Source organism: Aeromonas sp. CA23 (assembly GCF_002587065.1).
Classification (GTDB): Bacteria; Pseudomonadota; Gammaproteobacteria; order Enterobacterales; family Aeromonadaceae; genus Aeromonas; species Aeromonas bestiarum.
In genome coordinates this window covers 917501-1032843 of sequence record NZ_CP023818.1, presented here as the reverse complement: position 1 = coordinate 1032843, position 115343 = coordinate 917501, and the positions used below count along the sequence as shown (strand labels likewise).

Below are 115343 nucleotides of genomic sequence, written 5' to 3'. Positions count from 1 at the left end.
CGCGGCGAATACGGTGCCCGCAGCACCCGCAGCGACCCCGACGATCCCGCCAGTTCAGTGATGCACGTGGCCGCGCCGTTGCGGGAGGGGGACGATATCCTGGGATCCCTCACGGTCGCCAAGCCCAACCGCACCCTGCTGCCCATGATAGAGCGCAGCGAACACCAGCTGTTGCAGGGGGCGGCCCTGCTGCTGTTCATCTCGCTGCTGATCGGCGCCCTGCTGGTGTGGTGGCTCAACCGCGCCATCGGCAAGCTGGTGCACTACGCCGATGCGGTCAGCCACAACCAGCCGGCCAGCCTGCCGCGCCTCTACAGCCCCGAGCTGGATCGGCTCGGCCGATCTCTGGAAACCATGCGTCGCCAACTTGACGGCAAGGCCTACATCGAAGCCTATGTGCACAGCCTGACCCACGAGCTGAAGAGCCCGCTGGCCGCCATTCGCGGGGCAGGGGAGCTGCTGGCCGAGGCGCCGCCGCTGGACGTCGCAAAGCGCTTTATCGGCAACATCAATCTGGAGACGGCCCGCATGCAGCAGCTGATAGAACGCATGCTGCAACTGGCCAAACTGGAGTCGGGGCAGGGGCTGGACAGACAGGCCATAGCCCCCGCCACACTGGGCAGGCGGGCGCTCGACGCCCGCCAGATCCTGGCCCAGCGCCGCCAGGTGACGCTGATGGCCGAACTCGGCGAGGCCCAGAAACAGAAGTGGGACTCGCTGCTGGTGGAGCAGGCCCTCGGCAACCTGCTGGACAACGCCCTCGACTTCTCGCCCGCCGGCAGCACGGTCAGATTGACCGGCGAGATGAGCGCAGACGGTTACTGTTTCCGGGTGCGGGATCAGGGGCCCGGCATTCCGGACTATGCCCTGCCACGCATCTTCGAGCGTTTCTACTCCCTGCCCAGGCCCGACAAGGGCAAGAGCAGCGGCCTGGGGCTCAGCTTTGCCACCGAGGTGGCCCGCCAGCACGGCGGCCACCTGAGCCTCGGCAATCAGCCCGATGGCGGTGTGCTGGCCGAGCTCTGGCTGCCCACCGGCTGACACTTCACACTGGCCACATAAAGCGGCGTTATGCTGCCGCCTCCCGGCCCTCAGCCCCATTTGTCCAAGGAGACCCCATGTCCCGCATTCTGTTACCCAGCCTGCTCGCCGCCGGCCTGCTATTCTCGCTGCCGGCCAGCGCCGCCTCCGGCTGCATGCTGTTTGCCGATGGCAGCGGCAAGCCCATCAGCAGCCAGGGGGATTGCTCAAGCCAGTTGCCACCCGCCTCCACCTTCAAGATCCCGCTGGCACTGATGGGGTATGACAGCGGCTTCTTGGTGGATGAAAAGCTGCCGGCCCTGCCATTCAAACCCGGCGACGATGACTGGCTGCCCGCCTGGCGCGAGACCACAACCCCGAGCCGCTGGCTCACCTACTCTGTGGTCTGGTACTCCCAGCGCCTCACCGAGTGGCTGGGGATGGAGCGCTTCCAGCAGTACGTCGATCGCTTCGACTACGGCAACCGGGATCTCTCTGGCAACCCCGGCAAGCACGACGGTCTGACCCAGGCCTGGCTCAGCTCCAGCCTCGCCATCAGCCCGCAGGAACAGGCCCGCTTCCTCGGCAAACTGGTGAGCGGCAAGCTGCCTGTCTCCGCCCAGACCCTGCAGCACACGGCCAATATACTGCGTCAGCCCGACATCGACGGCTGGCAGATCCACGGCAAGACCGGCATGGGCTACCCCAAGCTGCTGGATGGCAGCCTCAACCGGGATCAGCAGATCGGCTGGTTCGTCGGCTGGGCCAGCAAACCGGGCAAGCAGCTCATCTTCGTCCACACAGTCGTGCAAAAGCCCGGCAAGCAATTCGCCTCGATCAAGGCGAAGGAAGAGGTGTTTGCCGCCCTGCCCGAACAGCTGAAGAAGCTGTGATGCCAAGACCGGCGCAAGGCGCCGGTTTTTTTATCGCCCTTCACCCCCACTTCACACGGCCCCATCGCCTCTTCACCCGAGCCAGACACACTTGTTCCCGTCAACAAGGAGACGTGTCATGGTCAAACAGATATTCAGCCACAAAATCTTTCTGCTGCTGTTGCTCAGCCTGCTGCTGATGGTGCCGGTGCAATCCATCATGGAGCTGAACCGGGAGCGTCAGGCCTATCGCAGTCAGGCCATTCACAGCATCATGGCCAGCAGCAGCGGTCCGCAGCGGCTGCTGGGGCCCGTCGTGGTGCAGCCTTACACCCGCACAGTCACTGTGGAGCAGGATGGCAAGCGCTTCGAGCGCAAGCTGCAGCTCTACCGCTACCTGCTGCCGGAGCAGCTGGATGTGCGGGCCAGCATGGAGGTCACCCCCCGCAAGCTCGGCATCTATCAGGCTCAGGTCTATCACACCCGGCTCTCCCTCTCGGGGCGCCTGCCCACCGGGCTGAACGGCAAGGCCCTGATAAGCGGCGAACCAGACCTGACCGTCGATGGCGCCGATCCGGCGCTGGTGGCGGGTACTCCCTATCTGAGCCTGGTGCTGTCCGATGCCCGCGGCATCAACAGCGTGCCGGAACTGCAGCTGGGTGAGCAGCGCATCCCGTTCACCCCCGGCGCCCTGCTGGGTGACGGTCTGGCCGGCATCCATGCGCCGCTCAATGCCCTGCCGGGTGAGGGAGACGCCTTTCATATCGAGCTGGATCTGCAGGGAATGAATGAGCTGGAAGTGGTGCCCCTCGGCCAGGACAGCAAGCTGCAGCTGAGCGGCAACTGGCCTCATCCCAACTTCATCGGTGACTTTCTGCCGGGCAGCCGCACCCTCACAGCCCGGGGATTCGACGCCAGCTGGCAGAGCAGCTGGTTCGCCACCGACATGGAGACTCGTTTCAACCGCATGATGAAGGGCGCCAGCGGCGATCTGCCCGCCTTCAGCGTCAGCCTGGTACAGCCGGTGGATCACTATCAGCTGAACGAGCGGGCGGCCAAGTATGCCCTGCTGTTCATCGGCCTCACCTTCCTCAGCTTCTTCATGTTCGAGCTGCTCAGGGGATTGCGGGTACACCCGATCCAGTACGCCCTGGTGGGCATGGGGCTGGCCATCTTCTATCTGGTGCTGCTGGCGCTGACCGAGCACCTCGGCTTTGGCTGGGCCTACCTGATTGCCAGCCTGGCCAGCGTTGCCCTCAACGGTTTCTACCTCAGTCATGTGCTGGGCGGCCCCAAACAGGGGCTCGGCTTCGCGGCCCTGCTCGGGCTGGTCTACGCCATCCTGTTCGGCCTGCTGCAAGCACAGGAGACAGCCCTGCTGCTCGGCGCCCTGCTGCTGTTCGCCATACTGACGCTTGTCATGGTGCAGACCCGCAAGCTGGACTGGTATCGGGTGATGGGAAGTGTCCCGACGCTCCCCGCCACCAAGCAGGAGAGCTAAAAACAAAACCGGCGCCATCAGGCGCCGGTTTGCATTTCATTGATCGGGCATCACTTCTTCTTGACCGGACGAGCCCAATTGCGGATGTGGCGTTGGGGTACCCGGGTAATCACGAGTTCATGCTCACCCACATCCTTGGTAATAGTAGAGCCCGCACCCAGGGTTGCTCCCTTGCCGATGCGAACTGGTGCTACTAATTGAGTATCGGAACCGACGAACACATCGTCCTCGATGATGGTCTGGAACTTGTTGACCCCGTCGTAGTTGCAAGTGATGGTACCGGCCCCGATGTTCACCTTGGCGCCGATCTCTGCATCCCCCAGATAGGTGAGATGACCACACTTGGAACCAACCCCGAGACGGGATTTTTTCATCTCGACGAAGTTGCCAACGTGCGCATCCTGCTCCAGAACGGAGCCGGGACGCAAGCGGGCAAATGGACCGACCGAACACTGATCCGCGACCTGGGCGCCCTCGATGACGGAGTAGGGCTTCACTTCGGTGTGGTCGCCGATCACGCAATCCTTCAGTACGCAGCCGGCCCCGATGCGCACATGGTTGCCGAGCGTTACCTTGCCCTCAATGATGACATTTACATCAATAACCACTTCCTCGCCAATTTCCAAAACTCCCCGTAAATCAAAGCGTGCGGGGTCGATCATGGTGACGCCGGCGATCATCAGCTGCTCGGCCTGCATTTGCTGATAACTGCGCTCCAACTGAGCCAGTTGAACTCGATTATTGGCCCCTTCCACTTCCATGGCATGGTCCGGATGCACGGCGGCGATGGGGCAATTATCCCCGTGCGCCATGGCGATCACATCCGTCAGATAGAACTCGCCCTGGGCATTCTTGTTGTCCAGACGTGACAGCCATTGACGCAACTGGCCGCCGTTGGCCACCAGCACGCCTGTGTTGACCTCGCGAATGGCGAGCTGCTCGGCGTTGGCATCCTTCTGCTCGACAATGCCGACCACCTGGCCGTTGGCGCGCACTATGCGGCCATAACCGGTCGGGTTGTCCAGCACCACTGTCAGCAGCGCCATGCCGTCATCGGCCTTGGCGGCCAGCAGCCGTTGCAGGGTTTCCGGCTGGATCAGCGGGGTGTCGCCGTACAGCACCAGCACGTCATCCTCATCTTTCCAGAACGGGATGGCCTGGGCGACGGCATGACCGGTACCCAGTTGCTGGGCCTGCAGTACCCAGTTCAGATCGGCGGCCTGGATCCGCTCCTTCAGCAGCTCGGCACCGTGGCCATAGACCAGATGCAGTTGCTCGGCACCGACCTTGCGGGCGGTGTCGATCACATGGGAAACCATGGGTTTATTGGCTACCGGGTGCAGCACTTTGGGCAGGGCTGAGCGCATGCGGGTGCCTTTACCCGCCGCCAGGATCACGACATTGAGGGACATAACTCGACCTTTGGAACATGAATAAATACTCGGCGGAGTCTATCCAACGAGTAAAAAAAAAGCGACCCGAAGGTCGCTTTTTGCATCACCGAACTTAACGGTAATTCTTTTTGACGATATCGATAACCCGCAGTTGGGCCATCGCCTTGGCCAGCTCGGTAGCGGCCTGGGCATAGTCGATATCACCATGGGAGCTGTGGATCCGCTCTTCGGCCGCACGTTTGGCTTCCTGGGCTTTCGCCTCATCCAAATCGTTGGCACGAATCGCGGTATCCGCCAGCACGGTCACGGCTTCGGGTTGCACTTCCAGCATGCCGCCGGAAATATACAGCACCTCTTCGCTACCATTTTGCTTGATCAAGCGGACCAGGCCCGGCTTGATGGCAGTCAGCAACGGAGCATGACCGTGACGGAGACCCAGCTCACCTTCGGAGCCTGATACCTGAGCAGATTGCACCCGACCGGAAAAAAGTTTCCCTTCGGCGCTCACCACATCCAGGTGAAAGGAGATCATCTCAGCCATGGGCCCTCCTATCGAGGCTTACAGTTTCTTGGATTTCTCGACGACTTCGTCGATGCTGCCAACCATGTAAAACGCCTGCTCAGGCAGATCGTCGTACTCGCCTTTCAGGATGCCCTGGAAACCACGGATGGTCTCTTTCAGCGGCACGTATTTGCCCGGAGAACCGGTAAACACTTCTGCCACGAAGAACGGCTGGGACAGGAAACGCTCGATCTTACGGGCACGGGCTACGGTCAGTTTGTCTTCTTCTGACAGTTCATCCATACCCAGGATGGCGATGATGTCCTTCAGCTCTTTGTAGCGCTGCAGTACTGTCTGAACGCCACGAGCGGTCTCGTAGTGCTCCTTGCCTACCACCAGCGGATCCAGCTGACGGGAGGTGGAGTCCAGCGGGTCAACGGCCGGGTAGATACCCAGAGCCGCGATCTGACGGGACAGAACGACGGTGGCGTCCAGGTGGGCGAAGGTGGTCGCCGGAGACGGGTCGGTCAAGTCATCCGCAGGCACGTAAACGGCCTGGACTGAGGTGATGGAACCGGTCCGGGTGGAGGTGATGCGCTCTTGCAGAACACCCATCTCCTCGGCCAGGGTCGGCTGGTAACCTACTGCGGACGGCATACGGCCCAGCAGTGCGGATACTTCAGTACCGGCCAGGGTGTAACGGTAGATGTTGTCCACGAAGAACAGCACGTCACGACCTTCGTCACGGAACTTCTCGGCCATGGTCAGGCCGGTCAGCGCCACGCGCAGACGGTTTCCGGGCGGCTCGTTCATCTGACCGTAAACCAGAGATACTTTGTCCAGTACGTTGGACTCCATCATCTCGTGGTAGAAGTCGTTACCCTCACGGGTACGCTCACCAACACCGGCGAACACGGAATAACCGCTGTGCTCGATGGCGATGTTACGGATCAGCTCCATCATGTTGACGGTCTTGCCGACACCGGCACCACCGAACAGACCGACCTTACCACCCTTGGCGAACGGGCATACCAGGTCGATAACCTTGATGCCGGTCTCCAGCAGATCGTTGCTGTTGGACTGATCTTCGTAGCTGGGGGCCGCGCGGTGGATGGACCAACGCTCTTCTTCACCGATCGGACCTTTTTCGTCGATCGGATCGCCCAGTACGTTCATGATCCGACCCAGAGTCGATACGCCGACCGGCACCTGGATGGATTTACCGCTATTCATTACTTCCAACCCACGACGCAGACCGTCGGAGGAGCCCATGGTGATGCAACGAACGACGCCGCCGCCGATCTGTTGCTGCACTTCCAGCACCAGACCCAGGCCTTGACCTTCGCTGACGACCTTCAGTGCATCGTACACCTGGGGCACGGCATTCTGCGGGAACTCGATGTCCACCACAGCGCCGATGATTTGGACGATGAAACCGTTACTCATGTCAAATCCTCTAAACCTTTGATAACCCTTGCCTTACACCGCAGCAGCACCGGATACGATCTCTGTCAGCTCCTGGGTAATACTGGCCTGACGGGCCTTGTTGTATACCAGTTGCAGATCGTTAATCAGGTTACCGGCGTTGTCAGTCGCGGCTTGCATGGCAACCATTCGGGCTGCCTGTTCACTTGCCAAGTTTTCTACCACCCCCTGGTACACCTGGGATTCGACATAGCGAATCAACAGGGTATCCAGCAGCTGCTTGGGATCCGGCTCATAGAGGTAATCCCAGTGTTGCTTCTTGGCGAGCTTGCTGTCTTCAGTTACGGGCAAAGGCAGCAGTTGATCGACTCGTGGTTGCTGCACCATGGTGTTGACGAACTTGTTGTACACCAGGTACAGCTTGTCAATCTCACCGTTGTCGTAAGCCTTCAGCATGACCTTGACTGAACCAATCAGGTCATTGACGCTCGGGTTGTCACCCAGTCCTGCGACATGAGCTTTCACCTTGGCGCCGTGCCGTTCAAAGAAGTTGGAGGCCTTGTTGCCGATCAGAGCCAGGTCAACCTTGGCACCTTTCGCGCTCCATTGCTTCATATCATTGAGGGCAGCCTTGAACAGGTTGATGTTCAAACCGCCACACAGGCCACGGTCGGTGGAGACGACTATGTAACCCACTCGCTTGACCTCACGTTCCATGAGGTAGGGGTGCTTGTATTCCAAGTTCCCCTGGGCGATATGGCCGATCACCTTGCGCATGGTTTCAGCGTACGGACGGCTGGCAGACATGCGTTCCTGCGCACGGCGCATCTTGCTTGCTGCCACCATTTCCATAGCGCCGGTGATCTTCTGAGTGTTTTTCACACTCCCGATCTTGTTACGTATCTCTTTTGCGCCGGCCATCTCTTACTCTCCATCAGGTGGCAGCTCGCGCTGCCACACACGCTTACCAGGTCTGGGTTGCCTTGAAGTCATCCAGCAACGCAGTCAGCTTGCCAACGATCGCGTCGTTGTAGTCTGCTTTGGCATTGATTTCAGCCATCAGCTCAGCATGCTGGGTATTGGCGTAAGAGAGCAGAGCGGCTTCGAAGTCGACGATCTTGTTCAGCTCGACATCGGAGAGATAGCCTTTCTCGGCGGCGAACAGCACCAGCGACTGCTGGGCCACGCTCATCGGAGAGTACTGTTTCTGCTTCATCAGCTCGGTCACTTTCTGACCATGGTCCAGCTGCTTGCGAGTCGCATCGTCCAGATCGGAAGAGAACTGGGCGAATGCCGCCAGTTCGCGATACTGGGCCAGTGCGGTACGGATACCACCGGACAGCTTCTTGACGATCTTGGTCTGAGCGGCACCGCCCACACGGGATACGGAGATACCCGGGTCAACCGCCGGACGAATACCGGAGTTGAACAGCTGTGACGTCAGGAAGATCTGACCATCTGTGATGGAGATCACGTTGGTCGGTACGAATGCAGATACGTCACCGGCCTGGGTTTCGATGATCGGCAGCGCGGTCAGAGAACCGGTCTGGCCTTTCACGGCACCATTGGTGAACTTCTCTACGTACTCGGCGTTGACGCGAGCAGCACGCTCCAGCAGACGGGAGTGCAGATAGAAAACGTCACCCGGATAGGCTTCACGTCCTGGCGGACGGCGCAGCAGCAGGGAGATTTGGCGATAAGCTACGGCCTGCTTGGACAGGTCATCATAGATGATCAGCGCGTCTTCACCGCGGTCACGGAAGTACTCACCCATGGAGCAACCGGCATAGGGTGCCAGGTACTGCAGGGCAGCGGCTTCGGAGGCAGAAGCAACAACGACGATGGTGTTGGCCAGCGCGCCGTGCTCTTCCAGCTTGCGCACCACGTTGGCGATGGTGGAGGCCTTCTGGCCAATCGCAACGTAGACACACTTAATGCCGGAGTCTTTCTGGTTGATGATGGTGTCGATCGCGATGGCGGTCTTGCCCACCTGACGGTCACCGATGATCAGCTCACGCTGGCCACGACCGATTGGGATCATGGCATCGATGGCTTTCAGACCGGTCTGAACCGGCTGGTCAACGGATTTACGCTCGATAACGCCCGGGGCGATCACTTCGATCGGCGAGAAGCCGTCGTTGTCGACCGGACCTTTGCCGTCGATCGGCTGGCCCAGGGTGTTCAGCACCCGGCCCAACAGACCACGACCGACCGGCACTTCCAGAATACGGCCAGTGCCTTTTACTTTCATTCCTTCTGACAGACCGTCATAGGAACCCATGATCACAGCACCGACGGAGTCACGCTCCAGGTTCAATGCCAGAGCGAAGCGGTTGCCCGGCAGCTCGATCATCTCACCTTGCATGGCATCGGCCAGGCCGTGAATACGAATGATACCGTCGCTCACAGAGACGATGGTACCTTCGTTACGCGCTTCGCTTTTGACATCAAACTGCGCGATGCGCTGCTTGATAAGCTCGGCGATTTCAGTGGAATTCAGTTGCATGCTCTAATACCCCAATCAAGATTGCAGCGCGTCAGCCATGCGACCCAGCTTACCGCGGACAGAGCCGTCGATTACCAGATCACCGGCCTTGATGAGCACCCCGGCCATCAAGGACGCATCCATGCTGCAATTCAGCTTCACTTTGCGCGCGAGACGTTGTTCCAGAGAAGCCTGAATAGCGGCTTTCTGCTGGTCGGTCAGTTCGGTCGCCGAAATCACGTCAGCCTGAACTTCTTTATCCAGTTCAGCCTTGAACGCTACAAATTCAGCAACGACCGCCGGCAGCACACCCAAGCGACCATTCTCAGCCATCACCCGGATCAGGTTCTGGCCATGCTCGTCGAGTTGCTCACCACAGATACCGACAAAGAGATTTGCCAGTTCTTCGGCAGCGACAGAGCCGTTCACCAGGTTGTGAATGGTCTCGTTCTCCGCTACTTGTGCAGCGAAGCCGAGCATCCCCAGCCACTGGTCAACCGCCTTGTGCTCAACGGCAAACTCGAAAGCAGCCTTGGCGTAGGGGCGAGCGATTGTAGTCAGTTCAGACATAGCCCCGTTCCCGTTACAGTTCTGCTACCAGTTTGTCGACGATGTCGCTGTTGGCAGCCTGGTCGATGTGACGCGCCAGGATCTTCTCTGCACCAGCAATGGCAAGAGCAGCAACCTGCTTACGCAGTTCTTCTTTGGCACGATGACGTTCAGCTTCGAGCTCGGCGCGGCCCTGAGCCAGGATTTTTTCCCGCTCAGTCTGGGCTCCGACAGCAGCCTCATCAATGATCTGGGCTTTACGTTTGTTAGCCTGTTCAATGATTTCTGCAGCCTGGAGCTTGGCTTCTTTCAGCTGATCGGTGGCGTTGGCCTTGGCCAAATCCAGATCTTTCTTGGCACGCTCTGCGGAAGAGAGACCATCAGCAATTTCTTTCTGACGGGCTTCGATGGCTGCCATCAGCGGCGGCCACACGTACTTCATGCAAAACACTACGAAGAAGAAAAAAGCAATTGCTTGGCCGAGGAGGGTGGCGTTGATATTCACAGCCTATGTCCTCTTAGTTAGTTAATGGGTTATGCCTGGGAGTCGTTGAGACTTAGCCAGCAACCGCAAACATCACGTACAGACCCAGACCAACGGCGATCATCGGGATCGCATCCACCAGACCCATCACGATGAAGAACTGGGTACGCAGAACAGGGATCAGGTCAGGCTGACGAGCTGCACCTTCCAGGAACTTGCCACCCAGGATACCGATACCGATGGACGCGCCGATAGCCGCCAGACCCATCATCATTGCAGCAGCGATGTACAGCAGGTCCATGTTCAAGTTTTCCATGAGGATCTCCATTTATTTAGATGTAATTGATTGTATAAAAAGGATTATTTGAGTTGCATCAACCATGGTCTTCTTGTGCCATCGACAGATATACGATGGTCAGAACCATGAAGATAAACGCCTGCAAAGTGATGATCAGGATGTGGAAAATTGCCCAAGGCACGGACAGGATCCACTGTGACCACCAGGGTAACAAACCCGCAATCAGGATAAAGATCAGTTCGCCAGCATACATGTTGCCGAACAGTCGTAGACCCAGAGAAACAGGTTTGGAAATCAACGTGACGGTTTCAAGGATGAAGTTAACCGGGATGGCAGCCGGGTGGTTGAAAGGCTGAAGCGTCAGCTCCTTCACAAACCCGCTGATACCCTTGACCTTGATGCTGTAGTACAGGATCAAGAAGAACACGCCCAAAGCCATGGACATGGTGATGTTAACGTCAGCAGAGGGAACCACACGCAGATAGGGAACACCCATCAACTGTGCAGCGTGGGGGATAAAGTCAACTGGGATCAGATCCATGAGGTTCATCAGGAAGATCCACACAAACACCGTCAGGCCCAAAGGTGCGATGACCTTGTTACGACCATGGAAGATGTCCTTGACGTTACCACTCACAAACTCGACCAGCATCTCCACAAAGCACTGCAGCTTACCGGGGACACCACTGGTAGCGTTGACGGCTACACGGCGGAAAGACCAGATAAACAGAATGCCCAACAGAACAGAAAATATCATTGAGTCGACATTGACTGTCCAGAACCCAGACCCGACTTGCAGATGGGTCAGATGGTGGGAGATATATCCCTGAGGAGTCAGGACTTCTCCGGTTGCAGACATGAGTTTTCCTAATAGTGGTTGTTAAGCGTGAATGAGACTATCCACTGTACAACGAGGGCGAGGATATAAGTGGCAAAGAACGAGACGGTATCGACCTCGATCCCGGCGCCAAACATCAGGGCGAAAAGTCCTGTTGTAGTAATGAGCTTAATCCCTGCCCCACCATAAAAGTCCCGCAGAACCAGGCCCACACTCTCCTTCGTCACCTTGCGGCGCAGAACCCAGAGCGTGAACAGGGCTTGAGGAACCCAGTACATGCTCCCCCCATAGAGGGAGGAACGTCCGGCAAACGCACCGGTCTGGTAAAACCAGACGGTACTGATCGCCAGGATCAGGACGAGCTGACAAACGAGCATAGCCAAGGCCAGCGTCAAACCTTCCAAGGCTATTTTCTGCTTCACCAACCTACCCCTGAACATTACAGAACTGTAAAAAATCGGGATCCGAAGACCCCGTGTTTACAGCCCTAAAAGCCGGTCAAATTATACCCTTGAAGACAGCTATTGCAACATGGCAAAAATCCTTAATTTTTGCGGCTTTCCGCACAGAATCAAGGTTATGTCCATATCAAAAGGAATGGATGTTTTATTACTACAAAAAGCGTAAAAATCACGTTTCTGACAGGCCAAAATAGCCCAATACCCGGTCCAAATCCGCCAAGTTCTCGTAACTTATTACTAACTTGCCGCTATCCTGTTTTCCCGGCTGAAGTTGTACCTGATTGCCAATTTTTTCTGAAATCTGGCGCTCCAGGTAACCAAACTGGGGATCACGGACGGGTTCAACCCTGGCTTTTGCCGGTTCCAGCGCTTTTTGAACCAGCTTCTCGGTATCTCGCACTGTCAGCCCCTTCTGGGCGACCAGCTTGGCCAGTTCGGACTGGGCCTGGCCGCTCAACGCCAGCAAGGCGCGGGCATGACCCATGTCGAGATCGCCGTGCTCGACGAAACGTTTGACGTCGTCGTTGAGCTGGTTGAGGCGCAACAGGTTGGTGACTGTGGTGCGGGACTTGCCTACCGCCTCGGCCACCTGCTGGTGGGTCAGCTCGAATTCGGTCAGCAGCCGCTGCAGGGCGACCGCCTCTTCGATGGCATTGAGATCTTCGCGCTGGATGTTCTCAATCAGCGCGATGGCGACAGCCGCCTCGTCGGGCACATCCTTGACGATGCAGGGCACCACATCGAGCCGGGCCAGCTGGGAGGCACGCCAGCGTCGCTCGCCGGCGATGATTTCGAAGGATTGCTCGCCGAGGGGGCGCACCACGATCGGCTGGATCACGCCCTGGGCACGGATGGAATTGGCCAGATCTTCCAGTGCATCCTGCGACATGTCCTTGCGTGGCTGGTACTTGCCGGACTGCAACCACTCCACCGGCAGCCTGCGCAGCTCCCCCTGATTGGTGGGGGCCATGGCCTGCTCGGTACGCTGGTCGCTCATCACCTGTTTCTGGCGCGCGGCCGTGCTGGTGCTGAGCAGGGCGTCCAGCCCCTTGCCCAGTCCACGTTTTTTCGGCGTCATATGCTCTCTCGGTCTGCGATGGTCACCTGACGCTCCTGCTCCTGGCGGCGCAGCATCTCGCCAGCCAGCGCCAGATAGGCCTTGGCGCCCACCGATGATTTGTCATAGTGCATGGCCGGGGCACCGAAGCTCGGCGCCTCCGCCAGTCTTACGTTGCGGGGGATTATGGTGCGATAGACCTTGTCCCCGAAATGCTGTTTCAGCTGATCGGACACATCATTGGCCAGCCGGTTGCGGTGATCGAACATGGTGCGCAGCACCCCTTCGATCTTCAGCTCAGGATTGACCACGGCTGCCAGCTTGCTGATGGTGTCGACCAGGGCGGTAAGCCCTTCCAGCGCATAGTATTCGCACTGCATGGGCACCAGCACGGAATCGGCGGCGGCCATGGCGTTCACGGTCAGCATGTTGAGAGAAGGCGGGCAGTCGATGAAGATGTAATCGTATTTGTCCCGTACCGAGGCCAGCGCATTGCGCAGGCGGATCTCGCGGGCAAAGAATTCCATCAGGCGGATTTCGGCCGCGGTCACGTCGGCGTTGGCGGCGATGAGGTGATAGCCCCCCGAGGTTTCGGGGATGATCACCTCGCCAATGGGGGCGTCTTCGATCAGCAGCTCATAGGCGGTGCGCTCGACTTCGTACTTGTCGACGCCACTGCCCATGGTGGCATTGCCCTGCGGATCCAGATCGATCACCAGCACCTTGCGCCGGGTGGCGGCCAGGGAGGCGGCCAGATTCACACAGGTGGTGGTTTTACCCACTCCACCCTTCTGGTTGGCTATGGCGATGACTTTTCCCACACTATCCCCTAAATGAAACTGCGACCCTATTCGGGCTGGACATGTTTGAATTCCAGCAGATGACGTTCGCCTTCCAGTTCCGGCACCACCAGTTGATGGGAGGCGACCAGACGTATGTTGGCAGGCAGTTGAGCCAGCTCGGGCCCGGGGTATTGCCCCTTGAGCGCCAAGAAGCTGCCCTGGGCCGACGGCAGATGATGACACCAGGTCAGCATGTCCTCCAGCGAGGCAAAGGCCCGACTGAGTACGCCATCGAAACCCACCTCGGGCCGATACTCTTCAACCCGGGATTTGACGGGCGTCACATTGGTCAAGCCCAGCTCCTGGATCACCTGGCGGATGAAGTTGATCCGCTTGCCCAGACTGTCCAGCAGCACGAACTGCTTGTCCGGATTGATGATGGCCAGCGGCAAGCCAGGCAGCCCAGGGCCTGTGCCCACATCGATGAAACGTTCACCGTGCAGGTGAGGGCTCACCACCAGGCTGTCGAGGATATGCTTGACCAGCATGGCGTCCGGATCACGCACCGAGGTGAGATTGTAAGCCTTGTTCCACTTGTGCAGCAACTCGACAAGCTGAACCAACTGGGTCTTTTGGGTGTCGGTGATAACAATACCGGCCTGCATGAGCAGGCCGTTCAATCTTTCCAGCATGGGGATCCTCAGGCGGTTTTACGCAGCAGGCCGTGTTTCTTCAGGTGAACCAGCAGGATGGAGATGGCTGCCGGGGTGATGCCGGAGATGCGGGAAGCCTGACCTATGGTCTGCGGCCTGGCATCGCTCAGCTTGGCGATCACCTCGTTGGAGAGACCGTTGACGTCGCGGTAGTTCATGTCCAGCGGCAACAGGGTGTTCTCGTTGCGCAGCTGCTTCTCCACCTCGTCGTGCTGACGTTCGATGTAACCGGCGTACTTGATCTGGATCTCCACCTGATCGGCGGCGGCGCGATCGCTCAGCGCCGGGCCCACGCCTTCGATGGCCATCAGCGCATCGTAGGTCACCTCGGGACGACGCAGCAGCTCTTCCAGACTCTGCTCGCGGGTCAGCGGGGCATTGACCAAGGCGTTGACCGCCTCCAGCGACGGATGTTGCGGGTGGATCCAGGTCGAACGCATGCGCTGCTGCTCCAGCTCCACCTGTTCCATCTTGGCGTTGAATTTGCCCCAGCGCTCGTCATCCACCAGACCCAGCTCGCGGCCGATGGCGGTCAGGCGCAGGTCGGCGTTGTCTTCCCGCAGCAGCAGGCGATATTCGGCACGACTGGTGAACATGCGGTAGGGCTCGCGGGTCCCCAAAGTGGAGAGATCGTCCATCATCACGCCCATATAGGCCTGATCCCGGCGCGGATGCCAGGGATCCTTGTCCTGGGCACGCAGACCGGCGTTCAAACCGGCCATCAGGCCCTGGGCCGCGGCCTCTTCGTAACCCGTGGTGCCGTTGATCTGGCCGGCGAAGAACAGGTTGCCGATGCACTTGCTCTCCATGTTGGCCTTGAGATCCCGCGGATCGAAGAAATCATATTCGATGGCGTAGCCGGGGCGGGTGATGTGGGCATTTTCGAAACCACGAATGGAACGCACTATCTGCACCTGCACGTCGAATGGCAGGCTGGTGGAGATCCCGTTCGGGTAGAGTTCGTGGGTGGTCAGGCCTTCCGGCTCGACAAAAATCTGGTGTGCTGTCTTGTCCGCGAAGCGGGTGATCTTGTCTTCGATCGACGGGCAGTAGCGCGGGCCTATCCCTTCGATCACTCCGGCATACATGGGACTGCGATCCAGATTGTTGCGGATCACGTCGTGGGTACGCTCGTTGGTGTGGGTGACGTAGCAGGGCACCTGACGGGGGTGCTGGCTGGCGTTGCCGATAAACGAGAAGACGGGGCGCGGATCATCGCCGTACTGGGCCTGCATCACGGAGAGATCGACGCTGCGGGCATCGATCCGCGGCGGTGTACCCGTCTTGAGGCGATCGATGCGCAGCGGCATCTCGCGCAGCCGTTGAGCCAGGGCGATCGAGGGAGGATCCCCGGCGCGGCCGCCCTTGTAGTTTTCCATCCCTATGTGGATCAAGCCATTCAGGAAGGTGCCTACGGTCAGCACCACAGTCTTGCCGCTGATGCGGATCCCGCTTTGGGTGACCACACCGGCAACACGATCCCCGTCCATGATCAGATCGTCACAGGCCTGCTGGAAGATCTTCAGGTTCGGGTAGTTCTCCAGCATCTGGCGCACGACGGCTTTGTAGAGCAGTCGATCCGCCTGAGCACGGGTGGCTCGTACCGCTGGTCCCTTGGAGGAGTTCAGGGTACGGAACTGGATCCCGCCAAGATCTATGGCTCGCGCCATGATCCCGCCGAGGGCGTCAACTTCCTTGACCAGGTGTCCCTTGCCGATCCCGCCGATCGCCGGATTACAGGACATGTGTCCCAACGTATCGATATTGTGGGTCAGCAACAGGGTATTCAGACCCATACGGGCTGCCGCTGTTGCTGCTTCGGTTCCTGCATGACCGCCACCGACGACGATCACATCAAATTGTTCATGGTATTGCATTGGGGATCACCTTGATCTGCACGCCTGAAGATCGTTGTTTGCCTGGGCTGAGGGGCGGAACATTCTATCTGTTTCGCGTCCTGAGGGGAACGTCTACTTAACGGTCAGTATGGAGGGAGGATCCACTTAATAGATCTTAAGGATCTTTAGATCGATCTTTTATTGGATCTTTTATTAGGATCCACCATTTCTGTTGATAAGCGCTTTTTGATCATAAAGATCATCTGGTTAAAGGCGATCTCAGCTTGTGGAAAAGCTTGGATCCTGGCCCCGTGAACAGGGGGATAACCAGTGCTTTTATACACAGGCGGCTGGCGGGCTGGATCTCATACATGGATAACTATAGGTTTTGCAGAGCTTTACACTATAGTTATGCACATTACCCCCGGTCGTTGTGGGTAACCATGTAGAACAAGTCGTCAGGATCAATCTGTTAATAACCTGGTGGATAGCGATCTGGGGGTAAACGGGGAGATCAAGACTTTTCTGCCGGATCTCCCAGGCCCTGATCAGGCGATCAACTGCATCCAGCCCTGGATCCAGGCTTCGGCGGCATCTTCCGGGATCTCGTGCTGGGTGACATCTATGTCGAGACGATCCCCGATCCGGCTGGCGCCGCACTCGGCCAGCAGCCGATCCAGCGTCTTGCCACCCTGGCAAAAGGTGTCATAACTGCTGTCGCCGAGGGCGATCACGCCATATTTCAATGCATTAAGATCCGGATGCTGCTCGGCAAGATCCTTGGCGAAGGGTTGCAGGTTGTCGGGCACGTCGCCAGCGCCGTGGGTGGAAGTGACCACCAGCAGGATGGCGTCCGGTTCGGCCAGCACCTCGGCCAGCGTGGCCGGATTGTGGATCTCGGCCTGATGGCCTGCCTGTTCCAGCAGGTTGGCGACGTGGTCTGCGACATATTCGGCGGCGCCCAGCATGGAGCCGACGACGAGATTGAGTTTGGCCATGGAATGGATCCTGAAAAATGCGGAACCCGGATTCTACCGTCAAAGGGTGTGGATAAATATGGATAAAGCTTGGGGATAATGGATCCTCTTTTCTTTCCTTATATAAAGCAGGATCCCTCGATTTCTTCTTTCCTCCGATCTTTTTAGCAGAGATGCCTCCGTCTGCTCCCTTCCTCTTCTGCCCGAAAATCGCCTGCTTGATACGTTAAGTAACAATGCAGATGCAAATGATTAGCAATTATTGAATCGATTCGATCATGGCTCCTGTAGTAGCATGACGCTGCTTTATTCGCCTGCGGAACCGGGCCGACCGGCATGACCGGGCACCAATAATAAGAAACCAGAAACAACTCATTGATATTTGAGACACTTATATGATTGCGCAAAAAAACACCCCAATCGCAGCGATGCGAAAGAGAGGGGCCCAGCATCTGCTGCCGCTCTCCTGCCTGCTGGCAAGCCTGCCAGTGTTGGCTGAACAACCGAAAGAACTGCCCAAGGCCAGCGAAACCATGGTGGTGACAGGCACTGCCATGAAGGTGGAAGTGCCCATGGCCGAGACGCCTCGCGCCGTCTCAGTGGTCAACCGCGAGGATCTGGATCAGCACGCCGTGCAGCAGCTTGACGAGTCCCTGCGCTACCGCTCCGGCGTGCTGACCGGCCTCTATGGCTCCGACAACAATACCGACTGGTTCAAGGTGCGTGGCTTCGATGCCGCCTCCTATCTGGACGGCAACCGCCTGTTCGGCACAGGTTACTATGTCTGGACGCCCGAGCCGTTCGGCCTGGAGAGCGTGGAAGTGCTGAAAGGGCCGGCCTCGATCCTCTACGGCGAGGCGCCTCCCGGTGGCGTGATCAATGCCATCAGCAAGCGGCCGACCGCCACCCCGCAGGGGCTGCTGGATCTGCAACTGGGCAGCCGGGATCATCGCCAGATCGGGGTGGATGTCTCCGATGCGCTGACCGACAACAGCCGCTACCGCATGGTTGCCCTCTATAAAGAGCGTGATGGCGTGCTGGATGGTACTTACAACGATCGCGTCTATCTGGCGCCGAGCGTGACCTTTGATCTCTCGGATCGCACCAGCCTGACCCTGCTGGCCAGCTTGCTGCACGACGAAGGGGTACCGACCAACGGCTTCTTCCCCGTCTACGGCACCCTCAATACCAGCGGCGGCCAGATCGATCCCTCCACCAACCTGAGCCAGCCGGATTACGATCGCAACCGCAACACCCAGATCTCCACCGGTTACGAGCTGGCTCACCAGCTCAACCAGACCTGGGAGTTCAAGCAGAACGTCCGCTTCAACTACAACGATCTGCTGCTGCGTCAGACCTATATCTTCCCGACCTATGAAGGCACCACCGCCTTCCGCGGTCTGGTCTACCGGGATGGCAACACCAAGAGTGCCACCATGGACAACCAGATGGTGGGTTACTGGAACACCGACAGCACGGAACAGACCCTGCTGCTGGGGCTGGATCTGCAGCGTCACGTCAACGAAGGCCAGGAAGCCGACAACTACGGCATGGGCTCCATCAACACCATGAACCCGGATTACAGCGGCTTCCCCGGTTTTGATGAATCCACCGCCACCCACCAGAAGAGCACCAAGGGCCAGAGCGGCCTCTACGCCCAGCACCAGGTCCGCTGGGACGATCGCTGGTTGCTGACCGGCGGCGGTCGCTTCGACTACGTGGAGACCCACAACATCAGCGAAGCCAAGGGCAAGAACGAGAAGCAGTATGATCACGAGCTCTCCCTCTCCGGCAGCCTGATGTACCTGGCCGACAACGGTCTCTCTCCTTATATTGCCTACGCCGAGTCGTTCGAGGTGTTGCCGGGGATCGACCCCAACACCAGCGAGTCCTACAAGCCGCTCAAGGGCACCCTGTACGAGACAGGCGTCAAGTACGCACCGAGCTTCCTCGACGGCTACATCAACCTGGCCCTGTTCGATCTGGAGCAGACCAACTCGCTGGTCTCTACAGGGTCCGGTCAGCAAACCCAGGCCGGTGAAGTGACCTCCCAGGGCGTCGAGCTGGAAGGGAGCGTGCAGGCCACCGAGGCACTGCGTCTCACCGCCGCTTACACCTATACCGATGCCAAGACCAACGACACCGGCAAGGGCGATCGCCGTGCCAGCCTGATCCCGCGCCACCAGGCCTCCTTCTGGGGCAACTACAAGGTGCAGCAGGGTCCGGTTTCCGGTCTGGAACTGGGATCCGGCGTGCGTTATGTCGGCTCCAGTGTCGGCATAGGTGCCGTGAATGCGGACTACACCCCCATCTATGGTTCGGCTCAGGTGCCGGCCCATACCGTGTGGGATGCGATGATCGGGTATGACTTTGCCAAGAACTGGCGAGCCCAGCTCAACGTCAACAACCTGCTGGGTGATACCTATGTGGCGAGCTGTGACTACTACTGCTACTACGGCGAGCCGCGCAGCGTAGTGGGCAGCATCAACTACCGCTGGTAATCGAAGAAGGGCGGGAACCAGGCTCCCGCTCTCCTTTTTCCCTGCACATTGCTCCTAGCATATCTCTAGAATACCGGTCCGTTATGGAACTCTTGTCTCTGGTTTACCGCCAATATCGTTGGCCCTTCATCGCCATTACCCTGCTCAGCCTGCTCAGCGCAGTGAGCGGGATCGGCGTCATTGCCTTTATCAATCACTCTCTCGTCGAATCCGTCGGCGATCCGCTGCCGGTACTTGGCCAACTGCTTGGCTTGATCCTGTTGCTGCTGGTGATCACACTCGGCTCTCAATTGGCCCTGACCACACTCGGTCATCATTTTGTCTACCGGTTGCGGGGCCGTCTGCTCAAGCAGTTGCTGGATACCGATGTCGCCCGCATTCGCCAGCTTGGCCAGGGGCCGCTGCTGGCGTCCCTCTCCAGCGACATAGGCCAGATCACCATCGCCTTCGTGCGCCTGCCCGAGCTGGTGCAGGGGCTGGTGCTCACCCTGGGCTCGGCCCTCTATCTCGGCTGGCTCTCGCCGGCCCTGCTCGGCGTCACCGCCCTCTGGGTCACCGTCACCATGGTGGTGGGCTGGCTGCTGGTGAACCGCGTCTATCACCACCTGTCCCATATGCGTCAGGCCGAGGACAGGCTCTACCAGAACTATCAGGCCATCATAGCTGGCAGCAAGGAGCTGGCGCTCAACCGCGAGCGGGCTCACTTCGTCTACCACCAGCTCTATGAACAGAACGCCCGTGACTATCGCCAGCAGATCATCCGCGCCGACACCTATCACCTGAGCGCGGTGAACTGGTCGAATATCATGATGCTGGGGGCCATAGGCCTGGTCTTCTTCCTGGCCAACGGGCTGGGCTGGGCCAACACCAATGTGGCCGCCACCTTTGCGCTGACCCTGCTGTTCCTGCGCACGCCCTTGTTGCAGGGGATTGGCGCCCTCCCGACCCTGCTCTCCGCCCAGGTGGCATTCGACAAGATAGCCGCACTGGCGCTGGCCGAGCCGGATCCCGACTTCCCGCTGCCGCCCGCGCCCCGTGCCTGGCAACGCATCGAGCTGGAGCAGGTGAGCTTTCACTATCAGGGGGAGGGCGGCTTCGCCGTGGGCCCCATCAATCTGGTGATCGAGCGGGGGGAGCAAGTCTTCATCATAGGCGGCAACGGCTCCGGCAAGTCGACCCTGGCCATGCTGCTGACCGGCCTCTATCAGCCGGTGTCTGGCCGGATCCTGCAAGATGGCGAGCCCGTCACGGATCGCAACGCCTATCTGGCGCTCTTCTCCGCCATCTTCACCGACTACCACCTGTTCCAGCACCTGCTGGGGCCCGAGCCCAAGGCTGAGCTGGTGGCTGAGTGGCTGGATCGGTTGCAGATGGGCAGCAAGCTTGCCATCGAGGATGGCTTCATCGCCGATATCGACCTCTCCCAGGGGCAGCGCAAGCGGGTCGCCCTGCTGCTGGCGCTGGCCGAGCAGCGTGAGGTGATGCTGTTTGACGAGTGGGCCGCGGATCAGGATCCCCAGTTCCGCCGCATCTTCTATCAGCTGCTGCTGCCGCGCCTCAAGGCGATGGGCAAGACGGTGATCGCCATCAGCCACGACGATCACTACTTCGCGCTTGCCGATCGCCTGCTGGAGATGCGCCAGGGTCAGCTCACCGAACTGACCGGCGAACGACGCGAGCAGGTCAGCCGGGATGCCGTAGCCCATCTGGATTGCGAGGTGCCGGCTTGATGCCGGCACCGATGAGATTGGCATCAGGCCAGCACAGGAATTGCTTATGTTTGAGATGAAAGCCGCCAGCTTCGCGGTAAACGACCGCCAGCTGCTGCACCCAACGGACCTGCGTTTCGAGCAGGGCCGGGTCTATGGCCTCATAGGCCACAACGGCTCGGGAAAATCCACCCTGCTCAAGCTGCTGGCGCGCCAGCAGCCCCTGAGTGACGGCGAGATCCTGTTCGATGACAAGCCGCTGCAGGCGTGGGGCAACCGGGACTTCGCCCGTCAGGTGGCCTATCTGCCCCAGCATCTGCCGAGCGCCGAGAACCTGCTCGGGCGCGAGCTGGTGGAGATGGGTCGCTATCCCTGGCGCGGTCTGCTGGGCCGCATGGGGGAGGAGGATCAGCGTCAGGTCGAGCGGGCCATCGCCCTCACTCATACCGAAAGCTTCGCCGACCGGCTGGTGGATACCCTCTCAGGTGGTGAGCGAGGACGGGTCTGGCTGGCCATGCTGCTGGCGCAGGAGAGCCGCTTCATCCTGCTGGACGAGCCGCTGGCCGCGCTGGACGTGGCCCATCAGGTGGAGGTGCTGACTCTGGTCAGGCAGCTCAGCCGTCAGCTCAACCTCGGGGTCATCATAGTCATTCACGACATCAACATGGCCTCCCGCTTCTGCGATCGGCTGGTGGCGCTGCACTCGGGCCGCCTGCTCACCCATGGCGAGCCAGATCGGATCATGACCAGCGAGACCCTGCACGCCATCTATGGCATCCCGATGGAGGTCATTCGTCACCCGGCCCATGACCACGCCATCGCCATCGTTTAGATAAGGCTTGTTATCCCGATGAGTTTATTAAAGAAAGCTGGCTGGTTCTGCTGCCTCCTGGCTCCGTTTATGTTGCAGGCCGAGCCAGCGATGCCTGCCGCTGCAGACTTCCCTCAAGCCGATGCTGTGAAGTCGGTACCCCGCATCGCCACAGTCGACTGGACCGTAGCCGAAACCCTGCTGGCGCTGGGGGTGACCCCGCTGGCGGTGGGGGATGTCAGCTCCTACCGCGCCTGGGTCGGCGAGCCGCTGCTGCCGGCCGAGGTGGTGGATATAGGCCTGCGGGCCCAGCCCAACCGCGAGCTGCTGGCCGAGTTGAAACCCGATCGCATCCTCATCTCCCCGCTGGCGACGCCGCTGGCACCGACCTTGTCCCGCATCGCACCCGTGCAGTCAATCGCTCTCTATGATCCGCAAACCGATCTGTGGCAGCGGCTCCATGAGGCGACCCTGACCATAGCGGCGCTGGTGAACAAAACGGCCGAGGCCGAGAGGCTGCTGGCCGGGCTGGATCGGGATCTGGCGCAGATGCGGACCGAGTTGCCAGCGGATCTGCCGCCCCTGCTGGTGGTGCAGTTCATCGATGAGCGCCATGTGCGGGTGTTCGGCCGCCACAGCCTGTTCGAGGCCGTGATGCAGCGACTCGGCCTGCGCAATGCCTGGCAGGGGGAGACCAATGCCTGGGGTTTCTCGGTGGCCAGCATAGAGCAGTTCATGGCGCTGCCAGCCGCGCGGCTGGTGGTGGTGGATCCCATCCCCGTCGGGGTGAGCGAGCGGCTGCAGGAGCCCGGCCTGTGGCAGCATCTGCCGCTGGTGCAGCAGGCACCTGTGCTGCATCTGCCCGCAGTCTGGAGCTTCGGTGGCGTGCTCGCCGCCCGCCGCTTCGCCAGCCTGCTCAACGAGGCATTGCAGCAGGATGCCAGGGGAGATAGCCAATGAAACACATATTCCCATCCCCGCTGCTGCGGCCGGCCTTGATCCTGTTGGGGCTGACTCTTTCGCTCGCTGGCTGGGATCTGGCCCGCCAGGTGCCGGGCGCGCTCTGGTGGCAAACCCTCTTCTCGCCCAATCTGGATGATGTCCGCCAGGCCGTGGTGCACTTCAGCTGGTTGCCCCGGCTGATGGTGACCCTGCTGGCCGGAGCTGCCCTCGGTCTGGCCGGCACCCTGATGCAGCAGGTGCTGCGCAACCCGCTCGCCTCGCCGACCACCTTGGGGGTGGCCTCCGGCGCCCAGCTGGCGCTGATGATGGTGACCCTGTTTGCCCCCTCCTGGCTGCTGCTGGGGCGGGAGTGGATCGCCATGGCCGGTGGCAGCCTCGCCATGGCGCTGGTGTTCGCCCTGGCCTGGCGCCGTCAGCTCAATCCTGTGGTCATCGTATTCGCGGGACTGGTGATCAACCTCTACCTCGCTGCCATCAGCATGGGGCTGCTGCTGTTTTTTCAGGAGGAGCTGAAGGGACTGCTGGTGTGGGGCAGTGGCTCCTTGGCCCAGAACAGCTGGAGCGGAGTGAGCTACCTGCTGCCACGGCTGCTGGTGGCGGGTGGGCTGGCGGCTGTGCTGGTGCGCCCGCTGGCGGTGCTGGAGCTGGATGATGCCAGCGCCCGCGGCCTGGGTGTTTCCTTGCTGCAGCTGCGACTGGCCGGACTCGGGCTGGCGGTGTTCGTCACCGCCTGCGTGGTGAGCGTGGTGGGGCTGATCGGTTTCATCGGGCTGGCGGCGCCGGCCATGGTGCGGCTGCTGGGGATCCGTCGACTCGGCCAACGGCTGTTGTGGGGGCCAATCCTGGGGGCTCTGCTGCTGACGGCCACCGATCTGCTGCTGCAGACCCTGAGCAACGTCTGGCCCGTGCTGATCCCGACCGGTGCCATGACGGCATTGCTGGGGGCGCCGCTGCTGCTCTGGCTGATCCCGCGGCTGGCCCTGAAGTCCGGCGCGCCTAAGGGGGCAAGCGGCCTGTCGGTCGCACGGCATCCGGCCCCGACTCGGCTGCTCACCTTACTGCTGCTCGGCCTGGGGCTCGCCATCATAGGCTCCCTGCTGGTCGGGCAGGGGATGGCTGGCTGGAGCTGGCCGAGCTGGCTCAGGTGGCAGGCCCAGCTGGAGTGGCGGCTGCCGCGCACCCTGGCGGCCGGTGCCGCCGGCGTCTTGCTGGCGCTGGCGGGCACCCTGCTGCAGCGGGTCAGCAACAACCCCATGGCGAGCCCTGAGCTGCTGGGGGTGAGCGGCGGTACCTTTATGGGGGTGATAGCGACGGCCTTGCTGCTGCCGGCTTTGCCGCTGCCCATTATGCTGTTGGGCGGCCTGCTTGGCGCCTTCGCTTGTCTCTTGCTGCTGGTGCTGGTCAACCGCAAGCACGGCTTCCAGCCGGAGCGGATCCTGCTGTCCGGCATCGCCATCACGGCGCTGTTCGAGCCGCTGCAGGCCATAGCGCTGGCCAACGGCGACATGCGGGTGCAGCAGCTGCTCTCCTGGATGTCCGGCTCCACCTATTACGTCACCCTGCCGGTGGCTTATGGGCTGGTGGCACTGGCGGTATTGATGCTGGCAGCCTGCCTGCTCATCAGCCGCTGGCTCGATCTGCTGCCGATGGGGTCGGCGCTGGCGACCGCATTGGGCATTCGCCTCAACCGGGCCCAGCTCGCCATACTGCTGTTGGTGGCCGTGCTCACCGCCAGCGCCACCCTGGTGGTGGGGCCGCTATCCTTCGTCGGTCTGCTGGCCCCGCACATGGCTAAGCTGATGGGACTGGTGCGGGCCCGTTGGCATCTGCTCGGTGCCGCCGCGTCCGGCGCTCTGCTGATGGTGTCGGCGGACTGGATCGGCCAGCAGATCCTGTTCCCGCAGGACGTGCCGGTCGGGCTGGTCTCCACCCTGTTAGGGGGCGCTTACTTCATGTGGTGCCTGCGCCGGCTGTAGGTTTTCGAAGAAAAAACGCACAAAAAAGCCCGGGATGACCCCGGGCTTTTTATTACCTGCCGTGCGGCGTTACTTGCCGATGCAGAAGCTGGAGAAGATGCGGCCCAGCAGATCGTCGGAGCTGAACTCGCCGGTGATCTCGGAGAGGGACTCCTGCGCCAGGCGCAGCTCTTCGGCCACCAGTTCACCGGCGACATAGATTTCCAGCTGATCCCTGGCCACCAGCAACCGCTCGGCGGCGCGCTCCAGCGCGTCCAGGTGACGGCGGCGGGCCATGAAGCCCCCTTCTGTGTTGCCCTGGAAGCCCATGCAGGCTTTCAGGTGCTCGCGCAGGGCGGGCAGCCCCAGCTCTGTCTTGGCGGATATGCGGTAGACGGCATGGCCCAGCTCCTGGCTCGGCGCCAGATCTTCGCCGGTCAGGTCGGCCTTGTTGCGCACGACCGTGAGGCCGATGTTTTTTGGCAACCGATCAACAAATTCCGGCCAGATCTCCCGCGGGTCTATCGCATCTGTCGTTGTGCCATCCACCATGAAGAGCACACGGTCGGCCTGTTCTATCTCGGCCCAGGCGCGCTCTATGCCGATCTTTTCCACCTGATCCTGGGTGTCGCGCAGACCGGCGGTATCTATGATGTGCAGCGGCATGCCATCCAGGTGGATGTGCTCGCGCAGCACGTCGCGGGTGGTGCCGGCTATCTCGGTGACGATGGCGGACTCGCGTCCGGCCAGGGCGTTGAGCAGGCTCGACTTGCCGGCGTTGGGACGACCGGCGATCACCACCTTCATCCCTTCCCGCAGCAGGGCGCCCTGCTTGGCTTCGCCGCGCACGCCATCCAGCTCGTCCATGATGGCGTACAGATCGCCCGCCACCTTGCCGTCGGAGAGAAAATCGATCTCCTCGTCCGGGAAGTCGATGGCGGCTTCCACATAGATGCGCAGCCGGATCAGGCTCTCCACCAGTTGCTGGATTTTGCTGGAGAACTGCCCCTGCAGGGAGTGCATGGCGCTGCGGGCGGCCTGCTCGCTGGAGGCTTCGATCAGATCGGCGATGGCTTCGGCCTGGGCCAGGTCCAGCTTGTCGTTCATGAAGGCGCGCTCGCTGAACTCGCCGGGACGGGCAGGGCGCAACCCCTTTATCTGCAGAATACGGCGCACCAGCATGTCCATGATGACGGGACCGCCGTGACCCTGCAGCTCCAGCACATCTTCGCCGGTGAAGCTGTTGGGGGCCTTGAACAGCAGGGCTATGCCCTGATCCAGCGGTTGGCCTTGCTCATCCTTGAACGGCAGATATTCGGCGTAGCGCACCCGGGGGCGCTTGCCGAGCACTATCTCGGCGACCTGTTCGGCGGCGGGGCCTGAGACCCGGACTATGCCAACGCCGCCACGGCCGGGCGCGGTGGCCTGGGCCACGATCGTATCTGTTGTCATCTTGCTTGGCTCATTTGCTCGGTAATTGGGGGACATTGTAATAAAAAAGGCGGCCCCAAGGCCGCCTCTTTTGTCATCAGGGGGAAGATTAGCTGCGGGTGTGCAGGCCTTTCTTCTCCAGCTGACGATAGATGATGGTCTGCTGGGTAATGGAGATGACGTTGCTCACCAACCAGTACAGAGTCAGGCCAGCCGGGAACCAGAGGAACATGAAGGTGAAGATGATCGGCATGAACTGCATCACCTTCTGCTGCATCGGGTCTGTCACCGTGGTCGGGCTCATCTTCTGCAGATACCACATGGAAGCACCCATGAGGATTGGCAGCACGAAGAAGGGGTCCTTCACCGACAGGTCGGTGATCCACAGGGTGAACGGCGCGTGACGCAGCTCAACGGATTCCATCAGGGCCCAGTACAGGGCGATGAAGATCGGCATCTGGACCAGAATAGGCAGACAGCCACCCAGCGGGTTGACCTTCTCCTTCTTGTACAGCTCCATCATGCCCTGAGACATCTTCTGGCGATCGTCGCCGAAGCGCTCACGCAGTGCGGCCAGCTTGGGCTGCAGCATGCGCATCTTGGCCATGGAGGTGTACTGGGCCTTGGTCAGCGGGAACATGATGCCGCGTACCAGCAGGGTCAGCATTATGATGGCCAGACCCCAGTTCTGGACGAAACCGTGGAACACGGTCAGCAACCAGTGCAGCGGTTGGGCGATGAACCAGAGCCAGCCGTAGTCGACGGTCAGGTCGAGGTGGTTTGCCACCTTGGCCATCTGGTCTTGCAGCTTGGGACCGACCCACAGCTTGCTGGTCACTTCGGCCTGCTGGCCGGCAGCCACGTCTACCAGCGGCGCCTTGTAGCCTATGATGGCCTGGTCTTTACCAGGGATCACGCGGCTGTAGAAGCTGTTGGTATCGTCGGCATTCGGTGCCCAGGCAGAGACGAAGTAGTGTTGCAGCATGGCGACCCAACCACCCTTGGTGGTCTTGTTCAGGTCGGCATCCTTCATCTCGTCGAAGGTGTACTTCTTGTAGCGGCTCTCTTCGCTGGAGAAGGCGCCACCACGGTAAGCACTGGCTACCATGGCGTGACCTTCCTGATCCTTGGGCGTGGTCACGGTCTGCTTCAGCTGACCGTAGAACTGCACCTGGACCGGCTCGGCGGATTTGTTGTCGATCTTGTAATCGACGCCAATCGCATAGTCACCGCGCTTGAGCACGAACTCTTTGGTGAAGACCACACCCTTGCTGTCGGTCCAGGTCATCGGTACGACGACTTGATCCTGACCATCGGCCAGCTGGTAGCTGGTCTGGGTGGCGTCATAGGTGGGACGACCCTGGGCCTGGCTGTCAGGACCATCGCGACCCACCAGGCCGCTCTGGGCGACATAGAGGCGGTCAGGTTGACTGGTCAGCAGTACGAAGGATTGATCCTTGCCTTCTTCCAGCTTGTGGGCCAGCAGCTCGGCAGAAACGATGTCACCGCCCTGGGTGTCCAGGGTCAGCTTGAGCACGTCGGAGGAGACTGTGATCAGCTTGCGTGCGGCGTTCGCGTTGGCTTGCTCGGAAACCTGAGGAATATCACCGGTCTGACCGGCTTCAGGTACGAAATGTTCGGTTTGGGCCACGGTAGTCGGGGCCGGCTTCGGAGCCTTGTCAGACTCCCACTGTTGCCAGAGCAGAAAGCTCACGAACAGCAAACCGATCAGGATGAGATTGCGTTGTGATTCCATAGTCTTCAGTTTCTTCGCTTTGGTTGCGGAACCGGGTCATAACCACCCTCGGATAAGGGATGGCATTTTAATAGACGTTTGCTGGCTAACCAAACGCCTTTTATGAAACCGTGAAGTCGGATTGCTTCTATCGCAAATTGGGAACAAGTTGGCGTGAAACGGCAGCGCGGCCCGAGCAGAGGGCTAATGATTAGCTGATACAGGCGTATCAGTTTGACAGCTACCCATTGCAACGGCGTGACAGAGTGCGCCATAGCTTTTCCAGTAACTTGAACAGCTCCTCGTTATCCATCTCTTTGACGCCGCCCTTGGCGATCACGACTATGTCGATAGCGGGCAGGTTGGCTTGATTGAGACGGAAACTTTCCCGGACCACTCGTTTGACACGATTACGCCAGACGGCACGCTTGAGTGCTTTTTTGGGCACAGCGAGGCCAAGACGGGGATGTTCGAGGGTATTGGGACAGGCGAGAAGAGTAATTTGCGGAGAAGCGGCCCGGACAGGCTCGGCGAAAACGCGTTTGAAGTGTTCGGGAGTTAACAGACGTAACTCCCGAGAGAAGGTGTGCGGCGTTGGCATTAAACTACCAGACGGGCACGACCCTTGGCACGACGAGCGGCCAGAACTTTACGACCGTTGGCAGTTGCCATGCGGGCGCGGAAACCGTGAGAGCGCTTGCGCTTCAGGTTGGACGGTTGAAAAGTACGTTTCATGATTCGATTCCGTATTTCTGTACAGTTTTGATTGTCACACTTAGCCGACGCGCCAGCTATAGCGTGTGACGACTAGCAAAAGAGGCCGAATTCTAAACAGAGTTCGGCTTTTAGTCAATCCGCCGTTCCCTCTCATCTTGCCCTGACTCATAAAGAAGCAGGAGAAGCTGGCAGGATCCGGAGGATCAAGGGCTCCGGATTATACTGGCAACCCGGGGTTAAACAAGGATCCTCCAATAAAAAAGGCGGCAAGGCCGCCAAAGAGAGAGCTATTTAAGCACTTTTCGCAAGAACTCCCGGGTACGGGGATCCTTGGGATCGACCAATATCTGATCCGGCGGGCCCTGTTCCACGATCCGGCCCCCCTCCATGAAGATCACCCGATCAGCAACATCACGAGCAAATTCAATCTCATGGGTCACCACCACCATGGTCTGGTGCTGGCGAGCGAGCTCCTTCATCAGCCCAAGTACCTCGTCGACCCACTCGGGATCCAGGGCCGAGGTGGGCTCATCGAACAGAATGACCTTGGAGTGAGCCGCCATGGCGCGGCCTATGCCGACCCGCTGCTGCTGGCCGCCGGAGAGGGACGCCGGGTAGGCATCCTGCTTGTCGGCAAGCCCTATGTCCTTGAGGATACCGAGGGCAGTGGCGCGGGCCTCGGCTTTTGGCTGCTTCCAGACGGTGATCAGCCCCTCGGCTATGTTGTCCAGCGCCGTCTTGTTGGCGAACAGGGCATAGTTCTGGAACACGAAGGAGGCGCGCTTGCGCAGCTCGATCGCCTGCTGCTCGCTGGCGTTGGCCAGGTCCAGCTGCAGGTCGTCGATGGCAAGGGTACCTGCATCCGGGGTCTCCAGCAGGTTGAGGCAGCGCAGCAGGGTCGACTTGCCGGTGCCGGAGGGGCCTATGATGACCACTATCTCCCCCTTTCTGACCTCCAGATCTATGCTGTTGAGCACCTTGTTGCCGTGAAATGCCTTGGAGAGGCCGGTTAATTTGATCATCGCAGACCTCCCTTAATAGGCTCGGTTCAGGTGAATTTCCAGCAGGTGCTGCAAGCGGGTGAAGATGATGACCACCACCCAGTAGACCAGGGCCACCGCCATGAAGCTCTCGAAGAACTTGAAGGAGGAGGAGGCTTCCATCTGCGCCTTGCCCATGATCTCGGCCACCCCCAGGGTGAAGGCCAGCGAGGTGCTCTTGATCATGTCGATGAAGTAGTTCATCAGCGACGGGGTCGCGATGCGGGCCGCCTGCGGCAAGATGATCCGCTGCATCGCCTGGTAACGGCTCATGCCGATACTGAGCGCCGCTTCCATCTGGCTCTTGTGGATGCCCAGAATGGCGGCGCGGATCGACTCGGCCATGTAGGCCGCGAAGTGCAGGGTCAGGCCGACGATGGCGGCGGTAAAGGCATCCATCCCCACGAAGACGGGGAACAGTTGCGGCAGTCCGTAGTAGAGCAGGAACAGCTGGACGAGCAGGGGAGTACCTCGAAAGAACGAGATATAGAGCATCGCCAGCCAGTGGATCACGGGGACGCGAAACACCCGCACTATCGCCAGGGCCAGCGACAGTACGAGTGCCAATACGAATCCCCACAGAGCCATTTCCATCGTGGTGCCCAGGTATTTGAGCAGGATGGGAAACAGCCCTAGCGTGTACTCGAGGTCAAATTCCATCATTTATTTGTCGGTGATGTCGGAAGCGAACCATTTCTCGGAGATTTGACGCAGGGAGCCATCCTTGCGCATGGCGGTCAGGGCGTCGTCGACCTTCTTCAGTACGGCCTGTTTCTCCGGCGTCTTCAGGAAGGGCAGGGCGTTCTCGATGGTCTCGAACGGTGCGCCTGCCTGTTGCAGCGGCAGCTTGGATTCCTTGATCAGCTGGGCGGTGGAGACGCGGTCCATCACGAAGGCGTCGATGCGACCCAGGGCGACATCCTGCTCGAAGCTGGAGTCGTAGGTGCGGATGTCGATCTTCTTGTTCGGGTCGTTCTTGCGCAGCAGCTCTTCGAAGTTGGAGCCGAGGTTGACCGCGACCTTCTTGCCTTCCAGATCCTTGATGCCGTGGATGGTGCTGTTGCCCTTGCGGACCACTATCTGGGCGCCGTCATAGACATAGGGCTGGGAGAAGGCGTACTTGGCCTTGCGCTCGTCGGTGATGGTGATCTGGTTGGAGATGGTATCGACCCGGCCGGTTTCCAGCATGCCGAACAGGCCGGAGAAGCTGGCGGTCACGAACTCGACCTTGTAGCCGGTGCGCTCACCGATCTGGTTCCACATATCCACCTCGAAGCCCTGCAGCTTGTCCTGCTTGACGAAGGTGAACGGGAAATACTTGCCGGACATGCCGACCTTAATGGTTTCCTGGGCTATGGCTTGACCGGACAGGGCTGCCAGCAGAATGGCAGCACCGGAGACCAGCTTGATGGATGATGTCATGGGGATTCCTCTCTCTGTTGTTCTGTATTTTTAGTTGTAATCACTGGATTTGCGCTGATGTTATTGGAATAAAAGCCAAAGAATAAATGATATTTGGTTATATAAAATAACCGGTTCAGGTCTGGATCTTTGGTGCCATCCAGGATGGATCAGGCTGTGGGTAACTTTGGGGATGAAATCAGATCCAGCGGTGCTGGATCCTTGAAAGTCAAGGATCTTATTTGCCGGATCCGCAAGGTGGCGGCTAGAGATCCAGCCGCTAAAAACGTAGAATAGCCGGTCTTTAGTTAATCAATTGACGGGAGTTTAGAGTGACTGCTTCGCTATGGCAGCAGTGCCTTAACCGGCTGCAAGATGAGTTGCCCTCGGCAGAATTCAGCATGTGGATCCGGCCGCTTCAAGCGGAGTTGAGTGACAATACTCTGACCCTGTATGCACCGAATCGCTTTGTTCTGGACTGGGTACGAGACAAGTATCTCATCCGGGTTAACGGCATCATCAATGAACTCTGTGGGGTCGATGGCCCCACCCTGCGTTTTGATATAGGTAATCGTCCTCATCCCGTCGCGGTCGCAAGAGCGCCGGCGCGTGGTGCTGCGCCTGTGAATAACTTGCAGAAGAGCTGGGAAAGCAAGGCTGAAGCCAAGCCTGAGCCGAACCACAAAAGCAACACCAACGTGAACTATACCTTCGAGAACTTCGTCGAGGGTAAGTCCAACCAGTTGGCCCGCGCGGCTGCCCGTCAGGTAGCCGACAACCCGGGTGGCGCTTACAACCCGCTGTTCCTCTATGGCGGCACCGGCCTGGGCAAGACCCACCTGCTGCACGCCGTTGGCAACGCCATCAAGGAGCGCAAGAAGGACGCCAAAGTCATCTACATGCACTCCGAGCGGTTTGTGCAGGACATGGTGAAGGCGCTGCAGAATAACGCCATTGAAGAGTTCAAGCGTTATTACCGTAGCGTCGATGCCCTGCTCATCGATGACATCCAGTTCTTCGCCAACAAGGAGCGCTCCCAGGAGGAGTTCTTCCACACCTTCAACGCGCTGCTCGAAGGCAACCAGCAGATCATCCTGACCTCGGATCGCTATCCGAAGGAGATCAATGGTGTCGAGGATCGCCTCAAGTCCCGCTTCGGCTGGGGCCTGACGGTGGCGATCGAGCCGCCGGAGCTGGAGACCCGCGTCGCCATCCTGATGCGCAAGGCGGATGAGAACCAGATCCACCTGCCAGACGAAGTGGCCTTCTTCATCGCCAAGCGTCTGCGATCCAACGTCCGTGAACTGGAAGGCGCCCTCAACCGGGTGATCGCCAACGCCAACTTCACCGGTCGTGCCATCAACATAGATTTCGTGCGCGAAGCGCTGCGGGACTTGCTGGCGCTGCAGGAGAAGCTGGTCACCATAGACAACATCCAGAAGACGGTGGCGGAGTATTACAAGATCAAGCTGGCGGATCTGCTGTCCAAACGCCGCTCACGCTCCGTTGCCCGTCCACGTCAGCTGGCGATGGCACTGGCCAAGGAGCTGACCAACCACAGTTTGCCTGAGATTGGTGATGCCTTTGGTGGCCGTGACCACACTACCGTTCTTCATGCCTGCCGCAAGATAGAGCAGCTGAAGGAGGAGAGCCACGACATCAAGGAAGATTATTCCAACCTGATCCGAACCCTTTCCTCCTGATAACAACGGTGAGTGGACAGATGCAGCGCGAATATTCCAACCTGATTCGAATCCTTTCGTCCCGATAACAACGGAGAGCACAGATGCAGCTCGAAATTAGCCGTGAGGCCCTGTTACGTCCTCTGCAACTGGTGTCCGGTGCCCTGGGTGGCCGGCCGACCCTGCCGATCCTCGGCAATGTCCTGCTTGATGTCAGCCAGGGTCTGCTGTCTCTGACCGGCACCGACCTGGAAGTTGAGATGATAGGTCAGGTCTATCTCAATAATGAGAGCCAGGATGGCCGCACCACAGTGCCGGCGCGCAAGCTGCTGGATATCTGCCGCGGCTTGCCGGAAGGGGCGGACATCCGCCTCAACACCGAAGGCGAGCGCCTGATCATCCGCTCCGGTCGTTCCCGTTTCAACCTGTCGACCCTGCCGGCGACCGAATACCCGAATATCGAGGATTGGGAATCCGTGCTCGAATTCGACATAGGCCAGCTGGAGCTGAAGAAGCTGATCGATGCCACCCAGTTCTCCATGGCCAGCCAGGACGTGCGTTACTACCTGAACGGCATGCTGTTCGAGAGCGAGGGCCACGGCCTGCGTACCGTGGCGACCGACGGTCACCGTCTGGCGACCTGCCGTCGCGAGGTAGTGGAAGAATCGCTGCCCGATCATCAGGTTATCCTGCCCCGTAAAGGTGTGCTTGAGCTGGTGCGCCTGCTGGAAGCGGAAGACAAGCCGGTACGGCTGCAGATCGGTCGCAGCAACCTGCGCGCGGCGCTGGACGGCTTCATCTTCACCTCCAAGCTGGTGGATGGCCGCTTCCCGGATTGGCGTCGGGTTATCCCGCGCAACAGCGACAAGGCCCTGATCGCCGGTCGTGAGGATCTGCGTCAGGCGTTTGCCCGCGCGGCCATCCTCTCCAACGAGAAATTCCGTGGGGTGCGTCTCAATCTGCAGGAAAACCTGCTGCGCATTACCGCCAACAACCCGGAACAGGAAGAAGCCGAAGAGCTGCTTGACGTACAATACGAGGCCAGCGAGATGGAGATAGGTTTCAACGTCTCTTATGTGCTGGACGTGCTGAATACGTTAAAATGTGACCAAATCCGGATTAGCCTGAGCGATTCCATCAGCAGTGCCATTATTGAGGATTTTGATCATCAGGATGCTCAGTACGTGGTGATGCCGATGCGGATCTAGTCGTGGCCCTGGTCAAACTCCAGCTCAGCGACTTTCGCAATATCCAGCAGGCCAGTCTCAAGCTGTCCCCCGGCCTCAACATCCTGGTCGGGTGCAATGGCAGCGGCAAGACCAGCGTGCTGGAAGCCATTCACTACCTTGGTCTCGGTCGCTCCTTTCGTACTCACCTGACCGGGCGGGTCATCCGCCAGGGGGAGCGGGCCTTTACCCTGTTTGCCCAGTGCGAACTGGAGGGGCGTCAGGTGCCCATCGGTCTCGCCAAGGACAAGAGTGGCGAGACCCAGCTCAAGATCGCCGGGGCCCAGGCCCAGCGACTGGCCGATCTGGCCGAGCTGTTGCCGGTGCAGTTGATCCATCCCGATGGCTTCAACCTGCTGACGGGCGGGCCCCAGGCTCGCCGGGCCTGGCTGGATTGGGGCGTCTTCCATCAGGAACCGACCTTTTTCTCCCTGTGGGGACGAGTGCGGCGTCTGCTGAAACAGCGCAATGCGCTGCTGCGCCAGAGCACCCAGTATCGCCAGCTGGCGTTCTGGGATCAGGAGCTGGTGCGGCTCGGGGGTGAACTGGCCGAGCTTCGCGCCAGTTATTGTCAGGCCATTACGCCCCTGATCAAGGAGATGACGGCAGATTTTCTGCCGGAATTCGACATCAGTCTCGGTTTCTATCGGGGCTGGGAGAAAGAGACTCCCCTCGGCGACTTGCTGGAGGCGGGGTTTGAGCGGGATCGTTCGCTGGGTTACACAGGGGTAGGCCCACAGAAGGCCGATGTGCGACTCAAGGCGAATGGTGTGCCCGCTCAGGATATTTTGTCCAGGGGTCAGCTGAAGTTGTTGGTCTGTGCCATGCGACTGGCCCAAGGGCTCTATTTGAATCAACATAGCAGCCGTGGCTGTATTTTTTTAATTGACGATTTTGCCTCTGAACTGGATGTCGACAAGCGCCGCTTACTGGCCGCAAGGCTGAAGCAGTGTGCGTCCCAGGTGTTTATCACCGCCATCGATACCGGTCAGCTCGCAGACATGATGGATGCGAATGACTGCAAGTTGTTCCACGTGGAACAAGGCAAGATCTCCGAAACGTTAGAGAAGGCAGAGAGTAAGCTATGAGTGAAAATACTTACGACTCCTCGAATATCAAGGTACTGAAGGGCCTGGATGCGGTCCGCAAGCGCCCGGGGATGTACATCGGCGATACGGATGATGGCTCAGGTCTGCACCACATGGTGTTTGAGGTCGTCGATAACTCCATTGACGAGGCTCTTGCTGGCTACTGCTCCGATATTCTGGTCAAGATCCATTCCGACGGTTCCGTCTCCGTGCGTGACAATGGCCGGGGTATCCCGGTAGACATGCACGAGGAGGAGGGCCGCTCCGCCGCAGAGGTCATCATGACCGTACTGCACGCCGGCGGCAAGTTCGATGACAACTCCTACAAGGTGTCCGGCGGCCTGCACGGCGTGGGCGTCTCAGTGGTTAACGCCCTCTCTGACAAGCTGTTGCTGACCATACGTCGCAACGGCCATGTCTACGAGCAGACCTATCACCTGGGTGAGCCGCAGGCGCCGCTCAAGCAGATTGGCGACAGCAGCAGCGGCACGGGTACCGAGGTGCGCTTCTGGCCGAGCCCGACCATCTTTACCGATACCCTGTATCACTACGAGATCCTGGCCAAGCGTCTGCGCGAGCTCTCCTTCCTCAACTCCGGTGTCTCCATCCGTCTGCAGGACGAGCGGGATGGCCGTGAGGTGCATTTCTGCTACGAGGGCGGTATCAAGGCGTTCGTTGAATACCTGAACCAGAACAAGACCCCGATCCATCCCAAGGTGTTCCACTTCTCCACAGAGCAGGACGGCATCGGTGTCGAAGTCGCCATGCAGTGGAACGATGCCTATCAGGAAGGGGTTTACTGCTTCACCAACAACATCCCGCAGCGGGATGGTGGTACTCACCTGGTGGGTTTCCGCACCGCGCTGACCCGTACCCTCAACACCTATATGGACAAAGAGGATTACAGCAAGAAGGCCAAGTCGGCCGCCAGTGGCGACGACGTGCGTGAAGGTCTGATTGCGGTCATCTCGGTCAAGGTGCCGGATCCCAAGTTCTCTTCCCAGACCAAGGACAAGCTGGTCTCTTCCGAAGTGAAGACCGCCGTTGAACAGGCGATGGGTGAGAAGCTCGGCGAGTTCCTGCTGGAAAACCCAGGCGATGCCAAGATAGTGGTCAACAAGATCATCGATGCGGCCCGTGCCCGTGAAGCGGCCCGCAAGGCGCGCGAGCTGACCCGCCGCAAGGGTGCGCTGGACATCGCCGGCCTGCCAGGCAAGCTGGCAGACTGCCAGGAGAAAGACCCGGCCCTCTCCGAACTCTACATAGTGGAAGGGGACTCTGCTGGCGGCTCCGCCAAGCAGGGTCGCAACCGCAAGAACCAGGCCATACTGCCGCTCAAGGGCAAGATCCTGAACGTGGAGAAGGCCCGTTTCGACAAGATGATCTCCTCGCAAGAGGTGGGCACCCTGATCACGGCCCTGGGCTGCGGCATAGGTCGTGACGAGTACAACCCGGACAAGCTGCGCTACCACAACATCATCATCATGACGGATGCGGACGTCGATGGTGCGCACATCCGTACCCTGTTGCTGACCTTCTTCTATCGTCAGATGCCGGAGATTATCGAGCGTGGCTACATCTACATAGCCCAGCCGCCCTTGTACAAGGTCAAGAAGGGCAAGCAGGAGCAGTATCTGAAAGACGAAGATGCGCTGCTGCAGTACCAGACCGCCATGGCGCTGGATGGTGCTACCCTGCACGTCAACGAGTCTGCCCCGGCCATAGGTGGCGAGGCGCTGGAGCGTCTGGTCAACCAGCACCGTGCCGTGTCTCACCTGATCACCCGCATGTCCCGTCGGGCACCGGATGCCGTGTTGACCCAGCTGATCTATCAGCCTGAGTTGAACGAAACCCTGCTGGCCAGCGAGAGCGACCTGCTGGCCTGGTGTCAGGCAATGGAAGCCGTGCTCAACGAGAGCAACCACGGTATCCAGTACCAGATCCAGGTGCGTCGTGATGAAGAGCGCCGCCTGTTTGTGCCGCACGCCGTGGTACGTCAGCACGGGGTCGACCGTGAATACGCGATCAGCTACGACTTCCTGCAGTCCGGTGAGTACCGTCAGCTGGTTTCTCTCGGCAAGGAGATCGCCAACCTGATCGAGGAAGGCGGTTTCATCAAGCGTGGCGAGAAGGTCAAGCCGATTGCCAACTTTGTGGAAGCGGTCGACTGGCTGATGAGCGAAGGCAAGCGGGGCATCTACATCCAGCGCTATAAAGGGCTGGGCGAGATGAACCCGGACCAGCTGTGGGAAACCACCATGGATCCGGAAGCACGTCGCATGCTGCGCGTCACCATAGACGACGCCGTTGGTGCGGACCAGCTCTTCTCCACCCTGATGGGTGATGCGGTCGAGCCTCGTCGTGACTTCATCGAGACCAACGCCCTGCGGGTCGCCAACCTCGACGTCTAATCGACCTAGTCAGTCAGACAGCAAAAAGCCGCTCCTTGTGAGCGGCTTTTTTACATCTGTCGTCAGCGAAATCAGAGCAATTTACTCATGATGACCAGATTGTGAGGAAGTTCAGTTCCATCCTCAGCGATGCGATGACGCAACGCCGGCACTATGTGGTGAATGGTCTGGAAGCCGAGTTTGGTATAGAAAGGCTCGGCTGTCTGGGTACCGAGATTGACCTCGCAAACCCCTTGCTGCATCAGGTACTCAAGCACTGTACTGGCCAGGAGAGTGCCGGTGCCGGCGGGTTGCCCCGGTTGCACGGCCACAGTGCCAATATAGGCATAACGCCGCTCTTCTTTAGTCCAGATAGACCCGGACATTCCACCCTGCAGCTCGCCATGCTCATCGCGCAGCATCAACACAAAGGTCGGTCGGATCTTGAGATCTTGCTCATTGACGGCCTCGACATAGAGCGTCTTGCCAGCCACATGAGTGCCGCATTGCACCCTGAAAATCGCGGTATGGTCGGGGCCTGCAGGCATGTGGACAGCTTCATGCCGATAACCGCGCTCGCCCAGCAGGGCCTGTACTTGCAGGTAAGTGGTGAGTATCACCACCTCATTGATGAGGTGACCCTGTTGCTGCTGTTCCAGGATCCGCTGATCCAGATAATCGAGCGGTGCGGTGAGAAAGCTTGCTTCCGGGTAGTGGACGATCACGTCTGGGTTGAAACCAAACTCCTGCTCGCGCAGTTGCAGCAGGGCGAATAGCGCCAACTGTTTCTCGCTCAGTTCATCAGGGGTGCTGTTGCCTGGTTGGTACAGTTCGAGCGAGCTATGTCGATTGGTCATTGTTTCTCCAGATAATAAGGCCCGAAGATGATAACACAGACAACAACGCAGTCGGTTGCCCGGATGCCGCCCGACGTTCCACGTGAAACACTGGCAGTTGAAAGGATGGGCGATCGGGCTGAGATAAAGAAAATGCCGAACTTAGCGGTTCGGCATTTTGCATGATGAGCGGATGGATACCTGGAGGCTTAGATTGGCTCGAGGGCTGGGCAGTAGAGGCGCAGTCGATGGCCATCCGGATCAAGCGCCATGCCGGTGTAACCAAACTCCAGTCGGATCGGCGACTGGGTGATGGTGAGGCCGCGAGCCTGCCATTTCGCAAACTCGGCATCGACGCTGGCATCATCTGGCAGAGGGAAGGACAGCTCCATGGCTCCGGCTTCTTGCGTGACCTTGGGCTCAACCGTGGCACTGGACCAGAGCGCCAGCCTGGCGCCCGACTCGAACACGAACATGGCGAAGGTGGGGGATTCTTCCACCGGCGAGCGACCAAACAGCTCGCGATAGAAACGGGCGCTGTGAGCCGGATTGGCGACATAGAGGATGGTGAACTGGGGAACAAGCATGGTGACACTCCTTGTTTCGGGGATGGCGCATCTGCGCCGACCCCGTCAGCATGGCGCCACCCACTGTCAGTTTCTGTCAGCAATGAATTGTGGCTGCGGGATCTGCTGGGTGGCACGCCACTCCTTGAGCAGGATAGCCCGGCTCCTGGGATAGCCGATCTCCTCCAGCTTCAGCCGGCTGATGCGATCCACCCGAAAGTGGCGAAAGTCCTGCCGCAGCTCACACCAGGCCACCAGGACCCGCACCTGCTCGAAATAGCCGAGGGCAAATGGCCAGACGGTGCGCTCGGAACTCGCTTCTCTCAGATCGCGATAGCTCAGGGTTACCTTGCGCTGTTGACGGATGGCACTGCGCAGGGGAGCCTCATCGGTGCAGGCGTCGCTGCGGGATGAGCCGATCAGCAGGGTGTTGGCGTGGAGCTGCTGGCGGTACTCGGCGGGCAGCACGGCCTCTATCTTTGCCAGCGCACTGCGGGCACCGGCACTCAGGGTGCTGTCGGCATGTTCGGCCACCCAGCGGGAGCCCAGCACCAGGGCTTCCAGCTCCTCTTCGCTGAACATCAGCGGTGGCAGCATGAAGCCGGGGCGCAGCACATAGCCGATACCGGGCTCACCCTCGATATGCGCCCCCTGGGATTGCAGGGTCGCTATGTCCCGGTAGAGGGTGCGCAGGCTGATGCCGAGCCGGTTGGCCAGCTCTGTGCCTGTGATGGCGTAACGGTGACCGCGCAACAGCTGGAGCAGGGCCAGCAGACGTTCGGAACGGGACATGGCATGGCTCCTTGGGATCTGCGGTTAGGGTGCCATGTTTGGGCGAACCGGAACAGGGTGAGGTGAGAGGCTCACTCCCTGCTGCCACGAAAAGACCGCCGCCATTCGCTCGGCGAAACCTCGAAGCGGGCCCGAAAGTGCTGTCGCAGGGAGGTGGCTGTCTTGAAACCCACCAGTTCGGCGATGCGTTCTATGGGGTGGGTGCTGGCTTCCAGCAGCTCCTGGCAGCGCCTGAGCCGCTCGATCAGCAGCCACTCTCCGACGGAGAGGCCGGTGGCCTGATGAAAGCGACGGGTAAAGGTGCGCCGACTCATCAGGCTGTGGGCTGCCAGGCTGTCGAGGGTATGCGGTTCCGACAGGTGGGCTCGCAGGTGATCGAGCAGCTGGTTCATCCTGGCATCCCGGGTAGAGGTGGAGACCGGCTGCTGGATGAACTGGGCCTGGCCACCTTCACGGTGGGGCGGGATCACCAGCCGTCGTGCCACCTGGTTGGCGATGGCACTGCCATGGTGCTGGCGTACCAGATAGAGGCAACAATCCAGTCCGGCAGCTGTGCCCGCCGAGGTGACCAGCCCATCGTCATCCACATAGAGGGCGTTGGTATCGAGCCGCACGCAGGGAAAGCGGCGGAGGAAATCCTGCTCGTACTCCCAATGGGTCGAGGCCTTGCGTCCATTGAGCAAGCCGGCATAGGCGAGCACATAGGTGCCGAGGCAGAGTCCCACCACCTGGGCCCCTCTGGCATGAGCCGCCATCAGGGCATCCAGCAGTGGCTGGGCCGGGCGCTCGGCCGGGTCGCGCCAGAAGGGAATGACTATGATGTCCGCCTCGGCCAGGGCCTCCAGCCCATAAGGTGCCTGGATGCTGAACCCCTGTGACGAATGCGAGCTGGCCTTGCCATCCCCGGCACAGAGCCTGAGTTCGAACAGGGGCTGACCCGGCAGTATGTCGCCGAAGATGAGGCAGGGCACTGAGCAGTGAAAGGGGCTGAAGTGGTCGAAGGCCACGACGGCAACTATCGGGATGGGCATGACGCTGGCCTCCTCTTTGCGCGATGAGCAACCATGATATGCGCTGGCAGCTGAAAGCCGAAGGGCCATGCGGATGCATGGCCCCAGTTATCACAGTGAAAGCGTGTCGCCATCTTCCGGCACCCGCACCCGATCCGCCATGTCGTGCTCGGCCAGATAGTCGTGCAACTCCTTGCGTGACAGCACGGCATGATTGACCGCCTCCATGTGGCTGGCAATCAGGGTGGCCTGTGGCGCAGCCTGATAGACGGCCCGCACATCCTCCTTGCCCATGATGATGGAGCCCAGCCCCGGCACCTGGGCATCGCCACAGTTGAGGATGATCACATCAGGCCCGTGTTGTCGCAGGCTCTGTGCGACCATTTCGTTCCAGACGGTATCACCCGCCAGATAGAGGGTTTTCTCTTGCGGGTGGGAGAAGACCACACCGCACACCTCACCCAGCCGCTCGGCCAACACCGCCATGACCTGATCGTTGCCGTGTTGCCCCTCGGTCTGCTGCAGGCGGATGCCGGCAAATTCGGCCTGCTCGCTCAGCAGGCGCACATCCTTGAAGCCGCTGGCGCAGATGGTGTCGGCATCTTTCTGATGTTGCACAAACAGCGGGAGATGCTTGGGGATCTGCTGCTGAGCGACCGGGTCCCAGTGGTCCAGGTGATCGTGGGTGACGATCACCGCATCCACATCGAGTATCTCCGCCAGGGGCAGAGGCAGCTCGACCAGCGGGTTGCGCAGGTGGCTGTTGGCTGTTCCGGCGAAGGCGGGCAGCGTGCCCTTTGCTGCCAGCATGGGGTCGATCAGAAAGCGGGTGCCGGCGTAGTCGATCAGCAGGGTGGCGTTGCGAACCTGGGTAATCTGCATTGTGTAGCTCCGTGATAGCGGCGAGGTGTGCAACCAGTATGACGGGGGATGCGGGGAGCCATGAGTGGCCCGCGGGTCGATTATCGATCCTATCGGGCCAGCTGAACGATACAGTTGTGCGTCGGACAAACTCGAAAAATTTCTTTGATTCTCGCCCTTGAAAGCAAAAAGCCGGACCCTATATAGGTAACAAGGCCGGAACGCTCAACAGAGGTTTCGACCAGACGCCCGTCCGACAGGAGGGCAAACCATCCGTTATCGCTCACAAGAGGGTAATACTATGCGTTCTATCGACTTTTCTCCGCTCTATCGTTCTGCCATCGGTTTCGATCGTCTGGCCAATCTCATCGAATCTGCGGCCAGCAATGGCAATGCCGGATATCCCCCCTACAACATAGAGCAGCTGGGTGACAACGACTACCGCATCAGCATGGCGGTGGCGGGCTTTACCCAGGAAGAGCTGGAGTTGAGCTTTCAGGAAAATCTGCTGACGGTGAAGGGCAGCAAGCAGGCCGAGACCGACCGCAACTACCTGTATCAGGGCATAGCCGAGCGGGGTTTCGAGCGTCGCTTCCAGCTGGCCGACTATGTGCGGGTGAAGGGTGCCGACCTGAAGAACGGCCTGCTGCACGTCGAGCTGGTGCGTGAGGTGCCGGAGGCGATGAAGCCGCGCAAGATCGAGATCAACGGCTAACGCCCGATTTGAATCCATTTTTACCAAGCTTTCCGGGTGCCGATGGCGGGCCCGTGGAAATAGAAACCTGTTGCTTATTAGAAGGATAGGATTATGCGTAACCTCGATTTTTCTCATCTCCATTCCAATGCCGTCGGCTTCGAGCGGATGGCCCGTGAGCTGGAAGGCCTGTTTGACCAGAAGGCGGTAGCCTATCCCCCTTACAACATCGAAAAGCGCGATCACGACGGCTATCGCATCACGGTCGCGGTGGCCGGTTTCGAGCGCGAAGAGCTGGAACTGGAGACCGAAAACGGCACCCTCAAGGTGAAGGGGCGCAAGGCAGCCTCTGATGAACGCCAGTTCCTCCATCAGGGCATTGCCGAGCGTGACTTCGAGCTGGCCTTCAAGTTGAGCCAGCACGTGGAGGTGCAGGGCGCCAGGCTGGAGCATGGTCTGCTGACCATAGATCTGGCGCGCGAACTGCCGGAGGCACTCAAGCCTCGCGCCATCCCCATCGGTAAAGCCGAGCCGCTGGCGCTGCCAAACTAAGCCATGAGAAATGAAAAAGGCCTGCGATTGCAGGCCTTTTTGTTTTTGGTTCGCAGGTCAGTTGCTGCCGTAGAGGTCGTTGATCTCGTCCGCCAGTATGGCGATGCCACGGCGCACCAGCTCCTCGCTCTGGGAGTAGTTGAGGCGGATGCACTCCTGGCTGTGGCGCCACTTGGGGTCGTCGATGCCGGGGAAGAAGTAGTGACCCGGCACTATCAGCAGGTTCTTCGCCTTCAACCGCTCATAAAGTTCCTGGCAGTGAATGGGCAGATCTTCGAACCAGAGCCAGAGGAAGAGGGCGCCTTCCGGCTTGTGGATGTGGAAGCGCGGATCCGGGATCGCCTCACGCAACAGCCGTACCGCCAGCTCGGCCTTCTGCCGGTAGAAGGGTTTCACCACCTGCTCGCTCAGGGTGATGATCTCGCCACTTTCGATCATGGGGATGGTGATGGCGGGTCCCAGGCTGCCCGGCGCCAGGTTGATGATGCCGCTCAGGTTGGTGATGGCCTGAATGATCTTCTCGTCGGCGATGACGATGCCGCAGCGGGTGCCCGGCAGTCCCAGCTTGGAGAGGCTCATGCAGAGGATGGTGTTGGCGTTCCAGAACGGCTTGGCCTCGCTGAAGATGATGCCAGGGAAAGGCACGCCGTAGGCGTTGTCGATCAGCAGCGGAATGCCCTTGTCGCGGGCTATCTGATCCAGATGCTCTATCTCGTCATCGGTCAGCACGTTGCCAGTCGGGTTGGTTGGACGGGAGACGCAGATCACCCCTATATCGTCGCCCACCTGCAGGCTCTCGAAATCCACGTGGTATTTGAACTGGCCATCGGGCAGCTTCTCCATGGTGGGTTTGTACGCCACGAAGTAGTCATCGGTGAGGGCAGAGTCGGCGTAGCCGATATATTCCGGGGCCAGCGGGAACAGCACCTTCTTCTTGCGGCCATCAGCGAACTCGCCGGCCAGCAGGTTGAACAGGTAGAAGAAGGCATTCTGGCTGCCGTTGGTCAGGGCGATATTGCGAGAGGTGATATCCCAGCCGAGCTCCTTGCTGAGCAGGGCGGCCAGCGCCTTGGTGAACCTGTCCTTGCCCTGGGGGCCGTCGTAGTTGGCCATGGCTTTGACCAGTTCGCCATTGTCGAGCAGGTTTTTGGCTTCGGTTTGAAAGCGCTCCAGCATGGCGGGGATGGGGGCCGGATTGCCGCCACCCAGCATGATGGCGTCCGGATTGGTCAGCCCCTGATTAAGGTCATCCATGAGTTGGGTAATGCCGGCGTGGCGAGTGAACTTCTCGCCGAACAAGGAAAATTCCATTCGGTGACGGATCCAGAGTCAGTTACGGGGATGTAGCACCATAGCTCAGTTTAAAAGCGAGTGTCGATCAAAATAACGGGACGTTCCACGTGGAACATGACTCGGGAATACGCTGTGGTAAAAAATACCATTTATGGGTTTAAAAATGACCACCTTGCTATCCCGACAAGGCACAAATGGGGGTTTTAAGCTAGTTAATTCAATAAAAATCATATGGTTATAAATATGGCACAAGTATTGGAATAACTATCTGGTCATCTCAACCACACCGGAGCACACCAGATGAAAACCCTGATCGCCACCCTGATAATGAGCACCCTCAGCTTGAATGTCATGGCAACTGAAAACCCCAGACCCGAACTGGATACCGCCAAACTGGGACAGGAGATGCTGGCCCAGCAGCAGGAAGCATCCCGGTCTGTGGTGCTGGATGCCCTCAGCAACCTCAAGCCACTGGCGCTGGATACCCTGGTGGTGGAGGTGAGTTCGGTCGATGCGACTCACCCCGGGAGTTGAGATGGTGCAGGGGAGTCTGCCCCGTATGCTGTCTGAAGAAGCTGATGAAGGCGCTGTCGCTGGAGAACTCCAGCGAAGCGGCCACCCGGCTGATGGGCACGGCCTCGGCCAGCAGCTCCATGGCGCGCAGCAGACGCCACTGCTGGCGCCAGGCCTGATAGCTCATGCCTGTGTCTCGCATGAAGATGCGACCTATGGTCTTGTCACTGGCACCCACCCGTCCGGCCAGCCGGTTGAGCCGATCGGGCAGGGTGTCGCCCCGTTTTACCTCCTGCAACCAGACCGTCAGGCGCGAGTCTGCCGGTAGCGGCAGTTGCCAGGATTCCCGCGGCGCTTGCGCCAGCTCCTCGATGAACAGCGCCAGTGTCCGGCTCTGCTCCACCTCCGGTTTCTCCCATGGCCAGAGTGCCATTCGTTCTATGATCTCCCGCAGCAGCGGGTTGACCGCCATCACCTGCACACTGGCTGGCAGATCTGGCTGAGGCATGAAGTAGAGAGAGCGGTAGGCCACCACACCGCGCATCAGCACTCTGTGGGGAGTGCCCGCCGGCAGCCAGGCTGCCCGGCTGGGTGGCAGCAGACAGACCTGGTTCGCCAGCTCTATGCTCATGCAGCCCGCCTGGGCGAACAGCAGCTGATGGCGCTGATGCTGGTGCAGGCCTGAGTCGTGCCAACCCAGCGCGGAGGCAATGCCGATCACGCTGCCAGCCAGGCTGTCTGGGTCAAAAGGGTGACCGGGGAGAATAAAGGCCATGTGTCCGATTATTGATGTTTATAGTCCTGCTTATTGTAATCGGACAGTCGGCATCTCTCTAGAATAACGACCTCTTGTGAAGGAGGTTTGTCATGAACAACAAGTTGCCACCGCTCTGGCTGGTGGTCGGATTGATGATGTTTCCCCAGATAGTGGAGACCATCTACAGCCCTGTGCTGACGCATATCGCGAGCCAGTTCAGGGTAAGCGACGGGCAGGCATCCCAGACCCTGTCGGTCTATTTTCTGGCGTTTGCAGTGGGCGTGGTCTGTTGGGGGCGGCTCTGCGATCTGATCGGGCGACGCCCCGCCATGCTGGCGGGTCTGTTCACTTACGGGCTAGGCACCTTGTTGGCGCTGCTGGCCAACCAGTTCGAGGTGTTGCTGCTGGCCCGGGTCATCTCGGCCTTTGGCGCCGCCGTGGGATCTGTGGTGACCCAGACCATGCTGCGCGACAGCTACCAGGGCAGCGATCTGGCCCGCGTCTTCTCGGTAATGGGAGTCGCACTCTCCCTCAGCCCCGTGCTGGGGCTGGTGAGCGGCGGCTTGCTGGCCGAGCAGTTTGGCTATCTCGGGGTCTTCAGCGGCTTGCTGGTGCTGGCCCTGATGCTGGGGGGGATCGCCGGCTGGCGGCTGCCGGAAACCCGTCCCGTGATGACCACTCGGGTTGCCCTCTGGCCATTGGCATGCCGCATGGTGCGGGATGGCGGACTCTGGCGCAGCGCCCTGCTGATCGCTCTGTTCAATACCATGCTGTTTGGTTACTACAGCCTGGCGCCGTTTCTGTTTGCCGGATTGGGATTGAATGCCAGCGAGTTTGGCTATTCCGGCCTGGTGTTGGCGCTGGCAACCCTGATCGGCAGCCTGCTGAACAAGCGCTTGCTGGGCATGGGCTGGTCGCCATCAGTTCTGATCCGGCTGGCCTCGGTGCTGGCGCTGGGGGCTGGGGTTGCCGTGTGGGCGAGCCAGGATTCGCTCTGGTTCCTGCTGCCCATGATGGGAGTCGTGGTGGCCTTTGGCATCGCCATCCCCAATGTGTTGAGTCAGGCTTTGCTGGCCTATCGGGAGGTGGCAGGCAGCGCCGGTGCCCTGTTCGGACTGGCCTATTACCTGCTGCTCAGCCTGGGATTGGCGCTGGCGGCCGCTTTGCAGGATATAGGTCTGCTGCTCTTTGGCTGTGGCCTCTTGGCCGTACTGTGCAGTGGACGGCGTTCCACGTGAAACATCAGCTGCCGATAAAGCGGTAGCCGATGCCGGATTCGGTCTCGATCAGGTGGGGTTGCTGGGGATTATCCCCCAGCTTCTTGCGCAGGCTGGCGATGACGATACGCAGGTAGTGGGTATCTTCCTTGTGGCTTGGCCCCCAGATGTCGTTGAGCAGCTGGGTCTGCATCACCAGCTTGCCCGGGTGGCACACCAGCGCCTGCAGCAGGGCGAACTCCTTGCGAGACAGGGGGATCTCCTCATCATGCAGGCTCACCTTGTGGCTGCTGGCGTCCAGGGTCAGGCCACATTGAGGAAAGTGGCGGCGTTCGCCGCTGCTGACTCCGGCCCGCTGGCGCAGCAATACCCGGATGCGGGCCATCATCTCCCCAATGCCGAACGGCTTGCTCATATAGTCGTTGGCACCGGCATCCAGCAGTCGCACCTTCTCCTGTTCAGAATCCCGCGCCGACAGTACCAGTACCGGATTCTGGTGGTGCTCGCGAATGGCTTGCAGTATCTGAATGCCATCCCCATCCGGCAGGCCGAGATCCAGGATCACCAGATCGGGATTGAGATGGCGATACAGCTCCAGCCCTTCGTTGACCCCTACCGCCTCGCTGACCTGATGCCCTTCGGCAATCAGGCTGATACGCAGAAAGCGGCGAATCGCCGCTTCATCATCTATGACCAATATGTGAGCCATCTAGCCTCCAGAGGCGAACAGTGGGAGAGGGCTGAGGCGAGGGGAAATAGCACTCTCTGCCATCGCTGTAAGCCATATGCGGGCCATTATACCTCAGGTGCGTTGAGGGCAAGCGGCAGCGAGATGCGCATGCAGGTGCCGTTGCCATTGGGACCGGAGAATGCCCAGATACGGCCGCCATGGGCCTCTATCATAGCGCGAGAAATGGCGAGGCCAAGCCCTGTACCACGACTGCCGCAATCGCCGACAGGCTGGGTGTAGAACAGATTGAAGATCTTGTCCCGGTCCGACTCGGCGATGCCGACCCCGATATCTATGATGTCGAGGATGAGGTCCGGATCCGCCAGCATCACCTTGAACTCTATGGGGGTGCCGGCCGGTGAGTAGCGAGAGGCGTTGTCGAGGATATTGACCAGCACCTGCTCGATAAGGGCGCCGTGCACATAAAGCTGGGGGATTTGCTGATCGAAGTGCACCAGCAGCTTGTGCTGACGCCAGGAAGATTCCAGCCGCTTGCGGGCACTCTCTACCAGATCCGCCAGGTCGACCCAGTCGCGTTTCAGCTGGAAGTCGGGTGAACCGATACGGGTCATGTCCAGCAGGTTCTGCACATAGCTGTGCAGGCGGCGGGCCTCATCCTGCACCGAATGGAGCAGCTCGCTGCGATCCTCCGGGCTGATCCTGTCACCGTACTCCAGCAAGGTGCTGCCAGCCCCCATTATGGTGGCGAGCGGGGTTTTCAGGTCGTGAGAGACAGACGAGAGCAGGGCGGCGCGCATCCGATCCGTCTCTGCCTGCAACTGGCTGTCGGCCAACCGTTCGTTGAGATCGATTCGTGCCAGGGCCGCGCGGATGTCGGTGAGCAGGGCTTGCAGCTGATGCTCGGCCGAAGAGGCGAGCGGGTTGGACAGTCGAATTCCGAGGATCAGCTCATCGGTAAGATGGTGATATTGGGCTTCGGCTGCATTGAGGGTGGCGGTGTGGGCACCGGCGCTCTGCTTCTGGGCCAGACACCAGTCGATGGCCGCCTTGTCGGTCTGGCCCGGATTGTGTTGGGCTGAGCCCGCTCGGTGTTGATAGTCCTGATCGAGGGCGAAGACAGGTTGGGCCAGGGCCAGCGAGATGGCCTGGGTACCTTGCCTGAGCACCTCTTCCGGGCTGCTGGCGGTGGCCAGCCCCTGGCTCAGCGACAGCAGGGCGTTGCCGAGCTGCTGGGTTTCGCGCAGGCCGATCAGCTGTTGCCGCTGGCGGGAGGCGAGCCGCCCCGCCGTCATGCCGACGATGAGCAGCACGAACAGGGTGAGTAGATCACTGTGACTGGCCACGCTGAGGGAGAAGTAGGGAGCGGTGAACAGCAGATTGTGAGCGACAAAGCCCAGCACGGCCGCCAGAATGGCGGGCATCAGGCTGGTGGTGAGTGCCGTCGCCAGCACCCCCAGCACGAACAGCAGTGGCAGGGAGGCAGGGGGCAGCCAGTGAGAGAGTCCCCAGGCGGCAGCCGATGTCAGCCCCATTATGGTCACTGCCAGCAGACTCTGGCGAATGTCCTTGGGGTGAAGCGGCTGCAATCCTATGCCGGGTTTGCGCTTCTCGGTATCCACCAGGGTGATTTCGAGCCCTTGTGCCTGCTTGAGCAGGTGTTGCACCAGGGAGCGGCGCCAGGGGGCCTTGTGGGGTTTGCCGAGCAGCAGTTGTGAGACCTGTTGCTGCTCGGCCGTTTCCAGCAGAGTACTGGCTACCGCCGGGCTGGAGAGCGTCAGCACTTTGGCACCAAGGTGGGAGGCCAGAGCCAGTGCCTGCTCCAGCTCGGCGGAGCGTTGCCCCTTGCTGTCGATATGCACCACCAGCCAGGGCAGCTGGCGACGCTGGGCGAAACGGTGGCCGTAACGCACCAGTGCAGAGCCGTGCTGATCGCCGAGGCAGACCATCAGCTTGCCCCGCAGCGGCAGCGTGGTCTTGCCCGCAGCCTGCCACTGCAGTTGCAGATCCCCCTCCACGTGGCTGGCGGCGGTCTGCATCGCCAGCTCGCGCAGGGCGGTCAGGTTGTTGAGGGAGAAGAAGGACTGCAGGGCGGCCTTGGCCTGATGGGGCACATAGACCTTGCCCTCCTTGAGCCGGCCGAGCAACTCCTTGGGGGGCAGGTCGATCAGCACTATGCTGTCGGCCTCCAGCAGCACCTGGTCGGGCAGGGTCTCCTTGACCCTGACACCGGTCAGTTGCCACACCAGATCGTTGAGGCTCTCGAGGTGTTGCACGTTGAGGGTGGAGTAGACGTCGATGCCGGCACCGAGCAGCTCCTCAACATCCTGCCAGCGCTTCTCGTGGCGGCTGCCGGGGGCGTTGCTGTGGGCCAGCTCATCCACCACCACTATGGCGGGTTTGCGTTCAAGCAGCGCATCCAGATCCATCTCCTCCAGACGTTGCTGGCGGTGGAGATGGAGTTTGCGTGGCTGGATGGCAAGCTTGTCGAGCAGGGCCAGAGTCTCCTGACGGCCGTGGGTTTCCACCACGCCGATCAGGATATCGACCCCCTCTCTTGCCTGCTCACGCACTGCCTGCAGCATGGCGTAGGTCTTGCCTACGCCGGGTGCGGCACCGAGGAATACCTTCAGCTTGCCCTTGTGTTCTTGCTCCAGGCTCGCCAGTAAGGCGTCGGCCCTTGCCTCATCACGCATCCCAGTGCTCCCGCTCCAGACTTGCCGCCTTTACCTCATCACGCATTATTGTCCTTATCGAGCAACCGCTGGCTCAGTTCGAAAATGTGGGTCATCGCCAGCCCGTATGTGCCGGACTTTGCCTCCATCAGGCATCCTTGCCCTGATCGAGCAATAGATTCAGCTGAAGGATATTGACCACTTGCGGGCCAAGGATACCAGCTTGTGTCGCTGACTTGACCTGCTCCGTCAGCAAGGCGGGATCCAGCCCTCGCTGCTTGGCCACTCTGTTCACCTGAGCCAGCACGGCATCCACCGGCAAATGGGGGTCGAGGCCCGAGGCGGAGCGGGTCAGCATGGCGGGAGACTGGACATCACCCTGTGCCTTGGCGAACTCGCTACGCAATGGTGAGCTGACGCCCAGGTTGCTGGCGCCGCTGCCAATGGTGGCGAAGTCACTGGCGGAAGGACGGGAATGAAAGTACTCAGCCCGCTCGAATTTCTGCGCCAGCAGGGCGCTACCGACAAACTCTTGCTTCTTGTTGGTCAACTGGCTGCCATTGGCCTGCCAGGGAAACAGCAACTGGGCCACACCTGTCACTGCCAGGGGATAGCCGACGCCCAGCAACAGGGTCAGGGTCAGCAGGGTTCTGATTGCGATCATGATTTTCTTGCTCCAAACAGGTTGATGGGATGCAAGCCCGGCTTGCATCCCGCTATGTCGTTACACCAGACCCAGGCCTGTGATAACCAGGTCGATCAGCTTGATGCCGATAAAGGGCACCAGCAGACCACCGACACCGTAGATCATCAGGTTGCGGCGCAGCAGGCTGGCAGCCGTTCCCTTCAGACTGACACCGCGCAGGGCCAGCGGTACCAGCGCCACTATGATCAAGGCGTTGAAGATGATGGCCGACAAGATGGCGCTTTCGGGGCTACCCAGCTGCATCAGGTTCAGCGCACCCAGTTGCGGATAGGCGGCGATGAACAGGGCCGGCAGTATGGCAAAGTACTTGGCCACGTCGTTGGCGATGGAGAAGGTGGTCAATGCTCCCCGGGTCACCAGCAACTGCTTGCCGACCAGTACCACGTCCAGCAGCTTGGTGGGGTTGGAGTCCAGATCCACCAGGTTGCCCGCCTCCTTGGCTGCCTGAGAGCCCTCATTCATGGCCAGACCCACATCAGCCTGAGCCAGCGCGGGCGCATCGTTGGCACCGTCACCACACATGGCGACCAGACGTCCGTCCGCCTGCTCCTGGCGAATATAAGCCAGCTTCTTCTCCGGCGTTGCTTCTGCGATAAAGTCATCCACCCCGGCTTCGGCAGCGATGGCGGCGGCGGTCAGCGGGTTGTCACCGGTGATCATCACGGTGCGGATCCCCATGTGACGCAGGATCTGGAAGCGGGCCTTGATGCCTGGCTTGATGATGTCCTTGAGGAACACAACCCCCAGCAGCTTCTCGTGGGTGCAAACCAACAGCGGCGTGCCGCCCTGGCGAGCTATGTGATCCACCGACTTGAGGATTACCTCTGGCACTGCCTTGCGGTCGAGAGAGAGGTAGTTGAGCACCGCATCCACAGCCCCTTTGCGATATTGGTGACCGTTGCGATCCAGACCGCTCAGGCGGGTCTCGGCACTGAAGGGGATCAGCTTGTCGCTCTCGAGCTGGCTCGGCTTGGCCATGCTCTTGCCCGCCAGGGTCAGGATGGACTTGCCCTCCGGCGTATTGTCGCCAAGGGAGGCCAGCATGGCCGCCTGGGCAAGCAGGGAGGGATCCACCCCTGGTGCCGGGATCAGCTCGTCGGCCATGCGGTTACCGAAGGTGATGGTGCCTGTCTTGTCCAGCAACAGGGTGCGCACGTCACCGGCGGCCTCCACGGCACGGCCTGATTTGGCTATCACGTTCAGCTTCACCAGCCGGTCCATACCGGCGATCCCGATGGCGGAGAGCAGACCACCTATGGTGGTCGGTATCAGGGTGATGAAGAGGGCGATCAGATAGAGCCTGGGTACCTGGGTGCCGTTGTAGTTGAGGAACCAGGGTAGGGTCGCCACCACCAGCAGGAAGATCAGGGTCAGACCCACCAGCAGGGCGTCGAGCGCCATCTCGTTCGGGGTCTTCTGACGCTTGGCTCCTTCGACCAAGGCTATCATCCGATCCAGCGTGCTTTCACCCGGATTGTTGCTGACGCGTACCCAGATCTCGTCAGAGACCACTGTGGTGTTGCCAGTCACGCCACTGCGGTCGGTGCCGGATTCGCGGATGACGGGGGCAGATTCCCCCGTGATGGCGGCTTCGTTGACCGAGGCGATACCGGCGACCACTTCACCATCGGCCGGGATCATCTCGCCGCTGCGTACCAGCACCAGATCGCCTTTCAGCAGGCTGGTGGCAGGCACCCATTCGCCCTGACCATCTTTGGCATCGGTCACCCGACGAGCCTTGAGCTGGCTCATGCCCGCCTTCAGACTGTCGGCTCTCGCCTTGCCACGACCTTCGGCCAGGGTCTCGGCGAAGTTGGCAAACCAGAGGGTTAACCAGAGCCAGGCGGTCAGCTGCCACGCCAGACTGGGGGCGACCCCAGACAAGGGCTGCCCCAGGAGGGACTCCACGGTTGCCATGACGGCAGCCAGCCAGAGCGTGAACAGAATAGGACTGCCAAACAGTGCCTTGGGATTGAAGCGGTAAAGCGCTTCGGCCATGGCCTGCACGATTTGCGAGCGTTGCTTTTTACCCTTCACCTTGTCGGCATGGGTTGTGATGGATATGGACTTGCTCATTGAAAAGCTCCCAGTATCAAATAGTTGACCATTGGCATCTGTGATGTGATCGCGCTGGCGTCGTTCATCAGAACGCTCCCTGCATCAGGCTCAGATGCTCGGCTACCGGGCCCAGTGCCAGTACCGGCAGGAAGGAGAGCCCACCTATCAGCAACACTGTGATAATCAGCAAGGTAATGAACAGCGGGCCGCGGATCGGGAAGTCACCCTCACCCGTCTCTTGGCGCGGTGCGCGGGCGAGCTGACCTGCGATGGCAAGCACAGGTATGATGTAACCGAAGCGACCGAGCAGCATAGCCAGGCCGATGGCGATGCACTGCCAGCTATCTGCTGCAGCAAAGCCCCCAAAGGCTGAACCGTTGTTGCCGGCAGCCGAGGCGTAGGCATAGATCAGCCGTGACAACCCGTGGGGGCCTTCATGACCTATGATGGTGCTGGCATCCGGCATCAGCAGAGTGACCCCGCCTAACACCAATACCCCGACCGGCATTACCAGCATGCTGGCGACAACCCATTTCATCTCCGTGATACCGAGGCGCTTGCCCAGATAGGTCGGAGTGCGTCCCACCATCAAGCCGCAGAGGAACACGGTCAGCAGTACGAACAGCATCATGCCGTAGATACCCGAGCCCACGCCGCCGAAAATGACCTCGCCAAGCAGCATGTTGATCATGCCGACCATGCCGCCGAGCGGGGTGAAACTGTCATGCATGGCGTTGACTGCACCGTTGGAGGCAGCAGTGGTAGCAACTTCCCAAATACTGGAAAGCACGGGGCCGAAGCGGCTCTCCTTGCCTTCCCAGTTGCCCGCCTGGCTGGTGATATCGGCCAGATTGGGATCCAGTTTCATCTCCTGGGGGAGGGAGAGGCAGAGCCCTAGCACGAACAGCAAGGCCATGGCGGTAAGGATGGCACGGCCGTGGCCCGTGTCCTTCACATAGCGACCCAGGGTGCAGACCAGCGCGGCGGGAATGGTCAGCAGGGTGACCATCTCCAGCCAGTTGGAGAGGGCTGTCGGGTTCTCGAACGGATGCGCCGAGTTGACACCGAAGAAGCCACCACCGTTGGAACCGAGCTGCTTGATGGCGATTTGAGAAGCTGCTGGGCCGAGCGGCAGCAGTTGCTCCTGACCTTCCAGACTGTGGAACGGCAGATAGGCAGACAGACTCTGGGGCACACCTTGCCACACCAGCAGCAGCGCCATGATCAGCGCCAGTGGCAGCAGCACATAGAGGCAGAAGCGCACCAGGTCTTGCCAGAAGTTGCCTAGATGAATGGTCTGCTGGCGGGAGATACCACGAAACAGGGCGACGGCAACGGCTGCACCAGTACCGGCGGAGACGAAGTTCTGGGTGGTAAGCCCCACCATCTGGCTGAAGTAGGAGAGGCTGGCCTCACCGGAATAGGCTTGCCAGTTGGTATTGGTCATGAAGCTGACCGCTGTGTTGAAGGCCAGTTCCCAGCTCAGCCCTGGCAATTGCTGCGGGTTGAGGGGAAGCAGGCCTTGTGCCATCAGGATCAGGAACAGCAGACCGAAACCGGCACCGTTGAAGGCCAGCAGGCTTAGGGCGTAGGACTTCCAATCTTGCTCCCGTCCGTCCGTGCCGCAGCAGGCCAGGGTGGCGCGCTCGATCGGCGACAGCCAGCGGCTCTTGCCTTCAAACACCCGATATATATAGCTGCCAAGCAGGGGGGCTGGCAGCAGGACCAGCAGCACAAAGGCTACCGGATAGATCACTTCTTGCCACATATCAGATCCCTCACTCGTGGCTGCGCGTTAACGCGCGCAACAGATAACCCATAAGGGCAAGGACCAGCAGCAGATATAGCCAATTCATATCGACTCCATTGAAATAATTAGCTGCAAGAGTCGATGTAAAACAGCATCGACTCCGTTGGTGTAGTTGACACTGAAAGGGTATGTAAAACAGGCGTAAAGGCGCCATAAAGCAGCATGGGGCGGGCGTAAAATCGGCGTAAAAAGCGCAGGTTTGTCGGGCTGGAGAAGGACAGATATGAAAAACCCGGCCTGGACCGGGTTGATAGGAAAAGGGCGAGAGGCTTAGCGCATCGTCACGAACTCTTCCGCGCTGGTGGGATGGATGGCTACGCAGTTGTCGAAGTCGGCCTTGGTGGCCCCCATCTTCATGGCGACGCCGAAGCCCTGCAGTATCTCGTCCATGGCAAAGCCGATGCCGTGCAGGCCGACCACTTTTTCTTCCGGCCCGACGCACACCAGCTTCATGCGGGTTGGCTGGCGATGCTGGGTCAGGGCCGAATACATGGCGGTGAACTGGCTGCGGTAGACCTTCACCTGGCGCTCGCCATACTCGGCGATGGCTTCCGGTTCGGTCAGTCCTATGGTGCCGATGGGCGGGTGGCTGAACACCACGGTCGGCACCAGATCGTAGTTGAGGTGCTCGTTCGGCTTGTTGTTGAACAGCCGCTCCGAGAGGCGACGGCCCGCCGCGACGGCCACCGGGGTGAGCTGGATGCGGCCCGTGTTGTCACCAACAGCATAGAGGTTGGCAACAGTGGTGTTCTGGAACTTGTCGGTCGGAATGAAGCCCTTCTCGTCCAGCTCGATACCTGCTGCGGCCAGGTTGAGGTTGTTGGTAGCCGGTACGCGGCCTATGGCCCAGATCAGGCAATCGACGGTCAGGTGGCGACCATCTTCCAGTTGCAGAGTCAGGCTGTCATCGGCGTTCTTGAGCACAGCCTTGGGGATGGCGTGGGTGTGCAGTTTGGGCCCTTCCTGCGTCATGATCTCAACCAGCGTTTCGTGGATCATGGGGTCGAAGTTGCGCAGCGGTGCGTGCTTGCGCACCACCAGATGGGTCTCGGAGCCAAGCGCCTGCATCACGCCGGCAATCTCCACGGCTATGTAGCCGGCTCCGACCACGGCAACCCGCTTGGGCTGGCTCTGCAGATCGAAGAAACCATCCGAATCTATACCCAGCTCGGCGCCCGGAATGGCAGGTACTTCGGGACGGCCACCGGTGGCGATCAGGATATGATCGGCGGTGTATTGCTCGCCATTGACCTCGATCGTGTTGCTATTGACGAAGCGGGCGAATCCTTTGACGACGGTGATCTGGTTCTTGCCCAGCACGTTCTGATAGGACTGGTGGATGCGGCCTATATAGGCCTGGCGGGACTCGACCAGCTTGGCCCAGCTGAAGTGGTTGAGTGTGGTATCGAAGCCGTAGTCGGCGCCATATTTCAGGGCATCGGCGATCTGGCCCGCATACCACATGGCCTTCTTCGGCACGCAGCCGACGTTGACGCAGGTTCCACCCAACTCTTTGGCTTCAATCAGGGCGACTTTCTTGCCGTACATGGCAGCCCGGTTGGCCGAGGCGATGCCGCCGCTGCCGCCACCGATGGCGATATAGTCAAAATGCTGTGCCATTGCGAGGTTCTCCGCTCATTAAGAATGCAATCACAGCATGATGGGGATAAAGCGGCTGGCTCACAAGAGCCAGCGCTCAGTTATGTTGGATCGGCAGGCGAATATGGAACTGGGCGCCGTTGCCCGGCTCGCTGACGCAGTTGATACGGCCACGCAGCAGTTGCACCACCAGGTTGTAGATGATGTGGGTGCCGAGTCCGCTGCCGCCCTGGCCCCGCTTGGAGGTGACGAAGGGGTCGAAGATGCGCGGCAGTATCTCGGGCGGGATACCGCGGCCGTTGTCGCTGTAGTCGATCATCAGCTCCTCACCCAGCTGCTCCACCTTGATGGTGATCTTCTTCGGCTTGTCCCAGTTGTCGAAGCCATGGTTGATGGAGTTGAGGATCAGGTTGGAATAGATCTGGGTGAAGCTGCCGGGGAAGGAGAAGATCGACAGCTTGGGATCGCACTGGATATCCACCTCGCACTGGGCCTTCTTCAGCTTGTGGCCGAGGGAGACCACCACCTGATGCAGGTTGTCGGCGAGGCTGAAGTTGTAACGTGCCTCGGACGACTGATCGACCGCCACCTGCTTGAAGCTGGCAATCAGCTCCGAGGCGCGTCTCAGGTTGCCCTGCAGTAGTTGCATGGACTCGTCGAGGTTGACGGTGAATTCGTTGAGATAGGATCGCGATAGCTGCTTGGAGTCGATGTGCAGCTTGAAGTCGGCCACCCGTTCCTGCAGATAGGAGGAGGCGGTCACGCTGATGCCGATGGGGGTGTTGATCTCGTGCGCCACGCCGGCCACCAGCGAGCCGAGGGAGGCCATCTTCTCCGATTCCACCAGAGTCTGCTGCGCCTGTTTCAGGTCGTCGTAGGCCTTGCCCAGCTGATCGTTGGCGTCGCTCAGGCTGCGGGTTCGCTCCACCACCTTGCCTTCCAGCTGTTCGTTGAGGGAGATGATCTCCCGCTCCACCTTCTTGAGGCGGGTGATGTCATAGCCGAACCCGATCAGATACTTGAGGTTGATGCCCTCGTAGAAGGGGGCAAAGGTCCACTGCAGCACCAGTTCATGGCCCTGCTGGTCATGCATGATGACCTCTTTGTCCTCGATGGAACCGTGATCGGCCAGGATCAGCGCCAGCTCTTCACGCTGTTCCTTGCTGACGAACAGATCCAGCCAGCTGTGCTGCAAGATCTCCTGCTGGTGGTAGCCGGTCAGCAGTATGGCGGCCGGGTTGATGCTGGCGATGGTGAGATTGGGTTCCATGCAGCAGATGAGCATGTTGGCCGAGTTGATCAGGGTGGCGGAGAAGTCCCGCTCCTGTTGCAGCTGTTCCGCCGCCTGATGGCGCGCCGCAAATTCGTCGTTCAGCCGTGTTCGCATCTGGTTGAGGGTGGCGACCAGGGTATCCAGCTCATCGGGTTTCTTGCGGGGCAGGGGGCGCCCCTCCAGCGTCAGCTCTATGGCCAGCCTATCCAGATTGAATTTCTGGGCATAGTTGGCGATGCGGTTGAGGTGACGGACCACCAGATAGTAAATGATGATCAGGATGCAGAACGAGACCACCAGCGTCTTGATGGTCTGGCTGACCATGATGAGCACGGATTTTTCAATCAGGCGCTGATAGATCTGTTCGAGGGAGGCGGCGACGAACAGCTTGCCGACCACTTCACCCTGATAGGTGAGATTGAACTCGCGGGAGATGTCGTAGCTTTCACGCTCCACCCCTTGGGTCAGCAGCGGCACTTCCGAGTTGCCGAGCATCTCCTTGACCATCACGAACTGCATGTTGGGCAGGTTCATGATGCCTTCTATCTGTACCTTGACCTGCTCCTCATCCAGGTTCCACAGGCTGGCGGCGATGGGTTGCAGGAAGGAGGCCTCGATCTGGCCGATGCTGTCCTCGATGACGGCGACATCCTTGCGGTAATCCCAGGCAAGCTGCAACACCGTAATGATCATCGCCAATACGGTACTGCACACCAGAATGTAGGAGAGCAGGCGGTATGAGAGCCCGTTACGGCCGACGGCCCTCGCGGTCTTGGAGAAGAGTCCTGACATGGCGTCCTTGCGGTCTGGATATATTGCCATTTAGTTTAACTGCTTCATGCACTTATGTCGTGTTTCGTTAGCGGGATAAAAAAAGGCCCCGAATCGGGGCCTTTTGCATTCAAATCGGTGATCAATGACTCCCTTTCGCCTTGGGCGGGATGGATTCATCAAACACGGGCAAGGGTTTGTGCTCGGAGGCCAGGTAGGTGTAAATCACCGGCAGCACGAACAGGGTGAAGATGGTACCGATCGCCAGACCGGCCACTATCACTATGCCTATGCTGAAGCGCTGGGCTGCACCGGCACCGGCCGCGTACAGCAGCGGGATCAGACCCGCGATCATGGCCGCCGTGGTCATCAGGATGGGGCGCAGCCGCACCTTGGCCGCCTGCATCACCGCCTGGGTCCGGTTCAGACCGTGCAGCAGCTGCTCCTCCTTCGCCACCTCGCAGATCAGGATCCCGTGCTTGGTAATCAAGCCGACGAGCGTGATCAGGCCCACCTGGGAGTAGATGTTCATGGTGGCCATGCCCCACGCCAGTGCAATCAAGGCACCACTGATGGCGAGCGGGACCGACACCATGATCACCAGGGGGTCACGTACCGATTCGAACTGGATGGCCAGCACCAGGAAGATGATGGCCAGCGCCAGCGCGAAGGTGGCATAGAGGGCGTTGCCTTCGGTCACGAACTGGCGAGCCTCACCCATGAAGTCGTAGCGATAGCCTTGCGGCAGCTTCTCTTCGGCTGTGGTCTTGAACCAGTTGATCGCGTCCCCCATGGCCACACCCGGTGCCGGTACGGCGCCTATGGTGGCGGAGTTCAGCTGGTTGAAGTGGGGCAGGGCACGGGGCTCACCCACGACTTCGATGTTGATCAGGCTGCCCAGCGGGATGGATTTGCCGTCGGCCGCACGCACGTAGTAACCCTTCATGGATTCCGGGTTCATGCGGTACTTGCGCTCGACCTGGGGGATCACCTCGTAGGAGCGGCCATCCAGGTCGATGCGGTTGACGTAACCGTCCGCCATCATGGTGCCCATGGTGATGCCTATGTCCTGCATGGTGATGCCGTAGGCACCCGCCTTGTCCTTGTCGATCTTGATCTTCATGGTGGCGGAGTCGTAGTTCAGATCGAGATCCGAATAGACGAACTGGCCATTGGCCTGGGTGGCCGTCAGCATCTCGCTGGCGATCAGGAACAGGCTCTCGAAGCTGTTCGGGGTGGTGATGACGAACTGGATCGGCAAGCCGCTCGATGCACCCGGCAGTTCAGGGAACTGGAAGGTGGTGATAGCCATCCCTGGGATGTCCTTCACCAGTCCGGCGACCCGATCCAGCACCTCTTTCTGGCTCGCTTCACGCTGGCTCCATGGCACCATGGAGGCGATACCAAACGCCTGATTGGCGTTGAATACCCCGGAGAAGACCTGGGAGTAGGCGATTTCCGGCTGCTCATCCAGGATCTTGTTCACGTCCGCCATGGTGTTTTCGATGTAGTCCAGGTTGGCGTTGGAGGGCGCCGTACCCAGCACCGCCATGACGCCCTTGTCTTCCGACGGCGCCAGCTCGCTCGGGATGAACTTGAACAGCAGCGGCAGGCTGCCGAATACGATGACGGCGAACACCACGACCACGATGCGCTTCTGCATCACGGCGTGCAGCATGCTGTCGTAGCGTTCCGTCATCCGATCCAGCAGGTGGTGTACCGTGCTCTCGAATTTGCCCGGCTGCTCGTTGGCCTTGAGCATCTTGGCGCACATCATGGGTGACAGGGTCAGCGCTATGATGCCGGAGACGAATACCGCCCCCGCCAGGGTCAGCGCGAACTCCTTGAACAGGGAGCCGGTGATGCCTCCCATCAAAGCGATCGGCGCATACACGGCAGCCAGGGTGACCGTCATGGCGATAACCGGCACGGCTATCTCGCGGGTCCCTATGATGGCGGCCCGGAAGGGCTCCTCCCCCTGCTTGATGTGTCGGTCGACGTTCTCCAGCACCACTATGGCGTCATCCACCACCAGACCGATCGCCAGCACCATGGCCAGCAGTGTCATCAGGTTTATCGAGAAGCCGAACAGATCCATCATCATCACCACGCCGATCAGGCTGAGCGGAATCGTGATGATGGGGATGATGACGGCGCGGAACGAGCCGAGGAACAGGGTGATCACCACCAGTACGATGGCGGCCGCCTCCAGTATGGTCTTGATGACCTCGTGGATGGACTCGTTGATGGCGATGGTGGAGTCATAGAGCACGTTGGCCTGCATGGTGCTCGGCATGTTGCTCTTCAGGCTCGGCAGCAACTCCAGCACGTCGTGGGCAATGTTGATGGGGTTGGCGGTCGGCGCCGCGTTGACCGCCATGACCACGGCTTCGCGGCCGTTGGCACTGGCCCGGTAGATGTCGTGGCTCTTCTCCAGCGTCACCTTGGCGATGTCGGAGAGGCGGATCACCTTGCCGTCACGGGTGGCCACCACCAGTCGCTTGAGCTCCTCGGTATTGCTGACCTGGGTCTTGGCATTGCCGTTGAACAGGGTGAAGTAACCCGTCGCCTGACCGGTGGCCGACTGATAGTTGTTGCTGTTGAGCACAGTCATCACGTCGCTTGAGGTCAGGTTGAAGGCCGCCATCTTGGCCGGATCCAGCCATACCCGCAGGGCAAACTCGACACCGCCGTAGAGATCTACCTTGGACACGCCGCCCACGGTAAACAGCTGCGGCTTGATGACCCGCTCCAGATAGTCGGTGATCTGGCTGGAGTTCAGCTCCGGACTGGTGAAGCCGAGGTAGAGCACCGCCGTGGTGGAGCCGGTGGAGGAGGTGACCGAGGGGTCTTCCGCCTCTTTCGGCAACTGGGAGCGCACCGAGTTGACCTTGGCCAGTATGTCAGATAGCGCGGCGTTCGGATCTGTGTTCAGTTTCATGAAGGCCGTAACGGTGGAGCTGCCCAGCTGGCTGGAGGAGGTCATGAAGTCGATGTTGTCGGCTTGCGCCACCGCCTGTTCCAGCGGCTGGGTGATGAAGCCCTGGATCAGGTCGGCACTGGCACCGTAGTAGCTGGTGCTGACCGTGATCACCGTATTGGTCACCTCGGGGTATTCCCGCACCTGCATCTTGAAGATGGCCTGAAAGCCCAGCAGGGCGATCAGGAAGCTGAGCGAGATCGCCAGCACAGGCCGTTTTATGAATATGTCAGTAAATCGCATTGCAGATCTCCGCGCTTACAGCATCGGGGTTTGTGCCGGAACGGCCAGGGCATCGTTTTCGACCACGCGCACCTTGGTGTCGTTGCTCAGGCGAACCTGGCCCGACAACACTATCTCGTCCCCGGCCTTGATACCGGACAGCACATGTACGTCATTGCCGCGACGCTCGCCCGCCTTGACCACGACCTGCTTGGCCCGTTTCATGCCGTCCACCTCGTGGATGACATAGACGTTTTCGCCATACAGGGTGAAGGAGATGGCCGATTGCGGGATCACCATCTGCTCTTTTACCGTGGGCAGTATGATGCTGGCGCGGGCGAACATGCCTGAACGGAGCTGGCCGTCGTTGTTCGGGATGTCAGCCTGTACCTGGATCAGGCCGCTCTGGTAGTTGACGGCCGGCTCGATGGCGGTGATGTGGCCATCAAACTGGGTCTGGGGATAGGCATCCACGTTGATCTTGATGATCTGGCCCAGAGTGATTTTCGAGATGTCGGTCTGGGGCACGGTGAAGCGCAGACGCATCACGCTGGTGTCTTCCAGCCGCACTATGTCGGTACCCGGTTGCAGGTACTGGCCGAGGAAGACATTGCGCAGGCCGACCACACCGCCGAAGGGGGCGCGGACTTCACGGCGGGCTATGGTCGCCTTCAGGCTCTCGATGTCGGCCTCCAGCGAGCGGTAGCTGGCTTCGGCATCATCCAGCTGATCCTTGGAGATGGAGCTCTTCTTGAAGAGGTTCTGGAAGCGCTCGTACTTGGCGCGCGCCGCCGGCAGCTTGGCCAGGGAGGCTTGCAGATTGGCCTTCTCCACGCTGGAGTCCAGGCTCAGCAGCAGCTGCTCCGCCTTGACCGGCTTGCCGGATTCGAAGGTGATGGCATCGATGGTGCCCGCCAGTTCGGTGGACAGCGTCACCCCCTGGTTCGGTTCGATGAAGCCGATCGCTTCTATGGTCGGTACCCAGTCCTGCGCCTTGGTCACCATGGCGGTCACCGGGAACTCGGGTTCAGGCCGGTTGGCCATGAACTCTGCAATCTTCTTCTGCTTGAACATATTGAAGCCGATGACGCTGCCAAACAGGGCAAGCGCTATCAGCAACATGATGGCCATCCACTTTTTCATGAACAGGCTCCTGAGGTGGAAAAATTGGGGTTTACAATGGCATTCCAGCTGGCCCGGATCACGGCTTCCAGCTGTTCTTGCGTCAGTTCAAAGTGGTGAACCTGGCGTTGCAACGCCAGACTTCCCACGCAATCCAGGCTCAGCACCTGCAGTGCCCGGACGGGTAGATCGATAAACAGACCTTGTTCACGTCCCCGTTCGAAGAAGCGATCCAGAGGTGCCCAGGCGGCCATGATGACCGGGTCTTTCTCCAGCTCGGCTCCCAGCGGAGAGCTCTCATACTGCAACTTGCATTTGAGCGCGTTGGGCTCGTCGGCAAAAATGGCGTGGATGTTGAGCCACAAGCGCCGAAATTGCTGAAACGACACCTCCTCTATCTGCACCCCTTCCATGACCAGGGGATGACACTGGAGTATGGTGTGCTGATAGAGCTGGCGGATCAGATCATCTTTGTCGCTGAAGTAGCGATAGATGGTGCCCGCCGCGACTTTGGCTTTCTTGGCCACCACGGCAATGGATAGCCCGTGGAAACCCTGCTCGCCGAGTACTTCATGCGCCGCATTGAAAATGCGTTCTTTCTTGTTCATGACTCGATTATCACAACGGCTGAATGAACGTTCATTCATTTTAGGGTGACCTTGAGGCAAGTCAAGTTCTGCTGCGCGCTTGACCACCATAGTGGGGGGACAAAGTAACGGGGGGGACTGGATCCAGCCTGAATGAAGGGAAAATGGCATAAAACAGCCATAAATGATGGAAAAACAAGCGGTTGATTCAGCGCAGGCAAAAAAGTGTAGACAAGCATGCTCCCATCATCAATAATGCGCCCCGTTCGACAGCGTAGCGCCCGTAGCTCAGCTGGATAGAGCGCTGCCCTCCGGAGGCAGAGGTCACAGGTTCGAATCCTGTCGGGCGCACCATCAAACGTGCGCCAGTTAAACGGGCGTTGTTGTGGAACGAAAACAGCTGTGGTGGCTGTAGCTCAGTTGGTAGAGTCCCGGATTGTGATTCCGGTTGTCGTGGGTTCGAGCCCCATCAGCCACCCCATTTTACAGCTTGTCAGGTATGCGAAGGTGGCGGAATTGGTAGACGCGCTAGCTTCAGGTGTTAGTGCCCCCCGGGTGTGAGGGTTCGAGTCCCTCTCTTCGCACCATACTTGCTGTATGACGAGGATGATCGCAAGTGGTCGTCTTTGTGCTTTAGAGTACTTAGTAAAGAAAATTGTCTCGGTGATTAGCGCAGCCCGGTAGCGCATCTGGTTTGGGACCAGAGGGTCAAAGGTTCGAATCCTTTATCACCGACCATATTCAGAAAAACCTCGCTTCGGCGGGGTTTTTCGCTTTCTGGTGTTTGCCATCTCTCCTGTCGTCACACCTTGTCACGTCTGTTTACACTTCTGTTGGCACTTTCTCGCCGCGGCTTCGGGTATGCTGGGCCACAGACCCACAGCAAGTGGGCATCATTGAACACATTTCAGGCCAACATGTCATATGCACCCTAATATCGTTCGCGTCAGCACGCTGGCGCTTGTTGTCGTGGCCCTCAGCGGCTGCTCGTTCAAGCCCAAGCCGGATGAGATCCTGATGGGCGCAGCGCCCAGGCAGGCCGCTGATACCCCCTCCACCCTGGTGACCAGCGGTGGTTTCTGCGTGGCATTGAATGCCCAGGATCAGCTGATCACCCAGCCTTGCGACCAGACGGCCCGTCAGCAGTTCAGCTGGGATGCCGGTGCCTTGCAGCTCCAGCAGCGCTGTCTGGTGGCCAAGGGGGGGAGTGAGCTCGCCATGACGGAGTGCCAGGACGAGAGTCGTCAATGGCAGTGGCAGGCGGATCGCCTGTTCAACCGCAAGGTCGAGCTATGCCTGGACGTCGCCGGGCGCCGTCACAAACCCGGCACCCCGCTGCGGCTGGCGGATTGCTACGGCGGTGCCAACCAGAGCTTCGAGTGGAAGAATGAAACGAGCGTGCTGGACCAGCTGAACCTGAAAAGCCTCATCTGGTGAGGCTTTTGAGATAGACGAGTGGTTCCCCTCAGTGTGAATGAGCGGCATTTATCGGGCGTTCTGGCTGGGGTATTGTAACGGGCAATGGCACCAGGCGACAGACATCCTCATGACCAGACCCCTCGAGCGAGTCGAGGCGACTGATCAGCAGGGAGTGGACCCCCTTCAGCTGATCGGCCCGTCGCAATGTGTCTATCAGCTGGCTGTGATGGTGCTGGGGGTCGCTATCCCGATAGTGGATCGGCCTGACGCCGCGCAAGATCGCCATTTGATTGAGCAGCTGGCGGTTGTCTGACAGTGCCCAGATCGGATTGTTGAGACCGCCCCGGGATATGGCGATGACCGCATCTCCCTGGCGGGTCAGCACGGCAATGCCGCAGGCGCTGTCTTGGCTGAAGGCGGAGGTCATGGCGGCCAGCGCCATACAGTGGCCGGACTGATCAATCTGGCTGGTGTCCCTGCGCCAGCGTGGTGGCATGGGCTCCATCTCTTGTTCGGCTCCCTGTGCGATGCGGAGCCATGGCTTCGACCGCTTCTACCGGATAGAGTCCAGCCGCCGACTCGGCCGACAGCATCACCGCATCCGTGCCATCCATGACCGCGTTGGCCACATCCAGTACTTCGGCCCGGGTAGGCATGGGGCTGCCGATCATCGACTCCAGCATCTGGGTCGCGGTGATGACGGGGCAACCGAGAGCACGGCAGCGCTTGATCAACTTCTTCTGTACGCCGGGCAGTCTGGCATCCCCGATCTCCACCCCCAGATCGCCACGGGCCACCATGATGATGTCGGCGGCGTGAATGATCTCGTCCATGGCCTCGACCGAGGCGACAACCTCTGCCCGCTCGACCTTGGCGACGATGGCTGCCTTGCTGCCGGTGGCACGAATGAGCGCTCTGGCCTCGTCGAGATCGGCGGCGCAACGGGGGAAAGAGATGGCCACGAAGTCGGCCTCGAGCTGGTGGGCGGTCAGGATATCTTCCCTGTCCTTGGCGGTCAGCGCCGGGGCGCTGAGGCCGCCGCCCAGCACATTGATGCCTTTGCGATTCGACAATATGCCGCCCACCAACACGCGGGTCGCGATGTGCGTTCCCTCAATCTGTTCCACCCTGAGCTGAATGCGGCCATCGTCCAACAGCAGGATATTGCCCGCATACACCTCGTTCACCAGTGCCGGGTAGTCGATCCCGACCCGACATTGGTCGCCCTGCCGGTCATCGAGCCCGGCATCGAGTACGAAGGATTCTCCCGCCTGCAGCCGTATGCTGCCCGCGGCGAAGCTGGCTATCCGGATCTTGGGGCCCTGCAGATCCACCAGAATGCCGATGTGGGTATCGAGGCGTGCGGCCGTGGTGCGGATCAGCGCTGCCAGTGCCAGGTGCTGCGCCGGACTGCCGTGGGAAAAGTTCAGCCGAAAAACGTTGGCTCCTGCCTGGATCAGCTTCTCCACCATGGTGGCGGAGCAGCTGGCCGGGCCAAGGGTGGCGATGATTTTGGTCTTGCGCATGGGATTCTCCGGTTGCGACAACAATGCAAAAGGGTGGTCACCAGACCACCCTTTTCTTGGGCATGTATCAGTAGTTGACGACTTTCTTGGCGTTCCACACCGTCAGAGCGAGCAGCATGGAGACCACAGAAGCGCCCAGCCAGAAGTACTGGGCACTGCTGAAGTCATAGTGGGTTACGCCATCGATCACGCTGGTCTTGATCAGCGCGGAGGAGACCAGCTCCTGGCCGGAGGCGGCGATGTAGGAACAGAGGCCGATGAATCCCTTCACTGCACCCACCGCCGTTTTGGGCATCAGGTCACAGGCGGTCAGACCGGCCAGGAACACCACCAGACCACCGATGGCATAACCGATCAGGGCGAGGGCGACCGCGTCCATCATGCGGCTCTGCGGACCCCAGAACATCAGGCACATGCCGGCTATGTTGGCCAGACCGTACAGCAGAGTCGGGATGTGGCGGTTGGCGTTGAACAGCTTGTCGGAGATGACCCCTGCCAGGATGGCGCCAACGAAACCGGCGATGGGGTAGGCTGACATGGCGAAACCGGCATCGATCAGGCTGTAACCCTTCTGTTCCTGCAGGTAGAGCACGGCCCAGGAGCTCATGGCGTAGCGGGACATGTACATGCAGGCGCAGGCTGCGGCGATGAGCCAGACGGTGGGTTGCTTGAGGATGAACAGCTGGGCGCGGCGGATCTCGGCCGGCTCCACTTTCTTGGCGATTTCGGCCTGCTCACCGAAGGCGACGGCCGGTTCCGGCAGAGCATAAGTCTGCGGGCGATCCTTCAGTACCAGGAACATGCACAGAGCCGCAATTAGAGAGGCAATACCCGCCCCGATAAAACCAGCCTGCCAACCGAAGTAGCTGACGATGGTGGCTGTCAGGATCCAGGAGATGCCTTCCCCTATGTTGCGTGAGCCACCCCAGATCGAATAGACGGAGCCCCGTTGCTTGGGTGAGAACCACTGGAAGATGGAGACACAGGAGGGCGCCGAGCCGACGGACTGGAACCAGCCGTTCAGGCCCCACATCAGCACCAGGAAGAAGGTCGCTGTGTTCATGCCCATCAGGATGGTACAGATGGATGACAGCCCCAGCGAGACCGACATGAAGCGGCCTATGTTGGCGTAATCGGAGAGGAAGCCGTTGGAGAACTTGCCGACGGCGTAGGTGAACAGGAAGGCGGAACCTATGACCCCCAGCTCCTCCAGCGTCACTATGCCGGCATCCAGCAGGGGTTTCTTGACAACGTTAAGGCTCATTCTAACCACGTAAAACATGGCATAACCTAGCACCAGTCCCAGGAAAACCTGCCACTGGTACTTGCGGTAAATGGAGCGGATTTTATCGGGCGAGGCATCCATGACCGGCAGGTCTGCTCGCGTCTTGAAAAAGTTGAACATGTCGTTCTCCGTTTATATTTGGCAGCATGGTTTCAGAGGAAGCTCTGATAGCGGTTGCCATCATATGAAGGGAGAATTTCAGGCGGCAAAATGACAGATATGGGTCAACACTGACTCAATCATAGGGATGTCATGAGTCAAAAGTGACATATTCAGACTGTCCTATTGATATTCAATGAATAACAATAGCGATCCCGACGGGGTGATATGAGTCAGAACTGGCTCATCCCCCATTTAATAAAAATAATGGCATGTGCTGAATATTAGATGTGCAGCACATAATCTGACATTGATAGCGAGCCGACAGACACCCTATGCCAATATTTTGCCGACTGCTGCCCCTCTGTCTGGTCGTGGCAATGTTGCCATTCAGCACCATTCAGGCCGCGTCATTGACTGTGCTTACCTCCTTCTCGGAGACACCGGTCAGGGCGGTGATCGACGGTTTCGCCGAACAATATCCGGGGATCCGGGTAGAGGTTATTTATCGGCGCACCATTCCAGCCTTGCGATTATTAACGGAGGCGGAGGCGCCTCCGGTTGATATTATCATGTCATCGTCGCCGACTTTTTTTAACACACTGGATAAGGCGGGTTTACTGGCGCCTTTGTCGATCGTCACAACTCCTCCGGACTGGCTGAGTCCGCATACTCTGGGATTAAGCAATAAAGTGGCGGTCGTCGGATATTCCAGCAGCGGCATCATGTATAACCGCCACTATTTGACCAAATATCAATTACCCCTCCCCACCACTTGGCAGCAGCTGGCTTCACCTGTTTTCATGGGGCATGTCATGATGAGCTCCCCCTCCCAATCTGGCACGACCCACATGATGGTGGAGAGCGTGCTGCAGCAGTATGGCTGGGAGCAGGGATGGGCCCTGTTGATGCGACTCGGTAGCAACCTGTCGGCCATTACTGCGCGCAGTTTTGGGGTGAGCGACGGTATTACTCGCGGGCTGGCCGGCGCCGGTCTGGTGATCGACAGTTATGCCCTCAACAGCCAGTCCCGCTTTGAGCACGTCGGTTTCAACATCATGCCGGACTCAGTGATCCTGCCGACCTATCTGGGGGTGACCCGCAGCAGTGCCAATCCGGCCAATGGGGCCCTGTTCATCCAATATCTGTTGTCAGCCAGGGGGCAGGCCATCATAGGGACTCCCGGCATGGCCAAGGCCACACTGAGTCAGCCGGCGCTGGCCAGGCAGACCCGTTATGTGACCGACAAGGCGCTGCTGTACCGGCGAGCTGGCCTGCTCAAAGCTCTGTTCGAACAGACCATTACCCAGCAGATGCCCAGGCTGAAAATGACCTGGCAGGGGATTAACGGAGCGGATACCCAGCAGGAACCCTGGCGGATCAAACTGCTGGAGCAGGCGCGTAGCAAGGCCAGCACGCCCCCCCTGAGCGAGCAGCAGGCGAGGGATCCAGCGTTGCTGGCGTTATTCGATGGCATGTACGATCGAGAGCAGGGCAATCCACAGGCAGAGCGGGTGATGCACCAGTGGCGTCAGGTGACGGAGGGGCGGCTGAACGAAGCACAGCGGCTGGTCGAGCAGGCGGTCAAGCCATGAGTTGGCTTGGGCGCAGCTTGCGCATGCCAAGCAGCCTGGGACGTCGGCTCATCCTCGCCTTTGTGGCCATCACGGCCCTGACCGGGATCATGGGGATGGCTGCTTATATGGTATGGGAACGGCTGGGACAGCAGGTCAACCTGATTGTCGAGGAGAGCCTGCCCGCGATCGGCAGTGCCTATCAGCTGGAACGCGCCAGTTCCCGCTTGTTGCTGTTGCTGGCTCAGTTGCGTGACACCCGGGATCCTGTGCAGTACCAGCGGCTCTCCATTTCGGTTTCCTCCACCCTGCTGGACATCCAGAATGCATACCTGCTGGGAACGCCGGGAGATCAGGAGACACCATCGCAGCGGCAGGCGTTCGATGAATTGAGCTCCCTGGTAGCTGATCACGCCCGCTATCTGAAGCAGCAGATCGATCACTTCGAAACCCTGCAGCAGCTGCAAAAGCGCAGTAACTGGCTGCATCAGGATCTGGTGGACGACGTTGCCCCTCTGCTGCAGGAAGTGGAGTGGCATCTGACCAGCATGGTGGCCAGCTCGGATGACATGGGCGAGTTTGGCAGTGTCATCAAGGAGTTTTCCGCCCTGCAGGATCTGACGTTCAAGGAAAACGAGCTACAGGCTCTGGTCAACGAGGTCATTGCCCAGCGTTATCAACAGGATCTGGAAAGCGCGTTTCTGTTCATCGGTTACAAGATTGACGAGATAGATGAGCTGACCTCCCGCCTGGCGGAGTACCCCTCGACCGTCAGCTATCGCCAGATCCTGCAGGATATTGTGACCTTGGTGAAGCCGGATGGTCAGCTGCACCGGCTGCTGCTGGCGGATGCCTTGACTCACCAGCGGCTGGCTGCTCTGCGGCCCCTGCTGGATGATGCAGTCTCGCGCTATCACCAGCGAGTGAGCTTGATGGTGAGCGAGGCAAACCGTTCGCTCAGTACGCTGGGACACAACAGCAGCCAGATGGTGGCGACCGGCAAGCTGGTGATCCTGGTGGTACTCGCGCTCGCCATCTTGCTCAGCATTTTTGTGCTGGTGGTGCTGATCGGCCGTCGGCTGATTGGGCGGCTCGATGTACTGGGGCAAGATCTGGCCCGGGTTGCGGCGGGCAAGATGGATCTGCCGGTCAGGACCAGCGGGCGGGACGAGATCGGCCAGCTGGGGGAGAGCCTGCGCCATTTCTGTCAGCAACTGCAGCAGATGGAACGGGCCAACGCCCTGAATCTCATCAACAATACCCAGGCCTGTCTCATCACCTGCCATCCGGATGGCACCATTGAGTCGGTCAACCCGAGTGCGTTGACCCTGTTCCAGCAGACGACCATCAAACCGGATCAGCCGCTGTGGCAGGCTTTTCCCGAAGAGGCCAGGACAGTGCTGGCCAGCCAGTTCCTGCCGGGACAGCCGTTGTACCAGTTAGGTTACAGCGAATGTACGGTTGCCAGCGAGCGGGAGGGCAAGCCCCGTTTCCTGCATTTCAATCTGCGTCGCTTTGAACAGGGGCGGGGGCACAGATTCATCATCACCATCACGGATGTGACCCGTCAGGAGCTGACCGCCAGGGATCTGGCTCAGCTAGTGGAGGAGCGTACCCGGGAGCTGACCGAGAACAACCATTTGCTGGCAGCAGAGGTGGTGCAGCGTCAGCATGCCCAGCGCAACCTGCTGCAGACCCAGGATGAGTTGATCCAGGCCGCCAAGATGGCGGTGGTGGGGCAGGCGATGACCAGTCTGGCCCATGAACTCAACCAACCCCTGTCGGCGATGATGACCTACCTCTACACCAGCCGTGCCGCGCTCGATGCCGGACAGCTCCAGACACTGGGCGATGACCTTGGCAAGATTGAGAAGCTTAGCCAGCGCATGAGCCGCATCATCACTGCGCTGCGAAACTTTGCGCGCAAGTCGCCGACCGAAGAGACCCGCATCCCGCTCGAGCTGGGCCAGGTGGCCGAGCAGGCCCTGTTGCTGCTGGAGACGAGGGCCAGACGGGATGGCTGCATCCTGAGGAACGAGCTGCCCACCGGGCTCTGGATCGAGGCCGACCCCGTGCTGGTGGAGCAGGTGCTGGTCAATCTGCTGGTGAACGGGATGGATGCCATCGCCGGGCGGGCAACCCGCGAGATCCGCCTGTTGCTGCTGGAACAGGATGGCAGTCAGCTCAAGATTGCCATCGCCGACAGCGGTGCCGGCTTCGGTGAGACCATACTGCCCAGATTGTTTACCCCCTTCACTACTTCCAAGGAGGTGGGGTTGGGACTGGGGTTGACCATCAGTCGCTCCCTGCTGGCCCGTTGTGACGCCGGCATCTTGCTGGGCTCGGCCCTGACAGGCGGCGCCATGGTGATCCTGGAGTTCGGCGGGGGCCGTGTACTTTGCCCATCCGGGGGCCCAGTATCCGATGAGCATATGAACGAGGAGAGGTCAGTCAATGTTGTTACCCCATAGCCGCCCGGCCAACGTCTTGTTGGTGGATGACGATGAGGACGTGTTGGAGTCTTATTGCCACCTGTTGCGGCTCTCCGGTTATCATCCCAAGGCTACCACCTCGGCCCACGAGGCATTGACCCAGCTCACTGCCCAGTGGCCTGGCGTGGTGGTATCCGATATCTACATGCCTGCCATGAACGGCATGGATTTGCTGACTCGGGTACAGGAGATAGACGTCGAGATCCCGGTCATCATGATCACGGGTCACGGCGATATTCCCCTGGCGGTGCGGGCGGTGAAACAGGGCGCGTTCGACTTTCTGGAGAAACCGCTCAACCCGCATGCCTTGCTGGCCCTGCTGGAGCGAGCCTGCCATCAGCGCCGCGTCACTCTGGCGCGCCGCAGCGAGATCCAGGCGGCCGTCGATGACGAGCTGATTGGAACCAGCCCGCAGATAGTGGCCATTCGCAACCAGATCAACCAGCTGGCACAGACCGACAAGGATCTGATGCTGGAGGGGCCTGCCGGCTCTGGCCGGCACACGCTAGCACTGCTGCTGCACAGGATCAGCGCGCGCAAAGCACAGCCCTGCCATCTGCATGACTGCGTGTCGGCAGGTTCGCTGGCCGAGATACAGGCCAGTCTGGCGCTCGCCGAACAGGGCACCCTGGTACTGCAGTCTCCCGCCAGACTGACGGCCGAGTGCCAGCGCTGGCTGGGCAACCATCTGCTGGAGCAGGAGCGCAAGGGGAACAAGTCCCTGCGCACCATAGCGCTGTTTGACGAGTCGCCGGAAGGGCTGGTGGAGCGACAACAGTTGATGCCGGAGCTGTACTACTTCCTCTCTCAGGTGCGGCTCAAGTTGCCCCGGCTGGTCGAACGCAGTTGCGACATCATCCCCCTGTTTCGCGCCTTTCTGCGTCAGGGCTGCAAACGGATTGGCCAGCCTGTGCCGGCGGTGGACCGCGCCTATCTGGAAACGCTCAAGCGGCATCAGTGGCCTGGCAATCTGCGCGAGCTCAGGAACGTGGCCGAGCTCTATGCGGTGGGCATTGTCAAACTGGCTGGTGTTGAGCGGGCCATGCCGCTGGCCAGCGCCAAGGAGCCGTTGGACGATCTGGTGGAAGAGTTCGAACGGCGGGTGATCGAAGATACCCTGTTCCTGTTCTCCGGCCGGGTGACCGAGGCCGCCCACTACCTCGGGATCCCGCGCAAGAAGCTCTATCTGCGCATGAAGAAACACAATCTCGACAAGGAGCAGTTCAAGCCTGCCGGCTGAGCCGTCAGAGTTTGAACTGCTGCACAGTGGTGGCCAGTTGTTGGCTCTGGGCCCCCAGCTGGCCACAGGTCTGGCGAATGATCTCCAGGTTCTCCAGCATGGCGCGGCCGTTGCGCGCGACGATGCTCAGATTGTGGTTGATCTCGGTGCTGACGCCGCTCTGTTCATGGGCTGCATCCCGGATCTGGCCGTTCATCTCGTTGATGATGGTGATCGCTTGCGTCATCTGACTCAAGCTCTCCCGGGTCTGGTGCGCCTGAGCGACGGCCTGGGTGCCGCTGTGGCTGCTGGCTTCCATCTTCTGCACAGCCAGTTGGCTACCCTGTTGCAGCCGCTCGATCATCTGTTGTATTTCACCCGTGCTGTGCTGGGTCTTGCTGGCCAGGGTGCGGACCTCGTCTGCCACCACGGCGAAGCCGCGTCCCTGCTCCCCGGCCCGTGCCGCTTCGATGGCAGCATTGAGTGCCAACAGATTGGTCTGCTCGGCAATGCCGCGGATCACATCCAGCACTGACGAAATGTGCCCGACATCTTGCTCCAGCCATTGGATACCCTGTTCCGAGCTGTGAATGTCCCGTGCCAGTGCTTCCATTGCCGCGACCGTATTCATCAGATCCGTCGTGGCGCTGTGCACCTGACCGGCTGCTTTGGTCGAGGCATGTTCGGTCTGGCTGGCGTGTTCCACCATGAGGGTGCTGGTGGCACTCTGCTCCTCCACGGCAGCGGCAATTTGATCGCTCTGGCGCTGCTGCTCCTCGGCATTGGTGAGCATCTGCTCCATCAGGGAGTGCAGCTGCCGTGATGCCGATTGCACAGTGCAGGCGGTCTGGCTGACGTCGCTGACGATCTTGTGCACCTGATCGATGAAGCGGTTGAAGGCGGAACCGAGGGCGCCGATCTCGTCGCGCGAGGTGATGGTGAGGCGCCGGGTGAGATCGCCCTCGCCCTGAGCTATATCCTCAAGCGCCCGCTGCATCTGGTTGAGGGGCCTGAGCGTGAGCCGGGTGACCGACCAGGTGAGTGTCAGGGCCAGCAGAATGGCGCTCAGCGTGCCCATGCTCAAGACCTGCTGCGCATGCTGGCTCGATGCCTGAACCTCTAGTCTGAGAGCCTGCTGAGATAGCTCGATGGCGTCCTTGAGCAGGTTGAGCTGCTGGCGGATGCTGGTGAACTGCTGCTGTGACGCCTGGAAGTGATTGGTGAGCAGCTGGCTGCTCTCATGGGGATCGGCAAAAACGGCCTGATAGTGTGCGAGCCAGCGATCAAACTCCGCCAACATGAGGTCAAGATTGCTCTGGTACTGCTTGCCGAGGAGGCCTGCATCGATCAGGGTCTGCACCTGACTCAGCCTGTCCCTCGCCTTGTTGCCATTATCAAGAAATTCCGCTTTCTGATGCGCCACATTTTCGGTGGTGAGGCCACCCACGATCAGCCCCTGGCCTGCGGCAATGACCTGATAGAAATCGCGATAGGCATCTTCAAGGGAGTTTTGTACCGGCAGTATCTGCTCTACAACGGTGCGATTGACCCGCTGCTGCTCGGTGAAACTGGTGTAGGCGACGGCAACGACGCTGGACATGATGATCAACACCATCACCACGGGAAGACGGGTTTTGGTCGTTAGGGACAAGCGATTCAGAAGTTTCATGATGGTGAGTCTCGCTGAGGCGATAAATGACGTTCCATTATCGGGTTTGAGACTTTGAAGGGATTCAGGCGAGGGTCACGCTATCGAACAGGAACCGTAAAAATTTGAGTTATTACCGGTACATAATCGAGTGCAGCCGATGCAGATAAGAGCGAAACTTGTTCAGGGCGTGAACAGCGGATTCTATTCTGTCGGCTAAGGGGTACATCATGAGATGTCCGAGGTGTCTGAAAGAAGAGGTTGATAAAGCATTGGATGAGCGGGTGGGACGGGCCTGCGCCATGGGATGTGGTGCCGCCGGCGGTTATGCCTGCGCAGCCACGTTCGCCAAGGTCGGTGCCGGCATGGGGGCTGCGTTGGGAGGGATAGGCGTGCCCATCGGTGCCGTCGCCGGGGCTCTGGGTGGTGCCCTGTTGGGGGGCGCAACCGGAGGAGGGCTGGGGTTATGGCTTGGCCGCACCATAGATCGCCAGATTTCGCGGCAATATAGGTGCAGGGCGTGCGACCACAGCTTCAAACGCTAGGGGGAAAGGTCGGAGCATCATGGATACCACGCACGGGCGGTATCCATGACGGCAGGGATCAGGCTGCGCCGGCGGTGCTGATGGCGAACAGCTGTTCCAGATAGACGGCGACGCCATCTTCATCCGAGCTCAGAGTCTGTTCGTGGTCTGCCAGGGCCAGCTTGAGGCGATCGTGGGCATTGCCCATCACCACGCCGCGACCCACCATGTTCAGCATCTCGAAGTCATTCATGCCATCCCCGAAGGCAACGGCCTGGGACATCTCCAGCCCGTGCTGCTCCAACACGGCGCGCACGGCATTGCCCTTGTGCACCCCGGCGTGCATCACCTCGAGACAGTCCGGCAGGGAGAAGGTGACGTTGAGTCGATCACCATAATGCTGGTTGAGCTGGGCCTCGATCTGCAGCAGCTTCTCGTGGTCACCGATGTAAAACACCTTGTTGACCTTGTCCATCGGATGGGTGGCGAGGTCGGTCAGGCGGTAGGTAAATCCGGATTCGTCATGGAATTGCAGCAACCAGGGCAGTTCCTCTTCCACCAACCACTCGTCGCCATAGTAGACGTTGAGGTGAATGGAGGGGTCGCGCTCCAGTGCGATCAGCTCGGCGGCCACGGCGGCTGGCAGCGCCTGATTGAAGATGAGTTGATCCTGCTTGTCGTGCACCACGGCACCGTTGGAGGTGATGAGGTAGATGTCCAGCCCGAGCGTGTCGCGAATGCTGCGCACGTCCACATGGTGCCGGCCTGTGGCCACCACGAACTTGATCCCCTGTTCCACCAGACGGTGCAGGGTGTCACGGGTGCGGGGGGAGATCTGGTGCTGCTTGTTGAGCAGGGTGCCATCGAGATCGGATACAACTACCTTGAACATCATTACCTCGGCATCAATTGAACGCCGGGGCAGTGTACCCCAGCGTTTTGCGTCACCCCATTTATTTAGGGATCCAAAAAATAACCAGTGTCAGAAGCGATCGAAGAAGGCCAGGGTGGCATTCAGCGCTACCTGACGCTGGGGATCGGCTTCCATGAACAGCTCGTGCCAGGCTCCCTCTACCCGCAACGGCTTGCCCCCTTCACACCGAGCCCGGGCGCAGAAGGCATCCTGCGCGGCATTGTCCACCACGCTGTCTTCCCCCGCCTGCAGCAGCAGCAGCGGTGTTTTGATGCGATCGGCGGCGGCGATGGCGCTGTCTCCGGCGGCTATCCCCTCGCGGATCCAGTGGGCTGTCACCCCGCCCAGCTTGATCTGCGGACGCTGTTCGTAGAGCTCGCGAAACGCCTGATAGCGCGGCTCGCTGTGGCTCAGGCCATTCTCGGCAAATTCGTGAGACTGGTAGCTGCCCTGACCCGGGCCATAGGGCGGTTCGCCCAGCCAGCTGCCGACCGTGTCTATGCTGGCTGCCAGCCCCTGTGCCAGCCACTTGGGCAGGCCGCCGAGGTTGATGCCCATCATGGGGGAGGAGAGCACGGCCGCCTTGATGTCATCCGGCCAGCGATCCAGATAGAGCGCCGAGATGGCGCCGCCCATGGAGTGGGCCAGCAGGAACAGCTTGGCGGGCTGGTCCGCCACTATGACCTGGTCGTGAAACTGCTTCAGATCCAGCACATAATCGTCGAACTGGTCGACATATCCTTTCTCCTGGTCGTCCAGCAGACGCTCGGACAGGCCCTGTCCCCGGTGATCGATAAGATAGAGGCTGTAGCCCTGACGCCACAGATCCCAGGCCAGCTCCTGATACTTGAGATAGCTCTCGACCCGGCCGTTGACGATGAGAATGGCGCGATCCACCCTGACCTGGCGCAGGGCGGCGTAGCGGATGGTGACGCCGTCCTTGCCCTTGAATTCCCCTTCGACGGCGTGCTCGCGCCAGAAGCCGGGCAGGGTCTGCTGATGGAGGGTGGCAACCTCGGCTTCGGATGTCAGCGGATAGGGATTGGTCACGGCAAGGGCTCCGGCAGAAAACAGGGTCAGGGCCAACAGGGGCAAATAGTTAGGCTTCATCAATGTACTCTTCCGAGGTGTCGTCCGACTGCTGTGCGGCCCAGCCCTTGCGGGTCAGTTGCATCTGTTGCCACCAGGCCTCGTCCGCCAGGATTTCGCCGGCCGGACCGAGCTGGGGATAGGGCATCTCTTTTTCTTTGCAGAGCTGGGCATAGATGGGGTAACCCCCCTCGAACAATATGTTGTTCTGCTCCTCCAGGTCGAGCGGGCAGCCGCGCTGGTAGCAGCCGGCCAGCTCGCGCTGGCGCTGGGCCTCATACAGGATGGCGGCGGCGGCCACAGAGACGTTGAGGGACTGCACCATGCCCACCATGGGGATGACGATATGGTGATCGGCCAGGGCCAGCGCCTCTTCGCCTATGCCGTGCTTCTCCTGGCCCACCAGGATGGCGGTGGGCTTGGTGTAGTCTATGGCGCGAAAATCCACCGAGCTCTCCGAGAGATGGGTCGCCAGGATCTGCATGCCGGCGGCTTTCAATTCGGCCACTGCGCTGCCGATGTCCGGGTGCAGCTTCACGTCCACCCAGTTCTGGCTGCCGCGGGCTGTGCCCTTGCGCTTGTGGATCCAGCTCTTGGGCCAGACGGCATGCACCCTGTGGATGCCAATGGCATCGGCGGTACGCACTATGGCGGCCAGATTGTGAGGCTTGTGGACCTCTTCCATACAGACGGTCAAGTCGAGCTGGCGCTGGGCCAGCATGTCAGAAATCCGTTTAAAGCGTTCAGGAGTCATATCAGTTTCTATCGGGTGAGGCGGGTGTGCCGGGCAAGCGAGTCGAGTCGGGCTGACGCTGGGTCAGTATGGTGCGGATTGGCTCGAGGCGTTCGGGGCTCATGGCGTGTCTCTATAAAAGCAGCAGGCGGCTTGCGCCGCCTGTATTCAGTTCTTTTGTCGGCTCACCTTGAGCACATTGGGCATCACGCGGATCTTGCGCATGATGTTGGCCAGGTGGATACGGCTCTTGGTGGTGATGAGCAGGGTGACCAGATAGACACGGCCATCCTTCTCTTCGGTGCTGATGGCGTGAATGTTGGCGCCGGTGGCAGCAATCACGTTGGCCAGCTCGGCCAGCGCACCCTGATGGTTGACTATCTCTATGCTGATGCCGGTGCGGAATTCCTGCTCCTGATCCTTGTCCACCTCCCACTGTACCGGCAGGTATTTGTCCGGTTCGCGGCTGTAGCCCTTGATGTTGCGGCAGGCTTCCTGGTGGATCACCAGCCCCTTGCCCGGGCTGATGTGGGCAATGATGGCATCCCCCGGGATCGGGCGGCAGCAGTTGGCGAAGGTGACCAGCATGCCGTCGGCGCCCTTGATCGGCATCTTCTTGCTGCTGGACTTGGGCTGCTCTTCCGGCGGCAGTTCATCCCCCAGCATGCGGCGCGCCACCATGACGCTCATGGCGTTGCCCAGACCCACGTCGGCCAGCAGGCCCTGCAGGTTCTCGTGCTTGGTGTCGGCCAGCACCTGCTTGATGCGCGGCTCAGGAATGTCTTCGATGTTCTTGGCGCCGAGCGCATGGTTGAGCAAGCGGCGACCAAGCACCACTGACTCTTCGGTGCGCAGGTTCTTGAGGAACTGGCGGATCTTGGAGCGGGCCTTGGTGGTTACCACGAAATTGAGCCAGGCCGCGTTGGGACGGGCGCCCGGCGCCGTGATGATCTCCACCGTCTGACCCGAATGCAGCGGGCTGCTCAGCGGATAGGGGTGGCGATCGACCCGGGAGCCGACACAGGCGTGGCCGATGTCGGTGTGCACCGTGTAGGCAAAGTCCACCGGCGTGGCGCCCGTGGGCAGCTCCATGATGCGGCCTTCCGGGGTGAAGACGTAGATCTCGTCCGGGAACAAGTCGGTCTTGACCCCTTCGATGAATTCAAACGAGCTGCCGGCGCTCTGTTGCAGCTCCAACAGGCTCTGCATCCAGCGCTGGGCGCGGATCTGGGCCGTGGTGCCCGAGCTGTCGCCATCCTGCTTGTAGGCCCAATGGGCGGCAACCCCCTTGTCGGCCATCTGATCCATGAACTCGGTGCGGATCTGCACCTCGACCGGTACCCCGTGCGGCCCCACCAGCGAGGTGTGCAGCGACTGGTAGCCGTTGGTCTTGGGGATGGCGATGTAATCCTTGAAGCGACCGGGGCGCGGCTTGTAGAGGCTGTGCATCTGCCCCAGCACCCGGTAACAGGTATCTATGTCCTTCACCCTGACGCGAAAGGCGTAGATATCCATTACCTCATGAAATTGCAGCTCTTTTTTCTCCATCTTGTTGTAGATGGAGAAGAGGTTCTTCTCGCGGCCGCTGACCTGGGAGTCGATGCCGGCATCCCGCAGACGGCCCTCGATCTCGCTCTGGATGGAGTCGATGATTTCGCGGCGGTTGCCACGGGCGCGGCGCACCGATTCTCGCAACACGCGGGAGCGCATGGGGTAGAGCGCCTCGAAGCCCAGCTCTTCCAGCTCGTTCTTCATGGTATGAATACCGAGGCGGTTGGCGATGGGGGCGAAGATTTCGAGGGTTTCACGGGCGATGCGGCGGCGCTTGTCCGGCCGCAATGAGCCGAGCGTGCGCATGTTGTGGGTGCGGTCGGCCAGCTTGATCAGGATGACCCGGATATCCTGGGTCATGGCCATCACCATCTTGCGGAAGTTTTCGGCCTGGGCCTCTTTGCGATCGCGGAATTTCAGCTTGTCGAGCTTGGAGACGCCCGCTACCAGCTCGGCGACGGCATCGCCAAACAGTTCGGCCAGATCGGCTTTGGTGACTGGGGTATCTTCGATGACGTCATGCAGCACGGCGGCCATCAGGGTTTCGTGATCGAGTCGCATGTCGCCGAGAATGCGGGCAACGGCAACCGGGTGGGTGATATAGGGTTCGCCACTGGAACGCATCTGTCCCTGGTGGGCATCACGGGCCACCACATAGGCTTGCCTGAGCTTCTCAACCTGCTCTGATGGCAGGTAGGAACTGGCTATTTCTTTAAGATTTTCAAATAAATACAAGACAGTCCCCGCAGCGGTGAAACGGCAATCCGTGGAATTGAGGAATAGTCCTGAGTTTGCGAGGTTTTCGAGCGGTTGTAAATGGGAAGAACAGTCGGCACCCGGGCGGGCGCCGACTATGAGAAATAACTGACTTAACCGCGGCCTTCGGCGATGGCAGCAACGGCAGCCAGCTCGGCAGCTTCCTGTTCTTGCTGCTCGTAGCGGTCCTGGGTGTCCATCACCTGGTTGTTCACCAGACCCAGCTCGATCTCGCGCAGGGCGATCACGGTCGGCTTGTCGTTCTCTTCGTCAACCAGGGGATCTTTGCCTTGAACCGCGATTTGGCGGGCGCGGCGGGCGGCGACCAGCACCAGGTCAAAACGGTTACCTACCTGTTTTACAGCATCTTCTACAGTAACGCGTGCCATGCAGGACTCCAGTGTTTGGGCTTTCTGTGTTTAGAAAAGCGGTGTTTAAAAATGACGCAAAAGTTTACTTGTTTTTGGCCTATTCTGCCAGTAGCTGTTGCAGCAAGTTTTGTTGTGCCTGCTGTTGCTGACGCATTTCCAGCCGTTGGCACTCAATAATGGCCCTGAGTTGGAACAGCGCCAGCTCAAAGTCTTCGTTGATAATGACATAGTCATACTCGTCGTAGTGCACCATTTCGGCAATGGCTTTCGCCATCCGGCCGGCGATCACGTCGCTGCTGTCCTGACCGCGCCCGATCAGGCGCTGTTCCAGCTCGGCACGGCTGGGGGGCAGGATGAAGATGGACTTGGTCGGCATCTGCTCGCGGATTTGGCGGGCGCCCTGCCAGTCGATGTCGAGGAAGACGTCGATCCCCTTGGCCAGACAGGCTTCGATGGCGGCGCGTGAGGTGCCGTAGTAGTTGCCGAACACTTCGGCCCACTCCAGAAAATCACCGCGTGCAATCAGCGCCTTGAATGTCTCCACCGGCACGAAGTGGTAATGCACCCCGTTCTCTTCGCCCGGGCGCATGGCACGAGTCGTGTGGGAGACCGACAGTTGCATCTTGCCTGCTGCGTTGTGTTTGGTCAGCAAGGCATTGAGCAGGCTGGATTTACCCGCCCCGCTCGGGGAGGAGATGATATAGAGAGTGCCTTGTTGCGCCATGTCATTACCTTTAATCGAAACCCGTGTTTTGGTTGTAGCAGAGGCCGCCGTCTTGTGCCCGAAAGGGAGACAGCCAAACGCAAAACGCGGAAAATTCTTGGATCAGGGGGATGTAAAGGCGGCGAATTTTAACAGAAGGCGGCGGATAAAAAAACGGCCGGAATCATATTCCAGCCGATCAAAGTATTCGTAGCTTGCTGCGGGAGCGTAACCCACATCGGCCGCTATTGTGCCTTTGAGGGCGGGTAGAGGCCAGCAGGTTATCCCTGCCTCAGGGCTCGGAATTTCCGAGTTGCCTCTCAGCCTGGCAGATGGCGATCGGCGCAGAGCCGGTCAAAGGTGGCGATGACCCGTTCACTCGTGATCTTGCTCATGGCATCCGGATCCTTGAGGCGGGTGCGCCAGCTCAGCTCGGCCAGCGGTTTGCCGGTCTCCTGTTCGATCAGTTCCTGATAGACGCTGACCGCGTAGTCGCGGCACAGATAGGGGCCGGTGCGGGCCGGATTGTGATGGGCGTAGAGGCCGATCACCGGCGTGCCGACCAGGGTTGCCATGTGGGTGGGGCCCGTATCCGGTGCCAGCACCAGGCTGGCTTCGGCGATCAGCGCCAGCAGCTGCTTGAGGTTGGTCTGGCCTACCAGATCCACCGGTTTGCTCTGGCTCAGCCGCTGTATGTCGGCGGCCAGATCCCGTTCCAGCTTGGCCGGGCCGCCGCACAGATAGACCTGAAAGCCCTTGTTGGCCGCGTGATCTGCCAGCGCGGCATAACCCGCGGCGGTCCAGTTCTTGAACGCCTTGCTGGCGGCGGCGCAGATGAGCAGGGTCGGTTTGCCGCCAATCTTCTCCCGGGCCCAGGTTTTATGTTCGGCGCTGATGGGCAGTTGCCAGTCCGGGGTCAGATCCTTGATGCCTAACTCTTTGGCGAAAGCGAGGAAACCGTCCAGCACGTGAGGGGAGGTGGGGGATGGCACCCTGTGATTGGTGAACAGCCACTGACCGTCGTTGGCCCGCGCCTTGTCGAAGCCGAGTTTGATGTTCGCCATGATGCCTAGGGTGGCAATGCTGGCACGCATGGCGGTCTGCAGGTGGAGCAGGGCATCGAACCTGCGCCCCTTGAGGGTCTGCCACAGATCGCGATAGCCGCGCCAGCCCTTGCTCTTGTCAAAGGCGATGACCTCGACCCCGGGCAGATCGGCGAAAAGTGTCGCCTCTATCTTGCCGGTGATCCAGGTGATGCGGGTCTGGGGCCAGGCCCGCTGGATGACGCGCACCAGCGCCAGCGCGTGGCAGCAATCCCCGATGGCGGAGAGCCGCAGGATACAGATGGAAGAGGGCGGCGTTTGGAACAGCGGCATGATGTGGCGCAATGGTGGCAAAATGGATGGATGGCATTATGCAAACTCCCCTGTGGATTGTAAAATTGCGCGCAACTGGCAGCCGGTACTGACTCTGATCCTCACAAGGAGCACGGGTCCGTGCCGACAGGCCGCTTTATCTTGAATCGAACCATTGCGATTACTGACCGACCGGAATCACCAAGATGCGAATTCAGACCGAACACAACCAGATCTGCTGGTACGCCGAAGGGATTTTTCATGACCCTTCCCCCGAGTTGTTTGATCCGGCCTGGTGGCAGACCCATCGCCAGGTAGTGGGTTCCTCCATTGGTCGCGGGGTGACCTGGTTCGTGAAGGATGAATCCCGCCATCTGGTGCTGCGCCATTACTATCGCGGGGGCATGGTGGGCAAGGTGGTGCGGGATCGCTTCTGGTTCGAGGGGGTAGAGAGCAGCCGGGCAATGGCCGAGTACAGCCTGCTGGCCAAGCTGAGCGAGCAGGGTCTGCCGGTGCCGCGCCCATTTGCGGCCCGCATGGCCAAGCAGGGCCCCTTCTATCGGGCCGATATCCTGATCGAGCGCATTCGCGGCGCCAAGGATCTGGTGGCGCTGCTCAAGCAGGGGCCGATCGCCGGCGAGGTGTGGCAGAAGGTCGGCCAGACGGTGCGCCAGCTGCACGATGCCGGTGTCTATCATGCGGATCTCAACAGCCACAACCTGCTGCTCGACAAGGAGGGCAAGGTGTGGGTGATCGATTTCGACAAGGGAGCGATACGTTCCCCCGGCAGCTGGCAGCAGGCCAACCTGGAGCGGCTGCTGCGCTCTTTCACCAAAGAGTCCCAATTACATACCAGTTTCCACTTCGTGCCGGACAACTGGCAGGCCTTGATGCAGGGTTATCAAGGAAAAGCGAGCTGACCCTGTTGCTCGCCGCGAGAGCCAATGTTACTTATTGAGCAGGTATTCAGATTCGGTTTCGAGGCGCTCGATGGACATGCTCAAGGCTCCCCTGAGGGAAGCAATCACCCGGTTTGATCTGGCGCTGATGGCGGATGCCATGGCTCTGCTGGCGGCGGGACTCTGGAGCTGGAGCCCGCAACAGGGAGTGCAGCGGGATCTCTCCTGCCTGCGCCTGCTGGGATTGGATGAGACTGGGCTGGACGATCTCGGCTGGCTGGAGCGGGTACATCCCGACGATGTGGCCGCCCTGCAGGATGCGCTCGCTGCCTGCCAGAGCGGGCGAGTGGCCCAGATCCGGCTCGAATACCGCATCCTGCATCACGATGGTCACTACGTGCGGCTGGAAGAGCGGGCCCGGCGTGATGTGCATGGCCAGGTGCTGGGGGTGGTGCGCCAGCTCGACCCGCTGGCCGTGATCGTGGAGGAGCGCCACGGCATGGATCCCCTCACCGGACTGGAGAGCCGCGGCCACTTCGAGCAGCTGCTCGACGAGCGGCTGGCGACCGAGAGCGGCAGTTTCAGCCTGCTGCAGTTCACCGTGGACCACAGTGCCAAAATATTGCAGCTGTTTGGCGAGGCGGCCTGTGATGCCATGCTGGCCAAGCTGGCGCGCATAGTGCGCCACGAACTGCGGCGGGAGGATCCCTTCGCCCGCTGGGACCAGGATGGCTTCATCCTGATGCTCTCCCAGACCGATCGGCTGAGCAGCCTGGAGATTGCCGAGCGGTTGCGCCTGGAGATCGCCGATGCCAGCCTGCTGCCGCAGCGGCCGGTAACCGTCAGCATAGGGCTGGTGCAGAGCCAGAGCGGCGAACATATCGATCATCTGCTGGCTCGTCTGGCCACCTGTCACGGTCAGGCCAGACGGGAGCACAATACCGTCGTTGGTTAATGCTTGCTCACGTTGGCGCGCTGGCAAATCCAGAGGGAGGCCAGCATCAGCAAGCCGCCGAGCGCGAGGCGAACCAGGTCGGTTTCCCGTCCCCATAGCAGCAGGTTGACCAGCAACCCCGCCGGGATCAGGGCGTTGTTCATGATGGCCAGCACACCGCTGCTGACCCTGGTGGCGCCCTTGTTCCACAGGAAGTAACCCAGCCCGGAAGCGCCTATCCCCAGCCACAGCAGAATGCCCCATTGCAAACTGCTGGTCGGGTATTGCGGCTTGCCCAGCAGCCACCAGGCGGGCAGGGCGACAGCCAGGGCCCCGAGATAGAAGCAGCCAAACACCGCCAGTTGCGGTGGCTGCTGCGCCTCCCGTGCCAGCAACACCTTGTAACCGACCTGGCCCAGGGCGAAGCAGAGGTTGGCACCCTGCACCACCAGGAATCCCAGCACATAGCTCTCGGTCAGCCCGTCGAAGCGGATGACGGCCGCTCCCAGCACAGCCAGCAGGGCACCCCACAGATAAACGGGTTTGAAGCGCCGCTCCAGCAGATCGTGGATCAGGGTGACGTAGATGGGGGTGAAGATGGTGAACACCAGCACTTCCGGCACCGTCAGCAGCAGGAAAGACTGGTAGTAGAACAGATACATGATGCCGAGCTGGATGGCGCCCAGGCTCATCAGCTTGACCACCAGATCGGGCCGCAGCCAGCGGCGCCGGAGAAAGGGCAGGAACACCAGGCTGGCGAGGACGATGCGGGTCAGCACGGAGAAGTATGCATCCACCTGGCCAGCGAGATAGACCCCGATCAGGCTGAAGGAGAATGACCAGAGCAGGGTTACCCCTATCAAGTAGTTCATGTGATTGAATTGTCGTCAGTTGTCAATTTGGAGGGCGCTATGATGGCCGAGTTGGAAAGCGCGATCCAGCGTTTATGGGGGCAGTTGCCACAGATCGGAGCATTTGCCTTCGAGGCGAGCAACGGGGAAGGGTCTGCGACCGACTGGTGCGGGCGTGGTGAGGGTGAGGTGCGGGTGACCGATCATCAGGGTGGCTGGCTCTTTACCGAGACAGGCCGTTACACCACGCCCCATGGTCGGGTGCTCACCATGCACAACCGTTTCTGGTGGCGGCGCGGCGTGCGGGGGATCCTGCTTTCCCACCTGCGTTACGAGCAGCCGGTCGAGTTGTTCGAATTGCTGCCGCAAGGAGATGGCCGCTGGCTCACCGCCGCGCCCCACCTGTGTGGCCAGGATCACTACAGTGCCGAGCTGACGCAGACCACGAGTGGCTTTCTGCTCGGCTGGCAGATCACGGGGCCGCGCAAGAACGAGCGGCTCAGCTATCGCTACCGGGAGTGATGTGCAAGGGGGCTTGGCGTCTGTGCTGGCAGGGAAAGGCAGGCATAAAAAAACCGGCGCAGCGCGCCGGTAGAGGGGACAAATCGGAGGTTTTTTAAAAAACGGTCCCAAAAACAGGAGAGATACACTCTCGTCACACATTCAGAGATGGACTTCAGGCACTCAACGCATAGCTCAGCATGGCTTGCAGCTTGCTGTCGAAGAACCAGGGCAGCAGCACCATCAGCAGGCCGAGCACGCCGGCCAGCCGCTGGCGGTATTGCCAGCCGGCAATCAGCACCAGGCCGCCACACAGGGTGGTCAGGATGCCTGACATAGGGTGGCCTCCCGCTGGGCGCGACGTTGCTGTGCCCACTGGTTCAGGGCGACCGAGCCCAGGATCAGGGCCAGTGCCACACCCGTGGTGGACTGGATCTGTTCGCCGAGGAACAGGGCACCCAGCATGACGCCAAACAGCGGCACCAGGTAGTTGCTGAAGGAGGCAAAGGTCGGACCCGCCTTCTGGATCAGCGCCATGTAGAGGAAGTAGACCAGACCGGTACAGAAGACACCCAGCACGGCCACGGCGCCTATGACCTGCTGGCTCGGCAGGGTGAGGGCGCTCAGATCGGTGACGAAGGGGGCGGCCAGCATCAGCTGGATGGCGGACGAGATCAGTATGTTGCGCGCCACCACCACAGGGTGGTCTTTGGCGAAGCGCTTGATCATCAGCAGGCCGATGGCAAAGCAGCTGGCGCCGAACAGGATCGCCATGGCACCGAGCAGACCGGCGTTCATACCGCTGGCCAGTTTCGGCCAGAACAGCACCAGCACGCCGACGAAACCTATGATCACCGAGATCAACCCGCCCTTGGTGATTCTTTCACCAGAAATAAACAGGGGTGCAGCCAGAATGGTCACAAAGGGGATACAACCCATTACCACGGCGGCGATGGCGCTATCCACATACTGTTGACCCCAGGCCACCATGATGAAGGGCAGGGTGGCATCGAGCAGGGCGATCAGCATGTAGGTACGCCAGGGGGTGTGCTCGCTCTTGAGGCGCATGAACAGGCAGAGCAGACCCAGGGTCAGGCTGCCACACAAGGCACGACCGGCTGCCACCATGATGGGGGGCAATTCAGTCACTGCCTGATGCATGAAAATGAACTGGGATCCCCACAACAGGCCAATCGCCAGCAACAACAGATAGCTACGCATTTTAATCTCCGATGTAATTCGCCAGCGCATTCTATGCAATCTGCTACTATGCCAAAAATGAATTGTCGTCATTCAACTATGGCCATTATCGATGGAACTCCCTCTTTCCCGCCTCGACCTCAACCTGCTGACCGTGTTCGACATGCTGATGCAGGAGCGCAACGTCACCCGTGCCGCCGAGCGTCTGCACCTCTCCCAGTCCACCGTCAGTCATGCGCTGGGGCGGTTGCGGCAGGCGCTGGATGATCCCTTGTTCGTCATGAGCCGGCGCGAGATGATGCCGACCGAGCGGGCCAAGGCGCTGGCCGGGCCGGTGCGTCAGGCGCTGGCCATGCTGGAGCAGGGGCTGCGGCAGGCGAAGGGGTTCGATCCCGCCAGCGCACGACGGATCTTCCGCATCGCCACCCCGGGCTCGGTGGAACATGGCCTGGTGCCGGTGCTGGTGGAGCGGCTGCACCGGCAGGCGCCTCACTGCCGATTGGAGGTGTGCGAGCTGGCGGACAGCGACTATGAGCGGGAGCTGGAGAAGGGGGAGCTGGATCTGGTGATCGGGTTCGCCGATGCCAACCACCTCTCGCCCCGGTTGTGGCGCGAGCCCTGGTTCAACAACCCGCTGGTCTGCCTGTCCCCCCTCGGCAGCGAGCTGCCGGACGTGCTGGGGCCGGCCGAGCTGGTCAGCCGCCCCCATATCCATACCTCCAGCTGGGGCCACAGCCAGGCCATGGTGGATCTCTGGCTGGCCCGTTTCGGGGTCGAGCGTGAGCTGGGGGTGCGGTTGCCGAGCTTTATGGCGGTGCCGCCCCTGATGGCAACCGGCCGCTATCTGGTGGTGGTGCCCGAGATGATCGGCCGCCACTTCTGCCGCTACTACCCGCTGCGGCTGCATCAGCTGGATCCTGACATCCCCATCGTCTACCTGATGGCGGGCCACCCGCTCACCGCCCATGACGAGGCCATTGGCTGGTTCAAGGGGCTCTTGCACCGGCTTGCGTTCGAGCGCTACGGCGCGGATGCGCTTGGCAGCCCGGCGCAGCGCGGGGCGGATCAGGTCAGTGCGGCGAAGTAATCCAGTCCCATGGCACTTTTTACCTCCGCCAGCACCTCGTCGGTGAGCACACGGGCCTGCAGCGTGCCTTGCTGCAACAGCTGCAGCAGCTGACGCTTGTCGGCAATCGCCGCCTGGCGCCGCTCCCGCATGGGGGCGAGCAGGGTCTGCAGGCAGTCATTCAATACCTGCTTGCAACGCATGTCGCCCAGCCCGCCGCGCTGGTAATGGGCCTTCATCTCGGCCACCAGCGCCTTGTCCGGGTGGAAGGCATCCAGATAGGCAAACACAGTATTGCCCTCCACCTGACCCGGATCGCTCACCTTGAGGTGATTGGGGTCGGTGTACATGGCGAACACCGCCTGTTTTACCTCTTCCGCTGACATACCGAGTTCTATGGTGTTGCCGAGGGACTTGGACATCTTGGCCTTGCCGTCTATACCGGGCAGGCGGCCGGTGTCGCTCAGGATCGGCTGGCACTCGGTCAGCACTTCCTTGCCCACCAGGGCGTTGAAGCGGCGCACTATCTCGTTGGTCTGCTCCAGCATGGGCAGCTGATCCTCGCCTACCGGCACATGGGTGGCGCGAAAGGCGGTGATGTCGGCGGCCTGGCTGACCGGGTAGACTAAAAAACCCGCCGGCAGGCTGCGCTCGAACCCTTTCTGCTGGATCTCCGCCTTGACGGTAGGGTTGCGCTCCAGTCGGGCGACGCTGACCAGATTGAGGTAATAGGTGGTGAGCTCGGCGAGGGCGGGCAGGGCGCTCTGCAGGCAGAAGGTGGTCTTGGCCGGGTCGAGACCGACCGCCAGATAGTCGGCCATTACCTCCAGCACGTTGTCGGTCACCTTGGCCGGGTTGTGGCCGTTGTCGGTCAGCGCCTGCAGATCGGCGATCATCACGAATTGGCGGTAATGGTGCTGGGCCTCGACGCGCTGGCGCAGTGAACCGACGTAGTGGCCTATGTGCAGTTTGCCGGTGGGACGGTCGCCGGTCAGTATGATGGGGTTGTGCATGTCACTCTCTCCAGTTGGGGTGGGCCGGGAGGCGACAAAGGCATAAAAACAATGACCGCCTCTCGGCGGTCACGGTGTTTTCTTTGGAAAATTTTACATAGAAAAGCAGTGCCGCCTGTTTATAAGCAGCACCACCAGTAGTTGTGATTGAAGATGGTCATATTCATGGCAAATAAAGCTACGCCTGTTTGATCACTTCTGCAAGGGCACCACCAGCAGATCGCAGGGCACGGTATTCATCAGCTGGCGGGCGCTGGAGGTAAGCAGGCTCCAGAAGCTCTGGCGATGACCGCACACCAGCAGATCGATCTGGTAATCCTTGACCGCCTGGTTGACCCGTTCGCTCAGATCGCCGCAGATCACCAGCTTCTTCTCGATGGGGTAGTCCACCGAGGCCAGGAAGGTCTCCAGCTTCTCTTTCGCTTCGGCGATCACCTGATCCTGCACGTTGTCGATGTCGATATCGATCATCTCGGTGTAGAGATCCTTGAGGTCCACGTCCACATGGATCACCGACAGCTTGGCGCCGTTGGAGCGGGCCCGGTCGACCGCCTTCTCGATCACCTTGCGGTTGTCCTCCGACAGGTCGATCGCGGCCAGTATGTGTTTGTAATAGGTTCCATTCATGGGAGTTCTCCTCACTGATCCTGAGTCCACTATACCAATGTCTGATGAAACTAAAATGGTGTATCCGGCACAGTTTTAGGATTTAAACGAGTTTCTTATGAGGCTATCTTTCGGCCGCAGGTGAAAAATCGGCTATAAATCGAACAGGAATTTGAAGCAGGTCACACCCGCTGGCTTGCCCGCAAGGGGTGACGGGCATAGGATGTGCCCGTGCTTCGCAATGAACACAAAACAACAAAAAGCATCTGAATACCGCTTTGGGGAGCCTCGCGCTCCCTCTTGTTTTTCTACCTCCTTACTGCCGATATCCCGCCCGACATCAAGGTAATCCGCGACTTCTTGGTTATGCTGTAGCCAGTTCCTTTGGAGATCCCTTCATGATCATTCACCCGCAGATCCAGGGTTGTGTCGCCCGCAACTGTCACCCCATCGGCTGCCGGGCCGCCGTGTTGCAGCAGATATCCAGCGTCAAAGCCGCGGGCCCCTTCAACGGGCCCAAGCGGGTGCTGGTACTGGGTGCCTCCTCCGGATTCGGGCTGGCATCGCGCATCGCGCTCACCTTCGGGGCTGGTGCCGATACCGTCGGTGTCTCGTTCGAGCGAGGCCCGTCCGAGAAGGGGCTCGGCAGCGCGGGCTGGTACAACAATATCTGGTTTCGGCAGGCGGCAGAGCAGGAGGGGCGCATCGCCGTCAACCTGATCGGTGATGCCTTCTCCGACGGGATGCGCCAGCAGGCCATCGACACCATCCGCCAGCAGTTGGGGCAGGTGGATCTGGTGATCTACTCGCTGGCGAGCGGCATTCGGGTGCTGCCGGATGGCACTCAGGTGCGCTCGGTGCTCAAGACCACCGGCCAGCCGTTCAGTGGCTGGGGGCTGGATCTGGAGCGCGACGCCCTGGTGCAGCAATCGCTGGCGCCCGCCACCCCGGAGGAGATCCGCGATACCGTCACAGTGATGGGCGGCGAGGATTGGCAGCTCTGGCTGCAGGCGTTGCAGCAGGCCGATTGTCTGGCGCCCGGCGCCCGGACTGTGGCCTACTCCTACATAGGCCCAGAATCCACCTATCCCCTCTACCGGGACGGCACCATCGGCTACGCCAAGGAGCATCTGCACGCCACCGCCGAGACCATCAACCTGCAACTGGCCGACATCGGCGGCCACGCCTGGGTGTCGGTCTGCAAGGCACTGGTGACCAAGGCGAGCGCCTATATTCCGGTGCTGCCGGTCTATCTGGGTTTGCTGATGGGGGTGATGAAGGAGCGCGGCGTGCACGAGGGTTGCATCGAGCAGATGCAGCGGTTGTTTGCCGCCAAGATGTACGGACCCCATGGGGTGGTGGCCGACGGCAACCGGCTGATCCGGATGGATGACCACGAGCTGGACCCGGCCGTTCAGGCCGCGGTCTCAACCCTCTGGTCCAAGGTGACGCCGGACAACTTCCATGCCCTGGGGGATTTCGCCGGGCTGCGGCAGGATTTCATGCAGCTCAACGGCTTCGAGCTGCCTGGCGTGGATTATGGGGCGCCTGTGGATCTGGCTTCGCTGACCGAGCTGTTGCCCTGAGCCAGACTGGGCTGTTGATCCATCCCTCCCATTTATTCAGAGCCGGTGGCTGGGAAGATCATCAGGCCACGCTGCTGGCCAGTTCATCCTGCGCCGAAGGGATCGTCGCCAATATGGTCTGGTTGCGGCCCTGGCGCTTGGCTTGATACATGGCCATGTCGGCCCGGTGAATGAGCTGGCCCAGCCCCTCGTCGGCCGGTGAGCGCCCGGCAACCCCTATGCTGATGGTCATGCGGGGGTTGTCCAGCTGGGCAATCCGCTGGCGCAGCCGTTCGGCCAGATGCCAGCAATCCTCCGCCGGCAGCGGCACCGCCACCAGAAACTCCTCGCCTCCCCAGCGTCCGACCAGTTGCAGGTCGGGCGCCCAGGATCTCAGCTCCCGCGCCAGCCGCTGGATCGCCCTGTCCCCCGCCTGATGACCATGGCGGTCGTTGATCTGCTTGAAGTGATCTATGTCGATGATGAGCAGAGTGAGCGGGCCCTCCTGCTGCCACTGGGTGGCCAGCCGTTCCAGCAGGGCGCGGCGGTTTGGCAGCTCGGTCAGCTGATCGAAGGTGGCGAGCTTGTAGAGGTGGCGTGAACTGCGATGCAGTCTGTGGGTGGTGATCCCCAGCAGCAGCAGGGCGCCGGCCAGCAGGCCGACCAGCACCAGCTGGTAGTGGCGGGCACTCTGTTGATGCAGCAGTTGCTGACGCTTGCGCTCGTTCTCCTGTTGCAGCGCCCGGTTGCTGGCCTCGCTGCGGGCCAAATCCATCTCGGCCTGGAAGGCGGTGGCATGCTGGCTCAGGGTCTGGTTGAAGTGCTGCTTGTAGTCGCTCATGTAGTCGGTCAGCGCCTGATAGGCCTCGGGATAGCGGCCCTGATCGGCCAGCAGGCTGGCTTGCAGCGCCTTGCTGCTGACACTGACTTGCCCCTGGGAAGTCAGCAGCTGCAGCGCCAGCTGCTTCTCGCCGCGGCCTTGCAGCGCCCGGGCCCGGGTCTCCAGCAGACGCACCCCCGCTTCCGGGTAACCCAGTTGCTGATAGAGTGCCTGCGCCTCGTCCAGACTGCGCAGGGCGCCCGCCCAGTTGCCCTCTGCATTGAACGCCATGGCCTGATAGCCGAGCATGATGGCGCGGTAATCCGGCGCCAGTTCCGGGGTGGCCAGCAGTCCGTCGAGCAGTTGCCGGGCCTGGGCGGGGCGATCCGTATCTATGTAGAGCCGCGCCATGTTGGCCCGGATGATGGTCTGGCTGTTAGGCTCGTCCAGTTTCACCATCAGCTGCAAGGCTTCCTGGTAATAGGTTTCAGCCTCCTTGGCCAGACTCAGGTCGGCATAGAGGTTGCCGAGTGTCATCAGCAGGCGGGCGCACTGCAGGCTGGAGATGGGGTTGTCCGGGGCGGATCGCTTGAGCTGGAAGGCGGTCTTGAGTTCGGCGATCGCCTCTTTCAACTGCTGGGTGCGATAGAGGGCGAGCCCGTTCAGGGCGTGCCACTCGGATTCCTGCATAGGGTGGCCGGCGACGGCTGGCCTGAGCTGGGCCAATAGGGCGAGGGCCTGATCCGGCGCCTCCGTATCCAGGGTGAGGGCTATCTGCTGCAACCTGAAGTCGAGCAGGCGTTGGGTCTCCTGCTGGGCGCTGGCCAGCCCGCGCGCCCGGGCGTTGTCGAGCAGGGCTTGTGGATAGCGACCCAGGGCGGCCTGGGCCAGGGCTCTGGCATGAAACAGCTCCATATCCTGCTGCGGGTGGGCATCGAGGCGCCGCAGATAGCCGACGGGATCGCGCGCCGCCTGCAATTCAGCCTCTTCCAGCAAGGAGGGAGCAGCCTGCAACTGGGTTATCCAGAGCAGTGCCAGTGCCATAATGAATCTCATTGAATCCTTTCCCCGACCACTGGCGCCATCATAATGGCTGAATCCACCTACACCATGTTTCTTTGCTTCTCTATAACCGTATGGGGGATAGGATGAGGTGAAAAGCTGTCACAACTGAGAGCTGGGGCCACCGTATCTGGTTGATTCGTGATGAAACAGTGGCGACAATCGTGACAAAATCACAGTGGAGAATCAGCATGTTGGCCAAAGCCATGATCGAGAAGTTGAACGAGCAGATTAATCTTGAATTCTATTCCTCCAATCTCTACCTGCAGATGAGCGCCTGGTGTGAGGACAAGGGCTTCGAAGGGGCGGCCAATTTTCTGCGCCAGCACGCGGTCGAGGAGCGCCAGCACATGGAGCGCCTGTTCACCTACGTGAGCGAGACCGGCGCCATGCCGATGCTGGGCGCCATAGATGCGCCTCCCCACGAGTTCAACTCCCTGGGTGACATCTTCCGCACCACCCTGGAGCACGAGTACCACATCACCAAGTGCATCAACGGTCTGGCCCATGTGGCCTTCACCACCCAGGACTACTCCACCTTCAACTTCCTGCAGTGGTATGTGGCCGAGCAGCATGAAGAGGAGAAGCTGTTCAAGAGCATAGTCGACCGTCTGTCGCTGGTAGGCGAGGATGGCAAGGGTCTCTACTTCATCGACAAGGAGCTGGCCGAGCTGGCCAAGGGCGCCCCTGCCAGCGTCATGGATGGCAACGCCTGATAGTCGTGGACACTTAGTGTTCAGCCAGTACAATAACGGCCCCTCGTATAGGGGCCGTTTTCTATTGATGCTGCGATGAAATCGCTGTGGTGGTTTCTGCTGGGTACAATGACGGTCTTTCGCATAAAGGGGCCGTTTTTCTTTGGATGAGTGAATGATGATGAAGCAGGTTGATGTGGTGGTGATCGGGGCCGGTGCGGCCGGTTTGATGTGTGCCCAGCAGGCGGGCTATCGGGGCCGATCCGTGTTGTTGCTCGACAACGCCAAGAAGCCGGGTCGGAAGATCCTCATCAGCGGCGGCGGTCGTTGCAACTTCACCAACCATCAGACCGGGCCCCACGCCTTTCTCTCTGGCAATCCCCACTTCTGCAAGTCGGCGCTGGCGCGCTACACCCAGCAGGACTTCATCGATCTGGTGGACAGGCACGGGGTCAACTACCACGAGAAGACCCTGGGCCAGCTGTTCTGTGACGAGAGCGCCAAGGAGATAGTCGACGTGCTGCTGACCGAGTGTGACTGGGCCGGCGTCACCCTGCAGTTCCAGACCGAGATCCTGAGCGTCAGCAAGACGGAAGAGGGCTTCGTGTTGACCACCAGCCAGGGGGAGATCAGCTGCCACTCGCTGGTGGTGGCCACCGGTGGCCTCTCCATGCCCAAGCTCGGCGCCACCCCCTACGGCTTCAAGCTGGCGGAGCAGTTCGGCCTTGCTGTGCTGCCCACCCGCGCCGGTCTGGTGCCCTTCACCCTGCATCAGGCCGACAAGGAGGCCTTCGCCGATCTGGCGGGGGTCAGCCTGCCGGTGGCCGTGACCGCCGAGGATGGCACCCGCTTCAAGGAGGCCATGCTGTTCACCCACCGTGGCCTCTCGGGCCCCGCCATACTGCAGATCTCTTCGTTTTGGCTGGCGGGGGAGAAGATCCACCTCAACCTGCTGCCCGAGCTGGATATTCCGGCGGCCCTCAAGGCATGGGCGCAGGCCCATCCCGCCCAGGAGCTGAAAACCGTGCTGGGACGCGAGCTGCCCAAGCGTTTCGTCGACAAGCTGGTGGAGCTGGGTCAGCTCGTCAACAAGCCCATGCGTCAGTACAACGAGCGCGAGCTGGAGGCCATCGCCACCCTGCTGGGAGATTGGCAGATCCTGCCGAACGGTACCGAAGGCTATCGCACCGCCGAGGTGACCCTGGGGGGCGTGGATACCAACGAGCTCTCCTCCAAGACCATGGAGGCGCGCAAGGTGGCCGGTCTCTACTTCATCGGCGAGGTGGTGGACGTGACCGGCTGGCTCGGCGGCTACAACTTCCAGTGGGCCTGGTCATCGGGCTGGGTGGCGGGCCAATACTGCTGACAATCCTTCGCACTCATTCATCCCGGACAAGGGAGCCGCCTCGGTGGCTCCCTTGTCCGGCTCAGGCCGCGTTTTTTATGGTCGGTATTCCTAGCGGCGTTGGCTATCGATGGCCCGCTATCCCTTTCTAAGGGTCGGCAAGAACGCGGTCAGCAAGCCGATGAGCGGCAGGTAGGCGCAGACCTGGTACACGGTCTCTATGCTGGTGGCATCGGCCAGCTGGCCCAGCAGGGCGGCCCCTATGCCCCCCATGCCGAAGGCGAAGCCGAAGAACAGGCCGGAGATGGTGCCGACCTTGCCGGGGACCAGTTCCTGGGCGTAGACCAGGATGGCGGAGAAGGCCGAGGCCAGGATCAGGCCTATGATGACCGAGAGTACCGAGGTCCAGAACAGGTCGACGTGGGGCAGCAGCAGGGTGAAGGGGGCGACGCCGAGGATGGAGATCCAGATTACCCGCTTGCGGCCGATGCGGTCGCCGATCGGCCCGCCGAGCACAGTCCCCGCCGCGACGGCAAACAGGAAGGCGAACAGATAGAGCTGGGCGCTTTCCAGCGGCAGGCTGAACTTGTCCATCAGGTAGAAGGTGTAATAGCTGCTCAGGCTGGCCATGTAGAAGAACTTGGAGAACATCAGCAGGCCGAGGATGGCCAGGGACCAGCCGATCTGGCGGCGACTCAGACTGTGGCCGAGGTGAGCCTTCATCCGTTTATGGAAGTTGGCGGCGTGGTGGCTGGACCAGCGCCCGACCAGGCTGAGCACTATGACGCCGACCAATGCGAACAGCGAGAACCAGGCCGCGCTGCCCTGACCCTGCGGCACTATGATGAGCGCGGCGAGCAGCGGCCCTATGGCCGACCCCAGGTTGCCGCCGATCTGGAACAGCGATTGCGCCAAGCCAGGCTGGTTGCCGGCCGCCATGCGGGCGACCCGGGAAGATTCCGGGTGGAACACAGACGAGCCTATGCCGATCAGCATGGCCGACAGCAGCACGGCGCCGAAGCTGGCCGCCTGCGACAACGACAGCAAGCCGATCATCGTAAAGCCCATGCCGAACGGCAATGAATAGGGCATGGGCCTGCGGTCGGTGTAGAGGCCGATCAGCGGCTGCAACAGCGAGCCCGTGAACTGGTAGGTGAGGGTGATGAGGCCTATCTGGGCGAACGACAGGTTGAGGCCGAGCTTGAGCAGCGGATAGATGGCCAGCAGCACAGACTGCATCATGTCGTTCAACAGGTGCGAGAAGCTGATGGCGGCGATCACCGGATAGGTGGTGCGATTCAAGGCGTCGTGCACGGCAGAGGTGGCGAGTGGCTGATCGGTACTGAGGCTCTTTTCCATGAGGGTGGGTTCTGTGATCCTGGGTATGGCTTAACATGCCTGATCCCGGCGCGTCTGGACACCACAAAGTGGGGGGATCGGGGTTGCCGGTTACGGCGGTGAGAGGGTGGGGCGAACGGATCACGGATCGGCACTTGTGCTCGGCGGGCGGCGGATTAGTATAGAAACCTCGTCGTCGCATTATGCGGGTCGCCACCCGCCATGGAGGGATCATGTTTGAGAGCCTGGGAGTCATCAACGTTTGGACCTATCTGGTCGGGCTCTTTTCCAAGTCCAGGGGGGCGCGCCATGTTTGAGAGCCTGGGAGTCATCAATGTCTGGACCTGCCTGAGCGGGCTCTTTTCCAAGTTCTGGGGGGCGCGCCATGTTTGAGAGCCTGGGAGTCATCAATGTCTGGACCTATCTGGTCGGGCTCTTCTTCATCATCATAGCGCCGGGGCCCAACTCGATTTATGTGCTGCGCACCGGGGCGAGCCGCGGCGTTGGCCCCGGCTACAAGGCGGCCCTCGGGGTCTTCGTCGGCGACGCCATCCTGATCTTCTGCGCCTATCTGGGCATCGCCTCCCTCATCCGCACCACCCCCTTGCTGTTTACCCTGGTGCGCTACCTGGGTGCCCTCTACCTGCTCTATCTGGGGGTGAAGATCCTCCACGCCAACTTCATCGCCAGGCGGGAAGGGCAGGCGTCTGTGGTCGAGCACGGCGAGCGTTACTTCTCCAAGGCGCTGACCCTGAGCCTCACCAATCCCAAGGCGATCCTGTTCTACGTCTCCTTCTTCGTGCAGTTCGTCGACTTCAACTATGCCCACACCTGGGTCTCCTACCTGGTGCTGGCGAGCATGCTGGAGGCCATGAGCTTCGTCTATCTCACCCTGCTGATCTTCGGCGGCACCCTGATGGCCCGCTTCTTTGCGCGCAAGGTACGCCTCGCCAAGCTCGGCAACGGCCTCATCGGCCTCTTCTTTATGGGCTTCGCCGCCCGGCTGGCCACGTTGTCATCCTGACCGGCCTGTGGGCCTGCCAAGCCATGGACGCCCGGTGCCGGGCGTCTAGTCCGGCCAGCAATCCTTGCCAACCCGTACAAAACGGGATTGATGCACGATCAGCTTCTGATTGCCAGACTGGCTGATCTTGGGATTGCGATAGGTCTCGCCGGGCAGCAGATATTTGCTGTCTGCCATGCTGTCCGGCTGGTCACACCCCTGTTTCACCATGAACTCAAAGAAGCTGTTGCCGGTATTGGTGATGCTGCCTGCCGCCTGATCGAGACGATATTCGAACCGCTCCTGGCGGGGTCTCACCACCAGAATGGATTGCAGCGCTATGGTCATCTCGACCGAACTGCGCTTGCCTGCGTTATCGGGTGTGCCGGCCTGCGCCACCGGAACTTCGGTGAAAACGACCCTGTAGTAGCGCTCCTGCCGATCGCCGGGCCCCTTGTAATAGAGTTTGACGTGCTGCCGCTGGTCCGGATGCAGCACAAACCGCTTGGGGGCGAACAGCAGTTCGCCAGGGGCCATGGGTAGAATGGCCTCGTCCGCTGTCGGACTGGTGATGCGATACGCCGCCAGCTCGTAGAGCTTGGGTGTGCTGGCATTGTTGGTGACGGTGCGGGAGATGAACTCTTCATCGTGCTCCATGATGGCTGTCATGGGGCCTATGTCGATGGCCCATGCCTGGGGGCCGGCAAGCAGCAGAGCCGTCAGCAGAGTCAAACTGCGCGCCAGGTTTTTCATCATTGTCCTGAGATCCATGTTGATTGCTAACGCCAGCTGCCCTTGATGGTCAGGGTGCCGCTCTGGTGCCGTTCTCCTTCCCATATGCTGCCCTCCGTGGTTTGTGCCGCCCTTGGATCGGTCAGATCAAAGTCCAGCTTGAGCAGATAGAAGCGGGTAATACCCGGGTTCCCGTTGGGATCTATCCAATTGTGAGCCGGTTGACTGTCTTTGATGGCGAGTGTCCTGATATTGACCGGCACCCGGTCACAGCCGATCGGATGGCGGTAATTGGCGCCATAGCGGGTGGAGTCGAACACCAGCCTGGCGGGAATGGGCACGGCACTCTCGGGTTCCTGGCTATCGGCCGGGTAGAAGGTACAGTTCCCCTGATAAGGGCTTCCCTTGTCCTGGGCCAGGATCATCTCCAGCACGTCGGCCGAGACGGGGCCGCTATCCGAGATATTGTATTGAAACGACAGCACATCCTTGCCGATCTGTCCCTCACGATAGGGATTGGTGATCCCTTCGGACGAGAGGATGGAAACGCTGAAGTGGCGTGGCTTGATGATGATTTCCGTGGTGCCGCTGAACTCGTAATAGCCACTCTCGGGGGCATGGGCATTGCGCATATTGAAGTTGATCAGATCCCGGGTCAGCCGATCCTGCAAGCCCAGCCGTACGACCTGCTTGAAGAAGTTGCCCGAGAGAAACAGGGAGACGGATTGCTGGTTCTTCAGGTAGCGAGTCGTGTAGTCATAGCCATTCCAGGCCCAGTTGGTCATGTTGGCTGTGACTTGCACATCGGTGGCCGCGATGGCTGACTTGAGGCCTGCATCCTTGATGTTGGTAAACAGATAGATGGGTTCGAAGGTCTGGCTGCCATCTTCGATGAAGGAGTAATCGAGGAAGCGGCACAGCACGCCGCTGACATTGTTGAGCACATAGTTCTCGCAGCCGCGGGAGCCCGGCAATACATAGGGATTGCCGTTGCTGTCCACCGTCACTTCGCTGATGGCGTTGGTCTGGGTGAACTTGATATGACCCGCCTTCTTGTGTTCGATCTTGCGAACATACCAGTAACCACTTGCCTGATCCTTGCAGCGCGCCCCCGTGGCTGCGTTGAAGCTGACCAGGGTGGCACACAGGTTCATTTCACGCAGCAGTCTGCTGCCGACCGGCATGCTCCTCAGGTAGTCGAAGAAGCTGGCACTCAGCTTGGCATGGCCCCAACCATCCGCCGCGCCCAGCAGGCCGTAGAAACCCTTGCCATCGACGACGGCAGGCTTGTTGACTGCCTCGGCCGTGTTGGGATCGCAACGGGCGTAGCTCATGATGCAGCGCTGATTGATATAGGGCTGGTTGATGGGACCCTCCTCCCACATGTCGACGTTCCAGTTACTGATCCCCGTGTTATAGCCGTTGTCGACATAGGCCAGGCTCACCTGGCGGGTGCCCTTGAGAGAGGTCCAGGCGTTGGCCCCGCTGAGGCGGGGATCGAGGGCATCGGTCGGGGCGACAAACAGGTTGCTGTCTTCCTGGTTTTCGATAAACAGAAAATTGCGCAGGGGAGCATCGCCCCAGACGGTCTTGGAGACGGCGGCCTGGGTGCCGACACTGGCGAGCATGCTGCCGATGAAGCAGGCCGCGATAACAATTTTTGTCATTTTCATGCCATCAACCTCTCACCATGGCGTAAGTCGGCAGGCCGCGACAGATCACATCACCTACCCAGGCGGCGCCGCTCTGCTGCGCCAGATCAAGCTCTGCCTCACAGAATTCGTTGCCATGCTTGAAGCTCAATACCGGATTGGCCTTGTCCACATCCAGTGAAAATTCACCTGTCTCATTGGTCACAGTGGTGCCGATGTGGTTGTCGATCCTGGCGTTGGCGATCACGCTGCCATCCTCGGCACGTATGATGCCAAAGACGGTGACCATCTCCTTGACCGAGCGGGTGGCATCCAGTTTGGCCACGTTGCCGGGGAACAGGGTGTAGCGCTGCTTGCCGGTGTTGATGTCATAGCTGTCCTTGGTCGTCTTGCTGTTGAGCAGTTCCACTTCGTACTCCTGAAAGGGAGAGAGGGCGACAAAGGTCTTGTTGCCTTCGAGCGAGTACTCCTGGCCATTGATCTTGGCGAGCATCTTGCCTTCCTTGCCAATGCCGGTATCGATCAGCAAGCCGGAACCGGATCGGTTCTGGCTGGAGGCCAGGATCTCATCCCCTGTGGTGATGACAGCACCACGTGCAATCAGGTTGCCGTTCACATCGCCGCCCTGACTGCGACCCAGGGTCAGGGTGCCGCCCGTCATGCTGTTTTCAAAACCCAGGGTCCCCGAGAGGGCCAGGTCATTGTGCTCTGCGCCACTGATGACTTTGGCACCGTTGAGTGTCGCCGTGTTGATGAAGCCCTCCATGCGTTTCTGATAGCTGAGGTTGGCCGTGGTGTGGCCCTCTTCGTTGCTGCTCATGCCCAGACTGAACAGGTTGTCGAACGGGATCGAGTAGTCCAGGGTCAGGCTCTTGTTGTTGAACCCGCTCAGGGTCGCGCTGCTGCTCTGCAGGCTGGTTCGCAGTGACAACTGGCCATAGCGACCGGAATAGAGGCCCTGGTAATAGTCGATATAGCTGCGATCGTTCCCCTGCTCACTGTCGTGCGTGGTGTTGAACGAGAGGCTGCCCAGCCTGTCATGCCAGCCGCCGCAGGTTGATGCTGATGCCGGCGGTATAAAGATCCAGGGGGGCCGTGGTCAGCTTGCTGCCCGTGTCGAGTTTCTCCTGACTGAGCCAGAACGAGACGTTGTCGTGTACTTGTGCCGTCACGCCGGACGAGATCCGCCAGGAGGCGTCCGAGGCCAGCATGCCCTGCAGCTGTGTACTGACTCTGTCGGTCAGCTGCCAGCTGGCCTGGCTCTCGCTGACCAGGGCATCCTTGAAGCCATAGCCGGTCAGGGTCAGGTTGGTGGTCTCGAAGGTACGTGCCAGCGACAGCCCCAGCAGGGGGGAGCGGGCACCATCCTGACTGGCCTCCATCAGGCCGCCCCAGGATTGCCAGCCCCACTCCTGATCGAAGCCCAGGCTGTTGTTGAGTTTGGTGACGCGCTGATTGCTGGATTCCGTCAGGCGCCCGTCGATATGGATCTCGACCGTGACGCTGTAGGAGCCGTGGGGGAAGCGGCTGGTATCGATGCGGTGGTTGCCGATCGAGAAATTCTGCAGGCCGATCAGCTTGCCATCCCGATAGACCCGAACCTCACCCGCCGAGGGCATGAAGACCTGGATCGGGGTGGTGGATTCACTCTCGTTGACGGTACGTGAGCGGGCCTGATTGCCGTAAGAGAGCCCGTAGATCCGGCCTGCGTTCAGGGCGGATACGCCCCCCAGGGTCTGGAGGTCCCAGGTCGACACCATGCCGGTCGCAAAACGGCGATCTTCGATATCCCGCTCATACATGGCGCGATAGAGGGAGCCGTTCTGGTTCGTTTCCCCCAGATTGTAGAGAGAACCATCAAGGTCCAGATGGTGTTCACTGTACCCCACCAGGCTGTTCAACTGGGCGAAGTTGGTGCTGGTGCTGCCCGCCTGACGACTGTTGGCAAAGGAGTAGCCCAGGTTGTAGCGATTGACGCTGGTCAACGCCTCAACGGAGGGCGTCAGACTGGTCTTGGCCACACTGACACGCTTCTCGCCAAAGGCTGCCTTGGTGACTTGTATGGTCAGCAGCATGGCGATCAGATCCAGCTGCAGGGTGGCGCTGTCGTTGATGACCAGCCGTCCGTCGCTGGAAAAGGTGCGCAGCTGATTCTGTTGCAGCAGCTCCACCAGCTCCTGGCGCAGGGCCACATCGCTCTGGCCCTGGTTGAAGTCCAGGTTGAGCAGATGCAGCGCGCCGTCCCGCAGGATCAGCGTGGCGTTGCCAACGGACTCTTCGGTGGTGGTGTCGAGTGCCAGCGCCTGATCCTGATACTGCAGCCTGACCGGTACGGCAATGCCCTCTGCCAGTGCACTGGCAAAGCTGGCAGGAATGATGATATTGGCGATTTTGAGTGGCGCTGAGGCGCTGGCCGAGGCTGACATCATGATCAGCAATGAGACTGGCAACAGGCAGGCTTTTTTCAACATATCACGCACCATGGTTCCAAATTTCGGCAAAACAACACAGCCACTCGACCGGGTGGTGGAGGCAGTACCAGTACAAAGGATTATTTGATGACGACGAATTCCTGGCCCAGCCAGAGGCCGACATGGCTCTTCGGATCCCGGAGATCAACCTGGCGGAATTGGCGTTGCTTGCCCGGCAGGTCGTAATAGGTCTCCTTGCACTGTTCCTTGCGCTGTTTCAGGCAAGTGCCATACGCCACTGTGCGGTATGAGGCGTTTCCTTTATTGGTCAGGGTATCGCCTTGCAGAAGGTAATCGAACTTCTGCTGGCGCGGTGTGACCACCAGGATGGTGCCTATCTGGGCTGAGGTGGTGGCGACCGCCTGGCGGCGTTCGTTGCGCTGGTCGTCCATCGACAGGGCGGTATCCAGCCAGCGGATGCGGTAGTAACGCTCCTTGCCATCCTGCGGGCCCTTGTAAAAGAAGCGCACGTTGTTCTTGGCGTTGGCGGGGAGCATCAGCCGGCTTGGCGACAGCATGAGTTCACCGTCCACTTCCATCGGCATCTCCTGTCCGCCCTCTTCCGGGGAGGAGATGCGTGTCACTGTGACAGTGACCAGTCTGGCCTGATCGCTGGCGTTCTCGATCTCTTTGGCGACATCCTGACTGCCCGCATCAATAAAGGTGGTAACCGAGCCGACGTTGATCGCCTGGCTTATTCCGGGAATAAACAGCATCCATACCCCCAGCATTTTCAGGTTCATGTGATCTCCTGTGAATACAAAGGGCCCCGCAGGGCCCCGAATGATATGCGTTGAGGCAATCAGGCCCAGTTGGCCACGAACTCGACGTTGACTTCGCCGCTCCACAGACCGTCTGGCAGGGCTTCAAAGGTGGCCGTGCTGCCGTTGGCAGTGGCGCTTTCAATGTTGAAGCTGAAGGAACCCTGCGCCGTGGTACGTTGGGTGTCCTCCTTGAAACCCTGGGCTATGGGGGAGAGGTTGCCGCCTGTGATGCCCGCCGCCGTATCGATCAGGGTGGTGTAGGCCGTGGCGCTGACCGGTGCACCGCCCCACAACACACCCACGTCGACGGTGGAGTTGCCACCCAGATGGTTCAGGGTGCCGTTCAGCTTCTTGGCTTTCAGAATGAAGGAAGTCGCGCTGGCATCCCCCTTGATGGCGACATCGAACAGGCCGTTGACGGTATTGAAACCCTTGATCCCTTCGGCGTACTGGAAGGAGAGGCTGGAGAGCGGGGTGACAACCAGCTCGGAGGTAGTGTCTTTCTTGGCGGTTGCCTGCCATGTTGCGACTGCCGAGGCTTCTACGGCTGCCTGGGTGGCAGCGGTAAAACCCAAACCTACAACTGTCAGCGCAATCAGAGTCTTTTTCATCTTGATGTTTCCTACAGGTTTCCCGATGAGTAGCCTTGAGCCACCCGTTTGATTCACTGCACCCGAGGTGCATTCGTTCTTCATCCCCGGGGTATATTTGACCAAGGGGTGTTGCCGGGCCCCGAAACATAATGTTCCGTCACCCAGCTCATCTTTTCGCCGACCAAGATAACCGCCAGACCTGCTTGGATCGATCTAATGGTGTGTAGGAAAAGTCCTAAAAGGTAGTTGTTACGTACAACTTCAGATGCATGTATATCCCTGCGGCTCTGTCATGGGTCATTTAAAGTTATAACTTTGATTTTTAAGCATTTTGATGCTTTTCTTATCAAGATGAATCGGGCGTCTGGCGAGCGGTTGCGAATGATGTTTGAGTCGGCGATGCGGTACAAATGAACCATAAGATTCAAAAGAATATTTGTACTTATAACTAATTGATAAATATATATAAAACAAATCGTTCAAATAGCGTTCAGGTCACTTTATTAGCGTTTTATTTGAATTGTGTAACATATTATTAATATCAAAGAGCCGTATGGTACAGGTGCTGATTTTGTAGTTAGTATACGCTAAATCAAATGAGTCAACGGTAGGTAGGTATATGGCAAGGATATTGATAGTCGATGATCATCCCGCAATAAGAATGGCAGTGAATATGCTGCTTAAACAGGATGGGCACCATATTCTGGCAGAGGTTGATAATGGTGTTGATGCTATCTCTTCGGCTAGGAAACATCAGCCTGATATTGTGGTGCTCGATATTGGCATTCCCAGACTGGATGGTATTGAAGTTATCAAAAGACTGAAGGATCTGGATGCCAGCATCAAGGTGATTATTTTATCAGCACAATCAACTCATCATGTCATGGTGCGTTGCCTGCAGGCCGGAGCTGATGGATTCATGTCCAAGCTGGATGAGCTGTCGCTATTGAGAAGTGCGATCGTAAAAATAGAGAAAGATCAGCTCTATTTTCCAAGAGATATTATCGCAGGCGCCAAAAATGCTCATTCAGTAGACAGGGAAGATCTATTGTCAGCACTCTCGGATCGTGAAATGAGTGTGCTGCTGCAGATATGCCAGGGCCATGCAAACAAGCAGATAGCGGAAAGCATGTTGCTCAGCGAGAAGACGGTCAGCACCTACAAGACCCGCCTGATGCAAAAGCTCAATGTAACCAACATGGTTGACCTGATCAGTCTGGCCAAGCGGCAAGAATTGATGTGAGCAAGATGAAATTACTTCTGATCTTGTTCGTCAGCCTCAGTTCGCTCAGTTCGTTTCTTGCCCCTGCCCATGAACTGGAAGATAGCCTGCTGCATGTCTATGCGCGGGATGACAACGAGTATCTCGGCAAGCAGGCACTACCTCTACGTGCCGATGACTGGCTATGGTTGCGCAATCGTGAACGGCTGATTCTGGGGGTGCCGATGCCGGACAACCCTCCCATGGACATTACTCTGCGTTCCGGTGCCTATGAAGGGGTTACCGCCGACATTGCCGGTATGTTGAGTTATTTGTTGCACGTCGAGATAGTGGTGAAGAAGCTTCCGTCACGGGCGGCGGCCATAGCTGCGCTCAAGCGGGGGGAGATCGATCTGTTGAGTACCTCAAATGCTTATGAGGAGGAACAACAGTTGCTATTAACTGATAAATATATGGAAGATGACCCCGCCATATATAAAAGCATACACGTAAAGGAGCGTGATATAAAAACGGTGGCCGTCCCAGAGTATTATCTGCCAACTCTTGATGTGATGCGTTACCTGCCTGGCGTTCAAGTAAAGTTATATTCCTCCCGCTATAGTGCCTTGTCGGCTGTCGCGTATGGTCAGGTCGACGCTGTTATGGTAGATATGATTTCTGGTAATTTTATCGTCAATAAATTCTACCAAGACAGCATTCAATTACTAAGGCCCTTGTATGTGGATACTCATGGTTTCTCATTCGCGCTGGAAAAACAGAATCGGCGCCTCAAGAAAATAATTGATATTGCATTGCATGAGGTATTGGAAGGCAAGCGCGACGAGATTGCCAAACGTTGGAGCGGTGGTGGACTCTCCATCGATGCCAAGAGGATAGGGCTGACCAGTGGTCAATGGGCATGGCTTGGCCAGCAGAGAAAGCTCCGGATTGCGGTCAACAGCGGTATTCCGCCGCTGAGCTTCCTCGACGTTAACGGTACCTTGCATGGCGTGACTGCCGATCTGTTGCAGGTGCTGAGGGCGAAACTGGGAGTGGAGATCGAGGCGGTCCCGGTCAAGACGATCAAGCGCATGATCCAGCTGCTGGATGAGGGGAGAGTGGATGCTGTGGTAATGAGCCCATCGGTGGAGCGCAGGCGTCGTGTCCTGTTCAGTCGGGCCTTCGTGCTGGATCCCTTGTCTTACGTGGTTGGCGTGAAACATGAAGCGAGTGAACCGGACACCCTGCTCAAATTCGGGACTGTGGCCGTGGTCAAGGATTTCATTTCGGCGCAGGCCATAGAGGAGGTATACGGCAGGTTGAGGACTCGCCCGTTTGACAAGATTGAAGACGCACTGCGTTGTGTCGCGACCGAGGTATGTGATGTGACTGTACTGCCGCTGCGGGTAGCCAAGTATTACGTCAACAGCAAATTTCCCGACAGCTTGCTTATCACGGGCGAATTATTCGATTCGATTCCGATTGGTGCCGCGTTCGCGGTATCCCAGGAGAACACAGTACTGCGCAATATTCTGGACAAGGTGATCGCAACCATGCCGCCGGACGAGCTGGAAGGGCTCTCCAATCGCTGGCGGGTCAGTACCCAGCAGGAGGCGATCACCTGGCAGGAACTGGTACGCGAGTTTGGCATTTTTATTTCACTGATCCTGCTGTTGACCCTCCTGGTCAGCCTGTGGAGTCTCTCCCTGCGCAAACAGATGCGCGAACGTCGGGTTGCCGAAGTGGCGCTGAGTGCCCAGCTCAAGTTCATTGAAGATCTGGTGGACGGCACGCCCCATCCCATCTACGCCAGAGACCAGGATGGGCGGCTTATCCTCTGCAACAGCAGCTATGCGGCCTTTTTTGGTGAACCGAAAGCCGGCTTGCTGGGCGCAGGCCTGGCCGCTGATGGTGAGCGTTGGCCCTTTCTCGCCCCCCTGTTTGCCGATCTTGCCGCTGCCCGCGAGGAGCGACAGGCGCAGGAGGGGGATCATCGTCTGGTCATGGTGAATGGGGCCGTGGATGTCTATCACTGGGTCCAGCCCTATTACGATCTGGATGGCAAGGTGCAGGGGGGCATTGGCGGCTGGATCGATGTGAGCGAGCGCCTGCGCCTGCTGGATGATCTGGCGGTGGTCAGCCAGGAGGCGCAAGAGGCCAATCGCGCCAAATCGACGTTTCTGGCCACCATGAGCCACGAAATTCGTACCCCCATGAATGCCATCATTGGCCTGCTGGAGCTGACTCTGCGGCGAGATCGTCTGCATGAGGAAGATAAAGCCTCGCTCTCCATCGCCCATGGCTCGGCGACGGATCTGCTGACCCTGATCGGCGATATTCTGGATATCTCCAAGATAGAGTCGGGGCGGCTCGAGCTGGTGCCCGAACCCCATGACATAGCGGCCTTGACCGAGTCTGTCGTCACGGTGTTCAACGCCCTGGCCAGACAGAAGAATCTGCAACTGGAACTGGTTATCGGAGCGACCCATTGGGTGCAGGTAGACGGCCTCTGTTACAAACAGATCCTGTCCAACCTGATCAGCAATGCCATCAAATACACTGAGCTGGGCTCGGTACGGGTCGAGCTGCAGCTATGGAGCAGTGACGGCTGGTGTACCTTGCAACTGGTGGTCAGGGATACCGGGATAGGGATAGCCCCGGCGGAACTGGCGAGGCTGTTTCAGCCCTTCAGCCAGGCCAGCCAACCCGAGCATATACAGCAATCCGGTACGGGCCTCGGCCTGATGATCTCTCGTTCCCTCTGCGAGTCAATGGGGGGATCCCTGGTGCTGGAGAGCGAGTTGGGTCGTGGCACCCGGGTGTGCGTCGAGATGAAACTGCCCCTTGCCACGGCCGTGGAGAAACCCCTGTCAGGCGAACTTGACTCAGTGATGGCGCGCGGGGATAGGCTGCGAGTGATGATAGTGGATGATCACCCCACCAATCGGCTGCTTATCAGTCAGCAACTGGCCTATCTGGGGCATGAGGCCATGGCGGCCGAGTCGGGTGAGCAGGCGCTGGCGCTCTTCGCCGAATACTCCTTCGATGTCGTCATCACCGACTTCAACATGCCCGGCATGAACGGGTTCGAGCTGACCCGGCAGTGCCGTGTGCGGGAACACCTCAATGGCAGGCACCGTTGTGTGATCCTGGGCCTGACGGCCGATGCGCGTCAGGAGCAGGTGAACGAGGGTCATGCGGCTGGCATGGATGATTGTCTGTTCAAGCCGGTAGGGCTGGAGGCGCTCGATCATTGCCTGCGTCGGCATATGCAGCGTGAGGAGCAAGCCGATGTCGCCGCTTGCATGCAGGAGATCAGGCAGTGTCTCGGGCCGCTGACCGGCCACCAGTCAGCCCTGATGTTGCCCCTGCTGGCCGAATTTGTTCGTGCCAGTGACGACGACCTGCAGGCGCTGCAACAGGCGGTTACCGCCGGGGAGCTGGCCCGCTTTCTGGATTATGTTCATCGTCTGAAAGGCGGAGCCAGGATCATGGGGGCCATGCAGCTGGTCGCCACCTGCAGCGAGATAGAGTCCGGGGAACTGAACGCACAAACCCTGCCCATGGCGTTGCAGCGCCTGCAACGTGTCTATCACATTGCCAGGCTGGCCATAGTGCGGCTGCAGAGCACAGAACCTGGATAAGAATGAAGGCATGGTGACATGCCTTCATGACTGCTCAACCGTGCCAATACACCATCAACTCATAGGCTGCCTCACCTGTCTGGTGGGGTCGGCTCGAAGGGGCTTGATAGCTGAGGTAATAGCGGGTGGCTTGTGCCAGGGTCAGAGGATGTGTGGAGGGGATCCGTTGACCATTGAGCGTGAGACTGATGGGAGTGCCGGCCTGTTGTGTCAGGGTGCCATACAGTTTGCGGGCTTGCAGTTGATAGGTGGTATTGAAATCCGGGCTGCTGATATTGGCCGCCAGGGTGTGAATGGGATACTGCGTCTGGTTTGAATTGACGGGTTGCAGGCCGGGATGGGTGAGTGCTATTTCCATCCTGGTATCTTTACTGGCGGTGGCTGGCCAATTGAGTTGACGGGTCAGGGTGGCGGCCTGGGCGGTTGCACCACAGCACCCAAGTAGTAACGCCACCAGCATTCCTTTCTGAGACATATGGTCATCTCCTGGATCTAGAGGTTACCCCGTTGTCGGGGTCATCCGTTTATCGACTCACCTGCCAGAAAGCTTAGTTTGACGCTCGCGATTCGGAATGAGCTGACACGGAATACGGGGTATGATCTCGCGCCTTGGTACATATCTTCTTCATTGATACGGGATCCCTGTCTTGCTCGAAAATCAGATGATGTTGTTGGCGGTATTCGAACGGGCGGCGCTGATGCTGATGACCCTGTTCTTCCTGACCCGCACCCGGCCGTTCCAGCGGCTGTTCCAGAAGCGGGATCACACCCCGGCCGAGCTGGTGCTGGTCGCCTCCATCTTCGGCCTGTTCGCCGTGTTCAGTACCTATACCGGCATTCCGGTGGAGGGGGCGCTGATCAACGTGCGGATCATCGCCATCATTTCGGGCGGCATACTGTTCGGCCCCTGGGTCGGCATTCCGGCCGGGGTCATCTCGGGCCTGCACCGCTACCTCATCGACATGGATGGTCACACCTCGATCCCCTGTCTCATCGCCAGCATCATTGCCGGTCTGCTCGCCACCTGGTTGCACCTGCGCTGCCGCAAGTCGCGACTCTGGCTCTACGGCATACTGGCGGGCATGTTGTGCGAGGGGCTGACCATGTTGCTGATCTGGCTGCTGACCGAACCTCATGAGGTGGGGGTGGAGATCGTCAGCCACATCGCCTATCCGATGATCGCCGGGGCGCTCTGTATCGGGCTCATCATCAAGCTGGTGCAGGATCTGGATGACGAGAAGGAGCTGATTGCCGCCAAGCAGGCCAAGCTGGCGCTGGATATCGCCAACAAGACGTTGCCCTTCTTCCAGAAGGTCGATCGCCACTCCCTTGGTCAGGTGTGCGGCGTCATCTGCAACGAGATCCATGCCGATGCGGTGGCCATCACAGATACCCGCGACGTGCTGGCCTACGTGGGGGTGGGCAAGGATTACTACGAGCTGGACGAGCACCACGCCATCAGCGACATGACCCAGCGGGCTGTGTTGCTGGACCAGATCATCATCAACAACGATCTGCGCCAGTATCACCTCTCCGATTTTCACTCTGTCATCATCATTCCGCTGCGGGAAAACGGCGCCGTCAGCGGCACTCTCAAGATTTATTACCGCCGCACCCACAGCATCACCAGCTCGCTGCGGGAGATGGCGGTGGGCCTCTCCCAGCTCATCTCCACCCAGATGGAGGTGTCGCGCATCGAGCAGTTGAAAGAGATGACCCGCAAGGCGGAGTTCACCGCCCTGCAGAGCAAGATCAACCCGCACTTCCTGTTCAATGCCCTCAACGCCATCTCATCCCTGATCCGCATTCGTCCCCAGCAGGCACGCCAGCTCATTGCCAATCTGGCGGACTACCTGCGTTACAACCTCAACAAGGGGGATGAGCTGATCGACATTCAGGAGGAGCTGCAGCAGGTGCGCGACTACGTGGCCATCGAGCAGGCCCGCTTTGGCGACAAACTGGAGGTGGTGTTCGAAGTGGACGACGTCCACATCCAGGTGCCGAGCCTGCTGTTGCAGCCGCTGGTGGAAAACGCCATCCTGCACGGCATCCAGCCCCGCAGCGCGCCGGGCCGGGTCACTATCGAGGTGAAGCAATTGGCGGGTGGCATCCGGGTGGCGGTGCGCGACACCGGCTATGGCATCAGTCAGGCGGTGATCGATGGCGTGGCCGCCGGTCGGGTGGAGAGCCGCAGCATAGGCCTGATGAACGTTCATCAGCGGGTCAAGCTGTTGTACGGTGATGGCCTGCAGCTCAAGCGGCTGGAACCGGGTACCGAAGTCTGTTTCTATCTGCCGGATCAGGAGGCCATGCCATGCTGAGAGACATCACTGTTGAGGACGAGTCTCTGACTCGAGAGGTGCTGGCCTGCTCTTCTTCCCAGCTAGGGGCAACGCAATGCTGAAAGCCATTATTGTCGAAGATGAATATCTGGCCCGTGAGGAACTCATCTATCTGGTGAGCCAGCACAGCCAGATCGAGATAGTGGCGAGCTTCGAGGACGGGCTCGAGGCCTTCAAATACCTGCAGGATCACGAGGTGGACGTGGTGTTTCTGGATATCCAGATCCCCTCCATCGATGGTCTGCTGCTGGCCAAGAACCTGCACAAGTCGAGCCATCCACCCCACATCATCTTCGTCACCGCCTACAAGGAGTTTGCGGTGGAGGCGTTCGAGCTGGAGGCGTTCGACTATATCCTCAAGCCCTACAACGAGCCGCGCATCATCAATCTGCTGCAAAAGCTCGAGCATGCGGGCAAGTCGCAGCCGGTCGGCACGGGGGAGGCGAGCGGCGACGTGATCAGCCCGCAGAATCGCACCGTCAATCTGGTGAAGGGGGAGCGCATCATAGTCACCCCCTGCGAGCAGATCTATTACGCGGAAGCGGACGAGAAGCTGACCTATGTCTATACCCGCACCGATCGCTACGTGATGACCATGACCATCAGCGAGTTTGTCAGCCGGCTGCCCGCCGAGGGCTTCTTCCGCTGCCATCGCTCCTACTGCGTCAACATCAACAAGATCCGCGAGATAGTGCCCTGGTTCAACAGCACCTATCTCATCCGGCTCCATGACCTGTCGTTCGAGGTGCCGGTCAGTCGCAGCAACATCAAGGCGTTCCGTCAGCTGATGCGGCTCTGATTGTCATTCATTCCCGCCGATCTGCATTTCATGCCTTAATCAGTCGGCGCGAGCTGCGTCTTGCCTATAGTGGCCTCAATTTCCTTAAGGCCATCGACCGAGACGCATCATGACCAAAGAGATGAATCGCACCCGCTATCTGACCCTGATAGGTACCATCATCACCCAGTTTGCGCTGGGTTCCGTCTACACCTGGAGCCTGTTCAACGCCCAGCTCTCCGACAAGCTGGACGAGCCGGTCAGTCAGGTGGCGTTTGCCTTCGGTCTGCTCAGCCTGTCGCTGGCGGTGGCGTCTTCCATGGCGGGCAAGCTGCAGGAGCGGTTCGGGGTGCGCAACGTCACCCTGGGCGCCGGCGTGCTGCTCGGCATCGGCTTCTTCCTCACCGCCCATGCCAGCAACCTGGCCATGCTCTACCTCTGCGCCGGCATCCTGGTGGGCTTCGCCGACGGCACCGGCTACCTGATGACGCTCTCCAACTGCGTGAAGTGGTTCCCGGAGCGCAAGGGGCTGATCTCCGCCTGCTCCATCGGCGCCTATGGTCTGGGCAGCCTCGGCTTCAAGTACATCAACCTGCTGCTGCTGTCGAACAACGGCCTGGAAGCGACCTTCCAGCTGTGGGGGCTGATCGCCATGTCCATGGTGCTGGTGGGCGGCATGCTGATGAAGGATGCGCCCAAGCAGGCTTCCTCCCTGCAGCAGACCGAGAGCCGTGACTTCACCCTGGCCGAGGCGATGCGCAAGCCGCAATACTGGATGCTGGCGCTGATGTTCCTCACCGCCTGCATGAGCGGCCTCTATGTCATCGGCGTGGCCAAGGACATCGGCGAGAACATGGTCGGCCTGTCGACCGCGGTGGCAGCCAATGCGGTGGCGGTGATCGCCATGGCCAACCTGGGTGGCCGGCTGGTGCTGGGTATACTGTCTGACAAGATGTCCCGCATCCGGGTCATCACCATAGCCCAGCTGATCACCCTGTGTGGCATGGCGCTGCTGCTGTTCGTGCCGCTCAATGCCAACCTCTTCTTCGTGGCGGTGGCCTGCGTGGCCTTCAGCTTCGGTGGCACCATCACAGTCTATCCCTCGCTGGTGAGCGACTTCTTCGGTCTCAACAACCTGACCAAGAACTACGGCGTCATCTATCTGGGCTTTGGTCTGGGCAGCATCATAGGCTCCATAGTGGCCTCCCTGTTCGGCGGCTTCATGGCGACCTTCAACCTGATCCTGGTGCTGATGGTGGTGGCTCTGGTGCTCTCTCTCACCATACGTCTGCCGGCTCCCAAGCCGCTCTGCACCGATTGAGGGTTCGCCTCGCTCGATGACGACATGAAACCTGAGCCCGATGGGCTCAGGTTTTTCTTTCATCAAAAGACGTATAGATGGCTAAATATCTATACTCTTGTGCCGCCCTTTCCTATAATCCCCCCGCTTTGGCGCATCATGCTTAATAGGGAATCCGGTGAAAATCCGGAGCTGGCGCGCAGCGGTAAGGGGGAACGAAGCGACATCAGGGCACTGCCGTCAGGTGGGAAGCCGTCGCCGTAGGCCATCAGCCCCCCAGCCCGAAGACCTGCCAAAGTTCGTATTTCGGGCCGAGAGAAACCGGCCACGAAGTAGATGCTTACGCGAACTTAAGGATCTCTCATGTCCAAGAAATTATTGGTGGCTGCCCTGTTGCCAACGGCGGCCTTCGCCCAGACGACCATCCCCGTCAATCCTACCCTGGTGATCACCGCCAACCGGGTGGAACAACCCATCAGCACGGTTCTGGCACCTGTTGTGGTGATCGATCGCGCCGAGATCGAATCCCGTCAGGTGCAGAGCCTGCCAGCGCTGTTGAAGACGCTGCCGGGTGTGCAGATCACCACACTGGGTGGGCGAGGGCACATGAGCAGCCTGTTCATTCGCGGTACCAACTCCAACCATTCGCTGGTGCTGATGAACGGGCGCCCCATCGCCGCCATGGTGGCTGGCACGCCAGACCTCAGCCAGATCCCGCTGGGCAATATCGAGCGCATAGAGTACATCCGGGGACCACGCGCGGCCGTCTATGGCGCGGATGCCATCGGCGGCGTCATCAACCTCATCACCAAAACCTCCGCCAAGAATGGCAGCGAGACCCACCTGAAGGGGGGCGTGGGCAGCAATGGTTACGGCCAGGGTCAGGTGCGTACCGTGCAGGCCCTGGGTCAGCAGACCGACATGAATATGATGATCGGCTACGAGCGCACCGATGGTTTCGATGTGGTGGCCAATGCCCAGCAGCCGGATCGGGATGGCTTCGACAGTCTGAACGGCCAGATCGGGCTGAACCATGCCTTCAATGATGCCTGGAGTGCAGACTTCAACGCCCAGGGTTATGACAACCAGACCGAGATGGATGATGCCTATCAGTCGGCCGATCAGAGCCGGGTACAGGCCTTCCAGTATGATGGCGGTCTCAAGTTCCAGAGCGAGACGCTGACCAGCCGGCTGGAGGCCAGTTATGGCGAGAACAAGCTGAAGAGCTGGTGGGAGAGCAAGGGAGAATCCAGCGCCCAGCCGATCCACACCGGCTTGACCCGTTTCTCCTGGATCAACAGCTGGAGTGGCGTTGAGGGGCTCAACCTGACCGGTGGCGCCGACTGGCAGCAGGAGCAGTTGAAATCCGACTCGCGCAGCTCCGGTCAGGCGTTCAATGCCCCCGATCGCGACAACACGGGTCTGTTTGCGGTGGGCAGCTACCGCTGGCAGGCCCTGCTGTGGGAGCTTTCGGGTCGCACCGATGACAACGAGCAGTATGGCCGTCACAACACCTGGTCCGCCGCCAGCGGGCTGGACATAGATGACAACCACAATGTGCGGTTGAGTTATGGCACCGGCTTCAAGGCGCCGACCTTCCTCGACCTCTACTATCCCGGTTATGAGAATCCGGATCTGAAACCGGAAGAGAGCAAGAACCTGGAGCTGGGCTTCACAGGCCGTTATACCGGTTGGGACTGGTCGCTGAATCTGTATCGCAACCAGATCCAGAACCTGATCGCCTGCCAGAGTGCCTTCTCCACCTGCAAGCCGGACAACACGGATGCCGAGATCCGCGGCGTGGAAGTGGCGTTGGGTCTGGAAACCGGACCGCTCCATCATGATCTGAGCTTCGATTATACCAAGACCGAAGACAAGAACGATGGTGACCAGCAACTGCTGCGTCGTGCCAAGCAGAAGGCCAGCTGGCTGACTCAGGTACAGCTGGGCCCGGTCGATCTCTCCACCGAACTGCTTTATGTCGGCAAGCGGGATGACAAGAACTTCAGCAGCTTCCCGGCTGAGCGGGTAGAGCTGGGTTCCTACACCCTGATCAATCTGGGGGCCAGCTACGGGGTGACGCCTCAGTTCACGCTGGGTGGCCGCATCGACAATCTGTTTGATCGCGACTATGCCCCGGCCTATGGCTATGCGTCGGCAGGGACCGAGTTCAAGCTGACGGCGGACTACCGCCTCTGATCGCCAGCGCTGCTATATATAGAAGAGAAAAAGCGAGGCCCTGCCATGTGCAGGGCCTTTTCTATTGGCGGTCGGCGGGAGTATG

Annotated in this window: 100 protein-coding genes, 4 tRNA genes and 1 riboswitch (1 of these 105 cut by a window edge); of the genes, 39 read left to right on the top strand and 65 right to left on the bottom strand. The window is 59.9% G+C overall.

Translation table 11 applies throughout. The features are described 5' to 3' along the window. The 3 genes from blrB to creD all read left to right on the top strand — a co-directional run. On the top strand, positions 1 to 1041 hold the 3' portion of the coding sequence (blrB, locus tag CK910_RS04835) for a beta-lactam sensor histidine kinase BlrB (protein ID WP_098981254.1). 381 nt of this gene lie to the left of the window's left edge; only the last 1041 of its 1422 coding nucleotides appear in the window; its start codon lies beyond the left edge, outside the window; its stop codon occupies positions 1039 to 1041. Positions 1042 to 1118: 77 nt separating this feature from the next. Continuing rightward, positions 1119 to 1913: a class D beta-lactamase gene (blaOXA, locus tag CK910_RS04830; RefSeq protein WP_098981251.1), complete on the top strand. Its 795-nt coding sequence runs from the start codon at positions 1119 to 1121 to the stop codon at positions 1911 to 1913. Positions 1914 to 2031: 118 nt separating this feature from the next. Beyond that, the gene (gene creD / locus CK910_RS04825; protein WP_098981248.1) at positions 2032 to 3393 is read left to right on the top strand and encodes a cell envelope integrity protein CreD; all 1362 of its coding nucleotides are present in this window, start codon (positions 2032 to 2034) and stop codon (positions 3391 to 3393) included. 50 nt (positions 3394 to 3443) lie between these two features. On the opposite strand, the gene glmU is transcribed toward creD, so the two are convergent. The 15 genes from glmU to mioC form a co-directional block, all read right to left on the bottom strand. Then, positions 3444 to 4805, bottom strand: coding sequence for a bifunctional UDP-N-acetylglucosamine diphosphorylase/glucosamine-1-phosphate N-acetyltransferase GlmU (glmU, locus tag CK910_RS04820; RefSeq protein ID WP_098981246.1), 1362 nt, complete (start codon positions 4803 to 4805; stop codon positions 3444 to 3446). Positions 4806 to 4899: 94 nt separating this feature from the next. Beyond that, the gene (locus CK910_RS04815; RefSeq protein ID WP_043135298.1) at positions 4900 to 5328 is read right to left on the bottom strand and encodes a F0F1 ATP synthase subunit epsilon; all 429 of its coding nucleotides are present in this window, start codon (positions 5326 to 5328) and stop codon (positions 4900 to 4902) included. An 18-nt stretch (positions 5329 to 5346) separates the two neighbouring features. After that, positions 5347 to 6735 carry a F0F1 ATP synthase subunit beta gene (gene atpD, locus CK910_RS04810; protein WP_042037168.1) on the bottom strand — a complete coding sequence of 463 codons (1389 nt, stop codon included), beginning with the start codon at positions 6733 to 6735 and terminating at the stop codon, positions 5347 to 5349. Between the two features lie 33 nt (positions 6736 to 6768). After that, on the bottom strand, positions 6769 to 7635 hold the full coding sequence (gene atpG / locus CK910_RS04805; protein WP_043135297.1) for a F0F1 ATP synthase subunit gamma: 867 nt from the start codon (positions 7633 to 7635) through the stop codon (positions 6769 to 6771). 43 nt (positions 7636 to 7678) lie between these two features. Beyond that, positions 7679 to 9220 carry a F0F1 ATP synthase subunit alpha gene (atpA, locus tag CK910_RS04800; protein WP_043557317.1) on the bottom strand — a complete coding sequence of 514 codons (1542 nt, stop codon included), beginning with the start codon at positions 9218 to 9220 and terminating at the stop codon, positions 7679 to 7681. Between the two features lie 15 nt (positions 9221 to 9235). Then, the gene (gene atpH, locus CK910_RS04795) at positions 9236 to 9769 is read right to left on the bottom strand and encodes a F0F1 ATP synthase subunit delta (RefSeq protein ID WP_043557318.1); all 534 of its coding nucleotides are present in this window, start codon (positions 9767 to 9769) and stop codon (positions 9236 to 9238) included. Positions 9770 to 9782: 13 nt separating this feature from the next. Beyond that, positions 9783 to 10253, bottom strand: a complete 471-nt coding sequence (atpF, locus tag CK910_RS04790; protein ID WP_042873489.1) for a F0F1 ATP synthase subunit B — start codon at positions 10251 to 10253, stop codon at positions 9783 to 9785. Positions 10254 to 10305: 52 nt separating this feature from the next. After that, complete coding sequence (gene atpE, locus CK910_RS04785; RefSeq protein WP_005307205.1) at positions 10306 to 10548, bottom strand: F0F1 ATP synthase subunit C; 243 nt, start codon at positions 10546 to 10548, stop codon at positions 10306 to 10308. A 58-nt stretch (positions 10549 to 10606) separates the two neighbouring features. Next, complete coding sequence (gene atpB, locus CK910_RS04780; protein ID WP_098981243.1) at positions 10607 to 11389, bottom strand: F0F1 ATP synthase subunit A; 783 nt, start codon at positions 11387 to 11389, stop codon at positions 10607 to 10609. An 8-nt stretch (positions 11390 to 11397) separates the two neighbouring features. Further along, positions 11398 to 11808, bottom strand: coding sequence for an ATP synthase subunit I (locus CK910_RS04775; protein WP_043557319.1), 411 nt, complete (start codon positions 11806 to 11808; stop codon positions 11398 to 11400). Between the two features lie 190 nt (positions 11809 to 11998). Further along, positions 11999 to 12907: a ParB/RepB/Spo0J family partition protein gene (locus CK910_RS04770; protein WP_043557320.1), complete on the bottom strand. Its 909-nt coding sequence runs from the start codon at positions 12905 to 12907 to the stop codon at positions 11999 to 12001. After that, positions 12904 to 13707 carry a ParA family protein gene (locus CK910_RS04765; RefSeq protein ID WP_042037160.1) on the bottom strand — a complete coding sequence of 268 codons (804 nt, stop codon included), beginning with the start codon at positions 13705 to 13707 and terminating at the stop codon, positions 12904 to 12906. The genes CK910_RS04770 and CK910_RS04765 overlap by 4 nt, the downstream gene beginning before the upstream one ends. A 26-nt stretch (positions 13708 to 13733) precedes the next feature. Next, on the bottom strand, positions 13734 to 14360 hold the full coding sequence (gene rsmG, locus CK910_RS04760) for a 16S rRNA (guanine(527)-N(7))-methyltransferase RsmG (protein ID WP_043557321.1): 627 nt from the start codon (positions 14358 to 14360) through the stop codon (positions 13734 to 13736). A gap of 8 nt (positions 14361 to 14368) precedes the next feature. Then, complete coding sequence (gene mnmG, locus CK910_RS04755) at positions 14369 to 16258, bottom strand: tRNA uridine-5-carboxymethylaminomethyl(34) synthesis enzyme MnmG (RefSeq protein ID WP_043557322.1); 1890 nt, start codon at positions 16256 to 16258, stop codon at positions 14369 to 14371. 509 nt (positions 16259 to 16767) lie between these two features. Next, the gene (gene mioC / locus CK910_RS04750; protein WP_098981241.1) at positions 16768 to 17217 is read right to left on the bottom strand and encodes an FMN-binding protein MioC; all 450 of its coding nucleotides are present in this window, start codon (positions 17215 to 17217) and stop codon (positions 16768 to 16770) included. Positions 17218 to 17591: 374 nt separating this feature from the next. Between mioC and CK910_RS04745 the strand changes: the two genes are divergently transcribed. The 5 genes from CK910_RS04745 to fhuB all read left to right on the top strand — a co-directional run bounded on the left by CK910_RS04745 (position 17592) and on the right by fhuB (position 25156). Beyond that, complete coding sequence (locus tag CK910_RS04745) at positions 17592 to 19697, top strand: TonB-dependent siderophore receptor (RefSeq protein ID WP_098981239.1); 2106 nt, start codon at positions 17592 to 17594, stop codon at positions 19695 to 19697. Positions 19698 to 19780: 83 nt separating this feature from the next. Beyond that, positions 19781 to 21427 (top strand): multidrug ABC transporter permease/ATP-binding protein, encoded by a 1647-nt coding sequence (locus CK910_RS04740; RefSeq protein WP_098981236.1) that lies wholly within the window; start codon positions 19781 to 19783, stop codon positions 21425 to 21427. 46 nt (positions 21428 to 21473) lie between these two features. Further along, the gene (locus CK910_RS04735) at positions 21474 to 22238 is read left to right on the top strand and encodes an ATP-binding cassette domain-containing protein (RefSeq protein WP_098981233.1); all 765 of its coding nucleotides are present in this window, start codon (positions 21474 to 21476) and stop codon (positions 22236 to 22238) included. An 18-nt stretch (positions 22239 to 22256) separates the two neighbouring features. Then, complete coding sequence (locus CK910_RS04730) at positions 22257 to 23177, top strand: ABC transporter substrate-binding protein (RefSeq protein WP_098981231.1); 921 nt, start codon at positions 22257 to 22259, stop codon at positions 23175 to 23177. Continuing rightward, on the top strand, positions 23174 to 25156 hold the full coding sequence (gene fhuB / locus CK910_RS04725; RefSeq protein WP_098981228.1) for a Fe(3+)-hydroxamate ABC transporter permease FhuB: 1983 nt from the start codon (positions 23174 to 23176) through the stop codon (positions 25154 to 25156). The genes CK910_RS04730 and fhuB overlap by 4 nt, the downstream gene beginning before the upstream one ends. Positions 25157 to 25225: 69 nt before the next feature. On the opposite strand, the gene mnmE is transcribed toward fhuB, so the two are convergent. The 8 genes from mnmE to CK910_RS04685 all read right to left on the bottom strand — a co-directional run bounded on the left by mnmE (position 25226) and on the right by CK910_RS04685 (position 31480). Beyond that, positions 25226 to 26587, bottom strand: a complete 1362-nt coding sequence (gene mnmE, locus CK910_RS04720) for a tRNA uridine-5-carboxymethylaminomethyl(34) synthesis GTPase MnmE (protein ID WP_098981225.1) — start codon at positions 26585 to 26587, stop codon at positions 25226 to 25228. A gap of 88 nt (positions 26588 to 26675) precedes the next feature. After that, positions 26676 to 28322 carry a membrane protein insertase YidC gene (yidC, locus tag CK910_RS04715; protein ID WP_043557329.1) on the bottom strand — a complete coding sequence of 549 codons (1647 nt, stop codon included), beginning with the start codon at positions 28320 to 28322 and terminating at the stop codon, positions 26676 to 26678. A gap of 5 nt (positions 28323 to 28327) precedes the next feature. Beyond that, positions 28328 to 28576 carry a membrane protein insertion efficiency factor YidD gene (gene yidD / locus CK910_RS04710; RefSeq protein ID WP_010635605.1) on the bottom strand — a complete coding sequence of 83 codons (249 nt, stop codon included), beginning with the start codon at positions 28574 to 28576 and terminating at the stop codon, positions 28328 to 28330. Then, the gene (rnpA, locus tag CK910_RS04705; RefSeq protein ID WP_042037151.1) at positions 28543 to 28902 is read right to left on the bottom strand and encodes a ribonuclease P protein component; all 360 of its coding nucleotides are present in this window, start codon (positions 28900 to 28902) and stop codon (positions 28543 to 28545) included. Before rnpA ends, yidD begins: the two co-directional genes overlap by 34 nt. Further along, positions 28902 to 29036, bottom strand: a complete 135-nt coding sequence (gene rpmH / locus CK910_RS04700) for a 50S ribosomal protein L34 (RefSeq protein ID WP_005307156.1) — start codon at positions 29034 to 29036, stop codon at positions 28902 to 28904. Before rpmH ends, rnpA begins: the two co-directional genes overlap by 1 nt. 269 nt (positions 29037 to 29305) lie before the next feature. Next, positions 29306 to 30040 carry an amino acid ABC transporter ATP-binding protein gene (locus tag CK910_RS04695; RefSeq protein ID WP_005319551.1) on the bottom strand — a complete coding sequence of 245 codons (735 nt, stop codon included), beginning with the start codon at positions 30038 to 30040 and terminating at the stop codon, positions 29306 to 29308. A 12-nt stretch (positions 30041 to 30052) separates the two neighbouring features. After that, on the bottom strand, positions 30053 to 30721 hold the full coding sequence (locus CK910_RS04690; RefSeq protein ID WP_098981222.1) for an amino acid ABC transporter permease: 669 nt from the start codon (positions 30719 to 30721) through the stop codon (positions 30053 to 30055). Continuing rightward, positions 30722 to 31480: an amino acid ABC transporter substrate-binding protein gene (locus CK910_RS04685; RefSeq protein WP_043557335.1), complete on the bottom strand. Its 759-nt coding sequence runs from the start codon at positions 31478 to 31480 to the stop codon at positions 30722 to 30724. A 311-nt stretch (positions 31481 to 31791) separates the two neighbouring features. Between CK910_RS04685 and dnaA the strand changes: the two genes are divergently transcribed. The 4 genes from dnaA (at position 31792) to gyrB (ending at position 37866) form a co-directional block, all read left to right on the top strand. After that, entirely contained in the window at positions 31792 to 33162 is a 1371-nt protein-coding gene (gene dnaA, locus CK910_RS04680) for a chromosomal replication initiator protein DnaA (protein ID WP_043135284.1), read from the top strand. Between the two features lie 83 nt (positions 33163 to 33245). Beyond that, on the top strand, positions 33246 to 34349 hold the full coding sequence (dnaN, locus tag CK910_RS04675) for a DNA polymerase III subunit beta (RefSeq protein WP_098981219.1): 1104 nt from the start codon (positions 33246 to 33248) through the stop codon (positions 34347 to 34349). 2 nt (positions 34350 to 34351) lie between these two features. Beyond that, positions 34352 to 35455, top strand: a complete 1104-nt coding sequence (recF, locus tag CK910_RS04670; protein ID WP_098981216.1) for a DNA replication/repair protein RecF — start codon at positions 34352 to 34354, stop codon at positions 35453 to 35455. After that, complete coding sequence (gene gyrB / locus CK910_RS04665) at positions 35452 to 37866, top strand: DNA topoisomerase (ATP-hydrolyzing) subunit B (RefSeq protein WP_043135282.1); 2415 nt, start codon at positions 35452 to 35454, stop codon at positions 37864 to 37866. Before recF ends, gyrB begins: the two co-directional genes overlap by 4 nt. 71 nt (positions 37867 to 37937) lie before the next feature. On the opposite strand, the gene CK910_RS04660 is transcribed toward gyrB, so the two are convergent. The 5 genes from CK910_RS04660 to CK910_RS04640 form a co-directional block, all read right to left on the bottom strand. Next, complete coding sequence (locus CK910_RS04660; protein ID WP_098981214.1) at positions 37938 to 38702, bottom strand: GNAT family N-acetyltransferase; 765 nt, start codon at positions 38700 to 38702, stop codon at positions 37938 to 37940. 188 nt (positions 38703 to 38890) lie between these two features. Then, entirely contained in the window at positions 38891 to 39268 is a 378-nt protein-coding gene (locus tag CK910_RS04655; protein WP_098981211.1) for a VOC family protein, read from the bottom strand. 66 nt (positions 39269 to 39334) lie between these two features. Beyond that, the gene (locus tag CK910_RS04650; RefSeq protein ID WP_098981208.1) at positions 39335 to 40039 is read right to left on the bottom strand and encodes a helix-turn-helix transcriptional regulator; all 705 of its coding nucleotides are present in this window, start codon (positions 40037 to 40039) and stop codon (positions 39335 to 39337) included. Between the two features lie 71 nt (positions 40040 to 40110). Further along, entirely contained in the window at positions 40111 to 41070 is a 960-nt protein-coding gene (locus CK910_RS04645; protein WP_098981205.1) for a GlxA family transcriptional regulator, read from the bottom strand. A 90-nt stretch (positions 41071 to 41160) separates the two neighbouring features. Continuing rightward, a complete protein-coding gene (locus tag CK910_RS04640; protein WP_098981202.1) occupies positions 41161 to 41931 on the bottom strand; it encodes an MBL fold metallo-hydrolase in 771 nt (256 codons plus the stop codon). Between the two features lie 280 nt (positions 41932 to 42211). On the opposite strand from CK910_RS04640, the gene CK910_RS04635 reads away from it, so the two are divergent. Both CK910_RS04635 and CK910_RS04630 read left to right on the top strand, forming a co-directional pair. Next, positions 42212 to 42625, top strand: coding sequence for an Hsp20 family protein (locus tag CK910_RS04635; protein ID WP_042873533.1), 414 nt, complete (start codon positions 42212 to 42214; stop codon positions 42623 to 42625). 93 nt (positions 42626 to 42718) lie between these two features. Then, the gene (locus tag CK910_RS04630) at positions 42719 to 43156 is read left to right on the top strand and encodes an Hsp20 family protein (RefSeq protein ID WP_043557342.1); all 438 of its coding nucleotides are present in this window, start codon (positions 42719 to 42721) and stop codon (positions 43154 to 43156) included. A gap of 57 nt (positions 43157 to 43213) precedes the next feature. Here the strand turns inward: CK910_RS04630 and CK910_RS04625 are convergent, their stop codons facing one another. After that, complete coding sequence (locus CK910_RS04625; protein ID WP_042873536.1) at positions 43214 to 44467, bottom strand: valine--pyruvate transaminase; 1254 nt, start codon at positions 44465 to 44467, stop codon at positions 43214 to 43216. Between the two features lie 282 nt (positions 44468 to 44749). On the opposite strand from CK910_RS04625, the gene CK910_RS04620 reads away from it, so the two are divergent. Further along, complete coding sequence (locus CK910_RS04620; protein WP_098981199.1) at positions 44750 to 44983, top strand: hypothetical protein; 234 nt, start codon at positions 44750 to 44752, stop codon at positions 44981 to 44983. On the opposite strand, the gene CK910_RS04615 is transcribed toward CK910_RS04620, so the two are convergent. Next, positions 44913 to 45737: an AraC family transcriptional regulator gene (locus tag CK910_RS04615; protein ID WP_098981197.1), complete on the bottom strand. Its 825-nt coding sequence runs from the start codon at positions 45735 to 45737 to the stop codon at positions 44913 to 44915. The genes CK910_RS04620 and CK910_RS04615 overlap by 71 nt on opposite strands. A 92-nt stretch (positions 45738 to 45829) precedes the next feature. Here CK910_RS04615 and CK910_RS04610 point away from each other — a divergent pair, with 92 nt between their 5' ends. Beyond that, entirely contained in the window at positions 45830 to 46957 is a 1128-nt protein-coding gene (locus CK910_RS04610; protein WP_098981194.1) for a multidrug effflux MFS transporter, read from the top strand. Between the two features lie 4 nt (positions 46958 to 46961). Here the strand turns inward: CK910_RS04610 and CK910_RS04605 are convergent, their stop codons facing one another. The 10 genes from CK910_RS04605 to CK910_RS04555 all read right to left on the bottom strand — a co-directional run bounded on the left by CK910_RS04605 (position 46962) and on the right by CK910_RS04555 (position 63448). Continuing rightward, entirely contained in the window at positions 46962 to 47645 is a 684-nt protein-coding gene (locus CK910_RS04605) for a response regulator (protein ID WP_098981192.1), read from the bottom strand. Between the two features lie 86 nt (positions 47646 to 47731). Beyond that, the gene (locus CK910_RS04600) at positions 47732 to 50320 is read right to left on the bottom strand and encodes a sensor histidine kinase (RefSeq protein WP_065402545.1); all 2589 of its coding nucleotides are present in this window, start codon (positions 50318 to 50320) and stop codon (positions 47732 to 47734) included. 127 nt (positions 50321 to 50447) lie between these two features. Further along, positions 50448 to 50963 (bottom strand): potassium-transporting ATPase subunit C, encoded by a 516-nt coding sequence (locus CK910_RS04595; protein WP_096119789.1) that lies wholly within the window; start codon positions 50961 to 50963, stop codon positions 50448 to 50450. Between the two features lie 60 nt (positions 50964 to 51023). Beyond that, positions 51024 to 53081, bottom strand: a complete 2058-nt coding sequence (kdpB, locus tag CK910_RS04590; RefSeq protein ID WP_098981189.1) for a potassium-transporting ATPase subunit KdpB — start codon at positions 53079 to 53081, stop codon at positions 51024 to 51026. Positions 53082 to 53148: 67 nt separating this feature from the next. Beyond that, entirely contained in the window at positions 53149 to 54831 is a 1683-nt protein-coding gene (gene kdpA, locus CK910_RS04585; RefSeq protein ID WP_042873551.1) for a potassium-transporting ATPase subunit KdpA, read from the bottom strand. Between the two features lie 312 nt (positions 54832 to 55143). After that, positions 55144 to 56493, bottom strand: coding sequence for a glutathione-disulfide reductase (gene gorA, locus CK910_RS04575; protein ID WP_098981186.1), 1350 nt, complete (start codon positions 56491 to 56493; stop codon positions 55144 to 55146). Positions 56494 to 56569: 76 nt separating this feature from the next. Then, on the bottom strand, positions 56570 to 58537 hold the full coding sequence (locus CK910_RS04570; RefSeq protein WP_172955238.1) for an ATP-binding protein: 1968 nt from the start codon (positions 58535 to 58537) through the stop codon (positions 56570 to 56572). 121 nt (positions 58538 to 58658) lie between these two features. Continuing rightward, a complete protein-coding gene (locus CK910_RS04565) occupies positions 58659 to 61739 on the bottom strand; it encodes a multidrug efflux RND transporter permease subunit (RefSeq protein ID WP_098981181.1) in 3081 nt (1026 codons plus the stop codon). A 15-nt stretch (positions 61740 to 61754) separates the two neighbouring features. Continuing rightward, the gene (locus tag CK910_RS04560) at positions 61755 to 62861 is read right to left on the bottom strand and encodes an efflux RND transporter periplasmic adaptor subunit (protein WP_098981179.1); all 1107 of its coding nucleotides are present in this window, start codon (positions 62859 to 62861) and stop codon (positions 61755 to 61757) included. Further along, positions 62858 to 63448, bottom strand: a complete 591-nt coding sequence (locus CK910_RS04555; protein WP_172955237.1) for a TetR/AcrR family transcriptional regulator — start codon at positions 63446 to 63448, stop codon at positions 62858 to 62860. Before CK910_RS04555 ends, CK910_RS04560 begins: the two co-directional genes overlap by 4 nt. Before the next feature lie 256 nt (positions 63449 to 63704). Between CK910_RS04555 and CK910_RS04550 the strand changes: the two genes are divergently transcribed. The 5 genes from CK910_RS04550 to CK910_RS04530 all read left to right on the top strand — a co-directional run bounded on the left by CK910_RS04550 (position 63705) and on the right by CK910_RS04530 (position 64864). Next, a tRNA-Arg gene (locus CK910_RS04550) sits at positions 63705 to 63781 on the top strand. Between the two features lie 51 nt (positions 63782 to 63832). After that, a tRNA-His gene (locus CK910_RS04545) sits at positions 63833 to 63908 on the top strand. A gap of 20 nt (positions 63909 to 63928) precedes the next feature. Further along, positions 63929 to 64014: transfer RNA gene (locus tag CK910_RS04540), tRNA-Leu, on the top strand. A 74-nt stretch (positions 64015 to 64088) separates the two neighbouring features. Continuing rightward, positions 64089 to 64165 (top strand) — tRNA-Pro (locus CK910_RS04535). A gap of 186 nt (positions 64166 to 64351) precedes the next feature. After that, positions 64352 to 64864: an RICIN domain-containing protein gene (locus tag CK910_RS04530; RefSeq protein ID WP_098981177.1), complete on the top strand. Its 513-nt coding sequence runs from the start codon at positions 64352 to 64354 to the stop codon at positions 64862 to 64864. 28 nt (positions 64865 to 64892) lie between these two features. On the opposite strand, the gene CK910_RS24150 is transcribed toward CK910_RS04530, so the two are convergent. From CK910_RS24150 to CK910_RS04520, 3 genes are all read right to left on the bottom strand, one after another. Then, positions 64893 to 65342, bottom strand: coding sequence for a pyruvate kinase alpha/beta domain-containing protein (locus CK910_RS24150; protein ID WP_216640175.1), 450 nt, complete (start codon positions 65340 to 65342; stop codon positions 64893 to 64895). Beyond that, complete coding sequence (gene pyk / locus CK910_RS04525; protein WP_216640174.1) at positions 65305 to 66372, bottom strand: pyruvate kinase; 1068 nt, start codon at positions 66370 to 66372, stop codon at positions 65305 to 65307. The genes CK910_RS24150 and pyk overlap by 38 nt, the downstream gene beginning before the upstream one ends. A 67-nt stretch (positions 66373 to 66439) precedes the next feature. Beyond that, the gene (locus tag CK910_RS04520) at positions 66440 to 67777 is read right to left on the bottom strand and encodes an MFS transporter (protein ID WP_098981175.1); all 1338 of its coding nucleotides are present in this window, start codon (positions 67775 to 67777) and stop codon (positions 66440 to 66442) included. 314 nt (positions 67778 to 68091) lie between these two features. Between CK910_RS04520 and CK910_RS04515 the strand changes: the two genes are divergently transcribed. The 3 genes from CK910_RS04515 to CK910_RS04505 are packed head-to-tail and all read left to right on the top strand — an operon-like array spanning position 68092 to position 73062. Continuing rightward, complete coding sequence (locus tag CK910_RS04515) at positions 68092 to 69351, top strand: ABC transporter substrate-binding protein (protein WP_367582004.1); 1260 nt, start codon at positions 68092 to 68094, stop codon at positions 69349 to 69351. Continuing rightward, complete coding sequence (locus tag CK910_RS04510) at positions 69348 to 71801, top strand: ATP-binding protein (RefSeq protein ID WP_098981173.1); 2454 nt, start codon at positions 69348 to 69350, stop codon at positions 71799 to 71801. Before CK910_RS04515 ends, CK910_RS04510 begins: the two co-directional genes overlap by 4 nt. Beyond that, positions 71785 to 73062 carry a sigma-54-dependent transcriptional regulator gene (locus CK910_RS04505; RefSeq protein ID WP_098981170.1) on the top strand — a complete coding sequence of 426 codons (1278 nt, stop codon included), beginning with the start codon at positions 71785 to 71787 and terminating at the stop codon, positions 73060 to 73062. The genes CK910_RS04510 and CK910_RS04505 overlap by 17 nt, the downstream gene beginning before the upstream one ends. A gap of 4 nt (positions 73063 to 73066) precedes the next feature. Here the strand turns inward: CK910_RS04505 and CK910_RS04500 are convergent, their stop codons facing one another. Continuing rightward, positions 73067 to 74641: a methyl-accepting chemotaxis protein gene (locus CK910_RS04500; RefSeq protein WP_172955236.1), complete on the bottom strand. Its 1575-nt coding sequence runs from the start codon at positions 74639 to 74641 to the stop codon at positions 73067 to 73069. 278 nt (positions 74642 to 74919) lie between these two features. Here CK910_RS04500 and CK910_RS04495 point away from each other — a divergent pair, with 278 nt between their 5' ends. Then, positions 74920 to 75234, top strand: coding sequence for a hypothetical protein (locus CK910_RS04495; protein ID WP_080741158.1), 315 nt, complete (start codon positions 74920 to 74922; stop codon positions 75232 to 75234). A gap of 58 nt (positions 75235 to 75292) precedes the next feature. Here CK910_RS04495 and CK910_RS04490 read toward each other — a convergent pair whose 3' ends face one another. From CK910_RS04490 to CK910_RS04455, 7 genes are all read right to left on the bottom strand, one after another. Next, on the bottom strand, positions 75293 to 76105 hold the full coding sequence (locus CK910_RS04490) for a Cof-type HAD-IIB family hydrolase (protein WP_043140359.1): 813 nt from the start codon (positions 76103 to 76105) through the stop codon (positions 75293 to 75295). Between the two features lie 90 nt (positions 76106 to 76195). Next, positions 76196 to 77236, bottom strand: coding sequence for an alpha/beta fold hydrolase (locus CK910_RS04485; protein WP_098981165.1), 1041 nt, complete (start codon positions 77234 to 77236; stop codon positions 76196 to 76198). Continuing rightward, positions 77226 to 77969: a tRNA (guanosine(18)-2'-O)-methyltransferase TrmH gene (gene trmH, locus CK910_RS04480; protein ID WP_098981162.1), complete on the bottom strand. Its 744-nt coding sequence runs from the start codon at positions 77967 to 77969 to the stop codon at positions 77226 to 77228. The genes CK910_RS04485 and trmH overlap by 11 nt, the downstream gene beginning before the upstream one ends. A gap of 147 nt (positions 77970 to 78116) precedes the next feature. After that, positions 78117 to 80234, bottom strand: a complete 2118-nt coding sequence (gene spoT, locus CK910_RS04475; RefSeq protein WP_043140283.1) for a bifunctional GTP diphosphokinase/guanosine-3',5'-bis pyrophosphate 3'-pyrophosphohydrolase — start codon at positions 80232 to 80234, stop codon at positions 78117 to 78119. Between the two features lie 134 nt (positions 80235 to 80368). Beyond that, positions 80369 to 80644 carry a DNA-directed RNA polymerase subunit omega gene (rpoZ, locus tag CK910_RS04470; RefSeq protein WP_005307060.1) on the bottom strand — a complete coding sequence of 92 codons (276 nt, stop codon included), beginning with the start codon at positions 80642 to 80644 and terminating at the stop codon, positions 80369 to 80371. Between the two features lie 79 nt (positions 80645 to 80723). Next, positions 80724 to 81350: a guanylate kinase gene (gene gmk / locus CK910_RS04465; RefSeq protein ID WP_098981160.1), complete on the bottom strand. Its 627-nt coding sequence runs from the start codon at positions 81348 to 81350 to the stop codon at positions 80724 to 80726. Positions 81351 to 81649: 299 nt separating this feature from the next. Next, on the bottom strand, positions 81650 to 82717 hold the full coding sequence (locus tag CK910_RS04455; RefSeq protein ID WP_172955422.1) for a glycosyltransferase family 9 protein: 1068 nt from the start codon (positions 82715 to 82717) through the stop codon (positions 81650 to 81652). A 173-nt stretch (positions 82718 to 82890) separates the two neighbouring features. Here CK910_RS04455 and CK910_RS04450 point away from each other — a divergent pair, with 173 nt between their 5' ends. Both CK910_RS04450 and CK910_RS04445 read left to right on the top strand, forming a co-directional pair. Next, entirely contained in the window at positions 82891 to 83604 is a 714-nt protein-coding gene (locus CK910_RS04450; protein WP_098981158.1) for a 3-deoxy-D-manno-octulosonic acid kinase, read from the top strand. 70 nt (positions 83605 to 83674) lie between these two features. Beyond that, positions 83675 to 84538, top strand: a complete 864-nt coding sequence (locus CK910_RS04445) for a GGDEF domain-containing protein (protein ID WP_042873575.1) — start codon at positions 83675 to 83677, stop codon at positions 84536 to 84538. Here CK910_RS04445 and CK910_RS04440 read toward each other — a convergent pair. Then, a complete protein-coding gene (locus tag CK910_RS04440) occupies positions 84535 to 85389 on the bottom strand; it encodes a carboxylate/amino acid/amine transporter (protein ID WP_098981155.1) in 855 nt (284 codons plus the stop codon). The two genes, CK910_RS04445 and CK910_RS04440, sit on opposite strands and share 4 nt — an antisense overlap. Positions 85390 to 85431: 42 nt before the next feature. Here CK910_RS04440 and CK910_RS04435 point away from each other — a divergent pair, with 42 nt between their 5' ends. Beyond that, positions 85432 to 85890 (top strand): DUF6314 family protein, encoded by a 459-nt coding sequence (locus tag CK910_RS04435; RefSeq protein ID WP_098984982.1) that lies wholly within the window; start codon positions 85432 to 85434, stop codon positions 85888 to 85890. 154 nt (positions 85891 to 86044) lie between these two features. Here the strand turns inward: CK910_RS04435 and CK910_RS04430 are convergent, their stop codons facing one another. Beyond that, complete coding sequence (locus tag CK910_RS04430; protein ID WP_098981153.1) at positions 86045 to 86206, bottom strand: hypothetical protein; 162 nt, start codon at positions 86204 to 86206, stop codon at positions 86045 to 86047. After that, on the bottom strand, positions 86191 to 87090 hold the full coding sequence (locus tag CK910_RS04425) for a DMT family transporter (protein ID WP_043140296.1): 900 nt from the start codon (positions 87088 to 87090) through the stop codon (positions 86191 to 86193). Before CK910_RS04425 ends, CK910_RS04430 begins: the two co-directional genes overlap by 16 nt. A 91-nt stretch (positions 87091 to 87181) precedes the next feature. Here CK910_RS04425 and CK910_RS04420 point away from each other — a divergent pair, with 91 nt between their 5' ends. Next, positions 87182 to 88156 (top strand): LysR family transcriptional regulator, encoded by a 975-nt coding sequence (locus tag CK910_RS04420; RefSeq protein WP_042873581.1) that lies wholly within the window; start codon positions 87182 to 87184, stop codon positions 88154 to 88156. Here CK910_RS04420 and trpS read toward each other — a convergent pair. Next, the gene (gene trpS, locus CK910_RS04415) at positions 88135 to 89148 is read right to left on the bottom strand and encodes a tryptophan--tRNA ligase (protein ID WP_098981148.1); all 1014 of its coding nucleotides are present in this window, start codon (positions 89146 to 89148) and stop codon (positions 88135 to 88137) included. The genes CK910_RS04420 and trpS overlap by 22 nt on opposite strands. Before the next feature lie 192 nt (positions 89149 to 89340). Beyond that, a complete protein-coding gene (locus CK910_RS04410; RefSeq protein WP_042873586.1) occupies positions 89341 to 89775 on the bottom strand; it encodes a universal stress protein in 435 nt (144 codons plus the stop codon). Between the two features lie 377 nt (positions 89776 to 90152). Between CK910_RS04410 and fabV the strand changes: the two genes are divergently transcribed. Then, positions 90153 to 91340: an enoyl-ACP reductase FabV gene (gene fabV, locus CK910_RS04405; RefSeq protein ID WP_098981145.1), complete on the top strand. Its 1188-nt coding sequence runs from the start codon at positions 90153 to 90155 to the stop codon at positions 91338 to 91340. Positions 91341 to 91401: 61 nt separating this feature from the next. Here the strand turns inward: fabV and CK910_RS04400 are convergent, their stop codons facing one another. Beyond that, the gene (locus CK910_RS04400) at positions 91402 to 93183 is read right to left on the bottom strand and encodes a diguanylate cyclase domain-containing protein (protein ID WP_098981142.1); all 1782 of its coding nucleotides are present in this window, start codon (positions 93181 to 93183) and stop codon (positions 91402 to 91404) included. 209 nt (positions 93184 to 93392) lie between these two features. Here CK910_RS04400 and ftnA point away from each other — a divergent pair, with 209 nt between their 5' ends. Continuing rightward, a complete protein-coding gene (gene ftnA, locus CK910_RS04395; RefSeq protein ID WP_043140307.1) occupies positions 93393 to 93917 on the top strand; it encodes a non-heme ferritin in 525 nt (174 codons plus the stop codon). 160 nt (positions 93918 to 94077) lie between these two features. Then, complete coding sequence (locus CK910_RS04390) at positions 94078 to 95262, top strand: NAD(P)/FAD-dependent oxidoreductase (protein ID WP_172955421.1); 1185 nt, start codon at positions 94078 to 94080, stop codon at positions 95260 to 95262. A 117-nt stretch (positions 95263 to 95379) separates the two neighbouring features. On the opposite strand, the gene CK910_RS04385 is transcribed toward CK910_RS04390, so the two are convergent. After that, on the bottom strand, positions 95380 to 96600 hold the full coding sequence (locus CK910_RS04385; RefSeq protein WP_098981137.1) for an MFS transporter: 1221 nt from the start codon (positions 96598 to 96600) through the stop codon (positions 95380 to 95382). A 364-nt stretch (positions 96601 to 96964) separates the two neighbouring features. Here CK910_RS04385 and leuE point away from each other — a divergent pair, with 364 nt between their 5' ends. Then, positions 96965 to 97603 carry a leucine efflux protein LeuE gene (gene leuE, locus CK910_RS04380; RefSeq protein ID WP_098981134.1) on the top strand — a complete coding sequence of 213 codons (639 nt, stop codon included), beginning with the start codon at positions 96965 to 96967 and terminating at the stop codon, positions 97601 to 97603. Between the two features lie 45 nt (positions 97604 to 97648). Here the strand turns inward: leuE and CK910_RS04375 are convergent, their stop codons facing one another. The 6 genes from CK910_RS04375 to ecpA all read right to left on the bottom strand — a co-directional run bounded on the left by CK910_RS04375 (position 97649) and on the right by ecpA (position 103812). Continuing rightward, positions 97649 to 98335: a fimbria/pilus periplasmic chaperone gene (locus CK910_RS04375; RefSeq protein ID WP_098984981.1), complete on the bottom strand. Its 687-nt coding sequence runs from the start codon at positions 98333 to 98335 to the stop codon at positions 97649 to 97651. A 26-nt stretch (positions 98336 to 98361) separates the two neighbouring features. Next, a complete protein-coding gene (locus tag CK910_RS04370; RefSeq protein WP_098981132.1) occupies positions 98362 to 99987 on the bottom strand; it encodes a hypothetical protein in 1626 nt (541 codons plus the stop codon). Between the two features lie 4 nt (positions 99988 to 99991). Next, a complete protein-coding gene (locus tag CK910_RS24275; protein WP_253852813.1) occupies positions 99992 to 100897 on the bottom strand; it encodes a CS1-pili formation C-terminal domain-containing protein in 906 nt (301 codons plus the stop codon). 106 nt (positions 100898 to 101003) lie between these two features. Then, complete coding sequence (locus tag CK910_RS24270) at positions 101004 to 102437, bottom strand: TcfC E-set like domain-containing protein (RefSeq protein WP_253852812.1); 1434 nt, start codon at positions 102435 to 102437, stop codon at positions 101004 to 101006. 80 nt (positions 102438 to 102517) lie between these two features. Then, positions 102518 to 103180: a hypothetical protein gene (locus CK910_RS04360; protein ID WP_098981129.1), complete on the bottom strand. Its 663-nt coding sequence runs from the start codon at positions 103178 to 103180 to the stop codon at positions 102518 to 102520. Positions 103181 to 103239: 59 nt separating this feature from the next. Further along, a complete protein-coding gene (gene ecpA / locus CK910_RS04355) occupies positions 103240 to 103812 on the bottom strand; it encodes a common pilus major fimbrillin subunit EcpA (RefSeq protein WP_098981126.1) in 573 nt (190 codons plus the stop codon). 601 nt (positions 103813 to 104413) lie between these two features. Here ecpA and CK910_RS04350 point away from each other — a divergent pair. Continuing rightward, a complete protein-coding gene (locus CK910_RS04350; RefSeq protein WP_098981124.1) occupies positions 104414 to 105037 on the top strand; it encodes a response regulator transcription factor in 624 nt (207 codons plus the stop codon). A gap of 5 nt (positions 105038 to 105042) precedes the next feature. Beyond that, positions 105043 to 108639: a transporter substrate-binding domain-containing protein gene (locus tag CK910_RS04345; RefSeq protein WP_098984980.1), complete on the top strand. Its 3597-nt coding sequence runs from the start codon at positions 105043 to 105045 to the stop codon at positions 108637 to 108639. A gap of 34 nt (positions 108640 to 108673) precedes the next feature. Here the strand turns inward: CK910_RS04345 and CK910_RS04340 are convergent, their stop codons facing one another. Beyond that, positions 108674 to 109114, bottom strand: coding sequence for a hypothetical protein (locus CK910_RS04340; protein WP_098981121.1), 441 nt, complete (start codon positions 109112 to 109114; stop codon positions 108674 to 108676). A gap of 172 nt (positions 109115 to 109286) precedes the next feature. On the opposite strand from CK910_RS04340, the gene CK910_RS04335 reads away from it, so the two are divergent. From CK910_RS04335 to CK910_RS04320, 4 genes are all read left to right on the top strand, one after another. Continuing rightward, positions 109287 to 110960, top strand: coding sequence for a sensor histidine kinase (locus tag CK910_RS04335; protein ID WP_172955235.1), 1674 nt, complete (start codon positions 109287 to 109289; stop codon positions 110958 to 110960). 76 nt (positions 110961 to 111036) lie between these two features. Next, entirely contained in the window at positions 111037 to 111780 is a 744-nt protein-coding gene (locus CK910_RS04330) for a LytR/AlgR family response regulator transcription factor (protein ID WP_098981118.1), read from the top strand. A gap of 109 nt (positions 111781 to 111889) precedes the next feature. After that, positions 111890 to 113080: an L-lactate MFS transporter gene (locus CK910_RS04325; RefSeq protein ID WP_172955234.1), complete on the top strand. Its 1191-nt coding sequence runs from the start codon at positions 111890 to 111892 to the stop codon at positions 113078 to 113080. Between the two features lie 112 nt (positions 113081 to 113192). After that, a riboswitch (cobalamin riboswitch) is annotated at positions 113193 to 113370 on the top strand. Positions 113371 to 113422: 52 nt separating this feature from the next. Then, positions 113423 to 115258 (top strand): TonB-dependent receptor domain-containing protein, encoded by a 1836-nt coding sequence (locus CK910_RS04320; RefSeq protein ID WP_043557385.1) that lies wholly within the window; start codon positions 113423 to 113425, stop codon positions 115256 to 115258. Positions 115259 to 115343: the final 85 nt, after the last annotated feature.

Coding starts and splice junctions, on each gene's coding strand:
- blaOXA (WP_098981251.1), top strand. CDS start 1,119: ATGTCCCGCATTCTGTTACCCAGCCTGCTCGCCGCCGGCCTGCTATTC.
- creD (WP_098981248.1), top strand. CDS start 2,032: ATGGTCAAACAGATATTCAGCCACAAAATCTTTCTGCTGCTGTTGCTC.
- glmU (WP_098981246.1), bottom strand. CDS start 4,805: ATGTCCCTCAATGTCGTGATCCTGGCGGCGGGTAAAGGCACCCGCATG.
- CK910_RS04815 (WP_043135298.1), bottom strand. CDS start 5,328: ATGGCTGAGATGATCTCCTTTCACCTGGATGTGGTGAGCGCCGAAGGG.
- atpD (WP_042037168.1), bottom strand. CDS start 6,735: ATGAGTAACGGTTTCATCGTCCAAATCATCGGCGCTGTGGTGGACATC.
- atpG (WP_043135297.1), bottom strand. CDS start 7,635: ATGGCCGGCGCAAAAGAGATACGTAACAAGATCGGGAGTGTGAAAAAC.
- atpA (WP_043557317.1), bottom strand. CDS start 9,220: ATGCAACTGAATTCCACTGAAATCGCCGAGCTTATCAAGCAGCGCATC.
- atpH (WP_043557318.1), bottom strand. CDS start 9,769: ATGTCTGAACTGACTACAATCGCTCGCCCCTACGCCAAGGCTGCTTTC.
- atpE (WP_005307205.1), bottom strand. CDS start 10,548: ATGGAAAACTTGAACATGGACCTGCTGTACATCGCTGCTGCAATGATG.
- atpB (WP_098981243.1), bottom strand. CDS start 11,389: ATGTCTGCAACCGGAGAAGTCCTGACTCCTCAGGGATATATCTCCCAC.
- CK910_RS04775 (WP_043557319.1), bottom strand. CDS start 11,808: ATGTTCAGGGGTAGGTTGGTGAAGCAGAAAATAGCCTTGGAAGGTTTG.
- CK910_RS04770 (WP_043557320.1), bottom strand. CDS start 12,907: ATGACGCCGAAAAAACGTGGACTGGGCAAGGGGCTGGACGCCCTGCTC.
- rsmG (WP_043557321.1), bottom strand. CDS start 14,360: ATGCTGGAAAGATTGAACGGCCTGCTCATGCAGGCCGGTATTGTTATC.
- mnmG (WP_043557322.1), bottom strand. CDS start 16,258: ATGCAATACCATGAACAATTTGATGTGATCGTCGTCGGTGGCGGTCAT.
- mioC (WP_098981241.1), bottom strand. CDS start 17,217: ATGGCCAAACTCAATCTCGTCGTCGGCTCCATGCTGGGCGCCGCCGAA.
- CK910_RS04745 (WP_098981239.1), top strand. CDS start 17,592: ATGATTGCGCAAAAAAACACCCCAATCGCAGCGATGCGAAAGAGAGGG.
- CK910_RS04740 (WP_098981236.1), top strand. CDS start 19,781: ATGGAACTCTTGTCTCTGGTTTACCGCCAATATCGTTGGCCCTTCATC.
- CK910_RS04735 (WP_098981233.1), top strand. CDS start 21,474: ATGTTTGAGATGAAAGCCGCCAGCTTCGCGGTAAACGACCGCCAGCTG.
- CK910_RS04730 (WP_098981231.1), top strand. CDS start 22,257: ATGAGTTTATTAAAGAAAGCTGGCTGGTTCTGCTGCCTCCTGGCTCCG.
- fhuB (WP_098981228.1), top strand. CDS start 23,174: ATGAAACACATATTCCCATCCCCGCTGCTGCGGCCGGCCTTGATCCTG.
- mnmE (WP_098981225.1), bottom strand. CDS start 26,587: ATGACAACAGATACGATCGTGGCCCAGGCCACCGCGCCCGGCCGTGGC.
- yidC (WP_043557329.1), bottom strand. CDS start 28,322: ATGGAATCACAACGCAATCTCATCCTGATCGGTTTGCTGTTCGTGAGC.
- yidD (WP_010635605.1), bottom strand. CDS start 28,576: ATGGCGCACTCTGTCACGCCGTTGCAATGGGTAGCTGTCAAACTGATA.
- rnpA (WP_042037151.1), bottom strand. CDS start 28,902: ATGCCAACGCCGCACACCTTCTCTCGGGAGTTACGTCTGTTAACTCCC.
- rpmH (WP_005307156.1), bottom strand. CDS start 29,036: ATGAAACGTACTTTTCAACCGTCCAACCTGAAGCGCAAGCGCTCTCAC.
- CK910_RS04695 (WP_005319551.1), bottom strand. CDS start 30,040: ATGATCAAATTAACCGGCCTCTCCAAGGCATTTCACGGCAACAAGGTG.
- CK910_RS04690 (WP_098981222.1), bottom strand. CDS start 30,721: ATGATGGAATTTGACCTCGAGTACACGCTAGGGCTGTTTCCCATCCTG.
- CK910_RS04685 (WP_043557335.1), bottom strand. CDS start 31,480: ATGACATCATCCATCAAGCTGGTCTCCGGTGCTGCCATTCTGCTGGCA.
- dnaN (WP_098981219.1), top strand. CDS start 33,246: ATGCAGCTCGAAATTAGCCGTGAGGCCCTGTTACGTCCTCTGCAACTG.
- gyrB (WP_043135282.1), top strand. CDS start 35,452: ATGAGTGAAAATACTTACGACTCCTCGAATATCAAGGTACTGAAGGGC.
- CK910_RS04660 (WP_098981214.1), bottom strand. CDS start 38,702: ATGACCAATCGACATAGCTCGCTCGAACTGTACCAACCAGGCAACAGC.
- CK910_RS04655 (WP_098981211.1), bottom strand. CDS start 39,268: ATGCTTGTTCCCCAGTTCACCATCCTCTATGTCGCCAATCCGGCTCAC.
- CK910_RS04650 (WP_098981208.1), bottom strand. CDS start 40,039: ATGTCCCGTTCCGAACGTCTGCTGGCCCTGCTCCAGCTGTTGCGCGGT.
- CK910_RS04645 (WP_098981205.1), bottom strand. CDS start 41,070: ATGCCCATCCCGATAGTTGCCGTCGTGGCCTTCGACCACTTCAGCCCC.
- CK910_RS04640 (WP_098981202.1), bottom strand. CDS start 41,931: ATGCAGATTACCCAGGTTCGCAACGCCACCCTGCTGATCGACTACGCC.
- CK910_RS04635 (WP_042873533.1), top strand. CDS start 42,212: ATGCGTTCTATCGACTTTTCTCCGCTCTATCGTTCTGCCATCGGTTTC.
- CK910_RS04630 (WP_043557342.1), top strand. CDS start 42,719: ATGCGTAACCTCGATTTTTCTCATCTCCATTCCAATGCCGTCGGCTTC.
- CK910_RS04625 (WP_042873536.1), bottom strand. CDS start 44,467: ATGGAATTTTCCTTGTTCGGCGAGAAGTTCACTCGCCACGCCGGCATT.
- CK910_RS04620 (WP_098981199.1), top strand. CDS start 44,750: ATGAAAACCCTGATCGCCACCCTGATAATGAGCACCCTCAGCTTGAAT.
- CK910_RS04615 (WP_098981197.1), bottom strand. CDS start 45,737: ATGGCCTTTATTCTCCCCGGTCACCCTTTTGACCCAGACAGCCTGGCT.
- CK910_RS04610 (WP_098981194.1), top strand. CDS start 45,830: ATGAACAACAAGTTGCCACCGCTCTGGCTGGTGGTCGGATTGATGATG.
- CK910_RS04605 (WP_098981192.1), bottom strand. CDS start 47,645: ATGGCTCACATATTGGTCATAGATGATGAAGCGGCGATTCGCCGCTTT.
- CK910_RS04600 (WP_065402545.1), bottom strand. CDS start 50,320: ATGCGTGATGAGGCAAGGGCCGACGCCTTACTGGCGAGCCTGGAGCAA.
- CK910_RS04595 (WP_096119789.1), bottom strand. CDS start 50,963: ATGATCGCAATCAGAACCCTGCTGACCCTGACCCTGTTGCTGGGCGTC.
- kdpB (WP_098981189.1), bottom strand. CDS start 53,081: ATGAGCAAGTCCATATCCATCACAACCCATGCCGACAAGGTGAAGGGT.
- kdpA (WP_042873551.1), bottom strand. CDS start 54,831: ATGTGGCAAGAAGTGATCTATCCGGTAGCCTTTGTGCTGCTGGTCCTG.
- gorA (WP_098981186.1), bottom strand. CDS start 56,493: ATGGCACAGCATTTTGACTATATCGCCATCGGTGGCGGCAGCGGCGGC.
- CK910_RS04570 (WP_172955238.1), bottom strand. CDS start 58,537: ATGTCAGGACTCTTCTCCAAGACCGCGAGGGCCGTCGGCCGTAACGGG.
- CK910_RS04565 (WP_098981181.1), bottom strand. CDS start 61,739: ATGCGATTTACTGACATATTCATAAAACGGCCTGTGCTGGCGATCTCG.
- CK910_RS04560 (WP_098981179.1), bottom strand. CDS start 62,861: ATGAAAAAGTGGATGGCCATCATGTTGCTGATAGCGCTTGCCCTGTTT.
- CK910_RS04555 (WP_172955237.1), bottom strand. CDS start 63,448: ATGAACAAGAAAGAACGCATTTTCAATGCGGCGCATGAAGTACTCGGC.
- CK910_RS04530 (WP_098981177.1), top strand. CDS start 64,352: ATGCACCCTAATATCGTTCGCGTCAGCACGCTGGCGCTTGTTGTCGTG.
- CK910_RS24150 (WP_216640175.1), bottom strand. CDS start 65,342: ATGCCACCACGCTGGCGCAGGGACACCAGCCAGATTGATCAGTCCGGC.
- pyk (WP_216640174.1), bottom strand. CDS start 66,372: ATGCGCAAGACCAAAATCATCGCCACCCTTGGCCCGGCCAGCTGCTCC.
- CK910_RS04520 (WP_098981175.1), bottom strand. CDS start 67,777: ATGTTCAACTTTTTCAAGACGCGAGCAGACCTGCCGGTCATGGATGCC.
- CK910_RS04515 (WP_367582004.1), top strand. CDS start 68,092: ATGCCAATATTTTGCCGACTGCTGCCCCTCTGTCTGGTCGTGGCAATG.
- CK910_RS04510 (WP_098981173.1), top strand. CDS start 69,348: ATGAGTTGGCTTGGGCGCAGCTTGCGCATGCCAAGCAGCCTGGGACGT.
- CK910_RS04505 (WP_098981170.1), top strand. CDS start 71,785: ATGTTGTTACCCCATAGCCGCCCGGCCAACGTCTTGTTGGTGGATGAC.
- CK910_RS04500 (WP_172955236.1), bottom strand. CDS start 74,641: ATGTCCAGCGTCGTTGCCGTCGCCTACACCAGTTTCACCGAGCAGCAG.
- CK910_RS04495 (WP_080741158.1), top strand. CDS start 74,920: ATGAGATGTCCGAGGTGTCTGAAAGAAGAGGTTGATAAAGCATTGGAT.
- CK910_RS04490 (WP_043140359.1), bottom strand. CDS start 76,105: ATGTTCAAGGTAGTTGTATCCGATCTCGATGGCACCCTGCTCAACAAG.
- CK910_RS04485 (WP_098981165.1), bottom strand. CDS start 77,236: ATGAAGCCTAACTATTTGCCCCTGTTGGCCCTGACCCTGTTTTCTGCC.
- trmH (WP_098981162.1), bottom strand. CDS start 77,969: ATGACTCCTGAACGCTTTAAACGGATTTCTGACATGCTGGCCCAGCGC.
- rpoZ (WP_005307060.1), bottom strand. CDS start 80,644: ATGGCACGCGTTACTGTAGAAGATGCTGTAAAACAGGTAGGTAACCGT.
- gmk (WP_098981160.1), bottom strand. CDS start 81,350: ATGGCGCAACAAGGCACTCTCTATATCATCTCCTCCCCGAGCGGGGCG.
- CK910_RS04450 (WP_098981158.1), top strand. CDS start 82,891: ATGCGAATTCAGACCGAACACAACCAGATCTGCTGGTACGCCGAAGGG.
- CK910_RS04445 (WP_042873575.1), top strand. CDS start 83,675: ATGGACATGCTCAAGGCTCCCCTGAGGGAAGCAATCACCCGGTTTGAT.
- CK910_RS04440 (WP_098981155.1), bottom strand. CDS start 85,389: ATGAACTACTTGATAGGGGTAACCCTGCTCTGGTCATTCTCCTTCAGC.
- CK910_RS04435 (WP_098984982.1), top strand. CDS start 85,432: ATGGCCGAGTTGGAAAGCGCGATCCAGCGTTTATGGGGGCAGTTGCCA.
- CK910_RS04430 (WP_098981153.1), bottom strand. CDS start 86,206: ATGTCAGGCATCCTGACCACCCTGTGTGGCGGCCTGGTGCTGATTGCC.
- CK910_RS04425 (WP_043140296.1), bottom strand. CDS start 87,090: ATGCGTAGCTATCTGTTGTTGCTGGCGATTGGCCTGTTGTGGGGATCC.
- CK910_RS04420 (WP_042873581.1), top strand. CDS start 87,182: ATGGAACTCCCTCTTTCCCGCCTCGACCTCAACCTGCTGACCGTGTTC.
- trpS (WP_098981148.1), bottom strand. CDS start 89,148: ATGCACAACCCCATCATACTGACCGGCGACCGTCCCACCGGCAAACTG.
- CK910_RS04410 (WP_042873586.1), bottom strand. CDS start 89,775: ATGAATGGAACCTATTACAAACACATACTGGCCGCGATCGACCTGTCG.
- fabV (WP_098981145.1), top strand. CDS start 90,153: ATGATCATTCACCCGCAGATCCAGGGTTGTGTCGCCCGCAACTGTCAC.
- CK910_RS04400 (WP_098981142.1), bottom strand. CDS start 93,183: ATGGCACTGGCACTGCTCTGGATAACCCAGTTGCAGGCTGCTCCCTCC.
- ftnA (WP_043140307.1), top strand. CDS start 93,393: ATGTTGGCCAAAGCCATGATCGAGAAGTTGAACGAGCAGATTAATCTT.
- CK910_RS04390 (WP_172955421.1), top strand. CDS start 94,078: ATGAAGCAGGTTGATGTGGTGGTGATCGGGGCCGGTGCGGCCGGTTTG.
- CK910_RS04385 (WP_098981137.1), bottom strand. CDS start 96,600: ATGGAAAAGAGCCTCAGTACCGATCAGCCACTCGCCACCTCTGCCGTG.
- leuE (WP_098981134.1), top strand. CDS start 96,965: ATGTTTGAGAGCCTGGGAGTCATCAATGTCTGGACCTATCTGGTCGGG.
- CK910_RS04375 (WP_098984981.1), bottom strand. CDS start 98,335: ATGAAAAACCTGGCGCGCAGTTTGACTCTGCTGACGGCTCTGCTGCTT.
- CK910_RS04370 (WP_098981132.1), bottom strand. CDS start 99,987: ATGAAAATGACAAAAATTGTTATCGCGGCCTGCTTCATCGGCAGCATG.
- CK910_RS24270 (WP_253852812.1), bottom strand. CDS start 102,437: ATGTTGAAAAAAGCCTGCCTGTTGCCAGTCTCATTGCTGATCATGATG.
- CK910_RS04360 (WP_098981129.1), bottom strand. CDS start 103,180: ATGAACCTGAAAATGCTGGGGGTATGGATGCTGTTTATTCCCGGAATA.
- ecpA (WP_098981126.1), bottom strand. CDS start 103,812: ATGAAAAAGACTCTGATTGCGCTGACAGTTGTAGGTTTGGGTTTTACC.
- CK910_RS04350 (WP_098981124.1), top strand. CDS start 104,414: ATGGCAAGGATATTGATAGTCGATGATCATCCCGCAATAAGAATGGCA.
- CK910_RS04345 (WP_098984980.1), top strand. CDS start 105,043: ATGAAATTACTTCTGATCTTGTTCGTCAGCCTCAGTTCGCTCAGTTCG.
- CK910_RS04340 (WP_098981121.1), bottom strand. CDS start 109,114: ATGTCTCAGAAAGGAATGCTGGTGGCGTTACTACTTGGGTGCTGTGGT.
- CK910_RS04330 (WP_098981118.1), top strand. CDS start 111,037: ATGCTGAAAGCCATTATTGTCGAAGATGAATATCTGGCCCGTGAGGAA.
- CK910_RS04325 (WP_172955234.1), top strand. CDS start 111,890: ATGACCAAAGAGATGAATCGCACCCGCTATCTGACCCTGATAGGTACC.
- CK910_RS04320 (WP_043557385.1), top strand. CDS start 113,423: ATGTCCAAGAAATTATTGGTGGCTGCCCTGTTGCCAACGGCGGCCTTC.